At 58.9% G+C, this 113,240-nt stretch carries 111 protein-coding genes, 3 tRNA genes and 1 riboswitch (2 of these 115 only partly in view); of the genes, 68 read left to right on the top strand and 46 right to left on the bottom strand.

The features are described from left to right. Together lysA and EV561_RS12300 are read left to right on the top strand one after the other, a co-directional pair. On the top strand, positions 1 to 650 hold the 3' portion of the coding sequence (gene lysA / locus EV561_RS12295; protein WP_132521785.1) for a diaminopimelate decarboxylase. Its footprint begins 619 nt before the window's first position; 650 of the gene's 1,269 nt are visible here — the last part of the coding sequence; the start codon falls outside the window, past its left edge; it ends in the stop codon at positions 648 to 650. Positions 651 to 910: 260 nt separating this feature from the next. Further along, positions 911 to 3,667, top strand: a complete 2,757-nt coding sequence (locus tag EV561_RS12300; protein WP_132521787.1) for a TIGR02302 family protein — start codon at positions 911 to 913, stop codon at positions 3,665 to 3,667. Between the two features lie 23 nt (positions 3,668 to 3,690). On the opposite strand, the gene EV561_RS12305 is transcribed toward EV561_RS12300, so the two are convergent. The 3 genes from EV561_RS12305 to EV561_RS12315 all read right to left on the bottom strand — a co-directional run bounded on the left by EV561_RS12305 (position 3,691) and on the right by EV561_RS12315 (position 5,589). Beyond that, the gene (locus tag EV561_RS12305) at positions 3,691 to 4,050 is read right to left on the bottom strand and encodes a response regulator (RefSeq protein ID WP_132521789.1); all 360 of its coding nucleotides are present in this window, start codon (positions 4,048 to 4,050) and stop codon (positions 3,691 to 3,693) included. Positions 4,051 to 4,280: 230 nt separating this feature from the next. Then, positions 4,281 to 4,823, bottom strand: coding sequence for a hypoxanthine phosphoribosyltransferase (gene hpt, locus EV561_RS12310; RefSeq protein WP_132521791.1), 543 nt, complete (start codon positions 4,821 to 4,823; stop codon positions 4,281 to 4,283). Positions 4,824 to 4,905: 82 nt separating this feature from the next. Then, the gene (locus EV561_RS12315) at positions 4,906 to 5,589 is read right to left on the bottom strand and encodes a hypothetical protein (RefSeq protein WP_245512655.1); all 684 of its coding nucleotides are present in this window, start codon (positions 5,587 to 5,589) and stop codon (positions 4,906 to 4,908) included. A 183-nt stretch (positions 5,590 to 5,772) separates the two neighbouring features. Between EV561_RS12315 and ftsE the strand changes: the two genes are divergently transcribed. From ftsE to EV561_RS12335, 4 genes are all read left to right on the top strand, one after another. Next, positions 5,773 to 6,432 carry a cell division ATP-binding protein FtsE gene (ftsE, locus tag EV561_RS12320; RefSeq protein ID WP_132521793.1) on the top strand — a complete coding sequence of 220 codons (660 nt, stop codon included), beginning with the start codon at positions 5,773 to 5,775 and terminating at the stop codon, positions 6,430 to 6,432. Beyond that, on the top strand, positions 6,425 to 7,441 hold the full coding sequence (locus tag EV561_RS12325) for an ABC transporter permease (protein ID WP_207910523.1): 1,017 nt from the start codon (positions 6,425 to 6,427) through the stop codon (positions 7,439 to 7,441). Before ftsE ends, EV561_RS12325 begins: the two co-directional genes overlap by 8 nt. 205 nt (positions 7,442 to 7,646) lie before the next feature. Continuing rightward, on the top strand, positions 7,647 to 8,246 hold the full coding sequence (locus EV561_RS12330; protein WP_245512664.1) for a YdcF family protein: 600 nt from the start codon (positions 7,647 to 7,649) through the stop codon (positions 8,244 to 8,246). Positions 8,247 to 8,346: 100 nt separating this feature from the next. Next, complete coding sequence (locus EV561_RS12335; protein WP_132521795.1) at positions 8,347 to 9,150, top strand: 1-acyl-sn-glycerol-3-phosphate acyltransferase; 804 nt, start codon at positions 8,347 to 8,349, stop codon at positions 9,148 to 9,150. Positions 9,151 to 9,158: 8 nt separating this feature from the next. Here EV561_RS12335 and EV561_RS12340 read toward each other — a convergent pair whose 3' ends face one another. Beyond that, positions 9,159 to 9,692, bottom strand: a complete 534-nt coding sequence (locus EV561_RS12340; protein WP_132521797.1) for a gamma-glutamylcyclotransferase — start codon at positions 9,690 to 9,692, stop codon at positions 9,159 to 9,161. 50 nt (positions 9,693 to 9,742) lie between these two features. On the opposite strand from EV561_RS12340, the gene EV561_RS12345 reads away from it, so the two are divergent. Further along, positions 9,743 to 10,756, top strand: coding sequence for a DUF2125 domain-containing protein (locus tag EV561_RS12345; RefSeq protein ID WP_132521799.1), 1,014 nt, complete (start codon positions 9,743 to 9,745; stop codon positions 10,754 to 10,756). Between the two features lie 80 nt (positions 10,757 to 10,836). Here the strand turns inward: EV561_RS12345 and EV561_RS12350 are convergent, their stop codons facing one another. From EV561_RS12350 to EV561_RS12360, 3 genes are all read right to left on the bottom strand, one after another. Then, positions 10,837 to 11,766 carry a prephenate/arogenate dehydrogenase family protein gene (locus tag EV561_RS12350; protein ID WP_132521801.1) on the bottom strand — a complete coding sequence of 310 codons (930 nt, stop codon included), beginning with the start codon at positions 11,764 to 11,766 and terminating at the stop codon, positions 10,837 to 10,839. Further along, positions 11,763 to 12,872, bottom strand: a complete 1,110-nt coding sequence (gene hisC, locus EV561_RS12355; RefSeq protein WP_132521803.1) for a histidinol-phosphate transaminase — start codon at positions 12,870 to 12,872, stop codon at positions 11,763 to 11,765. Before hisC ends, EV561_RS12350 begins: the two co-directional genes overlap by 4 nt. Positions 12,873 to 13,108: 236 nt before the next feature. Continuing rightward, positions 13,109 to 13,882 carry a class I SAM-dependent methyltransferase gene (locus EV561_RS12360; protein ID WP_132521805.1) on the bottom strand — a complete coding sequence of 258 codons (774 nt, stop codon included), beginning with the start codon at positions 13,880 to 13,882 and terminating at the stop codon, positions 13,109 to 13,111. Positions 13,883 to 13,937: 55 nt separating this feature from the next. Here EV561_RS12360 and gloB point away from each other — a divergent pair, with 55 nt between their 5' ends. After that, positions 13,938 to 14,708, top strand: coding sequence for a hydroxyacylglutathione hydrolase (gene gloB, locus EV561_RS12365; RefSeq protein ID WP_132521807.1), 771 nt, complete (start codon positions 13,938 to 13,940; stop codon positions 14,706 to 14,708). A gap of 69 nt (positions 14,709 to 14,777) precedes the next feature. Further along, positions 14,778 to 15,203, top strand: a complete 426-nt coding sequence (locus tag EV561_RS12370) for a cupin domain-containing protein (RefSeq protein WP_132522605.1) — start codon at positions 14,778 to 14,780, stop codon at positions 15,201 to 15,203. A 4-nt stretch (positions 15,204 to 15,207) separates the two neighbouring features. On the opposite strand, the gene EV561_RS12375 is transcribed toward EV561_RS12370, so the two are convergent. Beyond that, positions 15,208 to 16,104, bottom strand: a complete 897-nt coding sequence (locus EV561_RS12375) for an EamA family transporter (protein ID WP_132521809.1) — start codon at positions 16,102 to 16,104, stop codon at positions 15,208 to 15,210. A gap of 51 nt (positions 16,105 to 16,155) precedes the next feature. After that, complete coding sequence (locus EV561_RS12380; protein WP_132521811.1) at positions 16,156 to 16,929, bottom strand: DUF3108 domain-containing protein; 774 nt, start codon at positions 16,927 to 16,929, stop codon at positions 16,156 to 16,158. Positions 16,930 to 17,176: 247 nt separating this feature from the next. Between EV561_RS12380 and rpmB the strand changes: the two genes are divergently transcribed. Both rpmB and EV561_RS12390 read left to right on the top strand, forming a co-directional pair. Next, on the top strand, positions 17,177 to 17,476 hold the full coding sequence (gene rpmB, locus EV561_RS12385; protein WP_132521813.1) for a 50S ribosomal protein L28: 300 nt from the start codon (positions 17,177 to 17,179) through the stop codon (positions 17,474 to 17,476). Between the two features lie 155 nt (positions 17,477 to 17,631). Next, positions 17,632 to 18,267: a VUT family protein gene (locus tag EV561_RS12390; RefSeq protein ID WP_132521815.1), complete on the top strand. Its 636-nt coding sequence runs from the start codon at positions 17,632 to 17,634 to the stop codon at positions 18,265 to 18,267. Positions 18,268 to 18,391: 124 nt separating this feature from the next. On the opposite strand, the gene EV561_RS12395 is transcribed toward EV561_RS12390, so the two are convergent. The 5 genes from EV561_RS12395 to EV561_RS12415 form a co-directional block, all read right to left on the bottom strand. Then, positions 18,392 to 18,748, bottom strand: coding sequence for a hypothetical protein (locus EV561_RS12395; protein ID WP_132521817.1), 357 nt, complete (start codon positions 18,746 to 18,748; stop codon positions 18,392 to 18,394). 49 nt (positions 18,749 to 18,797) lie between these two features. Next, entirely contained in the window at positions 18,798 to 19,847 is a 1,050-nt protein-coding gene (locus tag EV561_RS12400) for an esterase-like activity of phytase family protein (RefSeq protein ID WP_132521819.1), read from the bottom strand. An 85-nt stretch (positions 19,848 to 19,932) separates the two neighbouring features. Further along, the gene (cobT, locus tag EV561_RS12405) at positions 19,933 to 21,834 is read right to left on the bottom strand and encodes a cobaltochelatase subunit CobT (protein WP_132521821.1); all 1,902 of its coding nucleotides are present in this window, start codon (positions 21,832 to 21,834) and stop codon (positions 19,933 to 19,935) included. Positions 21,835 to 21,849: 15 nt separating this feature from the next. Next, positions 21,850 to 22,842, bottom strand: a complete 993-nt coding sequence (gene cobS, locus EV561_RS12410) for a cobaltochelatase subunit CobS (protein WP_132521823.1) — start codon at positions 22,840 to 22,842, stop codon at positions 21,850 to 21,852. Between the two features lie 316 nt (positions 22,843 to 23,158). Further along, on the bottom strand, positions 23,159 to 23,776 hold the full coding sequence (locus EV561_RS12415) for a J domain-containing protein (RefSeq protein WP_132521825.1): 618 nt from the start codon (positions 23,774 to 23,776) through the stop codon (positions 23,159 to 23,161). A 110-nt stretch (positions 23,777 to 23,886) separates the two neighbouring features. Between EV561_RS12415 and EV561_RS12420 the strand changes: the two genes are divergently transcribed. Further along, on the top strand, positions 23,887 to 24,168 hold the full coding sequence (locus EV561_RS12420) for a BolA family protein (RefSeq protein ID WP_132521827.1): 282 nt from the start codon (positions 23,887 to 23,889) through the stop codon (positions 24,166 to 24,168). 3 nt (positions 24,169 to 24,171) lie between these two features. Here EV561_RS12420 and EV561_RS12425 read toward each other — a convergent pair whose 3' ends face one another. The 3 genes from EV561_RS12425 to EV561_RS12435 are packed head-to-tail and all read right to left on the bottom strand — an operon-like array spanning position 24,172 to position 27,199. Next, a complete protein-coding gene (locus tag EV561_RS12425; protein ID WP_132521829.1) occupies positions 24,172 to 25,482 on the bottom strand; it encodes an HlyC/CorC family transporter in 1,311 nt (436 codons plus the stop codon). Next, complete coding sequence (gene aroB / locus EV561_RS12430) at positions 25,479 to 26,612, bottom strand: 3-dehydroquinate synthase (RefSeq protein WP_132521831.1); 1,134 nt, start codon at positions 26,610 to 26,612, stop codon at positions 25,479 to 25,481. The genes EV561_RS12425 and aroB overlap by 4 nt, the downstream gene beginning before the upstream one ends. Continuing rightward, the gene (locus tag EV561_RS12435; protein WP_132521833.1) at positions 26,609 to 27,199 is read right to left on the bottom strand and encodes a shikimate kinase; all 591 of its coding nucleotides are present in this window, start codon (positions 27,197 to 27,199) and stop codon (positions 26,609 to 26,611) included. Before EV561_RS12435 ends, aroB begins: the two co-directional genes overlap by 4 nt. A gap of 156 nt (positions 27,200 to 27,355) precedes the next feature. Here EV561_RS12435 and EV561_RS37170 point away from each other — a divergent pair, with 156 nt between their 5' ends. From EV561_RS37170 to EV561_RS12455, 5 genes are all read left to right on the top strand, one after another. After that, entirely contained in the window at positions 27,356 to 27,523 is a 168-nt protein-coding gene (locus EV561_RS37170; protein WP_165927797.1) for a hypothetical protein, read from the top strand. A 16-nt stretch (positions 27,524 to 27,539) separates the two neighbouring features. After that, positions 27,540 to 28,496 (top strand): site-specific tyrosine recombinase XerD, encoded by a 957-nt coding sequence (gene xerD, locus EV561_RS12440; protein ID WP_132521835.1) that lies wholly within the window; start codon positions 27,540 to 27,542, stop codon positions 28,494 to 28,496. Positions 28,497 to 28,558: 62 nt separating this feature from the next. Continuing rightward, entirely contained in the window at positions 28,559 to 29,512 is a 954-nt protein-coding gene (locus EV561_RS12445; RefSeq protein ID WP_132521837.1) for an acetyl-CoA carboxylase carboxyltransferase subunit alpha, read from the top strand. Between the two features lie 250 nt (positions 29,513 to 29,762). Further along, a complete protein-coding gene (locus EV561_RS12450; protein WP_132521839.1) occupies positions 29,763 to 31,046 on the top strand; it encodes a murein L,D-transpeptidase family protein in 1,284 nt (427 codons plus the stop codon). Beyond that, complete coding sequence (locus EV561_RS12455; RefSeq protein WP_132521841.1) at positions 31,046 to 31,279, top strand: sulfurtransferase TusA family protein; 234 nt, start codon at positions 31,046 to 31,048, stop codon at positions 31,277 to 31,279. Before EV561_RS12450 ends, EV561_RS12455 begins: the two co-directional genes overlap by 1 nt. A 65-nt stretch (positions 31,280 to 31,344) precedes the next feature. Here EV561_RS12455 and EV561_RS12460 read toward each other — a convergent pair whose 3' ends face one another. Beyond that, positions 31,345 to 32,547: a GTP-binding protein gene (locus tag EV561_RS12460; RefSeq protein ID WP_132521843.1), complete on the bottom strand. Its 1,203-nt coding sequence runs from the start codon at positions 32,545 to 32,547 to the stop codon at positions 31,345 to 31,347. A 13-nt stretch (positions 32,548 to 32,560) separates the two neighbouring features. After that, positions 32,561 to 33,730 carry a D-alanyl-D-alanine carboxypeptidase family protein gene (locus tag EV561_RS12465; RefSeq protein WP_132521845.1) on the bottom strand — a complete coding sequence of 390 codons (1,170 nt, stop codon included), beginning with the start codon at positions 33,728 to 33,730 and terminating at the stop codon, positions 32,561 to 32,563. A 175-nt stretch (positions 33,731 to 33,905) separates the two neighbouring features. Here EV561_RS12465 and EV561_RS12470 point away from each other — a divergent pair, with 175 nt between their 5' ends. From EV561_RS12470 to EV561_RS12500, 7 genes are all read left to right on the top strand, one after another. Then, on the top strand, positions 33,906 to 35,066 hold the full coding sequence (locus EV561_RS12470) for a M20 aminoacylase family protein (RefSeq protein WP_132521847.1): 1,161 nt from the start codon (positions 33,906 to 33,908) through the stop codon (positions 35,064 to 35,066). 83 nt (positions 35,067 to 35,149) lie between these two features. After that, positions 35,150 to 35,226: transfer RNA gene (locus tag EV561_RS12475), tRNA-Arg, on the top strand. Positions 35,227 to 35,525: 299 nt separating this feature from the next. Next, a complete protein-coding gene (locus EV561_RS12480) occupies positions 35,526 to 36,443 on the top strand; it encodes a DUF1003 domain-containing protein (protein WP_132521849.1) in 918 nt (305 codons plus the stop codon). Between the two features lie 333 nt (positions 36,444 to 36,776). Beyond that, complete coding sequence (locus EV561_RS12485; protein WP_132521851.1) at positions 36,777 to 37,562, top strand: class I SAM-dependent methyltransferase; 786 nt, start codon at positions 36,777 to 36,779, stop codon at positions 37,560 to 37,562. 441 nt (positions 37,563 to 38,003) lie between these two features. Beyond that, positions 38,004 to 39,464, top strand: coding sequence for an oligosaccharide flippase family protein (locus tag EV561_RS12490; protein WP_132521853.1), 1,461 nt, complete (start codon positions 38,004 to 38,006; stop codon positions 39,462 to 39,464). A gap of 14 nt (positions 39,465 to 39,478) precedes the next feature. After that, on the top strand, positions 39,479 to 40,432 hold the full coding sequence (locus EV561_RS12495) for a glycosyltransferase family 2 protein (RefSeq protein WP_132521855.1): 954 nt from the start codon (positions 39,479 to 39,481) through the stop codon (positions 40,430 to 40,432). Then, positions 40,405 to 40,974 carry a hypothetical protein gene (locus tag EV561_RS12500; protein ID WP_132521857.1) on the top strand — a complete coding sequence of 190 codons (570 nt, stop codon included), beginning with the start codon at positions 40,405 to 40,407 and terminating at the stop codon, positions 40,972 to 40,974. The genes EV561_RS12495 and EV561_RS12500 overlap by 28 nt, the downstream gene beginning before the upstream one ends. A 256-nt stretch (positions 40,975 to 41,230) precedes the next feature. Here EV561_RS12500 and EV561_RS12510 read toward each other — a convergent pair whose 3' ends face one another. Next, positions 41,231 to 42,307: a DUF4062 domain-containing protein gene (locus tag EV561_RS12510; protein WP_132521861.1), complete on the bottom strand. Its 1,077-nt coding sequence runs from the start codon at positions 42,305 to 42,307 to the stop codon at positions 41,231 to 41,233. Between the two features lie 210 nt (positions 42,308 to 42,517). Continuing rightward, positions 42,518 to 43,390, bottom strand: coding sequence for a hypothetical protein (locus tag EV561_RS12515; RefSeq protein WP_132521863.1), 873 nt, complete (start codon positions 43,388 to 43,390; stop codon positions 42,518 to 42,520). A 60-nt stretch (positions 43,391 to 43,450) separates the two neighbouring features. Here EV561_RS12515 and EV561_RS12520 point away from each other — a divergent pair, with 60 nt between their 5' ends. The 3 genes from EV561_RS12520 to EV561_RS12530 are packed head-to-tail and all read left to right on the top strand — an operon-like array spanning position 43,451 to position 45,871. Beyond that, on the top strand, positions 43,451 to 43,837 hold the full coding sequence (locus EV561_RS12520) for a transposase (RefSeq protein WP_132521865.1): 387 nt from the start codon (positions 43,451 to 43,453) through the stop codon (positions 43,835 to 43,837). Then, positions 43,834 to 44,196, top strand: coding sequence for an IS66 family insertion sequence element accessory protein TnpB (gene tnpB / locus EV561_RS12525; RefSeq protein ID WP_132521867.1), 363 nt, complete (start codon positions 43,834 to 43,836; stop codon positions 44,194 to 44,196). The genes EV561_RS12520 and tnpB overlap by 4 nt, the downstream gene beginning before the upstream one ends. Before the next feature lie 55 nt (positions 44,197 to 44,251). Further along, positions 44,252 to 45,871 carry an IS66 family transposase gene (locus tag EV561_RS12530; protein WP_132521869.1) on the top strand — a complete coding sequence of 540 codons (1,620 nt, stop codon included), beginning with the start codon at positions 44,252 to 44,254 and terminating at the stop codon, positions 45,869 to 45,871. A 148-nt stretch (positions 45,872 to 46,019) separates the two neighbouring features. Here the strand turns inward: EV561_RS12530 and EV561_RS12535 are convergent, their stop codons facing one another. Continuing rightward, positions 46,020 to 46,538: a hypothetical protein gene (locus EV561_RS12535; RefSeq protein ID WP_132521871.1), complete on the bottom strand. Its 519-nt coding sequence runs from the start codon at positions 46,536 to 46,538 to the stop codon at positions 46,020 to 46,022. Between the two features lie 176 nt (positions 46,539 to 46,714). On the opposite strand from EV561_RS12535, the gene EV561_RS12540 reads away from it, so the two are divergent. Continuing rightward, on the top strand, positions 46,715 to 47,326 hold the full coding sequence (locus EV561_RS12540) for a recombinase family protein (RefSeq protein WP_132521873.1): 612 nt from the start codon (positions 46,715 to 46,717) through the stop codon (positions 47,324 to 47,326). Between the two features lie 1,579 nt (positions 47,327 to 48,905). Here the strand turns inward: EV561_RS12540 and EV561_RS12545 are convergent. Then, on the bottom strand, positions 48,906 to 50,231 hold the full coding sequence (locus EV561_RS12545) for a DUF6538 domain-containing protein (protein WP_132521875.1): 1,326 nt from the start codon (positions 50,229 to 50,231) through the stop codon (positions 48,906 to 48,908). 285 nt (positions 50,232 to 50,516) lie between these two features. After that, positions 50,517 to 50,606 (bottom strand) — tRNA-Ser (locus EV561_RS12550). A 305-nt stretch (positions 50,607 to 50,911) separates the two neighbouring features. On the opposite strand from EV561_RS12550, the gene rplU reads away from it, so the two are divergent. The 4 genes from rplU to EV561_RS12570 all read left to right on the top strand — a co-directional run bounded on the left by rplU (position 50,912) and on the right by EV561_RS12570 (position 52,902). After that, complete coding sequence (gene rplU / locus EV561_RS12555) at positions 50,912 to 51,229, top strand: 50S ribosomal protein L21 (protein WP_132521877.1); 318 nt, start codon at positions 50,912 to 50,914, stop codon at positions 51,227 to 51,229. 34 nt (positions 51,230 to 51,263) lie between these two features. Beyond that, complete coding sequence (gene rpmA / locus EV561_RS12560) at positions 51,264 to 51,533, top strand: 50S ribosomal protein L27 (protein ID WP_003543909.1); 270 nt, start codon at positions 51,264 to 51,266, stop codon at positions 51,531 to 51,533. A gap of 125 nt (positions 51,534 to 51,658) precedes the next feature. After that, entirely contained in the window at positions 51,659 to 52,315 is a 657-nt protein-coding gene (locus tag EV561_RS12565) for a GNAT family protein (protein ID WP_132521879.1), read from the top strand. Continuing rightward, positions 52,312 to 52,902, top strand: a complete 591-nt coding sequence (locus tag EV561_RS12570) for a GNAT family N-acetyltransferase (RefSeq protein WP_132521881.1) — start codon at positions 52,312 to 52,314, stop codon at positions 52,900 to 52,902. Before EV561_RS12565 ends, EV561_RS12570 begins: the two co-directional genes overlap by 4 nt. A 75-nt stretch (positions 52,903 to 52,977) precedes the next feature. Here EV561_RS12570 and EV561_RS12575 read toward each other — a convergent pair whose 3' ends face one another. Further along, on the bottom strand, positions 52,978 to 53,838 hold the full coding sequence (locus tag EV561_RS12575; protein WP_132521883.1) for an endonuclease/exonuclease/phosphatase family protein: 861 nt from the start codon (positions 53,836 to 53,838) through the stop codon (positions 52,978 to 52,980). Between the two features lie 81 nt (positions 53,839 to 53,919). Between EV561_RS12575 and obgE the strand changes: the two genes are divergently transcribed. From obgE to modC, 7 genes are all read left to right on the top strand, one after another. Next, entirely contained in the window at positions 53,920 to 55,011 is a 1,092-nt protein-coding gene (gene obgE, locus EV561_RS12580; RefSeq protein ID WP_132521885.1) for a GTPase ObgE, read from the top strand. Then, the gene (gene proB, locus EV561_RS12585; protein WP_132521887.1) at positions 55,008 to 56,159 is read left to right on the top strand and encodes a glutamate 5-kinase; all 1,152 of its coding nucleotides are present in this window, start codon (positions 55,008 to 55,010) and stop codon (positions 56,157 to 56,159) included. The genes obgE and proB overlap by 4 nt, the downstream gene beginning before the upstream one ends. Beyond that, entirely contained in the window at positions 56,152 to 57,435 is a 1,284-nt protein-coding gene (locus tag EV561_RS12590; protein ID WP_132521889.1) for a glutamate-5-semialdehyde dehydrogenase, read from the top strand. Before proB ends, EV561_RS12590 begins: the two co-directional genes overlap by 8 nt. Continuing rightward, positions 57,416 to 58,054, top strand: coding sequence for a nicotinate-nucleotide adenylyltransferase (locus EV561_RS12595; RefSeq protein ID WP_207910526.1), 639 nt, complete (start codon positions 57,416 to 57,418; stop codon positions 58,052 to 58,054). The genes EV561_RS12590 and EV561_RS12595 overlap by 20 nt, the downstream gene beginning before the upstream one ends. A gap of 552 nt (positions 58,055 to 58,606) precedes the next feature. After that, positions 58,607 to 59,401, top strand: coding sequence for a molybdate ABC transporter substrate-binding protein (gene modA / locus EV561_RS12600; RefSeq protein ID WP_132521891.1), 795 nt, complete (start codon positions 58,607 to 58,609; stop codon positions 59,399 to 59,401). Between the two features lie 83 nt (positions 59,402 to 59,484). Then, positions 59,485 to 60,186, top strand: coding sequence for a molybdate ABC transporter permease subunit (gene modB, locus EV561_RS12605; protein ID WP_132521893.1), 702 nt, complete (start codon positions 59,485 to 59,487; stop codon positions 60,184 to 60,186). After that, on the top strand, positions 60,183 to 61,256 hold the full coding sequence (gene modC / locus EV561_RS12610; RefSeq protein WP_132521895.1) for a molybdenum ABC transporter ATP-binding protein: 1,074 nt from the start codon (positions 60,183 to 60,185) through the stop codon (positions 61,254 to 61,256). Before modB ends, modC begins: the two co-directional genes overlap by 4 nt. Positions 61,257 to 61,274: 18 nt before the next feature. Here the strand turns inward: modC and EV561_RS12615 are convergent, their stop codons facing one another. Beyond that, positions 61,275 to 61,652 carry a winged helix-turn-helix domain-containing protein gene (locus EV561_RS12615; protein ID WP_132521897.1) on the bottom strand — a complete coding sequence of 126 codons (378 nt, stop codon included), beginning with the start codon at positions 61,650 to 61,652 and terminating at the stop codon, positions 61,275 to 61,277. Positions 61,653 to 61,892: 240 nt separating this feature from the next. Between EV561_RS12615 and rsfS the strand changes: the two genes are divergently transcribed. The 6 genes from rsfS to EV561_RS12645 all read left to right on the top strand — a co-directional run bounded on the left by rsfS (position 61,893) and on the right by EV561_RS12645 (position 67,663). After that, complete coding sequence (gene rsfS, locus EV561_RS12620; RefSeq protein ID WP_132521899.1) at positions 61,893 to 62,336, top strand: ribosome silencing factor; 444 nt, start codon at positions 61,893 to 61,895, stop codon at positions 62,334 to 62,336. A 112-nt stretch (positions 62,337 to 62,448) separates the two neighbouring features. Then, the gene (rlmH, locus tag EV561_RS12625) at positions 62,449 to 62,931 is read left to right on the top strand and encodes a 23S rRNA (pseudouridine(1915)-N(3))-methyltransferase RlmH (protein WP_132521901.1); all 483 of its coding nucleotides are present in this window, start codon (positions 62,449 to 62,451) and stop codon (positions 62,929 to 62,931) included. Positions 62,932 to 63,110: 179 nt separating this feature from the next. Beyond that, entirely contained in the window at positions 63,111 to 64,511 is a 1,401-nt protein-coding gene (locus EV561_RS12630) for a murein hydrolase activator EnvC (protein WP_207910527.1), read from the top strand. Further along, positions 64,501 to 65,832, top strand: a complete 1,332-nt coding sequence (locus EV561_RS12635) for a S41 family peptidase (RefSeq protein ID WP_132521905.1) — start codon at positions 64,501 to 64,503, stop codon at positions 65,830 to 65,832. Before EV561_RS12630 ends, EV561_RS12635 begins: the two co-directional genes overlap by 11 nt. Before the next feature lie 81 nt (positions 65,833 to 65,913). Next, positions 65,914 to 67,104: a divergent polysaccharide deacetylase family protein gene (locus EV561_RS12640; protein ID WP_132521907.1), complete on the top strand. Its 1,191-nt coding sequence runs from the start codon at positions 65,914 to 65,916 to the stop codon at positions 67,102 to 67,104. A 16-nt stretch (positions 67,105 to 67,120) separates the two neighbouring features. Then, complete coding sequence (locus EV561_RS12645; RefSeq protein WP_132521909.1) at positions 67,121 to 67,663, top strand: RNA pyrophosphohydrolase; 543 nt, start codon at positions 67,121 to 67,123, stop codon at positions 67,661 to 67,663. 100 nt (positions 67,664 to 67,763) lie between these two features. Here the strand turns inward: EV561_RS12645 and bfr are convergent, their stop codons facing one another. The 5 genes from bfr to EV561_RS37850 form a co-directional block, all read right to left on the bottom strand. Next, on the bottom strand, positions 67,764 to 68,249 hold the full coding sequence (bfr, locus tag EV561_RS12650; protein ID WP_132521911.1) for a bacterioferritin: 486 nt from the start codon (positions 68,247 to 68,249) through the stop codon (positions 67,764 to 67,766). Continuing rightward, a complete protein-coding gene (locus EV561_RS12655) occupies positions 68,215 to 68,526 on the bottom strand; it encodes a (2Fe-2S)-binding protein (protein WP_132521913.1) in 312 nt (103 codons plus the stop codon). The genes bfr and EV561_RS12655 overlap by 35 nt, the downstream gene beginning before the upstream one ends. A 138-nt stretch (positions 68,527 to 68,664) precedes the next feature. Next, entirely contained in the window at positions 68,665 to 72,126 is a 3,462-nt protein-coding gene (locus tag EV561_RS12660) for an error-prone DNA polymerase (protein WP_132521915.1), read from the bottom strand. Next, positions 72,123 to 73,664 (bottom strand): DNA polymerase Y family protein, encoded by a 1,542-nt coding sequence (locus EV561_RS12665; RefSeq protein WP_281025460.1) that lies wholly within the window; start codon positions 73,662 to 73,664, stop codon positions 72,123 to 72,125. Before EV561_RS12665 ends, EV561_RS12660 begins: the two co-directional genes overlap by 4 nt. Further along, positions 73,576 to 74,526 (bottom strand): hypothetical protein, encoded by a 951-nt coding sequence (locus EV561_RS37850; RefSeq protein WP_245512656.1) that lies wholly within the window; start codon positions 74,524 to 74,526, stop codon positions 73,576 to 73,578. Before EV561_RS37850 ends, EV561_RS12665 begins: the two co-directional genes overlap by 89 nt. A 162-nt stretch (positions 74,527 to 74,688) precedes the next feature. On the opposite strand from EV561_RS37850, the gene EV561_RS12670 reads away from it, so the two are divergent. Next, the gene (locus tag EV561_RS12670) at positions 74,689 to 75,126 is read left to right on the top strand and encodes a metallopeptidase family protein (protein WP_132521919.1); all 438 of its coding nucleotides are present in this window, start codon (positions 74,689 to 74,691) and stop codon (positions 75,124 to 75,126) included. A 48-nt stretch (positions 75,127 to 75,174) separates the two neighbouring features. On the opposite strand, the gene EV561_RS12675 is transcribed toward EV561_RS12670, so the two are convergent. After that, positions 75,175 to 75,381 (bottom strand): DUF1737 domain-containing protein, encoded by a 207-nt coding sequence (locus EV561_RS12675; RefSeq protein ID WP_132521921.1) that lies wholly within the window; start codon positions 75,379 to 75,381, stop codon positions 75,175 to 75,177. A 15-nt stretch (positions 75,382 to 75,396) separates the two neighbouring features. Further along, a complete protein-coding gene (locus tag EV561_RS12680; protein WP_132521923.1) occupies positions 75,397 to 76,299 on the bottom strand; it encodes a CoA ester lyase in 903 nt (300 codons plus the stop codon). Positions 76,300 to 76,410: 111 nt separating this feature from the next. On the opposite strand from EV561_RS12680, the gene EV561_RS12685 reads away from it, so the two are divergent. From EV561_RS12685 to EV561_RS12705, 5 genes are all read left to right on the top strand, one after another. Then, positions 76,411 to 76,641 carry a hypothetical protein gene (locus tag EV561_RS12685; protein WP_132521925.1) on the top strand — a complete coding sequence of 77 codons (231 nt, stop codon included), beginning with the start codon at positions 76,411 to 76,413 and terminating at the stop codon, positions 76,639 to 76,641. Positions 76,642 to 76,758: 117 nt separating this feature from the next. Further along, positions 76,759 to 77,187 carry a VOC family protein gene (locus EV561_RS12690; protein WP_132521927.1) on the top strand — a complete coding sequence of 143 codons (429 nt, stop codon included), beginning with the start codon at positions 76,759 to 76,761 and terminating at the stop codon, positions 77,185 to 77,187. Positions 77,188 to 77,314: 127 nt separating this feature from the next. Continuing rightward, complete coding sequence (leuD, locus tag EV561_RS12695; RefSeq protein ID WP_132521929.1) at positions 77,315 to 77,923, top strand: 3-isopropylmalate dehydratase small subunit; 609 nt, start codon at positions 77,315 to 77,317, stop codon at positions 77,921 to 77,923. A gap of 150 nt (positions 77,924 to 78,073) precedes the next feature. Continuing rightward, positions 78,074 to 78,649, top strand: coding sequence for a cytochrome b (locus EV561_RS12700; RefSeq protein WP_132521931.1), 576 nt, complete (start codon positions 78,074 to 78,076; stop codon positions 78,647 to 78,649). Positions 78,650 to 79,368: 719 nt separating this feature from the next. Continuing rightward, positions 79,369 to 79,445, top strand: a tRNA-Thr gene (locus EV561_RS12705). Between the two features lie 32 nt (positions 79,446 to 79,477). Here EV561_RS12705 and EV561_RS12710 read toward each other — a convergent pair. Then, a complete protein-coding gene (locus EV561_RS12710; protein WP_132521933.1) occupies positions 79,478 to 79,759 on the bottom strand; it encodes a BON domain-containing protein in 282 nt (93 codons plus the stop codon). 80 nt (positions 79,760 to 79,839) lie between these two features. Further along, positions 79,840 to 80,499, bottom strand: coding sequence for a hypothetical protein (locus EV561_RS12715; RefSeq protein ID WP_132521935.1), 660 nt, complete (start codon positions 80,497 to 80,499; stop codon positions 79,840 to 79,842). Here EV561_RS12715 and EV561_RS12720 point away from each other — a divergent pair. Both EV561_RS12720 and dxr read left to right on the top strand, forming a co-directional pair. After that, on the top strand, positions 80,498 to 80,749 hold the full coding sequence (locus EV561_RS12720; protein ID WP_132521937.1) for a hypothetical protein: 252 nt from the start codon (positions 80,498 to 80,500) through the stop codon (positions 80,747 to 80,749). The two genes, EV561_RS12715 and EV561_RS12720, sit on opposite strands and share 2 nt — an antisense overlap. An 83-nt stretch (positions 80,750 to 80,832) precedes the next feature. Further along, a complete protein-coding gene (dxr, locus tag EV561_RS12725) occupies positions 80,833 to 82,026 on the top strand; it encodes a 1-deoxy-D-xylulose-5-phosphate reductoisomerase (RefSeq protein WP_132521939.1) in 1,194 nt (397 codons plus the stop codon). Positions 82,027 to 82,062: 36 nt separating this feature from the next. On the opposite strand, the gene hemA is transcribed toward dxr, so the two are convergent. Beyond that, a complete protein-coding gene (gene hemA / locus EV561_RS12730) occupies positions 82,063 to 83,277 on the bottom strand; it encodes a 5-aminolevulinate synthase (protein ID WP_132521941.1) in 1,215 nt (404 codons plus the stop codon). 396 nt (positions 83,278 to 83,673) lie between these two features. On the opposite strand from hemA, the gene EV561_RS12735 reads away from it, so the two are divergent. The 3 genes from EV561_RS12735 (at position 83,674) to EV561_RS12745 (ending at position 90,316) form a co-directional block, all read left to right on the top strand. Then, on the top strand, positions 83,674 to 83,955 hold the full coding sequence (locus EV561_RS12735) for a YMGG-like glycine zipper-containing protein (RefSeq protein ID WP_132521943.1): 282 nt from the start codon (positions 83,674 to 83,676) through the stop codon (positions 83,953 to 83,955). A 187-nt stretch (positions 83,956 to 84,142) separates the two neighbouring features. Continuing rightward, on the top strand, positions 84,143 to 86,071 hold the full coding sequence (locus tag EV561_RS12740) for an autotransporter assembly complex family protein (RefSeq protein WP_132521945.1): 1,929 nt from the start codon (positions 84,143 to 84,145) through the stop codon (positions 86,069 to 86,071). A 57-nt stretch (positions 86,072 to 86,128) separates the two neighbouring features. Further along, positions 86,129 to 90,316, top strand: a complete 4,188-nt coding sequence (locus tag EV561_RS12745; protein WP_132521947.1) for a translocation/assembly module TamB domain-containing protein — start codon at positions 86,129 to 86,131, stop codon at positions 90,314 to 90,316. On the opposite strand, the gene EV561_RS12750 is transcribed toward EV561_RS12745, so the two are convergent. Further along, a complete protein-coding gene (locus tag EV561_RS12750; RefSeq protein WP_132521949.1) occupies positions 90,317 to 90,745 on the bottom strand; it encodes an Lrp/AsnC family transcriptional regulator in 429 nt (142 codons plus the stop codon). Between the two features lie 134 nt (positions 90,746 to 90,879). Between EV561_RS12750 and rocF the strand changes: the two genes are divergently transcribed. Next, positions 90,880 to 91,815, top strand: coding sequence for an arginase (gene rocF / locus EV561_RS12755; RefSeq protein WP_132521951.1), 936 nt, complete (start codon positions 90,880 to 90,882; stop codon positions 91,813 to 91,815). Between the two features lie 27 nt (positions 91,816 to 91,842). After that, positions 91,843 to 93,042: an ornithine--oxo-acid transaminase gene (rocD, locus tag EV561_RS12760; protein WP_132521953.1), complete on the top strand. Its 1,200-nt coding sequence runs from the start codon at positions 91,843 to 91,845 to the stop codon at positions 93,040 to 93,042. 163 nt (positions 93,043 to 93,205) lie between these two features. On the opposite strand, the gene EV561_RS12765 is transcribed toward rocD, so the two are convergent. Further along, positions 93,206 to 93,394, bottom strand: a complete 189-nt coding sequence (locus EV561_RS12765) for a hypothetical protein (protein WP_132521955.1) — start codon at positions 93,392 to 93,394, stop codon at positions 93,206 to 93,208. Between EV561_RS12765 and EV561_RS12770 the strand changes: the two genes are divergently transcribed. The 3 genes from EV561_RS12770 to EV561_RS12780 all read left to right on the top strand — a co-directional run bounded on the left by EV561_RS12770 (position 93,393) and on the right by EV561_RS12780 (position 97,819). Further along, complete coding sequence (locus EV561_RS12770; protein ID WP_132521957.1) at positions 93,393 to 95,183, top strand: PAS domain-containing methyl-accepting chemotaxis protein; 1,791 nt, start codon at positions 93,393 to 93,395, stop codon at positions 95,181 to 95,183. The two genes, EV561_RS12765 and EV561_RS12770, sit on opposite strands and share 2 nt — an antisense overlap. Beyond that, positions 95,183 to 95,659 carry a chemotaxis protein CheW gene (locus EV561_RS12775; protein WP_132521959.1) on the top strand — a complete coding sequence of 159 codons (477 nt, stop codon included), beginning with the start codon at positions 95,183 to 95,185 and terminating at the stop codon, positions 95,657 to 95,659. Before EV561_RS12770 ends, EV561_RS12775 begins: the two co-directional genes overlap by 1 nt. A gap of 393 nt (positions 95,660 to 96,052) precedes the next feature. Then, positions 96,053 to 97,819, top strand: a complete 1,767-nt coding sequence (locus EV561_RS12780; protein ID WP_132521961.1) for a methyl-accepting chemotaxis protein — start codon at positions 96,053 to 96,055, stop codon at positions 97,817 to 97,819. A gap of 83 nt (positions 97,820 to 97,902) precedes the next feature. Here the strand turns inward: EV561_RS12780 and EV561_RS12785 are convergent, their stop codons facing one another. From EV561_RS12785 to EV561_RS12820, 7 genes are all read right to left on the bottom strand, one after another. Continuing rightward, a complete protein-coding gene (locus tag EV561_RS12785) occupies positions 97,903 to 98,148 on the bottom strand; it encodes a formate dehydrogenase subunit delta (protein WP_132521963.1) in 246 nt (81 codons plus the stop codon). Further along, positions 98,138 to 98,965, bottom strand: a complete 828-nt coding sequence (gene fdhD / locus EV561_RS12790) for a formate dehydrogenase accessory sulfurtransferase FdhD (RefSeq protein ID WP_132521965.1) — start codon at positions 98,963 to 98,965, stop codon at positions 98,138 to 98,140. The genes EV561_RS12785 and fdhD overlap by 11 nt, the downstream gene beginning before the upstream one ends. Before the next feature lie 202 nt (positions 98,966 to 99,167). Continuing rightward, positions 99,168 to 102,047, bottom strand: coding sequence for a formate dehydrogenase subunit alpha (gene fdhF, locus EV561_RS12800; RefSeq protein WP_132521967.1), 2,880 nt, complete (start codon positions 102,045 to 102,047; stop codon positions 99,168 to 99,170). 4 nt (positions 102,048 to 102,051) lie between these two features. Beyond that, positions 102,052 to 103,608 (bottom strand): NADH-quinone oxidoreductase subunit NuoF, encoded by a 1,557-nt coding sequence (locus EV561_RS12805; RefSeq protein WP_132521969.1) that lies wholly within the window; start codon positions 103,606 to 103,608, stop codon positions 102,052 to 102,054. Further along, a complete protein-coding gene (locus EV561_RS12810) occupies positions 103,605 to 104,084 on the bottom strand; it encodes a formate dehydrogenase subunit gamma (protein WP_132521971.1) in 480 nt (159 codons plus the stop codon). Before EV561_RS12810 ends, EV561_RS12805 begins: the two co-directional genes overlap by 4 nt. 154 nt (positions 104,085 to 104,238) lie before the next feature. Further along, positions 104,239 to 105,135, bottom strand: a complete 897-nt coding sequence (locus EV561_RS12815; protein WP_132521973.1) for a LysR family transcriptional regulator — start codon at positions 105,133 to 105,135, stop codon at positions 104,239 to 104,241. 28 nt (positions 105,136 to 105,163) lie between these two features. Beyond that, positions 105,164 to 105,934 carry an SDR family oxidoreductase gene (locus EV561_RS12820; protein ID WP_132521975.1) on the bottom strand — a complete coding sequence of 257 codons (771 nt, stop codon included), beginning with the start codon at positions 105,932 to 105,934 and terminating at the stop codon, positions 105,164 to 105,166. Between the two features lie 91 nt (positions 105,935 to 106,025). On the opposite strand from EV561_RS12820, the gene EV561_RS12825 reads away from it, so the two are divergent. Together EV561_RS12825 and glpD are read left to right on the top strand one after the other, a co-directional pair. Further along, complete coding sequence (locus EV561_RS12825) at positions 106,026 to 106,802, top strand: DeoR/GlpR family DNA-binding transcription regulator (RefSeq protein WP_132521977.1); 777 nt, start codon at positions 106,026 to 106,028, stop codon at positions 106,800 to 106,802. A gap of 105 nt (positions 106,803 to 106,907) precedes the next feature. Continuing rightward, positions 106,908 to 108,428: a glycerol-3-phosphate dehydrogenase gene (gene glpD, locus EV561_RS12830; protein WP_132521979.1), complete on the top strand. Its 1,521-nt coding sequence runs from the start codon at positions 106,908 to 106,910 to the stop codon at positions 108,426 to 108,428. Positions 108,429 to 108,433: 5 nt separating this feature from the next. Here glpD and soxR read toward each other — a convergent pair whose 3' ends face one another. Further along, the gene (gene soxR / locus EV561_RS12835; RefSeq protein ID WP_132521981.1) at positions 108,434 to 108,898 is read right to left on the bottom strand and encodes a redox-sensitive transcriptional activator SoxR; all 465 of its coding nucleotides are present in this window, start codon (positions 108,896 to 108,898) and stop codon (positions 108,434 to 108,436) included. A 264-nt stretch (positions 108,899 to 109,162) separates the two neighbouring features. After that, positions 109,163 to 109,277: riboswitch (TPP riboswitch) on the top strand. Here soxR and EV561_RS12840 point away from each other — a divergent pair. The 5 genes from EV561_RS12840 to EV561_RS12860 all read left to right on the top strand — a co-directional run. Next, the gene (locus EV561_RS12840) at positions 109,268 to 109,879 is read left to right on the top strand and encodes a YkoF family thiamine/hydroxymethylpyrimidine-binding protein (RefSeq protein ID WP_132521983.1); all 612 of its coding nucleotides are present in this window, start codon (positions 109,268 to 109,270) and stop codon (positions 109,877 to 109,879) included. Its footprint overlaps the riboswitch before it by 10 nt. Positions 109,880 to 109,896: 17 nt before the next feature. Next, entirely contained in the window at positions 109,897 to 110,703 is an 807-nt protein-coding gene (locus EV561_RS12845; protein WP_132521985.1) for an ABC transporter permease, read from the top strand. Further along, complete coding sequence (locus EV561_RS12850; RefSeq protein ID WP_132521987.1) at positions 110,700 to 111,458, top strand: ABC transporter ATP-binding protein; 759 nt, start codon at positions 110,700 to 110,702, stop codon at positions 111,456 to 111,458. Before EV561_RS12845 ends, EV561_RS12850 begins: the two co-directional genes overlap by 4 nt. A 12-nt stretch (positions 111,459 to 111,470) precedes the next feature. Continuing rightward, positions 111,471 to 112,484: an ABC transporter substrate-binding protein gene (locus EV561_RS12855; protein WP_132521989.1), complete on the top strand. Its 1,014-nt coding sequence runs from the start codon at positions 111,471 to 111,473 to the stop codon at positions 112,482 to 112,484. An 87-nt stretch (positions 112,485 to 112,571) separates the two neighbouring features. After that, positions 112,572 to 113,240: the 5' portion of an acyltransferase gene (locus tag EV561_RS12860; RefSeq protein WP_132521991.1), read on the top strand. It continues 549 nt past the right edge of the window; the window shows 669 of its 1,218 coding nt (coding positions 1-669); it begins with the start codon at positions 112,572 to 112,574; its stop codon lies off the right edge, out of view.

A 113,240-nucleotide genomic window follows, 5' to 3' on the forward strand; every position in this document is an offset into this window, starting at 1 on the left:
TTCAGCCCTTCGAGGATGCCTTCAAGCTTTTGCGCGATCTCGTCGACACGCTGCGCGGCGAAGGCCATGACATTCACCACGTGGATGTCGGCGGCGGCCTCGGCATACCCTATCGCGACGATAACAATCCGCCGCCGTCACCGGAAGCCTATGCCCAAGTCGTCACGAACCAGCTTCGTGGCCTGAATTGCAAGATCGTCACCGAGCCTGGCCGGCTGCTTGTCGGCAATGCCGGCATCCTGGTGACCGAGGTTGTCTATGTGAAGGATGGGGGCGCCAAGAGCTTCGTCGTCGTCGATGCGGCCATGAACGACCTCATCCGTCCGACGCTCTATGAGGCCCATCACGAAATCCGCCCCGTCACGGTCACGGCCGCCAGCGCGCCGCGCATCAAGGCCGATGTCGTCGGCCCGGTCTGCGAGACCGGCGACTACATGGCTCTCGATCGCGAAATGGCGATGCCGAAGGCTGGCGATCTCCTGGCGATCAGCTCCGGCGGTGCTTATGGCGCCGTTCAGGCCGGCACCTATAATACCCGTCTTCTGGTGCCCGAGGTGCTGGTCAAGGGCGCAGAATTCCATGTGATCCGGCCTCGCGGCACCTATGAGCAGCTCATCGGCCTCGATTCCATACCGGCCTGGCTCGACTGAGAGCCAGGTTCACATTTTAGCGAATTATCCCGAAAAAACGCCTGCAACGGGTGCTTGCCCTCGCCTTCGCCACAAAGAATGTTATCCTTTGAGATAGCGGGCGCCGTGCCGGGCGCCCGGCGATAGCGCCATGACTCTATTCTGATCCAGGTTGGACAGGATGAAATTGAGGACTGAATGGCGCATCATTCCCGCTTGGCCGAAGACGGTTCAGGGGATGTGTGCCCGTCAGCAACGAGAGAACGGAGAGAGCCTGATCGATGACTAGCTCCAGCAACGGAAGAAAGGGCGCCTTTGCGGATCGCCCAGCGCTTGCGCGGTTGGTGGCGATCAAGCGTATGCTGGCCCGGCTGGTGCTTTTCTGCGAGCAGTTGCTTCCTATGCTGCTGGCCCCGCTTTCGGTCATCGCTTTTTATCTTTCCGTCTCCTGGTTCGGGCTTTTCCGCATCGCCTCCGATCCCGTGCGATGGGCTTTTCTGGCTGTTTTTGCCCTGGCTCTCGCCGCGTCGCTCATTCCCTTCCGCCGCCTTCGCTGGCCGGCAACATCGGAGGCCGATCGGTTTCTGGAAGAGCGCAACGGCCTTGCGCACCAGCCCGTCACCGTTCAGGAAGACGAGCCCGCCTTCGATACGCCTTTTGCCCGTGCCCTATGGCGTGAGCATCAGGCGCGCATGGCGGCAAAAATCGCCGCTCTCGATGCAGGATTGCCGCGCCCTGATATCGCCCGCTACGACCGTTTTGCGCTCCGCGCCATTCCCGCCCTTCTGCTTGTGACGGCCTTCAGCTTCTCGGCATCGAACAGCGGCGGGTCGATTACCGATGCGTTCAACAGTTCGAGCCGAGGCGCCCAGAACCCCGACCTGCGCATCGACGCCTGGGTCACCCCTCCCTATTATACCGGCCAGGCGCCTACCTATCTGACCGGCAACAGCGCGCTTGCGCAAAACGCAATCAGCATTCCGCAATTCTCCGATTTGACCGTCCGAGTGACCGGCGGCCAGGGCGATGAGAAGGTAACCTTCCAGGCAACGGGCAGCGACCAGCCGACCGATATTGCAGCACAAACGCCGGAACAGGCGCAGGCTGCAGCCGCGCAGGGCAACAGCCCTAAGCCTCCGGCGCCGGCAGCACCCCAGCCACAGCCACCCGCTCCGAACGGCGCTGCCACTGCCGACGCAAGCCCCCCGGCAGCACGCACGCATCTGCTGAAGTTGGAAAAAGGCGGCGTCCTTTCCGTCGCCGGACAACAGTGGTCCTTCAAGGTACTCGCCGACAAGGCGCCTGAAATCGCCTTCGACGGCCTGCCCCGCAGCAGCGTCAATGGCGCCCTCGAAATCAATTTCAAGGCGAAGGACGATTACGGCATCGAGGAGGCCCATGCCGAGATCGTGCCTGTCGACCGCGATCCTCAGGCCACCCCGCTTTATGCGCTTCCGGAATACAAGCTCGATATCCCCGGCCGCAACCGCCGGGATGTCAAAGGTCTGGCGAGCCACGACCTGACGAAGGATCCGCTCGCCGGCAAGCGCGTCCGTGTGACGCTTGTCGCGAAGGATGGCGCCGGCCAGACGGGCCGTAGCCCGCCTTACGAGATGACGCTGCCCGCCCGCAACTTCACCGAACCGCTGGCCGGAGCCGTTGCCGAAGAGCGGCAGATCTTTACGCTCGACACCCGCAAGATGCCTGAGGCAATCGCCTTCAACGAAGCGCTGACCCTTCGCGCCGACGAAACCATTCCGAGCCTGACCAACTATCTGCTGCTGCAGTCGGCGCGCTCGCGCATGAAGCTTGTGCGTGGCGACGATGCGTTGAAGGACACCGCCGATTACCTTTGGCAGATTGCGACAGGAATGGAGGACGGCCAGCTTTCCGACGCGCAGAAAAAGCTGCGGGACGCCCAGCAGAAACTATCCGATGCGCTTCAGCGCAACGCGCCCGACGCCGAGATCAAGAAGCTCATGGACGAGCTTCGCAAGGCGATGAACGACTATATGAAGGAGCTCGCCGAGCGCATGCAGAATGCGCCGATGCAGCCCAACCAGCGGTCCGCGAATGTCCTGCGGCAGCAGGACCTCCAGCGCCTGATGGATCAGATCGAGAACCTCGCTCGCTCGGGCAATCGCGACGCGGCCCAGCAGATGCTGTCCGAACTGCAGCGCATGATGAACAACCTGCAGGCCGGTCGACCGCAGCCCGGTCAGCAGCAGGGGCAGCAAAATAGCGAAGCGCAGCAGCAGATGGACAAGCTCGGCCAGATCCTGCGCGACCAGCAGAAGCTGATGGAGGAGACCTTCAAGCTCGACCAGGCGATGAAGGACCGCATGCAGCGCGGCGACCCCAACGAGGACGGCGACGATCCCTTCAGCCAGCCCATGCCCGGCCAGAACGGCCAGCAGCAACAACAGGGCCAGCAGCAACAGCAGCAAGGCCAACAGGGGCAACAAGGACAGCAGGGCCAACAGGGGCAGCAGGGACAATCGCCGACCGACAACATGACGGCCGATCAGCTGCGCGAAGCCCTGAAGCAATTGCGCCAGAGGCAGGAGGAGCTTGGCAAGCAACTCGGCGAGCTGCAAAAGGGCCTCGGCAAGCTCGGCGTCAAGCCCGGTCCCGGTTTCGGTCAGGCCCAGCGCGAGATGGAAGGTGCTGCCGGCCAATTGGGCCAGGGTCACGGCGAACCGGCGCTGCAGGGCCAGGGCCGCGCACTGGAAGCCTTGCGCCAGGGCGCACGCGACATGATGAGCCAGATGATGCAGGCAATGCAGCAGAACGGACAGGCAGGCGGCCGCAATCAGCAGGGCCAGTTCGGCCAGGGCAACCAGAACGGTCGCGACCCCCTTGGACGGATGCGCGAGACAAACGACGGGCCGCTAAGCGACGACGGACCGAAAATTCCCGACGAGATCGATGTGCAGCGGGCTCGCGAAATCCTCGACGCCATTCGCCAGCGACTGGGCAACAATCCGACCCAGGAGGAAGAGCGGCGCTATCTCGAACGCCTGCTCGATATTCAGTAGAAGCAATCTGATAGCGGAAGCGATCAAGCCGCCAGCGCGCGGGCGACCGCCTTGCGGATGTCAGGCAGCGCAAAGGGTTTGGAGACGACATCGACGATCTTTTCCATGAGGTCGTCGGCGCGTTCGCGTTGTTCGGCATAGCCGGTCATCAAGAGGATTTTCATGTCAGGCCAGCCAGAGGCTGCCTGATGCGCCAGTTCTATGCCGTCCATGACGGGCATGCGGATATCCGACAGCAACAGGTCGAAACCGCCGAGCTTCAGCTTTTCCAGGCCTTCGGCGCCGTCGGCGGCTTCTTCGGTCTCATGTCCATCTAGACGCAGAGCGCGAGCAACGAAGCTTCTCAAGGAATCTTCGTCTTCCGTAATCAGGATTTTGGCCATTTTCATCGCTCCGTCGGTCCGTCATGTCCTGAAGCGAAATCACCAGACTTTCCTTTGCGATCGGTAAACGGCGCGAAGGAACCCGGCCAATGGTTAACAAGCCGTCTGCATATCCGGAGGGTCTGAAGCAATTCCAGCAAAAGTGTACAGCGGTTTTGCGTTCGGAATTGCAGAAAATCAAATAGTTAGGCGTTCTCGCGATTCGAAGAAAAGCGGAAGCGCTCTAACGATCAGACATCGCCGGTGACGACGCCGACGAAGGGCAGTTCCCGGAAGGCATAGGCGACATCCATCCCGTAGCCGACGACGAAATAGTCCGGGCACTCGAAACCGACATAATCGGCCTCCAGCTCTTCCTTCCGCTTCACCTTCTTGTCGAGCAGAACGGCAAGCGTGACGTTGCGTGCGCCGCGCTCATAGAGCAGTTCCTTGGCGAAGCGCAAAGTGCGGCCGGACTCCAGAATATCGTCGATCAGAAGGACATCGCGATCCTTCACGTCGCTGTCGATGTCCTTGACGATACGCACGCCCTGCGACGTCGTCCCGGTGCCATAGCTCGACAGCGTGATGAATTCGACTTCCGGTGCAAGGCCGGTGTCGTGCAGGGCGCGCAGAAGATCGGCAGCAAAAATGAACGAACCCTTGAGGATCGCGATGACCAGCAGGTCTTTTGTGGGACCGCTGGAAATCTCCTTCGCCATAGACAGATTGCGCTCGGCGATCTGCTCGGCGGTGAAAAGCGGCTCGATGATCTTTCCGCGAACGACTGGCATTAAGGGCATGCTCCATAGGCTGTGCGACGGACATCCGCCGATTAAGCCCCGCTCGTTAGCACAAACGAGCGCCCGAAGCACCCTAAGGCATGAAGGAAAGCCGTGCTTCCGGCATTTTTCCGCCGGGATATTGCAGTCGCGCCATGAATCCGCGGCTCTCTCCGGCCTTGATCCGGTCAACCGGCGGCGCAACGACGATCGTCGAGAGGATTCTGTCATCGACCACAAGATCAGCCCGCACCGGCTTCAGGGAAACCGCAGATTCGCCCTGATTTTCGATGATACCGTTCAGAACGAGAATGCGCATGCCGTTGGCATCGCGCGGCGTGAGCGTGACATGGCTGAACTGCAAGGGATCGGAAATCGCGGCCTGGTTGGTCGAAAGGCCGGAGAACCCGCCCGAAAGGCCAAAGACCAGAACGAACATTGCGACCACGAGAACGGCGAAAACCCGACCGGACGCGCGCTGCAGCCATTGCTCGGCAATACGCAGATAGACCGCAAGTGCCGTAATCGCCGGAGAAAACGCGGAAGGCTTGGAAACGACATGGGAATGGTTGGCTTTGAAATTCTTCGCCGAGAAGGCCGATCCGCGAACGGGCAGCACGGTCACGAATTCCGCGTCCGTGATGTCAGGCTTTCGGTCGAAAAAGCCATGCGATCTTTGACCTGTTATCCGCTCGGGCGGAAGAAGATCATAGACCAATCCCGTCTGCTGCTGGCGATAGCGGAATGCACCCATGACGACGTCCTCTTCGGTGTCCACATGGTTTCACGCCCCGACGAAATCTGGGCATTGAAACGAATCCGTCCCAGAAGTAAATTTTAATGGTTAATGCTTCGCAAAGACCGCCGTAAACCGGACGTCCTTTCGGCAAAATTTACCGACTGTTAACGGACTTGGTTAACAAGTCGGCTTATCGAGAACGCGCACAGACTGGACGGCCCGTTGATCCATTTCGAAAATGTCGGTTTGCGCTACGGCATGGGCCCGGAAATCCTCCGGGACCTGACCTTCGACATTCCGAAGAAATCCTTCCAGTTCCTGACCGGCCCCTCGGGCGCTGGCAAGACGACGTTGCTGCGCCTGCTTTTCATGTCATTGCAGCCGACGCGCGGGCTCATTCGCATGTTCGGCCGCGACATCGCCTCGATCCCGCGCAACGAGCTGCCTCTGCTCCGCCGCCGTGTCGGCATCGTCTTTCAGGATTTCCGCCTTCTCGAACATCTGACGACCTATGAGAATGTCGCCCTCCCGCTGCGCGTCCGGGGCAAGGAGGAAAGCTCCTATCGCACTGACGTGCTGGAACTCCTGAAATGGGTCGGCCTCGGCGAGCGCATCAACGTCCTGCCGCCGGTGCTGTCGGGCGGCGAGAAGCAGAGGGCGGCGATTGCCCGCGCACTCATCGACCGGCCGGAGATTCTGCTCGCCGATGAACCGACGGGGAATGTCGACCCTCCAATGGCCCGCCGGCTGCTCAATCTTTTTCTTGAGCTGAACCGCCTGGGCACCGCAGTCGTCATCGCCACCCACGATCTGACCCTGATGGATCAGGTCGAGGCGAGGCGCATGATTTTGTCAGGGGGGCATCTGGATATCTATGACTGATCCGGCCCCGGCAAGAAGCGGACGACCCGCAGGTGGCGCCCCCGAAAAGAAGCGGCCGGAAATGCGCGTGCGCCCGACGGCCCCCATCGTTCCGCCCTCCAACATCCAGGGCAATGCGCTGATGGTGGTGATCGCCATCATGGCGTTTCTCGCCTGCCTGACGCTCGGCGCCGTCAGCATGGTGCGCTCGACGGCGGCAAGCTGGGAAAGCCAGATTTCCCGCGAGATCACCATCCAGATCAAGCCCGACGACAATCTCGACATGGAGAAGGCCCTGACCCAGGCGCGCGACATCGCGCTCGGCTTCGTCGGCACCAAGACCGGCCAGATCGTCGACGAGGCGGCGACGGCACGTCTGCTCGAACCGTGGCTCGGGGCGGGTCTGGACCTGAAGGAACTGCCGGTGCCGCGCCTCGTCATCATCACCATCGACGAGACCCACCCGCCGGATTTCGAGGCGATGCGCGCACTGCTCAAGGATTCCATTCCGCAGGCATCGCTGGACGACCATCGCACCTGGGTCGATCGCCTGGTTTCCATGGCGCATACGACGGTTATGATCGGCACGGGCGTCCTTCTCCTCGTCTTCACGGCGATGGTTCTGACGGTGGTCTTCGCCACCCGCGGTACGCTGTCAGGCAATCGCCATATCGTCGAGGTCTTGCATTTCGTCGGCGCTGAAAGCTCTTTCGTCGCCACGGAATTCCAGAAGCATTTCCTGAAGATCAGCCTCAAGGGATCAGCCGTGGGATCGGCGCTTGCCGCCCTGTTCTTCGCCGCCGCCGGCATCATCCAGAGCCATACTATCGCCACGCCGCAAACCGACCAGGCGACCGCCCTGTTCGGCACCTTTTCGGTAGGCGCGCTCGGCTATGTCGGCATCTTCGTGACGATGATCGTCATCGCGCTTTTGACGACGGTCACGGCGCGGTTTACTGTCATGCGAACCATTTACGAGATCGACCTGATAAGGTCTGATCCAGCAAGAACCGACAGTGTCCCGAACTGACGGTCTTACCCATGGCGTTTTGCCATCAAACAGCCTGTTCCTTGCCGCAATCTGCGGCTACTGATGATTCATGACCATGGGCCAGATGACGCATAATACTTCTCTGCCGCCGACATTGCGGGAGCAATCCCAAAATGGCGGCTCGCCGCGTCGCAGCCTCTTCCGTAGAATTCTTCGCTGGGGCGGCTTTGCCTCCATCCTCCTCATGGCCATACTCTTCGGCGGATTCCTGCATTTTGCCGACTCGATCACCACGCTGAAACCGCCACTCTATCCCAAGGCGGATGCGATCGTGGTCCTGACCGGCGGCTACCAGCGTATCGACCAGGCGGTGGAACTGCTGCGCCAGGGGGCCGGCAACCGGCTGCTGATATCAGGCGTCCATCCGACCACGACCCGCACGCAGATCCGCAGGCTGACACAGAGCCCCGCCAATCTCTTCTCGTGCTGCGTCGATATCGGCTACGATGCCCTGGACACGATCGGCAATGCCCGCGAGGCAGTGCGCTGGATCCACAGCAATGGCTATAAGCACGTGCTTGTCGTCACCAACAACTATCATATGCCCCGCAGCATTGCCGAGCTGAAGTACGTCGATCCCGCCACCGATTTCATTCCCTATCCCGTCGTCAATTCCGACCTCAAGACGAAGGCATGGTTCACTGACCCGAATGCGTTGCGGACCATCCTCTCCGAATATGCGAAGGTGCTGCTCGCCGGGGCCAGAAACCTGACGGGCTTTGGGCGTCCTGTCGGCCTGCGATCGGAGGAGCCGGACGAGGCAACGGGCAAGAGCCACATCTGACTTTCATGCCCTTCCGGCACGCGTCCGCTTTTTATTGACACGGATTTCGTGTAGGCACTCGGTGAAGCGCCCGGGCGTTCGGCGCGCCAGGGAAGCTTCCATGAATACCGTGCGTTCGATCCTGTTCAATACCGCCTTCTACGCCAATCTGATCATTCGCATGATCGTGCTTTCCCCGATCTATTTCTTCATGCCGCGAAAAGCCGCCTACGCTATCCCGAAAGCATGGGCGGCATCCAGCGTCTGGTTGATGAAGGTCATCGTCGGCACGACCTTCGAGATCGAGGGACTGGAGAACCTTCCCAAGGGCAGCTACATCTTCGCCCCGAAGCATCAGTCCTTCTGGGACACCTTTGCGCTCCTGCCCTACCTTGACGATCCCGCCTATATCCTCAAGCGCGAGCTGATGTGGATCCCGCTTTTCGGCTGGTATGCCAAGAAACAGCGGATGATCCCGGTCGACCGCGGCGCCCGCGGCAAGGTGATGGTGGAGGTGATGAAACGCACCCAGGAGGAGCTCAAAAACGGCCGACAGCTCATCATCTATCCGGAGGGCACCCGCCGGCCGCCGGGCGCCGAGCCGATTTATAAATATGGCATCGCCCGTATGTACCGCGATCTGAATATCCCGGTCGTGCCTGTCGCCATGCATCCCGGCCTCTTCTGGCCGCGCCGTACGTTTCAGCGCTATCCCGGCCATCTCAAGGTGCGTATCCTGCCGCCGCTCCAGCCGGGCATGGATCCCGACACTTTCTTTGCAAAGCTGATCGAGGAAACCGAGAAGGCAAGCGACGAGCTTCTCGTCGAAACCATCGCCAACAATCCGAAACTCCCCGTGCCGCCGACGGCAACGAAGCGCCTGGCCGAACTCGATGCTCAGAAAATCGCTGCCAAGGCGGTATAGGCTCCGGACTACGAGGCTTCGCGTATCCGCACGATTTCGTCGCTCACATCTTCGAGCCATTGGTCGCGGATGCCCATCTGCCGCAAATGCTCCAGCGTATTGAAAACATATGCGTCGTTCGGGCCTGATTGCCCCTTGGCGAAATTGACGATGCGCGCGGCATCGACGGCACCGAGCGCGCCAGCATATTGCCGGTGGCTCCGGTCGACGACATAGGCGACGGCTGTCACGCGCCGCCCACCGGTCAGGCGGATCGGCAGCATGCGCTCAAGATAGACCTTGGTGACAAGTTCGCGCTCGCGCAGGTAGTCCAGCACCTCGGCCTTGCTTTTCGGCGCCACGTGGAAGGCCATGCCCCGGCAGGAACCGCCACGATCGAGGCCGAGCACGAGACCGGGGCTCGCCTCCGTGCCGCGATGTACCCAGGAGTGGACACAGAGGGCGCGGCGATATCCGAAAATCAGGGCCTCGGATTTTTCCACAAAGTCAAATCCCGGATTCCACATCAGTGATCCGTAGCCAAACACCCAAAATTCGTCCATATCCAAAGCCAAATCAAAAGAAATCTACCGACTCACCATTGGAGAACATCATGGCAGCGTCAAGCCAGACCGGCACATCCAGCACGGGCAAAAGGATGTGGCTGTTCGGGATCGCGCTGATCGTGATCATCGCGGCTCTCTATACCGGCGGCTGGTACTATGCGGCAGCCGCGCTGAAGACCAATGTGATGCGCGCGCTCGGAGACAAGAACGCGGCCGGCATTACCGGGCAATGCAGCGACCTTTCCCTGCAAGGCTTTCCCTTCCGTATCGGCCTCTCCTGCTCCAAGGTGGATATCGACGACCATGTGAACGGCGTGTCGGGCTCCTTCGATGACCTCAACGCATCGGCACATGTCTACGCACCGGGCAACATCAGCTGGAATCTGAATTCGCCCGCCGAAATCCGCACCGCACAGGGCCTGAGCGTGTCGGCCGAGTGGAAGGATCTGCAGTCCACCCTCATCACCAAGGGCAACGGCATCGAGGAAGGCCGGACCGTGATAGAAGGCCTGAAGGCCGGTATCGCTTCATCCTTCACCGGCCAGAACTTCGATGTGTCAGCCGATCACACCGAAATTCATGTCCGCCAGAACGGCCCCAATCTCGAGGCAACGGTCGGCGTCGAAAAATCCAACACCGTCATCAAGGATTTTCCGCAGCCCCTGCCGACGCTGTCAGCCAGCGCCGACATTACGCTCGCGGACAAGGCCGGTCTTCTCGACGGCAGCGACAAGGGCGGCCTGCTGGGCGCATCGGGCACTCTGCATCGCGTCGTTGCCGATATCGGCGATGGCCGCGTCATGACACTGTCCGGCCCGTTCTCGATCGACGACCAGGGGCTGGTCTCCGGCCAGTTCAAGCTGGAGATCGAACAGATCGGCCCCTGGCGCGACAGCCTCAAGCAAACCATCCCCGCCGCCAAGCACATCATCGATTCAGCATCGAAGATCCTCAAGGCACTCGCAGCCGGCGGCGACAAGGTCTCCGTCGACCTGACTGCCGATCATGGCAACGTCTTCTTGAGCGGCTTCATTCCGCTCGGGCAGATCCCGCCGATTTGAGGTACGGATCGGTTAGTAAACCTGACCGTTATACCGCCCCCTCATTCGCCTACCGCCGAACCTAGTGGCGGCTTGGAATCCTACTTCTTCTCCAGCCCGTGCGGACGACCAAAGTCCGGAGCGTCCACGTCCTGACCGGCCTGCACGATCGAGCGGCGGATGGCGCGGGTTCGGGTGAAGAGGTCGAAGATCTTGTCGCCCTCGCCCCAGCGGATCGCCCGCTGCAGATAGGCGAGGTCTTCGGAGAAGCGCGCCAGCATTTCCAGGATGGCATCGCGATTGTGCAGGCAGACGTCGCGCCACATGGTCGGGTCGGAAGCGGCCAGACGCGTGAAGTCGCGGAAACCGGAGGCGGAATATTTGATGACTTCCGATTCCGTCACCGTTTCCAGATCGTCGGCCGTACCGACGATATTATAGGCAATGAGGTGCGGCAGATGCGAGACGATCGCCAGCACCTTGTCATGGTGCTCCGCATCCATTTCATCGACCTTGGACCCGAGCGTTTCCCAGAAACGGCGAAGTTTCCTAAGCGCATCCTCGTTAGTGCCGGGAAGGGGCGTGAAGATGCACCAGCGGCCCTCGAAGAGGCCGGGAAAACCGGCATCCGGTCCCGATTTTTCAGTGCCCGCCAGCGGATGGCCGGGAATGAAATTGACGTTGTCAGGCATATGCGGCTGCATCTGCGCAATGACCGACGCCTTGGTGGACCCGACATCGGTAACAATAGCGCCCGGCTTCAGGCTGCCAGCGATCTCCTTCGCCACGGCTTCAGACGCGCCCACGGGCACGCAGACGATGACCAGATCGGCATCCCTGACAGCGTCGGCGGCAGATGCCAAATAGCGATCGCCGAGCCGCAGTTCCTCGGCTCGCTTGAGTGCCGCGGCGCCATGGTCGGCGACGACGATTTCTCTGGTCAGGCTAAGCCTTCGCAGATCATGCGCAATCGAGGAGCCGATCAGTCCGATGCCGATCAGGCAGATGCGGTCGAACTGGATGTCGCTCATGCCGTCCGTCCCATAAATTCGCCGAGCGTTTCGATGAGGCCGCGATTGGCCTCTTCCGTGCCGATGCTCATCCGCAATGCGTTCGGGAAACCGTAGCCCCGCACCGCGCGCACGATATAACCGCGGCTCGTCAGGAAATCGTCGGCCTCAGGCGCCCGCTTGCCGTCGGCATCGGGGAAATGGACGAGGACGAAATTCGCGACCGACGGCGTCACCTTGAGCCCGATCGCTTCAAGCGCGCTCGTCACCTTGTCGATCCAGAGAAGATTGTAGGTTACCGCCGTCTCGGTGAAAGCCTGATCGCGCATGGCGGCAGCACCGGCGGCAATCGCCATGGCATTCATGTTGAACGGAGCGCGTACGCGGTTGAGCGCATCGATGATCTCCGCCGGCGCGAACATCCATCCGATACGCAAGGCCGCAAGGCCATAGATCTTCGAGAAGGTACGGGTCATGACGACATTGACATTCGAGGACACCAATTCGATACCCGCCTCATAGTCGTTCCGGCGCACATATTCCGCATAGGCTGCGTCGAGCACCAGGATGACGTTCTTGGGCAAGCTTGCCTGGAGGCGGCGAATTTCGCTCACCGGAACATAGGTGCCAGTCGGATTGCCCGGATTGGCAATGAAGACCATCTTGGTCTTCTTGGTAACGGCGGCAAGGATCGCATCGACATCGACAGTGCAATCCTTCTCCTTGACGGTTACGGGCGTCGCGCCGGCACCCATGGCCTGGATCTTGTAGATGGCAAAGCCGTGTTCGGTGACGATGGCTTCGTCACCGGTTCCCAGATAGACGTGGCACAAGAGGGCGAGCAGTTCGTCCGAGCCGTTGCCGCACATGATATTGGCTGGGTTGAGACCGTGCACGTCGGCGATCGCCTGCCGCAATTCCTTCGCCTGTCCGTCCGGATAGCGCTCCAGATGATCGGCCGCTGCGCGCGCCGCCGCGATGGCCTTCGGGCTGGCGCCGAGCGGCGTTTCGTTGGAGGACAGCTTGAACACCCTAGCGACGCCCGGCGCATGCTCCTTGCCCGGCACATAGGCGGCGATATCGAGAATGCCGGAACGCGGAACAGGCTTGGTCATGTCAGTGCTCATGGGATCGACCTTGGGATGAAATAGTTCTGTCGCAATAGCGGTGAAGCGCGCTTTTGTCGAGGGTTTGCGGGTTTGGCCGGAGGTAATTGCATATACAAAAGACCCCTTCTGGCCTGCCGGCCATCTCCCGGCAAAGAGGGAGAAGGTTCGCGGCACGGCCTCGGCTCTATCAAAGCCTCGGCAGCGCGGCCGACAAACCCCTACCCCTTTGTGGGGAGGGGTTGGGGAGGGGTCTTTCACAACCGCGTCGTCGGCACGCCACGCGGCGCAAGAACCGGAACGAAGACGCGTCGGGATGCGCGCACCGCGACCGGCAGTCCCTGATAAAGCCGTTTCTGTGCCTCGACGACAATAACACCTGAAAAGGCTGGCCACAGCGTGCGCCCTACCCGCTCGAATGCGCGCCGGAGGCTCAGCACGGCGCGCAGCTTGGACGGCGGGAAGAACAGCGCTTCAGCTGTCGCGCCGGGGGTAAAATTGGTCTCGCGCAGCAAATGCGTCAGCTGGCCGCGCGAATAGGGTCGGCCGGAGCCGAAAGGCGTGTGCTCCATCCGTGCCCAGACGCCGCGGCGGTTCGGCACCACGATGACAAGGCGTCCACCAGGCGCCAGCACCCGCCACAACTCCTTCAGCGTCTCGCGCGGGCTTTCGGCGAATTCCAGCGAGTGAACCATCAGCACGCGATCGATCGAGGAATCAGGCAGCGGCAGTTCCTCGTCGAAGATCAGTGCCGTCGAAGACGCTGACCCCATCGGCCAGTTCACCGCCCCCTGCCCCGCCGGCATGAAGGCGAAGGTGCGCTCGGTATCAACGCGAAAGCGGTCGAGATAGGGAACGGAATAGCCAAGGCCCACCAATCGCTCTTCCGGAAGCCGGGCCCAGATCGATGAAAGAGCCATGACGATAGAGTGCTCGGCCAAGCGACCGAGCTCGGAATGGTAGAACTGGCGGAGATCGACGATATCGGCGTGCATTGCGGTAAATGTTATCAGCAGGCAGTTGGACTTCAAGGCCGAAGCCTCTACATTTGCCCGAAGCGACTAGGGATATGGGATGATTTCAGTCATGAAACCTTTGGAAATAGAAGTTTTTATCTGCCGCTCCGATAATTACGGCGTACTGGTGCACGATCCGGAAACGAGCCTCACCGCCTGCATTGACGCACCGGAGGCAGCGCCCATCCTCGCGGCGGCGACGCGCCGGGGCTGGGACATCACGCATATCCTGACGACCCATCATCACACCGATCATGTCGAAGGCAATCTGGCATTGAAGGAACAGTTCGGCTGCGTGATCATCGGCCCGGTCAACGAAGCCGTAGCGATCCCCGGCCTCGATCGTGCGGTTGGCGACGGCGACAGTTTTGAATTCGGCGGCCACACGGTCAATGTCATCGAAACGCCCGGCCATACTGCCGGCCATGTCTGCTACCATTTCGAAGACGACAAGCTGCTGTTTTCCGCCGATACGCTCTTTGCGCTGGGTTGCGGCCGGCTCTTCGAACGTCCGGCCACGGACATGTGGCATTCGCTGCAGAAGCTGGCAGTCCTCCCGGATGAAACCGCCATCTATTTCGGCCACGAATATACGCTTTCCAACGCCCGTTTCGCCGTCACCATCGATCCGGACAACGAGCGCCTGAAATCGCGCGCCGCCGATATCGAGGCACTGAGGGCGGAAGGAAAATTCACCATTCCGACGACGCTTGCGCTTGAAAAGGAAACCAACCCCTTCCTGCGCGCCGCCGATCCCTCGATCCGTCGCAACCTGCTGATGGAAAGCCGCAGCAACGAGGAAGTCTTTGCCGAGATCCGCAAGCGCAAGGACAATTTCTAAGCGCAAAGCCTCGATCGCAGGAAGCGGGACCGGAAAGACACCCAGGAAGACACAATGCCTCAACCTGATCTGACGCCTGATGATATCATCCAGGCCCTCGCAATGCAGCCGCATCCCGAGGGCGGATGGTATGTCGAGACTTTCCGGGACGAGAATGGCGGCGACCGCGGCCATTCGACCGCGATCTACTACATGCTTCAGAAGGGCGAGCGGTCGCATTGGCACCGCGTCCGCGATGCGGCCGAGGCCTGGCACTATTATGCGGGCGCCCCCCTGGCGCTCCATCGTTCCGCAGACGGGCAAACCAGCGACACGATCGTGCTCGGAACGAACCTGTTGAACGGCGAGAGACCACAGGCGATTGTCCCGGCCGACTGGTGGCAATCGGCGGAAACGCTCGGCGATTTCACGCTTGTCGGCTGCACCGTATCGCCCGGCTTCCAGTTCTCGAGCTTCGAAATGGCCGCGCCCGACTGGAAGCCTGTAGCCGACTAAATAGTCACTCCGCTACGGCAGCGGCCTCTTCGGCCGGCGAGCGGCGAAGGATCATGCGATGCGCGGCAAGGACCGCCCCGCCGGTCACCAGCAGGCAGGCGATCGCGATCCCCCAGCTCGACTCGGCAAAGCCGAACAGCATCAGGATCATCGTCGACAGAAGCGGGGCGGCATAGCTCGCAGCACCCAATATCTGGATGTCTCCGTTCTTGACGCCGTAGTCCCAGGCATAGAATGCGGCACCGACCGGAAACAGGCCGAGGCCGGCGATGGCGATCCACTGGAACGGCGTTTCCGGCCAGATCGTCGCCTCGAGCCCGACATGGCAGGCAAGCGAAAGAACAGATGTCGCGAGACAGAAACCGGTAACGACATCGGTCGAGACGGCATCGAAGCGCCGGGTGAGCAGGGAATAGCCCGACCACGTGAAAGCACAGAGCAAGGCCGCTCCGTAGCCGAGCCCATAGGCGCCCTCGAAATGAAAGCCGTTGCGACCGACGATAAGAACCGTGCCGGCAAGACCCAAGACCGCCCCGGCCACGTGATACCAGCGCAGCCGCTCGCCGGGCAGAAGTGCCGAACCGACGACGATCAGCAGCGGCCAGAGATAGGCGATGAGCCCGGCTTCGACCGCCGGCGCATTTCTGAGCGCCGTGAAATAGAGGAAATGATAGCCGAAAAGACCGAGAATGCCTGATATCCAGACCTTGACGGGCTGCCGCAGAAGCTTCAGCCGTTCAGGTTTCAGCGCGAGCACAAGGATGCCCGGCAGGCTGCCGATCGCAAAGCAGATCGCAGAAAGCTGAAACGGCTGGATTCTCCCGGAGGCCGCGGTAAAGAGCGCCAGGAACGACCACATGAGAATGGCGGAAAATCCGATCAACGTCGCACGAAGATTCATGCTGTTCCTGCCCTCAGGCCGGAAACGGAATGACCAAGGAGACTTTCAGCCTCAGTCGTTGCCATATTTCACGGCGGTTATCGTCACCGTTCCATACTTCGTGGGGACACGGACATAAACCGGAGCGTAGACATTCATGGCTTCCGCCTTGGCAAACCAGATCTCCATGCCTTCGCTCTTGCTCAGATACTGGAAATCGTCGCGGCTCTGCTTGTAGCCCGATCTCGGCGTGAAATGCACGCCGCAGGAAACGGTTATGCCGCTGAAACCATCCGTCGAGAAGGGATGCGATCCCTTGGGAAACAGCTTCAGATCCATTCGTGTCTCGCCGTCATAGATCGGAAGATTTTGCGAGCAGATATTGGTTCCCACGGGAAAAATCAGCCCGGAGATCGGATCGAGGACGGACCGCAGGTCCCCTTCCGTGATCGGTATCCAGTTCTTCGGCCGTTTTGGTTCGGGCGTCGTGGTGGTCGAGGTCACGTTGCCGTCCTGGTAGACGACGTCATAGGTATGCTGCTTGCGGCCGCTCTTGTAGTAGAGCGTGTAGTGCGCGGCCTGCAGTCTCTGCGGCCCGACGGTGCCGGAGACATCGGCCTTCGCCTCGATGGTCGTGACGAGATCGGCAAGACCGGCGGAATCGATGTCGCCACGGATGGTGAAATGCTTGTCCTTCACCTCGGTGCGGAAATCTGCCCTCGCGATCGGAAATCCGGCGAGCGCCACACGATACCGCGTCTCATGATGCAAATCCTCCGCATGGCCAAGGGTCGGCCCGAAGGTTGCCAGAGCGGAAATCAGAATCCATTTTCGATAACGAGACATGGGCGAGCCTTTATGAGGTGGCAGCCATCATATATAGGGGCTTTATACGCTTGCTGCGAGAAGCAGGAAACACAAGCTTTTTGACGGAATTGCGGGAAAGTCCAAGGTTTGGCCAAGGTTTGGCTTGACGTGGGCGGCTCCTCTGACTATAGAACCGCAACTTTCCAATCATGGCCTGTTGGATTGCAAACCGGGTGTTGCCCGGAACGGCATCCAGTGGCTTAGAAAAACGAACATAGGTGTACCCATGTCCCGCATGTGCGAATTGACCGGCAAGGCCGTCCTGGTGGGCAATAATGTCAGCCACGCCAACAACAAGACCAAGCGTCGGTTCCTCCCGAACCTCTGCCAGGTCACGCTGATTTCTGACGTTCTCGGCCAGCGTTATCGTCTGCGCGTTTCCGCGCACGCCCTGCGCTCCGTCGAGCACCGCGGTGGCCTCGATGCTTTCCTGATCAAGGCAAGCGAAAACGAGCTGTCCATGCGCGCTCGCCTGCTGCGTCGCCAGATCGTCAAGAAGTCGGCTGAAGCTGCTGTCGCTGCCTAAGCGACTGCATTTCATCGTCTGAGGCTTCGAAGGCTTGCACGGATGATATCCGGACAAGCCTTTTGCTTTGCCTGAATTTCGCCGCGCGCCGACCCCTTCGATTGCTCGAAGGCGGCGCGTTCCGTCCAACTGGTGGCATAACCCAGGATAAAAAAATGCTGACCCTACGCCATACCCTTATCTACGTTTTCCTGATGACGGTCGTCGTCGTCGCCTCGAATTTCCTGGTCCAGTTTCCGCTGGATATCACGATATCGGGCGTCAACCTCTCCGACCTCTTGACCTGGGGCGCCTTCTCTTATCCGGTCGCCTTCCTCGTTACCGATCTCACCAATCGCCAGTTCGGTCCCAAGGCTGCCCGCAAGGTGGTTTTCTGCGGTTTCGTCGTCGGCGTCGGCCTCTCCTTCGTGACATCTGACCCGCGTATCGCGATTGCTTCAGGCTCGGCCTATCTTGCCGGCCAGCTGCTCGACATCTCGCTGTTCAACCGCCTGCGCCGTCAGGCCTGGTGGCACGCACCGCTCGTCGGCTCGCTGGTCGGCACGGCGCTGGACACTGTCATGTTCTTCTCCTTCGCCTTCGCACCCTTCTTCGTCTTCTTCGGCCCGAACGTCCCCTTCGCGCTGGAACAGGCGCCACTCCTCGGCATGTTCTCGACGGAAGCTCCGCGCTGGATCTCCTGGGCGCTCGGCGACTTCGCCGTCAAGACGATCGTCGGCTTCGTCATGCTGATCCCCTACGGCGCGCTGATGAACCGGCTCAAGCCGATGCAGGCTGTTCCGGCTGCCTGATCGAGCCAAGGGCCGCCAGCGCTCTGCTGCGGCCAGCTTGGCTCAGCTGCACAACGTCGCCCTGCGTCTCTCTTACGGCAAGTCTCTGTTCGCCATGGTTGACGCAGTAAAAGAGCGTTTGAAGTTATGATCCCGGATACTCTCCGGGGATCGGAGGCCCGCCCCACGGCCCGATATCATATCCAGTTTCTATCACCTTGAGCATGCGCTCGACGGCTTCTTCAAGCCCATATTGCAGAGACTGATATTGCTCGATGTGTCCGTATTTGACCCAAAGAGATAAATTAAAGCCGTGCCCGTACTGGTTATAATAGATGACGGTCGAGCCGATGATGGCCACGACCCAACATTTCCCATAGCCCCGCAATTGCCATTCCTCGGGGAGACGCTTCATCGTCTCCCAAAGAAAGCGCTGTTTGAAAGACATGCGTGACCAGCCGTTGTTGATCTCGTCCCATATCTTTTCTTCCGGAAATGACACGTAGCTCTCTGACTTTGCGGGCACGTTGCCCGTATATTGCCAACATAATCTAATGTTGAACGCTGAGGCTCGCGGTCGTCGCGGGCTTGGCTGCCGGCGATCCATCCCGCAGCCGGAATTCCAGCATCAGATTGCGTTGCAGGATCGAGTGGTTGTCGTCCGACACCATGATGAGATGAATGGTGCCGTCGTCTGCGCGGAAAGCGTCCAGCCCCTCCAGATTGTCGATCTGGTCGCTCCCATCGGCCTCGAAGATGATCTTTCCATCCACCAGCGCGCCCGGCTTGATATCGCCGCCGGCGATGCGGAGGATGCGCACGCCGATACCGTGGGCGAGATCGAAGCGACGCTCGAGCAGCAATAGATCGCCGTCAGGCAGGAACACGCCGTCGCTGACGTCGAAATCGTCGTAGTGCCGCACGGCAAATCGTCCTGCCTGCGGCCCGTCCAGAATCGCAGCAAGCATGTTGCCATCCTTGTCCAGGCTCCGTTCCGTGACGATGACAGCGGATCCGGCGAGCGGGCTGGACGGCGGAGCGACCATGACCGCCTCGAGGCTCTGATTGCCGCGAAGCTGATTTTTCGGAATCCAAATCGGCAATGTCTTGGTCGGCGGTGAGGTTTCGAAACCCGGGTCGGGATAGACGTCGACGCGGTGGTACTCTTCGAAGCTGACAAGCACGGTATGATCGCGCAGTGCCACGCCTTCGGCGTCCATGGCACCCTTGCCCTCATGGGTCTGGCCAAAGCGATCCTGCATCGGCGTGATGGCGGCATCGGAAATCCCGGCCAGCTTGCCATCCGCATCGCGCTCGATCGCCCCGGTCAGCCAATGTCCGGTATCCAGCACGGAAATGAAATGGCGCTGGTCCGGCCTGAAGCGGATCGCCGAGACGGCACCGTAAAGCGGGTTGCTCGAACTGAGCGACAGCCCGCCCAGAAATTCCAGCGAACCGAAGATCGTCTGGTCGGACCCGACGCGAAACTTCGAGATGACAGTCCCATGGATTGGAGCAGGGCCACCCGCCGGCCCCGTTGTCGCCGATACACAGCCGGCGAGCAGGACGAACAGCATGGTCACGCGGCAAAGACGCTTCATGGGAGGCCCTGCATCCAGTTGAACGGCATGTCGTCGGGATCGGGCATCGGCCGGGCGGCCGATGCGAAGAAATACGGTAGAGGCGTCAGCCTGCGCGACGCATGCGGCCGGCGCGAGGCAGGCTCGACTGGTCCTCGAAGAGCGAGGCCAACTGCTCGGTCATGGCGCCTGCCAGCTCATCGGCATCGACGATCGTCACGGCGCGGCGATAATAGCGCGTCACGTCATGGCCGATACCGATCGCCAGCAGTTCCACCGGAGAGCGCGTCTCGATCTGCTCGATGACGGCGCGCAGGTGCCGCTCGAGATAGTTGCCCGGATTGACCGACAGCGTCGAATCGTCGACCGGCGCACCATCCGAAATCATCATCAGGATGCGGCGCTGTTCGCGGCGGGCGAGCAGGCGGTTATGCGCCCAGATCAGCGCCTCGCCGTCGATATTTTCCTTGAGCAGGCCTTCGCGCATCATCAGGCCCAGATTGGTGCGCGAACGCCGCCACGGCTGGTCGGCCGACTTGTAGATGATGTGGCGCAGGTCGTTGAGACGGCCCGGCGTCTGCGGCTTGCCGCCGGAGAGCCATTTCTCGCGCGCCTGACCGCCCTTCCAGGCCTTGGTCGTAAATCCGAGGATCTCGACCTTGACACCGCAACGCTCGAGCGTACGGGCCAGAATATCGGCGCAGGTGGCGGCGACCGTGATCGGCCGGCCGCGCATCGAGCCTGAATTGTCGATCAGCAGCGTCACGACCGTATCGCGGAACTGCGTATCGCGCTCCATCTTGAAGGAAAGCGCCTGCATCGGGTCGATGATGATGCGCTGGAGGCGCGCCGGATCGAGATAGCCCTCTTCCAGGTCGAAATCCCAGGAGCGGTTCTGCTGCGCCATCAGGCGGCGCTGCAGGCGGTTGGCAAGACGCCCAACCGCACCCTGCAGATGCGCCAGCTGCTTGTCGAGGAAGGCGCGCAGGCGCTCCAGCTCGGCGGCGTCGCACAGCTCCTGTGCCGTGATCGTCTCGTCGAATTCCTCGGTGTAGACGTGATAATCGACCTTTTCGTTGAAATCGGAGAAAGGCGTGTTCGGACGGCGGGTCTCGCCAGGCGTCTCGGAATCGTCCTCGCCCTCGTCCTGCATATCGTCGTCGGAGATCTCGGCGCCGTCCTGCTCGCCGTCTTCCATCTGCTCTTCCGACTGCTCGCTATCTTCGGCAGGAGCGGCATCATCGCCGGCATCTTCCTCGACGTCTTCCTGGTCCTGTTCCTCGCCGCGCGGCTGATCCTCGTCGGTCGAGGTCTCTTCCTCGTTCTCGTCGAGATCGTCGTCACCGTAGTCCTCCGCCATTTCCATGGCGGACAGCATGTTGCGGATGACCTTGGCAAAGCTCTGCTGATCGTTGATGGCGCCGGTCAGATTGTCGAGCTGGCTTCCTGCCTTGTCCTCGATAAACGACCGCCAGAGGTCGAGCACCTTGCCGGCACTTGCCGGCGGCTTCTGGCCGGTCAGCTTCTCGCGCACGATCATGGCCATGGCTTCACCGATCGGCGCATCTTCCTGCCGTTCGATGCCGGAGAAATTCGCCTTGGAATATTTCTCCGAATTCATCTCCGCGAGATTGGATGCCATGCCGCTCATGCGCAGCGCGCCGATCGATTCCACCCGCGCCTGCTCGACGGCGTCGAAGATGACTCGGGCGTCCGTACCCTGGGGTGCCATGGTTGCGTGGACGCGATCGTCGTGGCAGGCGAGCCTGAGCGCCATGGAATCGCCGAGACCGCGCGTAACCGCAAGCTCGTGCGCCGTTGGCCGCTTGGAGAGCTCGGGCAGGCGAATGCGCTCGCCCGTCATGCCGGGGCGTTCGTTGGCGAACGCCACCTCCACTTCGGAATCACCGGCAATGGAACGCACGCAGCCGGTAATCGCCCGGCGCAATGGCTCCATGTCCACCGGTGCGCCCGGCTTTGCTTTCGAGTTGTCTCCGCGACCTGCCATCTGCTTTCAGCCTTCTCAGGCTTCCAGAACGATATTGGCGGCGCTTTCCTTCAGCTCCACGCCGAAGGCGCGCTGGTAGTGCTCGGCGACCAGGGGACGCTCCAGCTCATCGCACTTGTTGAGGAAGGTGACGCGGAAGGCAAATGCAATATCGCCGAAGATTTCGGCATTCTCGGCCCAGGTGATGACGGTACGCGGGCTCATGACGGTCGACAGATCGCCGTTCATGAAGGCAGCGCGCGTCAGATCGGCGACACGGACCATCTTGGAGACGGTGTCGCGGCCGTTCTTGTCCTTGCCGAAGCTCTTCACCTTGGAGGCGACGATGTTCACTTCGTGATCATGCGGCAAATAGTTCAGCGTGGTCACGATCGACCAGCGGTCCATCTGCGCCTGGTTGATCTGCTGCGTGCCATGATAGAGGCCGGTCGTGTCGCCGAGGCCGATCGTGTTGGCCGTCGCAAACAGGCGGAAGGCTGGGTGAGGACGGATGACGCGGCTCTGGTCGAGCAGCGTCAGGCGGCCCGAGGATTCCAGCACGCGCTGGATGACGAACATCACGTCCGGGCGGCCGGCATCGTATTCGTCGAAGACGAGCGCGACATTGTGCTGGTAGGCCCAGGGCAGGATGCCGTCCTTGAATTCGGTGACCTGCAGACCGTCCTTGACGACGATCGCATCCTTGCCGACGAGGTCGATACGGCTGACATGGCTGTCGAGGTTGATACGCACGCAGGGCCAGTTGAGGCGGGCTGCGACCTGCTCGATATGCGAAGACTTGCCCGTGCCGTGGTAGCCGGAGATCATGACGCGGCGGTTATGGGCAAAACCGGCCAGGATGGCGAGCGTCGTCTCGCGGTCGAAAAGGTAATCCGGATCGAAATCCGGGACATAGGCATCGCCCTTGCTGTAGGCCGGAACGCGAATATCGGAATCGATCCCGAAGACTTCCCGTACCGAAACGGTGGTGTCGGGCAATTCGGAAATATCAAGGTCAATCTTGCTCATCATGTCTCCAAGGCGGATGATCGCCACCCGGCCGTATTGTCATATCCAGTTTCGCAACCGTATCCCGCAGGCGGTCGTCCGCCCGACCGGATACGTCGGGACGTTGGCGATTCTTCTCCGGGACTGAAGCGAAACCTCGATGCGGCCAAAAGCCGGACTGCCGAGCATTCTAAACAGTGTCCCGGACAAGAAACGCCACGTCCGGAAGGTCGGCTCGGGATCGAAAAGGCAAACGCACAAGGTTACCCCTCGGTTGCCTCGCAATCCTGACCGATCTGGACCATACCTCATCTAACCGGTAGAGCAAGGACGCCGTTCAGCAAAATCCGTTCTGCTTCAACAATTGGTATGCCTGGATGACCTCACGGAAGCGATCTTCCGAACCGCGGTCGCCGCCATTGGCGTCAGGATGATGCTTCTTCACCAGCTCTTTATAGCGTGTTTTAATGTCCTTGGCGGTTGCATTGGCGCCAAGGCCCATCGTGTCGAAGGCTTTCGCCTCGAGTGTCTTCAATTTGCGCGCCTGCGGCTCGAAGCGCGGCCCATTGCCACGCCCCTCGGCGACAAAGCCGAACGGATCGCGAATACGGGAATGCGAACCCGACCGGATGTCTGACTGCAGCGGGCTGTTGCGGGCAGCCTTGTTGACGCCAACGGTCCAGGTCGGCCGGTGACCGGTAATCGCTTCCTTCTGGTAACGGGCGATCTCGCCGTCCGAAAGGCCGGAAAAATAATTGTAGCCCTTGTTATATTCCTTCACGTGCTCGAAGCAGAAAAGGAAGAACTGGCCTTCCGCATTCCGTCCCACGGGCGCACGATGCACCCCTGGCTTGTCGCAGCCATCCCACTGACACGTCGGCGCGGCCTGCTCGGCTTCCGGCGCCCGCTTCCGGCGAGTGCGGAGGCGGTCGAAATATTTTGAATCAAGTCCCATGCCGCTAATTATGGGGCCGCGAGCGCTTCACAACAAGAATTGACAAATGGGAATGTTGCTGGCTTTGTGCCCGGTTTTCGCCAATGACAAAAACAACGAGAGTGCCGCCGATGACACTTCAATCCCGCATTGAGGAAAAACTCCGCAACGCCTTCGCGCCTGAACGCCTGGCCGTCATCAATGAAAGCCACATGCATGCCGGGCATCAGCCTGACATAACGGGCGAAGGCGAAACCCACATGCGGGTCAGGATCGTTTCGGCGAAATTCACCGGCATGCCAAGACTCGCACGCCATCGCGCGATCACCGAGCTTCTGAAGCCGGAACTCGACGCGGGGCTGCACGCGCTTGCGGTCGAACCGGCCGCACCGGGCGAGCAGACGCGCTGGTAGGCGCTACGTCGCCTTCGTCTCTTCCATATCGGCGGGACGAATGCGCAGCTTGGTGATTCGGTTCTTTTCCCGCTTCATGACGATGAAGCGCTTCCCATAGAAGGTGAAGGCCTGCCGTTCCTCGGGAATGGTCATGGATTCGTGAATGACGAGGCCGGCAATGGTGGTCGCCTCCTCATCCGGCAAATCCCAGTCGAGCGCGCGGTTGAGGTCGCGGATCGGTACCGTGCCGTCGACCACGATCGAGCCGTCCGCTTCCTGGCGCACACCCTGGATATCGAGATCGTGCTCGTCGGAAATATCGCCGACGATTTCCTCGAGGATATCCTCCAGCGTCACGATGCCCTGCACTTCGCCATATTCGTCGACCACGACGGCGAAATGCTGCTTGCGGCGCAGGAAGGCGTTGAGCTGGTCCTCGAGATTGGTGCTGTCAGGCACGAACCAGGGCTTCTGCGCGATCTTGACGATGTCGAGGTTTTCCGGCTCGACATTCGGCTCGGCCAACGCGCGCAACAGGTCCTTGGCATGTATCACGCCGATGATGTTGTCGATCGTGCCCCGCCAGAGCGGCATGCGCGTATAGGGGCTTTCGAGGATATTGCGCACCACCGCTTCAGGCGAATCGTCGGCATTGATGGCGCGCATGGCGGTGCGGTGGACCATGATGTCCGAGAGCTCAAGCTCGCCGAGATCGAGAACGCCGCCGAGCCGGTCGCGGTCGGCCTTGACGACAGATCCCTCGCGATGAAGCAGGTCGACGGCGCCGCGCAGCTCCTCGTGCGCGGAAAGCATCGACACTTCCTTGGAAAGGTTGATGCCGAAGAGACCGAGGATCCATCGCACGATGGCATTGACGAAGCTCGATATCGGCCCGACGACGGCAACGAAGAGATTGACCGTGCCTGCAACATTGAGGGCAAAGCGATCGGGCGTCGAGATCGCCCAGCTCTTCGGCAGCACTTCCGCAAATATGACGAGGATAACCGTCATCGCAAGGGTGGCGAGCGCCACGCCCGAATTGCCGAAGAGCCCGAGGAACAGGCTGGTCGCGATCGAAGACGACAGGATGTTGGCGAGGTTGTTGCCGATCAAGAGCGCGCCGATCAGCCGGTCGCGACGCTCGATCAATTTCCGGACAATGCTGGCCCGCTCGTCACCATTGGCTTCCAGCGTGTAGATGCGGCTCCGGGACGCGGCGGTCAACGCCGTCTCCGAACCTGAGAAAAAGGCAGACAGCAGCACCAGGATGACGATCGAAATGATCTCCGGCCAATATTCGATCAAAGCCGCAATTGTGCCTTCGAGCGTCATTTCGGATGTTTTTCCCTGAGAAAGCTGAGGACTTCGGAAGCAGGCACGCCATCGGCGACGAAGGACTGGCCGATGCCACGCGTCAGGATGAAGGTGAGCTTGCCGCTCTTGACCTTCTTGTCCTGCGCGATCGCGTCCATCAGCACTTCGGCGGGCGGCAGCGCGCCCGGTATCTGATCCATACGCGTCGGAAGACCGACCGCCTTCAGATGCGCCTCGACGCGACCGGCATCGTCCGGGCTCGCAAGATTAAGCCGGGCCGAGAATTGATGCGCCAGCACCATGCCGATCGAAACGCCTTCGCCATGCACCAGCCGGCTGCTGTCATAGGCGGTAGCGGCTTCCAGCGCGTGGCCGAACGTATGGCCGAGATTGAGTAGCGCCCGCGGCCCGGTCTCGCGCTCATCGGCAACGACCACATCCGCCTTTGCCTGGCAGCTTGCAGCAATCGCCTCGATGCGAGCGGCACCGCCGGCGAAAACCTGCTGCCAGTTCGCCTCCAGCCAGGCAAAGAACTCCGGCTTGTCGATCAAACCGTATTTGGCGACCTCGGCATATCCGGCACGGAATTCGCGCTCGCTCAATGTGTTCAGCACGTCGGTGTCGGCAAGCACCAGATCCGGCTGGTGGAATACACCGACAAGATTCTTGCCGTGACGCGTATTGATCCCGGTCTTGCCGCCGACGGAAGAGTCGACCTGTGAGAGCAACGATGTCGGGACCTGCACGAAACGGACGCCGCGTCGAACGATGCCGGCGGCAAAGCCGGCGAGATCGCCGATCACGCCGCCGCCGAGCGCGATGACGGCATCGTTGCGTTCGACGCGGGCTTCCAGAACCGCATCGCAGACCGTCATCAGGTGTTCGAAGCTCTTGGTCTTCTCGCCGGCCGGCAGAACAAGGCTCGACGCGGCAATCCCTGCTGCTTCTAGGCTCGCAACCAGTGCATCGAGATAAAGCGGCGCGACATTCTCGTCGGTCACGATTGCAGCCTTGCGCCCCTTCAGCCGTGCGGCGATTTCCCTACCTGCGCCTGCGATGAGGCCGGGGCCGATCAGGATATCGTAGGCCCGTTCGCCGAGCGGCACGTGAACGAGGCGCTCGGCAGAAGTGGAGGTGATCGCATTCATGGAACTAAGCTTTCCTGTTTCCCGGCGACGATGGCGGCAAGAACCTCCTTCGCCATCGCGTCCTTGTTCACGTCGCGCGACAGGACCGTGAGGTCGGCTTCCGCATAGATCGGATAGCGCGCGTTCATTAGATTTTCGAGGGTCTGTTTCGGGTTCTCGGTTTTCAGCAGCGGCCTTGTATCGCGCTTGTTGACCCGTTCCCAGAGAACATCGAGATCGGCCTTCAGCCAGATCGACAGGCCGCCGCGCTTGATGTGCCGGCGGGTTTGATCGTTGATGAAGGCACCGCCACCCGTCGACACCACGCGCGGGCCGCCTTTCAGCAACCGCTTCATGACCCGCGCCTCAAGGGCCCGGAATTCATCCTCCCCATAGGAGGCGAAAAGCTCGGAAATCGTCATCCGCGATACGCGCTCGATCTCGGCATCAGTATCGACGAAGGGGATGTTCAACTGGCCCGCGACAATCTTGCCGATCGAGGATTTGCCGGCGCCCATGAGGCCGACCAAAACGAGGTTGCGCTGGCCCAACGCACTCCGCGCCCTGTCTCTAAGGCTTTCGGCAAGGATCAGAACTGGTTCAGTCATAGGCCCATTCACAATTTGTTTGTAAACGGTATCGTCAAATGCACCGGTAGCGTCAAGTCGCCGCGGCATAAACTCGTCCGCAATATCCTTCGGATAAAGGTTGTTCGTAACTTATATTGTAATGTCCGAGCAACGACGAACCGAGGAGACTGCTGAATGCCCACCCTTTTCCGCTTCCTTATCATCTGCGCGGTAATCGCCGGATCGATCTATGGAGCGATGTGGGCGCTGGTTCTGCTGGTCGAGCCGCAACCGCGCGACGTGACCATTCGTATTCCTCCGGAACGTGTCAATCCTCCGCCAACCGGCGCGGTCAAGCCATGACGCGGGAAAGGACGCCATGAAAAATCTCGGGCGCGCCCATGTCGAAGCCTTTCTGGAGATGATGAGCGCCGAACGGGGTGCTGCGGTCAACACGCTGCAATCCTATGAACGCGACCTCGACGACCTCCACGGTTTTCTGGCGGAGCGCAGCGTCAGCATCACGGATGCCGGTTCGAGCGATCTCGGCGCCTATCTTTCCGGTCTGTCGAAACAGGGTTTCAAGCCCTCCTCGCAGGCAAGGCGGCTTTCCGCCATGCGGCAATTCTACAAGTTTCTCTACGCCGAAGGCCTGCGCACCGACGACCCCACCGGCATCATCGACGCGCCGAAGAAGGGTCGCGCCCTGCCGAAGACGATGGGTGTCGACGAGGTGACCCGCCTGCTGTCCCAGGCAGAGAAGGAAGCGGCCGAACCGGGAGCTCATCAGATGCAGCGGATGCGCATGCTGGCCCTGCTGGAGCTTCTCTATGCGACGGGCATGCGTGTCAGCGAGCTGGTTTGCCTGCCCGCCAAGGTGCTGGCGCAGGAAGGTCGCTTCCTCATGATCCGCGGCAAGGGCAACAAGGAGCGCCTCGTCCCCCTGTCCCAATCGGCAATTGCCGCACTCAAGGCCTATGGCCGGGCGAAGGAGGCCGAAAACGCCGCAGCCAAGGAACCGGTGCCCGACAGCCCCTGGCTTTTCCCGGCCGCATCAAAGGAAGGCCATCTGCCGAGGCAGGTCTTTGCCCGCGATCTTAAGGATCTTGCCATCCGTGCCGGCCTGACGCCCTCGATGATCTCTCCGCATGTTATGCGCCACGCCTTTGCCAGCCATCTTCTCGCAAATGGCGCCGACCTGCGCGTCGTGCAGGAACTGCTCGGCCATTCGGACATTTCGACAACACAAATCTACACGCATGTGTTGGAAGAACGCCTTCACCAACTTGTGCAATCGCATCACCCTCTTGCCAAACTGACCAAAAAACAGGATTAGGACCGGCAACAAAGGCGAAAGCGCAGATTTTCGCCGGCGCAAAAGGATCGGAAACGCACCTCATGCACAATTATCTCGATTTCGAAAAACCCATCTCGGATCTCGAGGGCAAGATTCACGAGTTGAAGAAGCTCGCCAGCGAAGACGAGAGCATCGACACGTCGGATGAAATTGGCAGGCTCGAAGTCCGTGTCCACGAAGCCATGGCCGATATCTATTCCAAGCTCAATGCCTGGCAGAAGACGCAGGTCGCGCGCCATCCGCAGCGACCGCATTTCATCGACTATTCGCAAGCCCTGTTCGAAGAATTCACGCCGCTGGCCGGCGACCGCAAGTTTTCCGAGGATGCTGCGATCCAGGCTGGCCTCGGCCGCTTTCGTGGCCAGCCCGTCGCCATCATCGGCCAGGAAAAGGGCAGCGACACCAAGACGCGCCTGAAGCACAATTTCGGCAGCGCCCGCCCCGAAGGCTATCGCAAGGCGATCCGAGTGCTTGAAATGGCCGATCGCTTCGGCCTGCCCGTCATCACGCTGGTGGACACGGCAGGCGCCTATCCCGGCGTCGGCGCCGAGGAACGCGGCCAGGCGGAAGCCATCGCCCGCTCGACGGAAATGTGCCTGAACGCCAAGGTTCCGATCATTTCCGTCGTCGTCGGCGAAGGCGGCTCCGGCGGCGCGATCGCGATTGCAACAGGCAACCGCGTCTATATGCTCGAACATTCGATCTACAGCGTCATCTCGCCGGAAGGCGCTGCCTCCATCCTGTGGCGCGATTCCACCCGCGCCCGCGAGGCTGCGACCAACATGAAGATCACGGCTGAAGACCTGAAATCGCTCGGCGTCATCGACGGTATCATTCCCGAACCGCTCGGCGGCGCGCATCGCGATCCCGCAACCGTCATCGCCGCAACCGGCGACGTGATCGCAACGGCACTCGGCGAACTGTCGGGCCGCACCGGCGAGCAGCTTCGCAACGATCGGCGCCAGAAATTCCTGAACATGGGCCGCAATCTCTAAGGGCTGCCGACGCCGACTGGCCCCCAGATATCTGGGCAAACTCGACGCTGAGCGACATTGAGGCCAAATCTTGGCCACATTAATGTTATCCATGGGCATTTCATCAAGAAATGCTTTTCAGTCCTGTTGCGTCGGCGGCAAAGGCTGATAAGGAATCGTAAAGTATAAACGGTCTATGATTCCGCTTTGCATGCAGTTGGGATCCAGAGCGGATCGAGCGACCGATCTTGTGTCTATGGGCTAATTCATAATGCGCATCCGTTACTTTGCCTACGTTTCGCTGATGGCGCTGGCTCTGGCTGGCTGCAACGATACGCTGGATTCAGCGAGCTACACGGACCTGTCCACGGTCAAGAACAAGGTCGAGCAGCCGCTTCCGGACCATATCGTCGCCGATATGGCCAAGAAGGGCATGGACCGTAATTCGCCGATCATGATCCGGATCTTCAAGGAAGAAGGTCTGATGGAGATCTGGAAGGCGAAGGCTGACAACCGCTTCGACAAGATTTCCGAATACCATATCTGCGCATGGTCGGGTCGCCTTGGCCCCAAGGTCAAGGAAGGCGACCGGCAGGCGCCGGAAGGCTTCTACAATCTGACGCCCGCCAACCTGAACCCGAACTCCAAATACTATCTCGCCATCAACACCGGCTTCCCGAACAAATACGATGCTGCGAACGGCCGGACGGGCGCGAACCTGATGATCCACGGCGCCTGCTCGTCCTCTGGCTGCTATTCCATGACCGACCAGGAAGTGCTGGAGATCTATGCTTTCGCCCGCGACGCCTTCAAGGGTGGCGAAAAGACGGTGCAGCTGCAGGCATTCCCCTTCCGCATGACGGCGGAAAACATGGTCCGCCATCGCCTCAGCCCGAACTATGATTTCTGGAAGATGCTGAAGGTCGGTTACGACAATTTCGAGGTGACCAAGCGTCCGCCCGAAGTCGACGTCTGCGAGAAGAAATATGTCTTCAACCAGCAGTCCGCGAATGGCGGCGGCTTCAACGCCAGCGGCAAGTGCCCCGCCGATATGTCGACGCCTCCGGCCCTTCAGGTCGCGCTTGCAAACTACGACAAGACCTACCAGGCCGACTACGACAAGTTCATCAAGAAATATGACGATACGGCCTGGTACGATCCGACCGAAGCCGAACGTAAGGCGGTCGTCGCCAAGCAACGCGCCGGCCATGATATCGCCTATGCCCCGACGGGTACCGCACTTGCCGCAGGCAAGATGATGAAGGTTGCCGATCTGGAAGACCTGATGGCCAAGCAGTCCGGCCAACTGGTTGCGAGCGGCGCGACTGTCGGAAGCTCGACCAACCCGAACATCAAGACCGGCCGCGTTGGCGCCCCGGCGTCGAACGCTCCGGCACAGGCTGGAGCCCCCATTGCGGTGGCTTCGACGACGCTGCCGACCGACGTGCCGATCCCGATGGAAAATCCGCTGGCCTATGCGGCAACGGCACCTGTTGAGACCGCACAGGCTCAGCCCTCGTCCAAGCCACCCTTCTGGAAATTCTGGGCACGCTGATGCCCGGCCTCGACTCCGAGGTCTATGATCTACGCGGGCTGAAATGCCCGCTGCCGGTGCTGAAGACACGAAAGCGCATGAAATCCATGCAGAGCGGCGCTGTGCTGGCGATCGAGACCAGCGATCCTCTTGCCGTCATCGACATCCCGCATTTCTGCAACGAGGACGGCCACTCGCTTCTCGAAAGCGAGAAGACGGAAAGCGGCCATCGCTTCCTGATCCGTAAGGGCTGAAGCAATTCCGGCAAAAGCCCGCAGCGGTTTTGCGTCCGGAATTGCGGCAAGATTCTAAATTTTTATCAGAATTTCATGCCGGGAACGGCGAGGGGATTGTCTTCCAATGCGGCCCTGTCAGGCATGTCGACGCGCGGCTTGCTGAGGAAAGCGTCGAACAGACCCTTCACGAAATTCTCCGGCAGGTCCTTGGTGATCAGGACCATGCGCGTGCGCCGATCCTCGGGGTTCGGCCATGCCGGCAGCCGCACGGGCGGATGAAAGATGTTCTGGACGCCATGCAGCACGACAGGCTTTTCCGGCCGGTCAGAAACGGCGACAATCGCTTTCATCCGCAGAAGTTTTTCGCCATGGGCCGATCGCAGAAGGTCGATGAACATCTCCAGCGCGACGGGGTTGATCGGCTGCTCCTCGATGATGGAGAAGGAACGGATCGAAGCGTCGTGGCGGTTGACGTCGTGATGGTGTTGGTGCCGGTGACCATGGTGATGATGATGCCGATGGCCGTGTGCGTGGTGGTCATGCGCGTGATGGTCATGGCCGCTGTGATCGTGCCCGTCATGACTGTGATGATGATCGTGATCATCATCCGCCATTTCGTCGTGCAGCCAGCGCCCGACATCGGCAATCTTGGTGCCGGGATCATAGAGCCCGTTGACCATGACCGCGGCCGTCCCGGCTTCCGGACTGTCGGCATCCATGATGTCGGCCCGAGGGTTCAGGGCACGCAGCCGAGCAACCAGCTGATCGGAGGGGGCGGCGCCAGCAAGCGTCGCCTTGGAAACGATGAGGCGATCGGCCACAGCCACCTGCTTGCGCGCCTCCTCGTGATTATCCAGCGTCTGCAGGCCGTTGACCGCATCGACGACAGTCACGATCCCGTCGAGATCGAAATTATTGGCAATGACGGGATTGCCCATGATCGCCTGCATGACCGGCGCCGGGTCGGCAAGACCCGTGGTTTCGATGACGATGCGCTTGATCGGCCGCAACCGGCCGGTCTGAATGCCGTCGATCAGCGTTGCCAGCGTATCCACCAGCTCGCCGCGCACCGTGCAGCACAGGCATCCGTCGGACAGCTCGATGATGGAATCGCCCGAGCTTTCGACCAGCAGGTGGTCGATGCCGACATCGCCGAACTCGTTGATGATCACGGCCGCTTCGTTCATGGCCGGATCCTTGAGTATCCGGTTCAGCAACGTCGATTTTCCCGCCCCCAGAAATCCGGTCAGGATGGCGACGGGGATCCTTTCCTGCAAACCGCTCATATCTCAGATCCGATCAGCGCGAGGGACGTGGCAGCGGAATGGGTACATCGGCCGTATCGCCAGACGCTGCGGTCGTATCGCCGGCGCTGCTGATCAGCACCCTGTGATCACCGGGCTTGTCGTCGCTCTGGGTCGCCACCGCCGTGTTGGCCGTCTGGCCGATCAGCCCGGCATAGACGAAATTCGGCTCATGCGTCATCTCGTGAATGTAGGGCGACTGAACCTTCATGCGCCCGGTCGGATCGCGCGTTTCGCTGCGTGCCTGGGCGCCCTTGGCGCTGCAGATATCGGCAGTGACATCGGCAACCTGATCCTGTCCCGGGCCATAAGGCTTCAGCGTCTGTAGCGTGTCGTTGCCGGAAAATGGCGTGGTGAAGCCCTTCTCAAGCAGGTTTGCGGCATCGTCTGCGCGCTCCGCAAGGCTGTTTGCGCCGAGGACGACGGCAACCAGCGTATGGCCGTTGCGCGTCGCCGAACCGATCTGGTTGAAGCCCGAGGCGCAGATGAAGCCGGTCTTCATGCCATCAGCCCCATCGAAACGGCCGATGAGGAGATTGATGTTCGGAACCTGCTTCACACCGTTGGTAAAGCCTTCAAGCGAGAAATAGCCGGCATATTGCGGAAAATCGCGGCGCAGAGCGACGCTGATGATCGCAAGGTCGCGCGCGGTCGAATACTGCCCCTTCTTCGGCAGGCCGTTCGGATTGACGAAATGCGACGTATTCATGCCAAGACGTGCGGCTTCGGCATTCATGCGCACGACGAAGGCATCTTCAGAGCCGCCAACCGTTTCGGCGATCGCCATGGCGAGATCGTTCGCCGATTTGACGAGCATCATCTTCAGCGCGTTGTCGAGGGTCATCTTGTCCCCCGGCTTCAGATACATCTTGGCCGGCGGCTGCGAGGCCGAATGCTTAGTCATGACGACGGGCGTATCGAGCGTGATCTGGCCGGCCTGGATGGCCCGGAACGTCGTATAGACCGTCATCAACTTGGTCAGCGAGGCGGGATACCATTTCCGAAAGGCTTCCTGATGCTCCAGCACGCGGCCGGTGGTCGCATCGACGAGCATATAGGGATTTGCAGCAGCATTCGACGCGGCCGACAGCAGGGCCGCGGAAAAACCGACGGCAAATGGGATAGCCCGCAGGGCGGCATAGATGCGATTCTGCTTCGTCGGCACGGTCTTTCCTTTGAGATGTCCGGAATGGTCTCGAAAGCTGCGCTTATTTAACCTATATGGCTATGCGATGGCAAAGGTGATTAATTAGTTTATTTCGACTGCCTCACAGCCTTGTGATAAGCCCACGAAGCCGACCATGTTAACCCGACGATATTATTGAGCAGGAAAGTTCAGCATGCCGATTTTGAACAGAGCCGCGGAACTCCAGGACGAAGTCACCGAATGGCGCCGCTTTATCCACTCACGGCCGGAGTTGCTGTTCGCAGTGGAAAACACCGCCGCCTTCGTGGCTGAGAAGCTGAAGGAGTTCGGTGTCGACGAAATCGTGACGGGCATTGGCCGCACCGGCGTCGTAGGCCTGATCCGCGGCAAGGGCGACGGACGCACCATCGGCCTGCGCGCCGATATGGACGCGCTGCCCATAACGGAAATATCCGGCAAGCCCTGGGCTTCCACGACGCCTGGCAAGATGCATGCCTGCGGCCACGACGGCCACACCGCCATGCTTCTGGGCGCTGCCAAATACCTGGCCGAGACGCGCAACTTCAACGGCAATATCGCAGTCATCTTCCAGCCTGCCGAAGAAGGCGGCGGCGGCGGCAACCTCATGGTCAAGGATGGCATGATGGAGCGCTTCCGCATCGAGGAAGTCTACGGCATGCACAATCTGCCGGGCCTGCCGGTCGGCCAGTTCGCGATCCGAAAAGGCGCGATCATGGCAGCAACCGATGAATTCACCATCACCATCAAGGGCCGCGGCGGCCATGCGGCAATGCCTCACATGGCGATCGACCCGATCGCCATCGGCGCGCAGGTCGTTGCCAACCTGCAGCTTATTGCATCGCGTACCGTCGATCCGCTTCGGTCGGTGGTCGTATCGGTTACCAAGTTCAATGCCGGCTTTGCCCACAACGTCATCCCGAACGAGGCGAGCCTCGCCGGCACCGTGCGCACGCTCGATGACGAAGTCCGCAACGTGGCCGAGCACCGCCTGCGCCAGATCGTGACCAGCCTTGCATCCGCTCACGGCGCTGAGGCGGAAATCCACTTTCACCGCAACTACCCTGTCACGTTCAACCACGCCGCCGAGACGGAGCACGCGGCAGCCGCAGCCCGCGTCATCGCCGGCGACCAGAACGTCAATGCCGAGGTCGATCCCCTGATGGGCGGCGAGGATTTCTCCTACATGCTGAACGCCCGCCCCGGCGCCTTCATCTTCATCGGCAACGGCGACAGCGCAAACCTGCACAACGCCGCCTACGACTTCAACGACGACGTCATTGCCCACGGCATCTCCTACTGGGTACGCCTCGCCGAGCAGCGCCTGGATTCCTGAAGCTTCCGGGCTCAGACATATTGTCATCGCAACGCAAAAGGGCTTGGCTTTAAGCCCTTGCTTTTGTATGGATGCGTCTGAGTGGTCCCGTAGCTCAGCAGGATAGAGCACCAGATTCCTAATCTGGGGGTCACGCGTTCGAATCGCGTCGGGATCACCATTTTATTTCGCGACATGCATATATCTTGGAGCGCCTCGCTAGATCGGCCGCGCGCGCCCGGCGGAGGCTCGCCGGAGTAATGCGCATGCAGTCATCTGCATGCTCCGCCAATCATCGCTATTTTACCGTTTTTCAAGATCACATCTGCGATAACCGACGGATCGGAGCAGTCTTGCTGTCTAAAGCGAAGCGAAGGAAGGACCTTTGCATCGAACTCGATCGCGGCCGCCAATCTGCAGTCATAATCCTGTTCCGAACATTGACTAGACGAAACGCCCAATCGCGTAGGAGGAGCTTGCATGACCGGAACTGGTGATTTGGATTCGACCGGCGAAATAGTCGACTTCGACGCGGGCGAAGGCGAAGCCGCCACCGTCGAGATGGGCGACTACACCAAAAGCCTGGCACAGGCCAAGGCGAAGTCGGTCAAGCTGATCGATGCGATCACCGGGGCGACGCTCAAGAAAAAGGACGCCATCCATTTCGACGACCTGCGCCCGTCCCTTGCGGAATTCGTGCGCCAGAAGCACCCCGGCATTCGCTCCGACGATTATCTGAGCCGCAAGGCAGTCGACGAATATCGCGGCCAGTACATCGCCGATTTGCTGAAGGATGAACGCGGCGAGCTTTCCAATCTCGAGGACGAGGTTGTCGAGAGCCTGAAGACGCATGACACGCTCGCCGAGAACATCGAAGAAGACTACGAGGATCACCGCTCGATCGGCGACCGCATGGCCGACATCGTCGCGAGCTTCGGCGGCAGCTGGACATTCATAATCTCGTTCTGCGTCTTCCTGACGGTGTGGATGAGCATCAACCTTGTCATGGGCGCGACAAGCGCCTTCGACGCCTATCCCTTTATCCTGCTGAACCTCATCCTTTCGACTATCGCCGCACTGCAGGCGCCGATCATCATGATGAGCCAGCGGCGCCAGGAAGCCAAGGATCGGCTGCGTGCGCTCAACGACTACAAGGTCAACCTGAAAGCGGAACTCGAAATCCGCCACCTTCATGAAAAGGTCGATCACCTTCTCAATCGCCAATGGGAACGGTTGACCGAAATCCAGCAGATTCAGATCGAAATGATGCTGGAACAGGCCAAGGCCGCCAACCGCGCCCTCAAGGTCAGCAGGGCCACCAAGGCAAAGACCAACTTGCTGAAGCGCCTGTCCGGGAGCAAGCCCAAGCCCACGGAGCCGGAAGGCTCGACTGAGTAGGGTTCTAGAATCAGCTATAGATTCGCGCCAAAACTGAAAGGAAGCCATGTCTTACGCGGGTCGTCCGATCGTTAGTCGTCCCCGACGCAACATCAGGTTCGTGATTGATCGCAAGCGACCGAACGTATTGAACAATACGGCTGAAAAGATAGTGACGACCGAAAAGATATTGGCGGCTTGAAACTGATTTCAACGCCAATGTTATTATCATAACAGAGCGTTTCATTCAAAATGAGACATAGTCTGATTTAAGCTGAATTACCCCGCCCATTAAATGACAATTTTCGAACATTATTATTGTCCGAAACATTGGAAAATTGGGGGCATACCTGTATGAACTCATCGCTTCGAAAGTTTGTTTTTCATGATCTGCAGACGATCGAAGGATATATTGATCCACCCGACGCGCTAGTCTTTCTGTCCCTTCTTCAGACGCAGAAGCAGGCCGGCCTGGAAGGGCCTATCGCCGAGATCGGCGTCTTCTATGGCCGTTCCTATTTCCTCTTCAAAAGGATCGGCGGTGATGCCGAAAAGATCGTTGCGATCGATCTCTTCGATATCGGCCAGACGGCCGACGGGATCTCTCCGCAATACGGCCGCTTTCTGGAAAACGGCCGCCGGCTGGGCATTCCCATTGAAGAAGACCTCATCATCAGGGGCGACAGCACCCGCCTTGCTGCGGCAGATATCACTGAAAAAGCCGGAAAGGTCCGCTTCTTCAGCATCGATGGCGGCCACGCTCTCTCGGACGTCGTCTCCGACAGCCGGCTTGCCATGCACAGCCTGGCCGACCACGGCATCATTGCCTTCGACGACACCTTCAATCCCGCCTGGCCGGAGGTAACCGTCGGCGTCGCCGACTTCCTGCGCGAACACGCAGATACATTTGCGGCTTTCTGCATGACGAAATACAAGACCTATGTCTGCCGCCGCGACTTTCACGACCTCTATTACAATGCGATTGCCGACGCCTCGGACCTGAACGCCTTCGAACAGACGGAAACGACCTTCCTGGACTCCAGGGTCATCCGTCTCCACAATCCGATCGGCCGCCGCATGCTCTACGAGCTGATGATCAGGACTGGAATGGGCGCCTATTCGGAGCGGGTTTATCGGTGACTGCGAGGACGACCCCTCGAATATTCATTTTCACGACTATTTGATAGAGGCTCCCAGAGCGTTCCCCCGCGACCTGGACTCCTTGTGAGATGGCACCCTTTCTGAGCTCGGCGATCCTTCGCAGGCGCGAAATGCCCTGCGGCTCCCTGTATTGGCGAAGTGAAGCCAGATCCCCGGCCGGCCAATTCACCTTCATGTAACTCCGGCCCATTAATGATACCGGAACTGTCCGAAATGGATACTCGATATCGGTTATCCGAGAGGGTATGCATGACGTTGAAATATCTTATGGCGCGAGAAGAGCAAATGATCTCGCATGCAACTTGCAGCTCTTCAAATTATGGATATGCAGAAAGAATAATTGCAGAGCGAAATATTTGTATCTTCCGGACGCTCTGCTATGAACACTACATTTTGCGGGCACATGGGTGAAAAACAGTAATGAATGAGATTTCAAATTTTCGTCAGCACGCAGTGAGAGCTTTATTCTGGTCTTTCTTTCAAAATTGGGGTGGTCGCGCCCTGGGAATGATTGTATTCGTCCTGCTGGCTCGCCTGGTTTCCCCGGCTGAATTCGGTATCGCTTCCTCTGCGTTCCTGCTGTTGAATTTGCTGATGCTGGTTTCAGAATTTGGCTTTGGTGACGCGCTCAATCAGCGCCCCGGCCTGGAAGCCGCAGACGTCAATGTCCCGTTCTTTCTGTCGATGGGAATGTCGATTGCCTTTGCATGCGTCGTCGCGTTGACCTCTCATGAAATCGCGCGGCAAATGGGTGTTGATGGCCTGGCGCCCTATCTCGTCGCAACCGCAGCCATTTGCCCGTTCCTGACATTGGCGAATTTTCAAGATGCGATGTATCGCAGGGCGATGATGTTTCGCCCGCTGGCGATGCGCACATTGGCAGGAATCGTGGCAGGGGGTGTCGTCGGCATCGTCATGGCGCTGCTCAACTTCGGCACCTGGGCGCTCATTGGACAATATGCAGCACAGGTATTGCTGAACGTTGCCTGGCTATGGTCGCGGCCTGTATGGCTTCCCAGCTTTACGCTACGCCGGCAATCGGGCCGACAACTATCAATTTTCGGCCTCAATATTGTCATTCAGCGACTGATTGATTTTGTAACGCTGCGAAGCGTGGATTTTATTATTCTTCTTGTGTATGGGCCGGCCTCGCTTGCATTGTTCACAGTCTCCTCACGTCTGAACCTGACTTTGCTGCAGCTGCTGCAGTCTGGTATTTCAGGCGTCGGGACGACGATGCTCTCAAAAATTGCTGACGACATTCCTCGGCTGCAACGGCTTTACGTACGAACCACGTCTATCTGTGCGCTATTTGGAACCCCCATATTCGTCGGACTTGCGGCGACCGCTCCAGAGGTCAATCGCATAATGTTTGGCGAACGCTGGGCTGGGGCCGAGCAAGTTATGTTGCCCATCCTTCTTGTTGGGGGTGTGTATTGTATCCTGTTCATCAATGGGTCTTATCTTGTTGCACTTGGAAAGCCGCAAACATTGCTGTGGACTATGGTATTGAAGGCAGCGTGCGTTCTTCCGCCGCTTTATTTCATTAGGATGAACAGCGTATCATCTACCGCAATTCTTTATTGCGTTACCCTGATCCTGGAAACTCCGTTTGTCTTCCATCTGACCCTAAGGGCGCTGTCGCTAAAATGGTCGTCACTGGCGCGTCCCGTGGGGCTTCCGTTACTTGCGTGTTTTTCCGCTTTTATACTTGTGTATTGGCTGCGTGAGTCTCAGGCGTTTCATTTTCAGAACGTATTCCTGAGCGGCATCGCCTATGGGGCCATCTATGCAGCGATATATTTGGGAGGCATTGCGCTTCTCGCATTCGACCTGGGCCGCACGAACATTTATTTCATTCGTAATGCGATCAAGAGATAAGGCTGAGAGAACATATGTCCTCCATCAACAAAGCCAAAATTGATGTCCTGATCCCGGCGTACAACGCTGAAACGACGATAGAATCCGCTTTGGCATCGATCCAGACACAAACGATCCAAGACATTCGCATCATTGTCGTAAACGATGGATCGACCGATCGCACCGGCGAAATCCTTGAGAAATTGAAATCGAAGGATTCGCGCATCGAAGTCATTACGACCGTCAACGGCGGTATCGTCGATGCTCTGAATCATGGGCTTCAGGCTTGCAGCGCGGACTACATAGCGCGTCACGACGCGGACGACATTGCATTCCCAAATCGCTTGGAGGTCCAGCTTCGATATCTGGAGGCCAATCCCGACTGTATAGCAGTCGGGTCAAACGTATCGCACATCGATGAGAATGGGAGACGCCTGGGTACTCGTTCGCTTCTCGGAGGAGATGTGAAGCCCGACGCAGATTGGGTGCCTTCCAGAGAACCATACCTGATCCATCCGTTCCTGATGGTCCGAACAGCGGCAGTTCAGCAGGTGGGCGGGTATCGCTACGTTTTTCATTCCGAAGATACCGACCTATACTGGCGCCTCCTCTCGCTAGGCAGACTACACAATCTTGAGAAGATACTTGGGGAATACCGGATACATAGCGGCAGCATTTCAAGCGCTTCGGCTCTCAATGGACGCATTGCTGCAGTGAGCGCGCAGTTGGCCGCCTTGTCGTTTCGACGACGCCGAAGCGGTCAGCCAGACATAACTTTTTCTAAAGATGCGCTCGCCATGTACAAGAATAAGGAGACGTTTCGCGAAATTTGCGACGCGGCCTCGACCCAGCTTGCTTTGTTCGCGGGCGATGTTTGCACCTATTTCCGGGGCTCAGCTTCCCCGGCAAACGCAACCCAAACACTCTTAACTCTTTGCTCCCTATCTCTACGGATTGACCAATGGAATTTCGCCACGCTAAGCGTTTGATATCATCCGAAACCAAGAAACGTGCATTGACCGGCCAGTACTCCGATACACTGTCGGAGAAGTACTTCGGGTTTGTTCGATTTTTCTTACTGAGTATCTTTACCGGTTTTGTTGGTGGCATCCTCGTCCTTATCTTCAAGAAGAGAAGATACCATCCATATGTTTTTTCGAAGGGCTCCACGCAGCCGATTGATGCCGACAAAATCTCTTTCTTATCGAAACGCACGAACTACGAGCTAGCTTCGGATGAAGTCCCGGAAATCCTCGTAAAGCCGAACAGCAGCAACTTTATCTTATTCACGAACCGCTGCATCTTTTACGAGTTGAATGTCACTGCAAAGGTTTTGGGCGCGGAAACCACCATTGGGCGGCTACCAATTTCCCATGCGAGTGAAATTTTGACGAAAAAGCATCTCACGTCCATTGAAGTGATGATGCAAAAGGAACTACTCGGCACCCTCTTCGACGGGGAGTCTCCAAGAATTATTCGATTGCTTCAGGAAATTTCGAAAGACGTTCGGGAATTTGGCTATGCTACCTAATGTAGGGGTAGTAATCGTGATCGGGACAGCGGCTTATTTCTTACCGCTCGCCATTGCATTTTATCGCGGGCTCTCGAACAAGCTTGGGATATTTTTTCTCAACCTCATATTCGGCTTCACCGTCATCGGCTGGGCAGTATTGCTCTCTTATTGCGTGCTGACCAGAGTCCGTAAGATGGATGGATTCTCATGACTCAATGAGGGGACGCTCACCACCCGTTTCGACGATCAACAGCAGAGTCGACTCCTTTTGCATTTAGAAAGGAAGATCTTCGTCGGAACTCATTTTTTTGACGAACCGAAGCTCAATAGCGCCTGAATCGATCGCGAACACCTTTGAAGGAGCACCATTGATACTATGCCGTCTTGCGACCTTGGCGGCAAATTCGGTGAAGGGCACTTCGGAGCCAACTGGGTTCATCAATCCGGTCTCGATATAGTAGTTCATCAACCGATTGAGAGTTTCCTTATTGATTTTGAATCGCTCGGTGGCATCGATCGATCCGAGAGCACCAGCAATTGCCGAACCAATGGCGACACACGATCGATCTATATCGACGTAAAAGCCGTCGTAGCCGCCACCATCAAAAGAGAGATTAGATTGGAATAAGGGAAATACGTCGATCCACGCAGCGCTGATCTTTGCTGCGCTGCCGGATACGCTGCTTCCACGACTTTGATTTGGCAGCAACTGAATGATAATTGGTTCAGCCGGTGCCGGAATAGGCGGGAGGTCGAGTTCAATTTCCAAGACTCCCATTGCTTTACGAAGCTCGGCATTTTCCTTCCGAAGCGTATTTAATTCCTCTAGAGCCTCTAATGAGGCAATAGCATCACCCCGTACCCAGCCAATCCTCGGCTTTGTCGCTTTGGCATTATCGAGAGCTTCACGAACCGCAAGCTTAAGGCCGTCAAGCGTTGTCCATGATTTACGCAGGCGGCCCTTTTGAGCCTCATCTATGAAAGCTTCAAGTTTCGCTCTCCCTTCCTCGCTCGCTTCCGACCGGCCGACTTCGATTTTTTTCAGATCGCCATGGAGCATTACCAGTACAGGAACACCCTTTGAAACCGCATAACGAAATTCCTTATGCGTATAGCTTAGTCCATCGGAACCGGGTGACCCATAACGCCCCGCAATGATCAAAATATAATAGTCGCATTGGTCGATTAGACTCTTAATGAAATCAAATTGATTCTCATCTGCAGCGGGGAATGACTCCATCTGGACTGGAAAGTCCCGCGCACTAATAACTACATCCTGCACCGCTCGTCGCTCTTCCTTAAGATCTTCGAAAGTTGAGCTGATGAAAACCTGATATCGTTTCTCGTCCACTTCTTTTCTCCGAAATGCGAGCATGTATGCTAATCTTAGTAAGAGAAAGAAATTCGGCTGAGTTGTAAATAGTTGCGGTACAATTTAGGCAGTTGTATCACGACATTCGCCCAGGTCCGAACTGGTGATTTGGGAGCGTCATTCGCAATTTATGCAATTTGCGAAAGGAGGGCGACCAAGCCCTTTTTGGCGGAGGCCGATAGTCACATCTCAATCCAAAGACCGCTTGTTAAAGGGGCTTTGAAAAGTTTCATGCATTCGATCTAAAGCGATTTTGTTTACACGCACCTTTGTGACCAAGTTAGGTGGATCGCAAATAGGCCAGATGCGTCGAGGAAGATATTGCTCTGCCACACCAGCGTATTGAATTAGTTGTAAAGTGCTGTCTCCAATCGTACTGGTTGCATGAAAGGCGACGTTTTCGACGCAGAAGTATGTTATTTGGGCCTGCAGAAAGTCCTCACCGATACCTATCGGCAGTTTGATGGTGCTGTGGCGACTATCTCCGCCATAGTGCGATGTATCGAGTCTTGCAGCAGAAATCCGCCACCCCGGAGGCATCTTTCCGGCCATCATCTCAGACCGATGAGACTGTGTTGATGTCTGTATCCTAGCTTTGCTCTCAAGGTTTATAGCGACCATGGCCACCCATCTCGAAAGAGCAAGTATTTCGTCCTCGGATAACTTTGGCCAGAAGCCGTCCGCCAAACGGGATACGACGGGCGCAGCCAGTTTATGGACTTCGCTCATCCAATTGTTGTTGCATTCTTCACATACATTAAAAACTACATCGGCGTATGGCTGCGCTCTTTTGTTGTGTTCAACATTCTGGACTAACTTAACATCTTCGAAAAATCGCGGCTTCTCAGGCCGTGACAGCATATGCGTTCGATTACCTGCCGGCCGATCAAAACGTCGGCGTAACCAGTCGCCAAATACATGTTCGCCACTCAGTTTCCCTCTGTAACCGCAATAGATGCACGTCCCGGACTTCTGTAATTTCACCGCTCCATGACGGAGATCAAAGCCGCAAGTGCAAAACGGAGCGTCGCTTGCGATATCCTTCGTAAGCGCGTAGGCCATCCCACGTATCTTTCGGACTGCTGATCGGCGATTTTCTGCATGAGTCATGCGGAGAGTCCTATGAGTGATAGTGTGAATCAGCCTCGAACCTTTGAGATTTTGACCGCGGAGCCCGTGCGAAGACGACGCAAGCCGCGGGACTGGTCGGATGACGAAAAGGCGCGGATCGTCGCCGCGACGCTGCAGCCTGGGGCCAATGTCTCGGCGGTTGCCCGGTCTGAAGGCTTGGATCCCTCGCAGCTTTATGGGTGGCGTCGCAAGGCACTGGCATCGGGCGTTGTTGCACCCCTGACAGAGGGAACGGGCAATCAGATCAAGTTCGCGCGCGTTGAAACGGTAAGCAACGGCTCGGTCGATATTGTCATTGCGGATATGGTCGTGCGCGTCGGCGGCGATTTTGACGCCGATCACCTGGTGAGGGTTCTACGGGCGGTTCGCAAGGCATGATCGCTTCGGGTGTGGTGGTCTATGTGTCGTGCCAGCCGGTCGACTTCCGCAAGGGGGCCGCCTCGTTGATGGCGCTGGTGCGGGATGGCGGTCTCGATCCCTTCAATGGCGCGCTTTACGTCTTCCGCTCGAAACGGGCCGATCGTATTCGCATTGTCTGGTGGGATGGCAGCGGGGTCTGCCTCTATTCGAAAACCCTGGAATCAGGGCTTCTGCTGGCCGGGCATATCGGCGGCACGGATCCGGCTGGACCATTCTCAGCTGATGGCGTTGCTGGCCGGAATGGATTGGAAAAAGATCCGCCCGGCCAAGGTCAGGCGACCCTTGTTGACGGGCTGACAGCGCCTGCGGCAAGATGAATCATGCCGCTGTAATGGTTGGGAAAACGGCTGTTTTTGTGCTCTACTCATTGCCATGGATTTGCCCCCTCACGACCTGCCGGACGACGTTGACGCGCTGAAAGCGATGGTCCTCGCGATGGCGCGCGAGCAGGCTGCGAAAGAAGCCCGACTGAAGGCCGCTGAAGCTGAGATCGCCCGGTTGGAGGCGGTGGAGAAGAGCGCCAACGAGCGGATTGCCAACCTCACATCGATCCTGAAGGTTCTGCAGCGTACCCAACATGGCACCCGTTCCGAGCGACTGCGCCGTGGTGTCAATGACGAGCAGGTGTCCTTTGCCTTCGAGGAAGTCGAGACCGGCCTTTCGGCAATCCAGAGCGAGCTTGATCACGCGGCCAAGGACAAGCCGAAACGGGCAGCACGTCCGCGCAAGGGTTTTGCCGCTCATCTCGAACGCATCGAGGAAGTGATCGAGCCGGAGATCCCTGCTGAATACGTGGGCTTGGAAAAGGTCCTGATCGGTGAGGACCGCTCCGAACGGCTGGATGTCGTGCCGCCGAAGTTCCGGGTCATCGTGACGCGCCGCCCCAAATACACCTTCCGCGGCCACGATGGCGTGCTCCAGGCTTTGGCACCGGCGCACATCATCGAAAGCGGCCTGCCGACGGAGCGGCTGCTCGCCTATATCGCCGTCTCCAAATACGCCGACGGCCTTCCGCTTTACCGGCAGGAGGCAATCTATCTACGCGACGGGGTCGAGATCAGCCGATCGTTGATGGCCCAGTGGATGGGGCATCTGGGCTTCGAACTTCAGATTTGCGCCGATTACATCCTTGAGCGCGTCAAGGAGGGTGAAAGGATCTTCGCCGACGAAACGACCTTACCCACTCTTGCGCCCGGTTCGGGGAAAGCGACGAAGGCCTGGCTTTGGGCTTATGCTCGCGATGATAGACCCTATGGCGGAACCAGCCCGCCGATGGTGGCCTATCGGTTTGAGGACAGTAGGGGCGCTGACTGCGTGGTGCGTCATCTCGCCGGATTCAGCGGCATCCTGCAAGTTGACGGCTACTCGGCTTATACCAGTCTCGCCAAGACGCGTGCCAAAGACGGCAGCAATGAAACGATCCGGCTCGCAGGATGCTGGGCGCATCTTCGCCGCAAGTTTTACGACCTTCACATCAGTGGTGTCTCAAAGGCTGCAACGGACACGATCATCGCGATGACCGAGCTGTGGCGCATCGAGGATGATGTCCGCGGTCGGGATGCCGACAGCCGTTCCATGCTGCGTCAGGAAAAATCTGCAACAATCGTCTCCGAACTCTTTGATCTTTGGGAGAAGGAGCTGGGCAAGGTCTCTGGCAAGTCCAAGACCGCCGAAGCAATCCGTTACGCGCTCACCCGGCGCGAAGCACTGGAGCGTTTCCTGACGGACGGCCGGATCGAAATTGACTCCAATATCGTCGAGCGCGCGATCAGGCCCCAAACAATTACGAGAAAGAACAGTCTATTCGCCGGCAGCGAGGGCGGTGGACGGACTTGGGCGACGCTGGCCACGCTTCTCCAGACGGCCAAAATGAACAAAGTCGATCCGCTCGACTGGCTTTCCCAGACCTTGACCCGCATCGCGAAAGGCTGGCCAGTATCCGAGCTCGAGGCACTTATGCCATGGAACTTCAAGCCTGACGCCATCGGCTAACCGCTTACTATCCTTCTTACAACGCGGGCAATAGGCCGGTAAGGGCGGCATCCTAAGTTCGAAGTCGTCGGGAGGCTGGCTCAAGTGTTTTCCTAGCGTGGTGACTAAAGAGCTTGCTCCTGCATCCACCGTCGATGCAGCGGGACAGTTAGATCGCTTCCGACAAGTCAACGACTACGATCTCGTAGCCACTTTTCGCGACTTTAGTTCGAGCCCGTTTAGCCATCGACGGCGAGACCACAAAATAAAATCTATCACCGCTCATAATCGATAGCTTGGCAAGCGTCTTCGCCATTCTATTGTCAATCACCCCCTTCGGGTTCCCCGATGTTGTGACCTCTGCCGCGATGCGAACCTCATCGCCAAAAATGCCCTGTAAGTCGGGCTCGTTCATTGTCCCAGTGGATCTCGGATTCCAGTGCCAGTTAAAGGTTTGGACGGCTGGCCGATAGACTATAAGCCATTCCAACGCTTTGATAAGGGCATGCTCATGTTGGATTTGGTTAAGGTCTTCATAGATCTTTTTGCGGAGTGAAAAGAGAACGGACATTGCGTCATCAACCGACGAGAGGGATTCCAGGGAGATTGCCCTTATAGCCGCCAGCAATTGATTCAGATCGCTCCAAAGTTTCTCCCGACATTGTTCTATGGTGCCCATAACCTTCATCAGTTTTCGTCCTCCGTTCACTCTCTCGGCATTGAGCGCTTTTCGCAATCTAAGCGGAAGTCTCTTTTGCGTATAGCTTAACCGAACCGGATTATGTCTGGTTCGATAAATCGTATTTGACATTTAAAACGAACCGATTATTGTGAAACCACTCAAATCGAACCAATGGTTTCTTTATGTCATTTGTCCGCGCATATCTCAGGGCCTCCACTACCGACCAAGATGCAAATCGCGCCAGAGAAGAGTTGGTGAAATTTGCTTCTGAGCGAAACGTCAAAATCGCATCATTTTATGCAGAGAACGAAACCGGAGCGTCGTTGAAGCGCCCTGAGTTGTTTAGGCTTCTTAGCGATTGCGGAGCGGGTGATGTGTTGTTGGTCGAGCAGATCGACCGGCTAAGCCGCCTCAATTCGGACGACTGGAACTGCCTGAAGCAGCAAATCCAATCAAAGCGAGTGAAGGTGGTGTCAATGGACCTGCCAACTTCGTGGATGATGGCTAAGACCGATACCGACGAAATCCAAGATCGAATACTGGAAGCGGTCAATTCGATGATGATGGATTTACTCGCGACCTTTGCACGCAAAGACTATGAAGATCGGAGAAGGCGGCAATCGCAAGGAATTGCGAAAGCCAAAAGTGAGGGAAAATATCGGGGGCGTCCTGAAGACAAGATCCGGAATGCTGCAATTCGAAAGATGCTGGCCATTGGTCAAAGTTGGAGTTCAATTGTTGCAGCTACCGGATGTTCCAGATCCACACTAGCAAGACTGTCAAAGTTGCCGTAATCAGAGCTGCTTATTTGCGAACTTTCTGAATTGTTCTGAGTAGAAAAGCTTCGGTTCATTATACAGATCGGCATCTGACACCACCGGGAAATTAAAATAGTCCTCAGCGAAGAGATATAGCCACCAAGAAATGCTCTTTCGAATATGAGGATTGTTCACGGTGATGTCGATGCACTCGCATATGACTGAATCCTCCCCCGCAGCGAATACCGCTATTCCAATGTGGCCCTTTCCGAAGTGACTCTTGATCGTAAGCCAGATCGATCCGTTTGTTTTGGGAACCTCAATTGATCGGTCATCGTAAACGCGGCGAGCCGGATGATTCAGAGGGAGATTTGATGGCACGGTCACTATATCAACATAGTATCCAGGCACAATTCTACGAATGTTTGTATATGTTTCAAATTCAAAAATTTTATTAGGCTTCATAAATTGATATTTCTATTATTTGAGCGATGAAATTACTTGCGCATTTTTATTGAATTATAATATTGGTTGAAATCTTACAGGTTGGTGATTTGTAAAACGGATACTTCTTTGATGAAGTACGTGGGTAAACTCTCAGAAGCTCGATACCCCCATCATTACCATTTATGAAACGCTGATTTCGCGCAAACTTTGTTGTGTAAGAAATCAAGTTTCTGAGCGATCCTATTTCAGGATCGAACTTCGAAAATGTTACCGTCTCAATTGGATAAAGGTCTAGGTTCCTCATGGTTACTTCCGTTGAGGTTCCGAAGAGACCGTTGCTCTGATAGAATTTATCAAACTGATCGGCTGTCTTTGGATGGATCAACAGCAAGCCATGAAAATGCGGCTTTGAGATCGGGCGCATGAAAGCGTTGTATCGGGAATTCTCATCATCCAAATATAGCTGGAGTAGCGGTTGATATTTCGAATTATTATCGACCGATCGAGAGATAAACATTGACGAAAGGCGATAATAAAATTTATCAAGGGATTCATTTGTAATATTCTGACGCTTTATAGAATAAAAATCGTCAGTGAAGTTTGTATATAACTGTATTGTTACAAAATATAAGGTTTTTTGTAGGTATTTGTTTAAATTGAAGTTATTTGACTTCATATCATGCCCTAAATCAAATTCAATTTTATTGATTATGTTTTCATAGGCATTATTGCATTCAAATACGTGATTTATATTATTTAAGTCCATAATAATTTATCCATTATGTATTTCATTTTATATAGTTTATGAGATTTATTTTAGGTAATAATATTCTATAGCTTTGGCTTCAACCAAAGACATCAAGAAATATATTATTCGGGCTTTATAGCGGCAGCGTCCAAGCAGTATTCTGACAATAGACGCAGAGCCGAAAAGATGATCCAAATTATGTTGTGGTATTTATCAGAGATGTAAAATTCTAAGTTATGATAATATTTAAAATTTAATTATGTAAAAGCCATATCATCGGTAAATTTTCTTATTTTGTTTGAGATGTATGTGATTTTTACATAGGACTCATAATCCCCGTTCTCAGCATATGTTGACTGCAATTCTTTTACATCTTGAAAAAATTTAGAGCGAAAACTTGGGTCTGCAATCAACCGCATCTTATAGTTTATCAATATTCTGGTCCTTTTCTAAATCTGCGCGTCCTTTCTCGTGAGCTTGAGCGAGAGCGTTATATTTCGACTTAAGCGTATAGCCGTTGCCATAGTGGTTCCCGATCACGCCTTGCTTGTGCCCCAAAATTGCATTTGCGAGACGGTCTTCGCATCCACTGTTTCTGAGAAGATCGGCAAGCCGATGCCTAAAGCAGTAAAAGGTCTTGCCGGTATATTGCTTTAGAAATTTTCGTGCAGTCGCACTGACAGTTTCCCCGCCATTGTCACGGCGATATCTCGCAAACCCATTTGGAAAGCGTTTCATCCAAGCCAGGGCTTCACCATAGAGCGGAATCTCCCTATGGCGATCCCCTCCGCTCTTTACCTTCACCCGAAACTCATTCGCATCAATTTTGATGTATGGAATCTCGGCATCCAGAACGATGTCGCTGGAGGTGAGCAAAGCCAACTCTTTGCAGCCAGCACCAGTATACATCGCGACGAAAATGATTGCCTTCAGCTCATCATTCATAGTGCTGCTTTTCAGTCTTAGAGTGATTTCCTCAATTTCCGACTCCGAGAACGCTTTTCGATGGCCTCTTACAGAATCCTCAATCCCTTTGATCTGGAAGGGATTCGGAAGCTCGGGATAGTCAACTTCAAAAACAGCGCTCACAATTTTTCGAAGATGCATAATCTTTTTGTTTGCCGTGGAGGCCGTAATTTTCTTGATCGAGACATCCGAAATAAGCTTGTCCCGAAACCGATATGCATCCCTTTTTGTGAGCTTTCGAACGTCCAAATCCCCAATTGTCTCGACAAGTTCTGTCATCGCGAGCTCAATTGGCTTGTGTGCTTTCTGAAATTCCCGAGGCGTTCGCTTCAAATCCTTGTCTCGCGTGATCTCCTTATATCTAGTGTAGATCTCCTCTATCTTGAGCTTGGAGTTCAGTGCGGATGCTAGAGCTCCAGCCCTAACTTTCGGGTCGCTGGGCAGAGATTGAATGGCATCAAGGTTTGCCCCTACTACCTCGATAAGGTCCGAGACTGGCACGGCTTCGACATCGTCAGGAAACGCACTAATTCCGACATCGGCTGCCAACCTTTTAAATTCAGTAGCGCCGACAAAATCCGGATCTTGAGCCGCCAACTTAAGTATAGAATCGTATTTCTTATCCATCTTATGATAAGAAGCAGTTGCTAACTCAGGATTTTTTGTTCCGAGAGAATATACAAACTCACATTTATTTCCAAATTTATGCCTAAGGTGAGCAGGTATCGCTCTTCTAAAGTAATATACCTCATCGCGTTTATGTAAGTAATTTAATTTCAAATGCTTTCCTTCCAAAGAGATTGAGCCAATGGAGGAGTTTGTACATCAGAATGCCGACGAAGTCAAAATATATTTTCAAATCCGAAAAATCTATACTTTAAATTATCAAACAATGAAAATGTTAAATTACAGCTTTACTTCGATAATAAAAGAAGCGCGAAAGACTAAATAGGCTAAACAGAATAATATGCGCCAGTCGCAAGGGGATTTTGTAGCAGAATTTGTAGCATCGCCGCATCTGCGGCGAGCTAAGCAATTGAATTTAAAGTGAAAACTGCAATAAAATGGCGGAGAGGGTGGGATTTGAACCCACGATACCCTTGCAGGTATGCCGCATTTCGAGTGCGGTGCATTCGACCACTCTGCCACCTCTCCGCATATTTGGTCGGCGCATATGTGTTGCGCGGGGCGGTACATAGCCATAGTCGCGGACGATGGCAAGCGCGAATATTGAAGTCTGTCATGCTTTTGTCTTGACAGTTTTGCCGGCCTCGCGTATCCCGCCTGCGCAGTTGGTGTGGTGTATTCCGTGCCTTGCCGCCTTGCCATAGTGCAGGGTTTCACCGGCAGACAGAATTCTGGGCCTTGGCCTTCGAAATCCCTGCTAAACCTCGACTGAGAAAAAGACGGCCGCTTGCTCTATTGCGGGCAGAGCCGGAACGAACATGAAAGGATATAATATGTTCGCAGTCATCAAGACCGGCGGTAAACAGTACCGTGTGGCAGCAAACGACGTGCTGACCATCGAGAAGCTGGAAGTTACCGCTGGCGAAACCGTAGAATTCACCGAAGTCCTCGTAGTCGGCGAAGGCGCCGATGCTGCGATTGGCGCGCCCTTCGTCAAGGGTGCCTCCGTCAAGGCCGAAGTGGTGGAGCATAACCGCGGCCCGAAGGTCATCTCCTTCAAGAAGCGCCGTCGTCAGAACTCCAAGCGCTCGCGCGGCCATCGCCAGCATCACACGGTTGTCCGTATCACGGACATCGTGGCTGCCCAGTAATCGAACACGAGACAAGGTTTAAAGGAGAACTCCAATGGCACACAAAAAAGCTGGCGGTTCGTCGCGCAACGGTCGTGACTCGCAGTCCAAGCGCCTTGGCGTGAAGAAGTTCGGCGGCGAAGCCGTCATCGCAGGCAACATTATCGTGCGTCAGCGCGGTACCGAATGGCATCCGGGTTCCAACGTCGGCCTCGGCAAGGATCATACGATTTTTGCGCTTACCGCCGGCAATGTGAACTACCGAACGAAGGCCAATGGTCGCGTCTACGTATCTGTAATGCCGAAAGCGGAAGCAGCGGAATAAGCCGGTAGCGCTCTAAAACAGCCGGCGTCTCATCGACCCGGCTGACCGCACTAGGTTCAGTCCAGAAAACAGGGGAGATGGGGCGCCATCTCCCCTTTTTCTTTGTCCAAACAGGAGGACTGAACATGCAAGGCGAATTGTTGAGGGAAGGCCAATCGCGGTCTCCCCGGGAAGACCAAAGGTCTTCCATGGAAAGGCTGAGGCCTGACAGGTCAAGGACCGATTGCCCCGTCTTGTTGTCGGAAAGGCTCGTTTTGCGCGCGCCGCACGAAGACGACATTGACGCCCTTGCCCATCTCGCCAACAACGCCAACGTCGCCACTATGGTATCGCGTATGCCGCACCCTTACACGGTCAATGATGCAGCCGATTTCGTGCGACGCACGAAGGCGGGCGCGATTGGCAAGTGCGTCTATGCGATCACCAAAGCCGACAACGGCGCCTTTCTCGGGTGCTGCGGCATAGAGCCGACCGAAGATCCGGCAACTGTCGAGATCGGTTACTGGCTGGGCGAACCCTATTGGAACAAGGGTTATACGACGGAAGCCGCCCATGCCCTGATCGACATGGTCTTCCGCACGCGCCCTGACGTCGAGCAGATCGACGCCCGCTGCAGGGTGACGAACGTCGCCTCCAGGCGGGTGATCCACAAGTGCGGCTTCCAGTTCCAGGGTTCCGGCCTCGCCGCCTCCCTGGCGCTCGGCAGCAATGTGCCGGTGGAATGGTTCCGGCTCGACCGCAAGACCTGGATCTCGCTGCGAAGCTGGGGGGTTCTGAGATGAACGCCGCAACTTTGCATCGCCGCCAGGATCGTGTCCTGCCGCAGGCAGGCCCGACGCCGGTCATCCGGACGGCTCGGCTGACATTGCGCCCGCATCGTTTGAGTGATGCGGACGCAATCGCCCAGTCGTTGTCGGATTTCGCCGTCACGCGCATGATGGCTCGCGTGCCGACACCCTATGACCGGCAAGATGCGCTGGACTGGCTCGTCCCCCGCGCATCCGGCGTCACCAGCGACTGGGCGCTGGCCATAACCGAACGCGACGATGTCCATATCGGCGTCGTGTCGCTCGAACTCAGGCACGGCCGCTGGCATCTCGCCTACTGGCTGAACCGCTACTACTGGCAGCGGGGCATCATGGGCGAGGCGGTTGCCGCAACGCTTGAGCGTTTCGGCCGCCGCATGCCCGATACCGCCGTCCACTCCGGCGTCTTTGCCGATAACCCGGCCTCGCTGAAGCTGCAGTCGAGGCTCGGCTTCGGCATCACCGGTTGCACGGAGATCTACAGCTTCGCGCGCAGCACCATGGTCCCTCATATCGAGACCGTGCTGATGCCGGGAATGCTGCAGGGACCGCAAGCTGCCTGAGTAAGGGCCGCCTGATTGAAGGCTGCCTGATCAACAAACCATCGCCGGACGCTTTCGTTCGGCGATGGTCGCAATTCACTCGATCTCGATCCAGACAGGAAAGTGATCGGACCCCTCCGCCCCGACATCGACATGGGCGGATTTTAGCCGGCTAACAAAGCCGGCATTGATGAAGCAGTAATCGAGATGCATGCGCCTCTGAGGATTTCCGGATTCGACCCAGCTGTAGCGATCGCCTGCATGCCAGCCGACGGCATCGAGCGCGTCGATCGGCGTGTCGAAGCGCGCCGTCCGGCCGTAGAATCCGTCCTTGTGGCCGACGCAGGCGATATATTCCGGCGATTCCGGCACCATGTTGAAATCGCCCATCATCACGTAATCCTCCGGCAACGGCGGATCGACGAGATTGATTTCGGCGCCGCCGGTCAGGGTGCCGCCCTCGGCGACGAAGCCGTGAACGCGATCCCTGATATAAGAAATCTGCGCGATGCGCTCGTCTGGAGAGACGTGATCGAGATGGACGGAATAGACGCGCAACGCGCCGGCGGGCGTCTCAATGACGGCCTCGGTCGCGCCACGCTGCAGATTGAGTTTCCCGACCGTTCGGGTGCGCGGCAGAAGCAGCGTGCGGGTCGACAGAACAGGCCAGCGCGACAGGACCATGTTGCCGAACTGATGCCGGCGGGAAATCGCCCGGCCGTTTTCTATGACAGTCTCGGCGTGAAGATCGAAGGCCGGGCCATAGGCGGAGAAATAGTCCGGCAGCAGATCTTCGATGGCGGCAACCATATCGACGCCGCCATTGGCGGGCGAGCCGCGGGTTACTTCCTGCAGGGCGATGATATCGGCGCCGGTGAGGTTCCCGACGATCCGCTCGAGATCGTATCGGCCGTCGAGACCGAACCCGTACTGTATGTTATAGCTTACGAGCTTCACGATAATCTTTGACCTCCGGCTGAACCGCCTATATCGAAGGCGGCATGACGGGACAACTGGACACCGAGTGGCAGAAGTAAAATGAAATTTCTCGACGAAGCAAAGGTCTATATTCGGTCTGGTGATGGTGGCGCAGGCAGCGTCTCCTTCCGCCGCGAGAAGTTCATCGAATTCGGCGGACCGGACGGTGGTGACGGCGGCCGCGGCGGCGATGTCTGGGCGGAGGCCGTCAACGGCCTGAATACGCTCATCGATTTTCGCTTCCAGCAGCATTTCAAGGCCCAGATCGGCACGCACGGCATGGGCAGGAACCGCACCGGCGCCAATGGCGGCGACGTGACGCTCAAGGTTCCCGTCGGCACCCAGATCTTCGAGGAAGACCAGGAAACGCTGATCTGCGACCTGACGGAGGAAGGCCAGCGGTTCCGCATCGCGACCGGCGGCAATGGCGGCTTCGGCAACGCGCATTTCAAGACCTCGACCAACCAGGCACCCGATTGGGCCAATCCGGGTCTACCGGGCGAAGAAAAGACCATCTGGCTGCGGCTGAAGCTGATTGCCGATGCCGGGCTCGTCGGATTGCCCAATGCCGGCAAGTCGACCTTCCTCGCAGCGGTCACCCGCGCGCGACCGAAGATCGCCAATTATCCCTTCACGACACTGCACCCGAACCTCGGTGTCGCAACCGTCGACGGCAACGAATTCATTCTTGCAGACATCCCCGGCCTGATCGAGGGCGCCCATGAAGGCGTCGGCATCGGCGACCGTTTCCTCGGCCATGTCGAGCGCACGCGCGTTTTGCTGCATCTCGTGTCCGCCCAGGAGGAAAAGGTCGGCAAGGCCTATAAGACGGTCAAGCACGAGCTTGAGGCCTATGGCAACGATCTTATCGAAAAGCCGGAGATCGTCGCCCTGTCGCAGATCGACGTGCTGGACGAAGAGACGCTGAAGAAGAAGACGCGGGAACTGGCGCGCGCCTGCGGCAGCAAGCCGTTCCTAATTTCGGCGATAACCGGCCGCGGCATGACGGAAGTGCTGCGCGCGCTGCGCGAAATCATCGCCGAGACCAAGAGCGAGATCGACAAGCCCGCCAAGGCTGTAAAAACGCGCCATCGCGACATGATCCTGTCAGACGAGGACGACGACGCGGCAGATGAGGACGAGCAGGCATGACAAGCCGCAAACCGCTCGACCGCTACCGCCGCATCGTCATCAAGATCGGCTCGGCCCTTCTTGTCGATCGCAAGACAGGGCTGAAAAAGAGCTGGTTGGACGGCATTTGCGCCGACATTGCCGGCCTCAAGGCCAAGGGTGTCGATGTGCTCGTGGTTTCATCCGGCGCCATCGCGCTCGGCCGTTCGGTGCTCGACCTGCCCTCCGGCGCGTTGAAACTGGAAGAAAGCCAGGCGGCGGCGGCGGTCGGCCAGATTGCCCTTGCCCGCGCCTGGTCGGAAAGCCTGTCGCATGACGGCATCGTTGCCGGCCAGATCCTGCTGACACTTGGAGATACGGAAGAGCGTCGCCGCTATCTCAATGCCCGCGCCACCATCAACCAGCTTCTGAAGATCGGCGCCGTGCCGATCATCAACGAGAACGACACCGTCGCGACCAGCGAAATCCGCTATGGCGACAATGATCGCCTCGCCGCTCGCGTCGCGACAATGACCGGCGCCGACCTGCTGATCCTGCTCTCGGATATTGACGGGCTTTACACAGCGCCTCCGCATCTCGATCCTGATGCCCGGTTCTTGGAAACGATCGCCGAGATCACGCCCGAGATCGAGGCGATGGCCGGCGGGGCGGCATCGGAGCTGTCGCGCGGCGGCATGCGCACCAAGATCGATGCCGGCAAGATCGCGACCGGGGCCGGCTGCGCGATGATCATTGCCTCCGGCAAGACCGACAATCCGCTGAGCTCGATCGAAAACGGCGCGCGCTCCTCGTGGTTTGCCCCTTCGGGCACGCCGGTGACCGCCCGCAAGACCTGGATTGCCGGGCAATTGCAGCCCGCCGGCGCGTTGCATGTCGACGAAGGCGCGGTGACAGCACTCGGGTCAGGCAAGAGCCTGCTTCCGGCAGGCGTGCGCAGCATTTCCGGCCAGTTCGGCAGAGGCGACACCGTCGCCGTCATCGGTCCCGGCGGACGGGAGATCGCCCGCGGTCTGGCCGGCTACGATGCGGACGAGGCGCGCCAGATCACCGGTCGCAAATCATCGGAGATCGAGGCCATCCTCGGCTATCCCGGCCGCGCCGCAATGGTCCATCGTGATGATCTGGTCATGACAGCATATGTGAAGACGAAGGACGAAGCCCATGCTTGATAAGGTCGCAGCAGCCGCAGAGATCGACGCTCTCATGAACGAGATCGGCCGTAAGGCACGGGCTGCATCGCGACCATTGGGCTTTGCTTCGACAAAGGACAAGGACAAGGCGCTCAACGCCATGGCGGATGCCATCCTGGCGAACAGGGATCACATCCTTTCGGAAAATGCCAAGGACCTTGAGGATGTTAAGGGCACGGATATGCTCGCCTCCTTCGTCGATCGTCTGACGCTCAATGAGAAGCGCGTCGACGAAATGGCCGAAGGCATTCGCGCCATCGCCGCGCTGAAGGATCCGGTCGGCGAAGTCATTGCCGCCTGGGACCGCCCGAACGGCCTGAAGATCGAACGCACCCGCACGCCGCTCGGCGTCATCGGCGTGATCTTCGAGAGCCGCCCCAATGTAACGGCCGATGCAGGTGCACTGTGCCTCAAGGCCGGCAACGCCGTCATCCTCCGCTGCGGCACGGATTCCCGGCGCTCGTCGCAGGCGATCCATGCCTGCCTCGTCCAAGGCTTGAAGGCTGCCGGGCTTCCGGAACATGCCATTCAGCTCGTGCCTGTCAGCGACCGCGCTGCCGTCGGCGCCATGCTTCGCGGCCTTCAAGGGACGATCGACGTCATCGTTCCGCGCGGCGGCAAGAGCCTCGTTGCCCGCGTCCAGAACGAAGCACGCGTGCCGGTTTTCGCTCATCTCGAAGGTCTCTGCCACATCTATGTCGACAAATCCGCCGACCTCGACATGGCAAGGACGATCATCGTCAACGCCAAGATGCGCCGCACCGGCGTCTGCGGCTCGGCCGAGACTTTGCTGGTCGACAAGGCCGTCGCCTCGACCCATCTGAAGCCGCTGCTCGATGCACTGGCCGCCGCCGGATGCGAAATCCGGGCATCGGCCGACGTTCTCAGCCTCGTGCCCGGGCTCAAGCCTGCCACGGAAGAAGACTGGTCGACCGAATATCTCGACGCGATCATATCTGTCGCGCTCGTCGACGGCATTTCCGGCGCCATTGGCCATATCAATACCTATTCCTCGAACCACACGGAAGCCGTGCTTGCCGAGGACCCCGAAGTGGTCGAGCGTTTCTTCACGGAAATCGACTCGGCCATTCTGCTGCACAATGCGTCTACGCAGTTCGCCGATGGCGGCGAATTCGGCATGGGGGCGGAGATCGGCATTGCGACCGGCAAGATGCATGCGCGCGGCCCCGTCGGGGTGGAGCAGCTGACGTCCTTCAAATATCGCGTACGGGGCAATGGACAGATTCGGCCCTGAAGTGCACGTCGACGAGGTTGATCGCCGTTATCTGCGCATGCCGCATACGGAGCGCGGGATGGTGGTCGGTCTTTTTGGTGGATCGTTCAATCCACCCCATCTCGGCCACGCCCTTGTCGCCGAGATCGCCATCCGCCGCCTGAATCTTGATCAGCTCTGGTGGATGGTTACGCCAGGCAATCCGCTGAAGAGCCGCAACCATCTGGCGCCGCTTGCCGAACGTATCGCGCTCAGCGAAGCGATCGCGCCCGGTCCGCGCGTCAAGGTCACCGCCTTCGAGCAGGCATTGGGTGTGAGCTACACGGCCAATACGCTCGCCCGCGTCAAGGCCCGCAATCCCCATGTCCATTTCATATGGATCATGGGTGCCGACAGCCTGAACACCTTCCACCACTGGCAGAAATGGCAGCAGATCGCCCGGACCTTTCCGATCGCCGTCATCGATCGTCCCGGCTCGACGCTCTCCTATCTCTCGGCCAAGATGGCAAAGACGTTCCACTATGCGCGGATCGACGAGGATGATGCCGGTGTTTTGTGGAAGAAGCGCGCTCCGGCCTGGACCTTCATTCACGGTCGCCGCTCGGCATTGAGCTCGACGGCTCTGCGCGCTGCCCAGTAAAGGCCGGCCGGCTTATTTCTTTTGCGGAAATTCCAAAAATGAAGAGGCCCGACGAGGGAGGAGATTCGTCGGGCCTTCAAACCTGATCGGCAACTGGGAGGAGGAGTGTTGCCGATCCAACGAAACGGCTATGGGAGGAGGAGATCGCCGTTTCGATGTTTAAGTTTTACCATAAGCGATGAGAAATAAAACATACGATAGCGCATTGCAGCAATGCATACACGTCATGCCTCGCCTAATTCCATGCCCAAAAAATGCTTCTTTCGTATCAGTTTCGCCTAAAGATTATCCTCCATGGTAAGTATATGCCGCCAGATTCGCTCAAAACCCACGAATCGTAACGTTGCGCATCATAGCGTGAACGAATCCGCTCCGAATCACCTGTCAAAGCTATGCAACTGGCGAATGCTTCAGAGGCGAGCTGATCCATCCGGATGCAAAACCCCATCAATTTCGTAGACTTAGGCCGCTGTATTTTTTGAAATACATCCCTAGTCAAAGCTCGGGGGCCGTTATATTCCTCGAAATATGTCGATCTCAGGAGAGAAACAAATGGCCTTCCGCCGCCGCCAATGGATCAAGCTTGCAAGTGCCGCCCTTTCTGCCGCATGGCTGGGAATTGCTGCCGTTCCGGCACCCGCCCATGCTGCTGACAAAATTGTTGTCTTTGCAGCCGCCAGCATGAAGAACGCACTCGACAACATGGATGCCGCCTTCACCAAGGAGACCGGCAAGGAAGTAACCGTTTCCTATGCCGCAAGTGGCGCGTTGGCAAAGCAGCTTGAAAATGGCGCCCCCGCCGATGTCTTCATCTCGGCCGATACCGACTGGATGGATTACGTCACCAAGAAAAAGCTGATCAAGGACGGCACCCAGGTTAACCTTCTCGGCAACCAGATCGTCTTGGTCGCCGCCAAGGACAAGGCAAAGCCTGTCGAGATCAAGCAGGGCATGGACCTCGCCGGTCTGCTCGGCGACGGACGCCTTGCCATGGGCGAGCCCAAGTCGGTGCCTGCGGGCAAGTATGGCCAGGCCGCACTGGAAAAGCTCGGCCTCTGGTCCTCCGTCGAAAAGAAGGTCGCCGGCGCAGAAAGCGTACGCGCTGCGCTTGCGCTCGTTTCGCGCGGCGAAGCGCCTTACGGCATAGTCTATCAGACGGACGTCTCTTCCGATCCGGGCGTCGCCATCGCCGGTACATTCCCGGAAGACAGCCATCCGCCGATCATCTACCCGGTCGCCATCACTGCCGACAGCAAGAACCCGGATACGCAGGCCTATTTCGATTACATGAAATCGGCTAAGGCTGCTCCGTTCTTCGAGCATGAAGGCTTCACGATACTGAAGTGAGCATTTCGCTTACTTGATATCGGTCGGATTTGCGCAGGCTCGCTTCACATGGCGGGCCTGAATTGTTTTGGCGAGGCTATATCTTGGACGCATTGGGCCTGAGCAGCGACGAATGGACGGCGATTTTCCTCAGCCTGCGCGTCTCTACAGTCGCGATGCTGGCGAGCTTGCCCTTCGGGATTGCCGCGGCGCTGTTGCTGGCGCGCGGCAAATTCTGGGGCAAATCGATCTTCAATGGCGTCGTCCATCTCCCCTTGATCCTGCCGCCCGTCGTCACCGGTTTCCTTCTTCTCATCCTCTTTGGCCGTAAAGGGCCGATCGGCGCCCTTCTCGACCAGTATTTCGGGATCGTCTTTTCTTTCCGCTGGACTGGAGCCGCACTCGCCTGTGCTGTCATGGGCTTCCCGCTGATGGTCAGAAGCATCCGGTTGTCGATCGAAGCGGTCGATCGCAAGCTGGAGGAGGCAGCCGGAACATTGGGCGCGAGCCCCGCCTGGACCTTCGCGACGATCACCCTGCCCTTGATCCTGCCTGGCATCATCGCCGGCATGATCCTTTCCTTTGCCAAGGCCATGGGTGAATTCGGCGCGACCATCACCTTCGTCTCCAACATTCCCGGCGAAACCCAGACCCTGTCGGCGGCGATCTATACCTTCACCCAAGTACCGGGCGGCGATGCCGGGGCCCTGCGATTGACCCTGATCTCGGTGGTCATCTCCATGGCGGCTCTCCTTGCCTCCGAATTCCTTGCTTATCTCATCGGCCGCCGGGTGGATTTCGAATGACATTGACCGTCGATATCGGCCATCGGCTGGGCACCTTCTCGCTCGACGCAGCTTTTACTTCGGAGAGCGGCGTCACCGCCCTCTTCGGTCGCTCCGGCTCCGGCAAGACATCGATGGTCCGCATCATCGCCGGGCTGATGCGGCCGGATCGCGGCAGCGTCGTCTTCGACGGCAGGGTGCTTGCAGATGCCGAAAAGCGCATCTTCGTGCCGCGCCACCGCCGGCACTTCGGCTATGTCTTTCAGGAGGCCCGGCTCTTCCCGCATCTGACCGTCCGGCAGAACCTCAGCTACGGCCGCTGGTTTGCGCCAAAGGCCGAGCGAAGCGAAAATCTCGATCAGGTCGTCGACCTGCTCGGCATCGAGGCCCTGTTGGATCGCCGACCCGGCAAGCTTTCCGGCGGCGAGAAGCAGCGCGTCGCAATCGGTCGCGCCCTCCTCTCCTCGCCAAGGCTGCTTTTGATGGATGAGCCGCTTGCAGCGCTCGACGACGCCCGCAAGGCAGAAATCCTGCCCTATCTCGAGCGATTGCGCGACGAAACCAAGATCCCGATCGTCTATGTTAGCCACTCCATCGCCGAGGTCGCGCGGCTTGCCAGCCATGTGGTCGTCATGCGTGACGGCAGGGTAGAGACAACAGGATCGCCGGTGGACGTCTTCAGCCAACCCGCGGCATCGCAGGTCTCAGACCGCCGCGAAGCCGGCGCCTTGATAGAGGGCCGCGTCGAGGATGTGTTGGGGGATCATGGACTGACGGTCGTCGCGTTGAAGGCCGGCCATCTCTTTGTTCCCGGCCGATCACCCGCGGTCGGCAAGACCGTCCGCGTGCATATTCCGGCCCGCGACGTCATGCTGGCGACAAGTCGCCCCGAGGGTCTCAGCGCCCTTAATATACTGGAAGGCAGGATCGACTTCATCGGAGGGGTCGTCGATGGAATGCTTGAAGTGCGGATCGACTGCGCCGGTGATTCCATTCTCGTTCGCCTGACGCGACTTTCCCTCGAGCGGCTTAATCTGAGCGTCGGCAAATCCGTATTCGCGATCATAAAGACGGTGGCGCTCGAAGCCTGAAACATAGGGGCCTGAAATCTACGAACCTGCCGGCGGCTCCTTGCTTCGGTTCGCCTCCAGCCAATCGAGTTCTCCGGCAAGCGCCTGCTCCAGGACGGCTTCCATATGTCGGAAGCGCTGCAGCAGCTCCTCGCCGAACGCGGTCAACGCAGCCCCTCCGCCTTTCTGGCCGCCACGCTGTGATTCGACCACGGGTTCACGGAACATCCGGTTGAGGTCGCTGATCAACAGCCATGCGCGGCGATAGGACATGTCCATCGCGCGGCCGGCGGCCGAGATCGAGCCGGTTTCTCTTATATGTTCAAGGAGTTCCATCTTGCCGCGACCGAGCCGATCCGCGGGCGGAAAGTCGATCCGCAGGACAAGCCGGAGAGAATGTTGCAAGGCGTCGCTCATCTATGTGTTTTCACCACTTCCTGTCGATTTTTACCTCTGCTCCTGGCCGCCCTGCATTGTCAAATCATGGCCTTTGCAGATTAGCTGGGCAACTGCTCGCAATTTCGCTAAAGAAGCGGCGAAATGTGAACAGAAACGCAGTTCAGGGCGTAAAGTGACCATGGTTGCGTCTTGAAACGTTAACGGATTGATGCCTATCTTTATACATGATTTGGGCAGCCGCCCGGATCAACGAAGCGCATGTTCTGTTATTTCAGGAAAGGAAAAGCACTGACAACAGTACACGCCAAGGGAAGGACGCAAGTCATTGTCCCGAAGAGCCCGGAACGTGGCGCCGATGCCGCTGCCCGCGCCCTGCAAGCCGTCCTCGTCAGCCTCGAGGATTCCAAAGCTGAAGATATCGTCACCATCAACATCGCTGGAAAGTCCGCGCTCGGAGACTACATGGTAGTCGTATCCGGACGCTCGAACAGGCATGTCCTGGCGATCACCGATCACCTCATCACCGACCTTAAGGACGACGGATACGGCAACGCCCGTGTCGAAGGTGCGGAAGCAGGCGATTGGGTGCTGATTGACACCGGTGACATCATTGTCCATGTGTTCCGCCCTGAAATCCGCGAGTTCTACAACATCGAGAAGATGTGGGCCGCGCCGGATATCGACGAGAGCAAGCTGCACTGACAGGTTCCTGAGTTTTCCGGGACCCGGCACGCGAAGCTGAACGGCCGGTCGACATCTTCCGGCAGATGGCGATGTTGCGCTGCTTTGAACGCAGCGCAAGTTGGGAGCGGGAATGCGCATTGGGCTTTTTGCTGTGGGACGGTTGAAAACCGGCCCTGAAAAGGATCTTGCGGCCCGTTATTTCGATCGGTTTGCCAAGGCCGGCCCGGCGATCGGCCTCGAACTTGCGCGCATGACCGAAGTCACCGAAAGCCGTGCATCGAGCAGCGACACGCGCAAACGCGAGGAAGCAGCCCAGCTGCAAAAGGCGCTCCCCGAAGGCGGCATCCTTGTTCTGCTCGACGAGCGCGGCAAGGCTTTCGACAGTGAATCCTTTGCAGAATTTCTGGGAAATTATCGCGATCAGGGCAAGCGCGATCTGACGATCGCGATCGGCGGTGCCGATGGGCTCGACCCCTCTCTTTACGACAAGGCGGACGCCACAATCTGCCTCGGCAAAATGACCTGGCCGCACCAACTCGTGCGCATCCTGATTGCCGAGCAACTCTATCGCGCCGTCACTATTTTGTCCGGCCACCCCTATCATCGGGCATAATATTAAACAATCGCTCACACAGGATTGTTTTGATTCAGTCTGCGGAATTGGCCATGCTTCTTGGCTAATCGCAGCAAATCAGCTTAGTTTCCGCGCGATTGAAAATTGGCCCGTATTGGATGACGCCTGCCCCGAAGACGCTTTTCCGCCTGTTGCCGCCTTTTGCGGCGTGCCTTGGCATGGGCATCCTTATGATATCGGCGGTCAATTCCGGCAGCATTGCCATTGCGCAGGATTCCGACGTTGCGGCTGATCAAAACCAGCCAGGATCGCCCGACGATCGCGAAGCGGCCGCGCCACCGGCAAGCGGACAGCCGGCAGATCCGGCCGCTGAACTGACCGAGAAGCGCAACCAGACGCGCGCCGAGCTGGACGCCCTGTCGAAGACCATCACGCTGTCGGCCGACAAGACCAAGGAGCTGCAGGACAGCATTGCCGCGCTCGACAAGAGCAGCGCCAGCCTGCGCCAGGCACTGATCGATTCCGCCACCCGCCGCAAGGAGATGGATGGCAAGATCCAGCAGAGCGAGAAAACCCTCACCGACCTGAAGGTGAAGGAGGACGCCATCCGCCAGTCGCTGCACGAACGGCGCGGTCTACTTGCGGAAGTCCTGGCGGCGCTGGAGCGCATGGGCCGCAATCCGCCGCCGGCCCTGCTGGTGACGCCCGACGATGCGCTCGCTTCCGTTCGCAGCGCCATCCTTCTCGGCGCCGTGGTACCGGGCATGCGCAAGGCGACCGACAAGCTCGTGGCCGACCTTACCGATCTCTCCAAGCTTCAGGCCGCCGCCGCCGCCGAGAAATCGGATCTCACAGCGACGATGACCAACAGCCTGGAAGAGGAGCGCCGAATGGACCTCCTCATCGCTGAAAACGACAAGCACAGCAAGGAAAACAGCGCCCAGTTGGATGCGGAGCGCAAGCGCTCCGAGGAGCTGGCAAGCCAGGCAACCAGTCTAGAGGGCCTCGTAGCCTCGCTGGAAAGCCAGATCGGCTCGGTTCGAGACGCCGCCGCAGCCGCCCGGCAGGAACAGGCGCGCCGGGAGCAACTCACCGATGAGCAGCGCGAGCAGGCCAAGGCGCTTGCCGAAAGCGGTGTGCCCGATAAAAACCGCATTGCGCCCGCATATCCCTTCTCCGACCTTAAAGGGAAGCTGGAGCTGCCTGTGGCAGGCGATATTCTCCGTCAATTCGGTGACGATGACGGAACGGAACATGCGGCCGCGGGCGTGACGATCGCGACTGGCCCCGAAGCGCTGGTGACGGCGCCGGCAGACGGAACGGTGGTATTCGCCGGTGCCTTCCGCAGCTACGGCCAGATGGTAATCCTCGATACTGGTGACGGCTATCACATGGTGCTTTCGGGCATGGATGCGATCAAGACGCGTCAGGGCAAGTTTGTCTTCGCTGGCGAACCGCTTGCTGTCATGGGCGAAAAAAGAGTCGCGAGCGCGACCGCATTGGCGCTGGAAACAGATCGGCCAACGCTTTACATTGAATTTCGAAAAGATGGAAAACCGGTCGATTCCCGACCTTGGTGGACCACCAAAGATACTGGAAAGGCACGCAATGATACGTAGGGCTTCACTTGTTCTCGCCGGTGCATTGATGGGTGCGACCGCGATGGGCGTCATCTATTCTGCAGTGCTGCCGGCTGAAGCGGCCGGCGCATCCACCTACAAGGAATTGTCGATCTTCGGCGATGTCTTTGAACGTGTCCGCGCGCAATACGTGACCCCGCCTCAGGAAGACAAGCTTATCGAAGCCGCCATCAACGGCATGCTTGCCTCGCTCGACCCACATTCGAGCTATATGAACGCCAAGGATGCCGAAGACATGCGCACCCAGACCAAGGGTGAGTTCGGCGGTCTCGGCATCGAAGTCACCATGGACAATGATCTGGTCAAGGTCATCACCCCGATCGACGACACTCCTGCCGCCAAGGCTGGCGTTCTTGCCGGAGACTATATCACGGCCATCGACGGCCAGTCCGTTCGCGGCCTGAAGCTCGAAGACGCCGTTGAAAAGATGCGCGGCGAAGTCAAGACTCCGATCAAGCTGACACTGATGCGCAAGGGCGTCGACAAGCCGATCGACATCACTGTCATCCGCGACGTCATCGCCGTTGCTGCCGTCAAGTCGCGCGTCGAGGGCGATGTCGGCTATCTCCGCATCATATCCTTCACCGAAAAGACGACGCCAGATCTCGAAGCAGCGATCGCCAAGATCAAGCAGCAGGTTCCGGCCGACAAGCTCAAGGGCTATGTGCTCGACCTTCGCCTCAACCCGGGCGGCCTGCTCGACCAGGCGATCAACGTTGCCGATGACGTTCTCGAGCGCGGCGAAGTGGTTTCCACCCGCGGCCGCAACCCGGATGAAACCCGCCGCTTCAACGCCGGCCCGGGCGACCTGACGGACGGCAAGCCGATCATCGTTCTGATCAACGGAGGCTCGGCCTCCGCTTCGGAAATCGTCGCCGGCGCTCTCCAGGATCTGCGTCGCGCGACCGTTCTCGGCACGCAATCCTTCGGCAAGGGCTCGGTCCAGACGATCATCCCGCTCGGCGCAAGCGGCGAGAATGGCGCGCTGCGTCTGACGACGGCGCTCTATTACACGCCATCGGGCCGCTCGATCCAGGGTACCGGCATCACGCCTGACATCAAGGTTGACGAGCCGCTGCCGGACGATCTGAAGGGCAAGCTGGTGACCGAAGGCGAATCCAGCCTGCGCGGCCACATCAAGGGCCAGAACGAGACCGACACCGGTTCCGGCTCTGCCGCCTATGTCCCGCCGGATCCGAAGGACGACGTCCAGCTCAATTATGCGCTCGACCTTCTGCGTGGCGCCAAGACCGATCCGGCCTTCCCGCCGAACCCGGAAAAGGCCGTATCCTCTAAGTAATCTCAAGGGCGCCGGGCCGGAAACAGCCCGGCGCTTCACACTATCGACTGGACGGTTTCCCGATCGGGGCGGGCACGGAAATTGGGAACGGATTTGCATGCACCCCTGGGCCAGAATCGCCCCCCTGGCCGCAAGCGACGGCCTTGGCCTTTCGGCCGCATTCTCGCCGGCCTGTGCCTCATGGCGGTCGCCGGATTCTCGCTTTATTCATCCCTGACAAAAGACCCATTGCAGAAGACTGAGCCGGTCGAGACGGCGCAGAAGGCGGCACCGCAGCCGGACGCCGACAAATCGAACCCAAATGCGGATGCCGGCAAAGCCACGATGAAACAGGCCGACCCGCAATCCGGCGCCAATGTTCAGCGAACGCTGACCGGCGACGGCTCTGTCGTAACCACCTTCAGCCCGCGACCGCGCGACGGCTCCGGCCCTGTCATCATCGACGCCAATCAGGTGGGCCAGGATCCGCGCATGGCGGGGATGCCCAACGATGCTCTGCTGGAGGATTCGCCCTACGGCAAGCTGCCGATCGTCGGCCCGAATGGTCTAAGGCCCATGGAGCAATATGCGCGGCCATGGTCCGGCGCCCGTGGGACGCGCATTGCGATTGTCGTGAGCGGCCTTGGCCTTAGCCAGACCGGCACGCAGCGGGCGATCGAGAAACTGCCGGAGGAAGTGACCCTTGCCTTTGCCGCAAGCGGCAACAGCCTGCAGCGCTGGATGCAGGAGGGACGCCGCAACGGCCACGAAATCCTGATGCAAGTGCCCTTCGAACCCTTCGACTATCCCGGCAACAATCCCGGTCCCGACACGCTGCTCACATCGCAACCGGTAGCGAAGAATATCGAAGAGCTGCACAAGGCCATGGGCGAAATCACCAATTACACAGGCATCATGAACTATCTCGGCGGCCGCTTCCTGTCGAATTCTGATGCGCTTGAGCCAGTCATGCGCGACATCGGCAAACGCGGCTTGCTCTTCCTCGACGACGGCTCCTCGGCGCAATCGAAATCCGGCACGATCGCCAAGGCTCTCTCCGTTCCCCACGGCTTTGCCGATGTGCAATTGGACGGCGAACTGCAGACCGATGCCATCATGAAGAAGCTGGATGAGCTGGAGCGGATTGCCCGCCGCAACGGCTCGGCGATCGGTGTCGCCTCCGCCTTCGACGAAAGCATCGATGCCATCAGCAAATGGAGCGAGGGCGCGGCCATGCGCGGCATCGAGATCGTTGGTGTCTCCGCCCTTGTCGACGATCCCGAACACCCCTGATCCGCAGGAGAAACCGATGAGCAAGACCCCAGAACCCATCAAGGCAGAGGATCTGCCCTACCGGCCATGCGTCGGCGTGATGATCTTGAACAGCCAGGGCCTCGTCTGGGCCGGACGGCGCATACCCGACGGCAATTCCGAATATGATGGCTCGCCGCAGCTCTGGCAGATGCCGCAGGGCGGCATCGACGACTGCGAAGACCCGCTAGAGGCCGCCTATCGCGAACTCTACGAGGAAACCGGCATGAAGACGGTGAGCCTGCTTGCGGAGGCAAAAGACTGGATCAACTACGACCTGCCGCCGCAACTGATCGGCATCGGCCTGAAGGGCAAGTTTCGCGGCCAGACGCAGCGCTGGTTCGCCTTCCGCTTCGAAGGTGATGATAGCGAGATCGCCATCAATCCGCCGCCGGGCGGTCACGAGGCCGAATTTGACGCCTGGGAATGGAAACCGATGACCGATCTGCCGGGACTGATCGTTCCCTTCAAGCGCGCCGTCTATGATCAGGTCGTTGCCGAATTCCAGCATCTGGCAGGCCTGCCCGCCGTTGACGACTGAAGCTGCAGAGCGCCGTCAAAAAGAAACGCCACGCTTGAGAGAGCGTGGCGTTTCTTTTCAGGATGGAACAGGCCTGGTCAAAACCCTGGCCGAAAGGCGCTTACTCAGCCTCGTCCGCCGAATCGGCGTTCAACTGGCCGTATTTCGTTTCGCCGATCTTGTTGAGCAGATCGATCTGGGTCTCGAGGAAATCGATGTGACCTTCCTCATCGGAAAGAAGTTCCTCGAACAGCTTCATGGAGACGAAGTCCCCGAGATCGTGACAGATTTCGCGTGATTTCTTGTAGGCCGTCCGAGCGTCGTATTCGCCGGCAAGGTCAGCTTCCAGCACTTCCTTGACATTCTGGCCGATCCGCAACGGCGCCAGCGTCTGGAGGTTCGGATGGCCTTCCAGGAAGATGATGCGGGCAACAAGGCGGTCGGCGTGGTGCATCTCTTCGATGGACTCGGCACGCTCTTTCTTGGCGAGCTTCGTATATCCCCAGTCTTCGAGAAGGCGATAATGGACCCAATATTGGTTGACTGCACCGAGTTCGAGAAACAGCGCCTCGTTAAGCCGCTCGATGACTTTTTTGTCGCCTTTCAATGTCCGCTCTCCTGTTCTCTTCATGGAATTGTCTCAGGCGGGACATGAAATCAAATATTTCCGCTTCCGTCGAGTGGCGACGGGCGTGATATTCCTCGGTCGTCTTGATGATCAGATCGACGACACCAGGGAAGCAGCCGCAGCAGCGGCCGCGCTTTTCCATGGCATGATATACTTTTGCAGGAACGATGAGCTGCCAACAATCTTCATCAAGGAAGGCGTTGATGACGTCTTTGATTTCCTTGTCGGTAATGTAATTGCAACTGCAGACCAGCATTCTCGTTCAGTCCGTCAAACATGACATTGTCTATCCTCTTTAATTGCTAAAGAAGAGGTCCGCTGTCAAGAAAGATTCATGATTTTTCCGCAGCGACCCTGTTGCGCATTGTCACATCGGCGTGACGCGGGCCGGGAATCAATGGAAATTGCGGCCCTTCGGCATGACCTCGGCAGTCTCGCCAGCATCGCTGCTGCCATCTGTCGCCGCCGGGGGAAGCAATGGGAGGGCTCTATTTGCATTCCGCGAAAATTTCCGCTCCCGTTGATCCATTCCCGGATACACCACTTCATCCGAGCGAGGATTGATGCCGAAGCGTCTGGCCTCGCGCTGCAGGATGCCAAGGGCCGAGGTCATGTCCTCGATATGGTCGACAACGACATGGATGACACCACTCTGGCTCTGCAGGCGACCCCGGATCTTGACCAGACGCGCGCCCATAACGACGGGACGGTACTTTTCGAAGGCTTTTGGCCAGACAATGGCATTCGAGACGCCCGTTTCATCTTCAAGTGTCATGAAGATCACTCCCTTTGCCGATCCCGGCCGCTGACGCACAAGGACAAGCCCGGCAATCGTCACCATCCTGCCATTCGCAACAGTGAGGAGATCGACACTGCGCGTAATGCCCATCTGCACAAACCGCTCACGCAGGAAGGAAACCGGATGGGCCTTCAGGGAGAGTGACAGGTAGCGGTAATCCTCGATCACCTGCTCGCCCTGCAGCATGGCGGGGAGAGAAACGGCAGGCTCGATCTGCAGATCCGTAGACCCCGCGACGTCGAATAGCGGCAGCTTTTCCGCAGCACTCTTCACATCCAGCGCGCGCACCTCCCATAGGGCCTGCCGCCGTCCAAGGCCGAGAGAGCCGAAGGCATCCGCATCCGCCAACCGCTCGATATCGGCCTTATCAAGGCCCGATCGCAGCCAGAGATCACGGACGGAGACATAGCCGGCTCCCCTATTCTTGAAAAAGTCGTCCAGCGCTTTTTCCGACAATCCCTTGATTTGCCGTAAACCAAGACGCACCGCATGCCGCGTCTTGATGACCTCCCGCATATCGGCATGCCTGAAATCGACCCTCGCTTGATCGAACTCGGCTTCTTCCAGAAGGCAATCCCAGTCCGAAAAATTGATATCGACCGGCCGGATCTCGACCCCGTGCTCGCGCGCATCGCGAACGAGTTGGGCAGGTGCATAAAAGCCCATGGGCTGCGAATTCAGCATCGCCGCACAGAAGACATCGGGGTAATACGCCTTCATCCAGGACGAGGCATAGACGAGGAGCGCAAAGGAGGCCGCATGGCTTTCGGGAAAGCCGTACTCGCCGAAGCCCTTGATCTGGTTGAAACATTGCTGCACGAATTCGAGCGGATAGTTATTCGAAAGCATGCCGTTGATGAATCTTCTTTCAAAATTATTGATCGTCCCCGTTCTCTTGAAGGTGGCCATCGCCCGTCGCAGACGATCGGCTTCCGCCGGCGTAAAACCGGCTCCGTCTATCGCGATCTGCATTGCCTGTTCCTGGAACAGCGGAACACCAAGCGTCCGCTCCAGAACCGCCTTTAGTTTGGCGCTCGGATATTCGATCGGAATGCCCTGTGCTTTCTGATCCCGCCGCTTCAGATAGGGATGCACCATATTGCCCTGGATCGGCCCAGGCCGGACGATCGCCACCTCAATGACGAGATCATAAAATGCTTTTGGCTTCAGCCGCGGCAGCATGCTCATCTGCGCCCGGCTTTCGATCTGGAAGACCCCGAGCGTGTCTGCCCGGCCCATCATCGCATAGACCGGCTTCCCTTCGTCGCCATGTTCCCGATTGCCAAGTTCCGCGAGCTCTTTCCTCACGCCGTAATGTGATTCAAGCAGTGAAAAAGCCCTCCGCAGGCAGGTCAGCATGCCGAGCGCCAGAACATCCACCTTCAGGAGGCCGACATTGTCGAGATCGTCCTTGTCCCATTCGATCATGTAGCGAGCAGGCATCGCCGTCTTCATGATCGGCACGATCTCGTCGAGCCTGTCCCGCGTAATGACGAAGCCACCGACATGTTGTGTCAGGTGCCGGGGGAAGGAAAGGAGCTCGGAAGCATATTTGAGGACGTGCAGAGTTACGGGGTCCTCCATGTCGAGCCCGGCCGCCTTCGCGTCACGTTCCGACAGATTGTCCTCAGACCAGCCCCAGACGAGGCTGCTGATCGCCGACTGCACGTCCTCCGACAGGCCGAAGGCCTTGGAAACCTCGCGACCGGCCGAACGCGTGCGATAGCTCGTCACCCCCGCCGTCAGCCCGGCATGCTCCTTGCCATACCGCTTGTAGATAAACTGGATAACTTCCTCGCGCCGGCTGTGTTCGAAGTCGACGTCGATATCCGGCGGCTCGTCGCGGTCCATGGAAAGGAAGCGATCGAAGAGCAGCGTGCTCTTTTGCGGATCGACCTCGGTGATCTCCAGGCAATAGCAGATGACAGAATTTGCAGCCGACCCCCGGCCCTGGCAGAGAATTTTAAGCTCATACCGGGCATGCTGGACAATCCGATGGACGGTCAGAAAATAGGAAGCGTAATTCTTCTCGCGAACGAGCTTCAATTCGTAATGGATCTGTTCGGCGACTTTTTCCGGAATCTTTTTGGGAGCGTAGCGTTTTGCCGCTCCGGACCAGGTCAGCCGCTCCAACGTCTCGAACGGCGTTTCCCCCGGCTCGTTTTCCGGCGGATAGTTGTGCATCAGTTCCTTGATCGAGAACTGAAGCGCGCCGAAGAAGCGCTTCGCATTGTCGATCGCATCGGGATATTCCCTGAAAAGCCGGGTCATCTCCCGATCGGCCTTGATATGGCGCTCGGCATTCGGCGCCAGCAGGAAACCCGCCTCTGAAATCAGCACATGCTCGCGGATCGCAGTGACCACATCGGATAGCGGCCGGCGTTCGGCGTGATGGTAGAGCGGCTGGTTCGTGGCGACGAGGGGAACCAGGGTGCGACCGGCAAGCAGCGCGAAAGTGGCAAAGCTCTGCCGGTCCCGGCCGTCATAGGCCGGCGAAAGGACCAGGTGGAAAGCCTCGCGGAACCTCGCGCGAAAGCGTATTAGACAGTCTTCCAGACGTCGGTAACTATCCGCATCACCGATAGCAGCACGATCAGGGACAAGGGCGAGCATCATCTCGTCGCCCCACTCGAGGAAGTCGTCCGCGTTCAGAAGGCAGGAGCCCTTTTGCGCCTCGTCCTTCAGGTTTCCCGCGCTCAGCAACCGGCAAAGATTGGCCCAGCCCTGACGATTGCAAGGATAGGCAAGGATGTCAGGCGTTCCATCGCAAAAAACCAGACGCGCACCCGGCTGGATCCGGATCGGCTCGATGACCGGATCATCCTTCTCCTTTTCGTCGAGCTCGCCACGCTGCCAGCGCTCATATTTGGCGGCGATATGCAGGGCCTGCATATGCGCCCGCACGACGCCGGCGACGGAGTTTCTGTCGGCTATGCCGAGACCGCCGAGCTTCATGACGGCGGCCTGCACGACCATTTCTTCGGGCTTGGACGCACCTTCAAGAAAGGAAAAATTCGTCCTTGCGCCGATCTCACAAAATGCGGTGGGGATGGTCATGCGAAAAGCCCGTGCATGAACCATTTGGGAGGATTTTCGCCGCCGTAAAGACCTTGGCGATAGATCCAGAAGCGATGGCCTGCCCCATCCTCGATGCGGAAATAATCCCGGCTTTCGGCGTTATCGATCCACCATTCCATGGCAAGCCGTTCCGGCCCTTCACTTCTTGCCACCTGATGCCGCAGGCGCCGCCATTGGAAAATCTGCGGCGGTCCGTCGGGCACCTCGGCAAGCACGGCTTCGACCGGCTCCGGCTTGGCCAGAAGCCGCAAGGGCCGCTCACTTCTGAAAGGAACAAACGGCTCTCCTTTGGCTTGCCGATGATGCTTCTCCGCTTCGATCGCCGGTATCGAGATTGCCGCACGCTCCGGCACATGGCTTTCGCACAGGGCAAAACGCTGCAGGCAATCTTCGCCGAGACGGGCCGAGACCCGATCGACAAAGGCGGACAACGATATCTCGTCCTGCCGATCACTATCGAAATCGGCCTGCCTAGCATCCAGGATGTCATGATGCAGCACGTTCAGCCGCAGAATTTCGAAGCCATAGCCAGCGTCGAGATCGTCATAGATTGCCTGCAGCCGTTCGGCAAACAAAGCAGCGATGGCCTTCGCCTCCCGGAGCGGCCGCGAAGCACCAACGGCGATGCGAAAGACCCTGCCGTCCACGCGAAAAAGAACCAACTCGAACCGCCTGCCGCCGATCCCTCGCGCCTCCAGCGACAGCTTGAGGGAAAGAGCAACCTGAACGGCAATTGCAAGAATCTGGTCTTCCGTTCCGACAGGTTCAGCCAGCTGGCGTTCCGCCGACAGGCTGGCTACAGGCCGGCGCGGCGAGATCGGTTCTTCCTGCTGCCCCAGAGCCTGATCGAGACGCAGAAGCAGCTCCGCACCGAAGCGACGGGCAAGCGGCGCCCGCGGCGCTCTCATGACGTCGCCCACATATTTGAGCCCGACCTTCCTCAACGCATCGATCATCTCCCGCTCCACCCTAAGAGCAGCAACCGGCAAGGAGGCCAGCACATCGAGAGCCCTCTCGTCGTCGATCAACCCGCCACTGCCAAAACGCGTTGCCGCCCAGGAGAGCCCTGGCGACGACGAAATGGCACCGCGCGCATCGATCCCCATCTGAAAGAGCCGAGAGAGAATATCCTTGAGAATGGCCGCCTCACCACCGAAGAGATGCGCACAGCCGGTAATATCGAGAAACAGCCCATCCTTTCCGTCAAGGGCAACAAGCGGAGTATAGCGATCGCACCAGTCGGCAATGCCTTCGAGAAAACGCCGATCAGCTGCAGTATCCTCATCAATCACGTCGAGCCTGGGATGGATAGCGCGCGCCTCGGCAACACCCTGTCCTTTTCGAAGGCCGATCTTCTCTGCCACTTCGTCCAGCGCCGTCAGCCGCATGGCGTTGTTCTGCCGCCCGGAACAGACGATCGGCGGCGCCTCAGGACGCCCGGTCGAACGCCAGGAGAGCCCCCATCGCTTTCTGGCGATCCGGTCCGTTGGAAGATGCGGGAAGTGGATCGCGAGAATGCGCTGTGCGTTCGCCTGGAAGGCGAGTGTCGACTGGCTGGTAGACAGGAAGAAACCGGCGGTCATGGGGATTCCACTCCAAAAGAAGGGAGATGGGAGCCGGGTTGCGGCTCTTCTCCAGGGTGAGACGAAAGACCGGATTGCCGATGCTGCCGCCTAGCATCGAACCATCCGGCAGAAGCCGCGCCTGAGCCGGCGCGGGGTCGACAAGAAAGCGGAAGAAAGCGCTACTGGCTTCTTCCTCGCCGGCTTGCCGCAAAAGAAAAAGAGGACGCTCCGACGCCTTTGCCCTGAGATTCAATCGCCGGCTTTCGGTCAGGCCGAAAGGCTTCGGATTGCCGCGCACCTCAAGAATGGTCGCAGGAAAGACACCGCTTTCAACAGCCGCTTCCGCAAGCCAAAGCGCGTCTTCGAGCTTGCGGGGACTTGCATGGAGGAAAAGCTCCGGCCGCAATCCGAAATCCTTCAAGCCGACGGCATAGGGAACACCGGCCTCCATCGAAGACACCCTGTCGGCGATCCATAAAACCGGCAGGCAGGTGCGGTTCTCCTCCTCATCCTGCCGCTGCACGAGTGCCGCAAGCGCCAGCGCAAAGCCGCTGCTCGAGCTGCCATCGCGCAGCATATGCGTGCGGATTTCCGTCAGGCCGTCGAGCGGCAACCCTCCCTCCAGGGCCTCGTCCAGATCGGATATGCCGAAGCTCAGACGGCGCGCATTCTCCCGCTTCTGCGCCTCAATACCGCCATTTGCCAAGTCCTGCATGTCAGCTGCAGCCAAAGCCGGCACCGGCTTGCCTTCGAGCTTCGCAATGGTTTCACGCAGGGCAAAAAGCTTTTCCCGCGCCACGGCAGCCTTAGCCATGGACGTTGCTCCAGATAATTTCGTTCCTGTTATGTTCCTATAGATTCCAGAGCGCTAAATAAGAGTCAATAACCAATTTATGTGAATTTATTCCTCTGCGAGAATCCGCTCTCGAAAAACTCAGCCAAAGGTTCTATATGGGCGAAAAGAAAGGACATCATCATGGCCCGCATTGACCAGAGCGAGGATTGGCGGGACCGTCACGCGCCGACGATAAGTGCATTCGAATCGCTGACCATGGAGGCCTACAGCCACCTGCCGGAGGAATTCCGGGCGCTGACCGGCAATCTGACCATCGAGATCGAAGACTTTCCGGACGACGAGGTTTTCGAGGACATGGCGCTCGAGACGCCATTCGACCTGCTCGGCCTCTTCGAGGGCCGCGGAGTCAGCGAGCGCTTCACCGTCGAGAACGGCGAAATGCCGAACCGCATCCGGCTCTATCGCCGGCCGATCATCGATTATTGGGCGGAAAACGACGAAACGCTGGGCGATATCATCACCCATGTGCTGATCCACGAGATCGGCCACCATTTCGGCCTCAGCGACGACGATATGGAGCGCATCGAGGCCAGCGCCGAGGAAGCGACAGACCGCTGATGCGGTCGGTCCATTTGTTTTAATGCAATTCCTGGAATTGCTTTCAGATCATTGCTCGGAAAGCTTCATCTCGGGATCGTAATCCTTGCCTTCGACATCCTTGACCACGGCCTGGCCGCATTGCATCAGGCCTGTTGCCGCGTTGAAGGCATAGGTCGGAGAGCCCGAGAGGGACCAGCCCTTGTTGAGGGCGGCACTCACCTTGTGGCAGAAGGAGGAATCGTCGGGGCCGCTCAGAAAACGGTAGAGTTTCATCTGCTGTCTTTCATGCTAAATCTGTCGTTCTGCAATCAGGCGAGCTTTATGGACCAGTCCCTCCGCCTGGACAAGATGCAGGCGCTCGACCATGCGGCCGTCCATGTTCACGACATTGAGATTGGCGGCCGCGGGATCCGCAAAGGCGGCAATGATTGCCTGCGCCTCCGCAAGCGCTTGCTCGTCAGGGCCGAAATGCCGGTTGGCAGCCTCGATCTGGCCGGGATGGATGAGCATCTTCCCGTCGAACCCCATGGCGCGACCCTGCCCGCATTCCGCATCCAGGCCTGCCATATCCCTAAAATCATTATAGACGCTGTCGATCGCATCGAGCCCATAGGCGCGCACCGCCAGAACCACCTGCATCAGCCAGGGCACGAGATAGGTCCGCCCCGGCTCAGGCAAGACGCCGGTATCCTTGCGCAGATCGTTGAGCCCGACGACGAAGCAATCGAGCCGGCTTCCCGGCGTGCGTCCCGCCTCAGCTATCGCAGCGGCGTTCAGGATACCCCGCGGCGTCTCGATCATCGCCCAGATGCGCAAGGTTTCCGCAGCATCGGCATCGCTCAGCCGATCCATGACATCGGTGACGTCCTGCGGCTCGCCGACTTTGGGCAGAAGCACGGCATCCGGCTCCAATGCCAGGACAAGATCCAGATCGGCATTGCCGAATTCGGAAGACGGCGCATTGATGCGAATGATCCGCTCCCTGCCCTCAAGCGGCGGACCGGACCAGAAGGCCTTCAGGTTTTCCCGTGCTTCCGCTTTTTTCTCCGGCGCAACGGAATCCTCAAGGTCGAAAATCACCGCATCGCAATCGAGTGCATGGGTCTTTTCGAGCGCCCGGCGATTGATCGCGGGAACGCTGAGCACCGAACGGCGCAGACGGATGGAGCGAGGAGGTGCGAAACGGCTCATCACCGATTTGTGCCAAGCTTTCCGCCGTCAGGCAAGACAACAAAAAGCCACGCTTCTCTTGCAGAGCAATAATCGAAGGACCACATGGATTGCAGAGAAAGGTCTCAAATCATGCAGAATGTCCGCACCATGTTCATCGCTCTTGCCGCCGTTACAGTCTTCACGGCGGTGGCGCTCCTTACGTTTTCGCTGACGCTTGCCGTCGGCGGCATCCTTACCGTCCTCATGGCGGCTCGTGCGATTTCGCTGCGCCTGAAGCCGGCCCCGGTGCGTGCCAAGACGAACGGTCAGCGCGAAATGCGCATCTGGAACGACGGGCGCGGCACCATCATCGATCTCTGATCGAAACAGCCAATCTGTCTCAAAAATTTTACTTGGCCCTGTCGGCCTTATCCGTTTTCCTGCGTCCTTGAGGAGGCTGGGCTTAGGCCCGTCCTGAAAATCACCAAACGGAGGATGATGAAGGTGACTGCGGAAAACGATCATCACAAGATGCCGCCCGTCAAGAACGGGCTCCTGCCTTATCTTACGGTGGATGGTGCGGTGAAGGCCGCGGAGTTCTATAAGCGCGCATTCGGGGCCGAGCAGGCCTTCATGGTTCCCCCCGATGAGAAGGGACGGACCATGCATGTCCATCTCTATATCAATGGCAGCTCGCTGATGATGAGCGACGCCTATCCGGAACACGGACATCTCCTGGTAAAGCCGCAGAGTTTCGCCCTGCAGCTCATCGTCGACGACATCGATTCCTGGTGGAATCGGGCCGTCGCCGCAGGCGCCGAAGTCGTCATGCCGGTCGAGCTCATGTTCTGGGGCGACCGCTACGGCCAGCTTCGTGATCCCTTCGGTGTCCTTTGGGCGATGAGCGCACCGGGAAAGACCAATTGAACCAGGGCTAGGCCGCGTCGAATCCGCACGCAGCCACGCTCCTAATGCAGATTTTCCTTCATTTCGATGGAAAACTGGACTAAACGCTGATCAACCAAACTAGATCTGCTGAAATTGGAGCCAGGCCATGGACAAATTCGTAAAGCTGACGGGCGTTGCTGCCCCTCTGCCGGTCGTCAATGTCGATACCGACATGATCATCCCGAAGGATTATCTGAAGACGATCAAGCGCACCGGTCTTGGCAAGGGTCTTTTCGCGGAAGCCCGCTACAATGAAGACGGCTCGCTGAACGAAGATTTCGTCCTCAACAAGCCGGCCTATCAGAACGCCAAGATCCTCGTCGCCGGCGACAATTTCGGCTGCGGCTCCTCGCGCGAACATGCGCCTTGGGCTCTCCTGGACTTTGGCATCCGCTGCGTCATCTCCACGAGCTTCGCCGATATCTTCTACAACAACTGCTTCAAGAACGGCATCCTGCCGATCAAGGTCAGCCATGAAGACCTCGAAAAGCTGATGGACGATGCATCGCGCGGCTCCAACGCCATCCTGACCGTCGATCTCGAAAACATGGAAATCACCGGCCCGGACGGCGGTTCGCTGAAGTTCGACCTCGACGAATTCAAGCGTCATTGCCTGCTGAACGGCCTCGACGACATCGGCCTGACGATGGAAAAGTCCAAGGCGATCGACAGCTTCGAGAAGTCGAACGCTGCTTCCCGTCCCTGGGCGGCCTGATCGGCCTCTTTCCATCCAATTGATTTTGAAGCCGGGCCTTGCGCCCGGCTTTTTCATTTCAGTCGAATTCATCGCGCATCGAGTTCTGTCTCTTTGAATAAAATCTCTTCCGAGGTGTTTGCATTGCAGCATTTCAAGGAGATCATCGACATGACTGCTGTACGCGAACGAACCTACCAGGCATCGCCCTCTCATCACGATAGTGTGACCATCGCCCTTCACTGGGCCACGGCGATCCTAGTGCTTGAGCAATTCGGCAGCGCCCATATCTGGGAACTGCTGCAAAAGGGAACTCCCTGGCGGAGCGGATTGATATCCACCCATGCCGCCCTAGGCATCATACTTGCGGCCGTCATCATTGCGCGCATCTGTTGGCGGCTTCTCAATCAGAGGAAGCTGCCGCCTGCTGTTTCAGGACTTCAGCATGTGGTCGCAAGCGCGGTCCATGGCCTGCTCTACCTTCTGCTGGCCCTCCAAATAACCTTTGGTTTCCTCCTGGGATGGTCCGCTGGCAACGCATTGAGATTTTTCAATCTTTTCTCGATCCCACCCCTCTTCGTCGTCGGACCGGACTTTCGGCATTTAATCGGCCCCCTGCACAATTATACCGCCTGGGCGATTATCGGCTTTGTCTTCATCCATGCAGCCGCTGCCCTGATGCACCATTACGTGCTTCGCGACCGTGTACTGCACCGGATGGTCCCGGGACTTTCCTCCCGATCGTAACCAGCGCCTGTTTGAAGATGCCGCAAATATCGAAGACGGCATTTGCTCGCTTTGTGCATAAAAAAACCCTCCCTGTTTCCGGGGAGGGTATAAGAGAAACTCCAGTTACCGGCCGCGGGCACGGCCAGTAATTACATTAGGTCATAATAATTTAGCGTCGTCAAATTTTTCCGTGCATTTTGGGGGGTATTTGAAACTGCGTCGAGCACCGTTGCTTTTTCGCCGCAGATAGTACCAATTTTAGCCCGCTTGGATGAATTGACGTAACGTAAGCTTCGGATACGCTGTCCTTGCGTAAGGGGATTACGCGAAACGAGGCTGCCGGCTCGAATTTTCCCAAGCGTAGCGAGCCCGGCAGCCTAAATTTCCTTATTTAGCGAAACCTTTTGTGGATTAATCTTTCCAGCGCTGGCTGAGAATCACTATTTCCGCGATCCTCTACAGGCTGCGCTTGGGCAGTCGAGGGGCTCGCTTGCATCCCCCAGCTCGAAAGAGCATGGCGAGCCCCGAGCGATCGGGAAGGCTAATCCCAAAGAATGATGCGTGATTTTGGCTGGCCTTGCGATCAATTGCGGGCGACTGCGAACGGATCAGACTGTAGCAGTCCGAATTCCCCACTCCATGCTGCAGCGAGTATGGGGCGCATCGATCGCCGATATTAACCAAGTATTTACCATTTACTTGCCAACGCCGGTAATATTAGCCACATCTAAGCCCATGTCCTCGTAGCTCAAATGGTAGAGCACCTGAGTTGTATTCAGGAAGACCTAGGTTCAATTCCTCAGCGAGGGCTCCATTTACATCAGCCTGTGCAACAACGGTTGACGCTCATCCGCGTCCACCTTCGCTCAGCAAAATCCTGTTTCGCACGGCATGTACGCCTTCGACGGATCGGGCAACGATCGTGGCGCGCTCGATCTGTTCGACGGTACCGACGCTGCCGTCGAGAAAAATATCAGCATCCGTCGCAGTGACCGTCACGTCAGACGCATCTATGCCACCGGCCACGCCAAGCGCATTGCTGACGGCCGCCTCAAGCGATGCTCGCGTGGAGTGATCGGTCTCCACCTGCGGCTCGATACCGCGAAATGTCGCTGCCTTGAAAACCATGATTCCATCTCCTCCAAAGCTCTATTCAGGCAAAAACGCGCAAGGCGCAGGGATGGTTCAACGGAATATGAAAAGTGCGCCTACCATTTCACCTGATAATTCAGACGAAAATCACTCGATTTCGACGATGACATGGGATCGGTGAGCGAGGCATTGAAACTGAGATTGGGCGCAATGGATTGATCGAAGGCGAGCGAGCTCGTGAACGCGCCTCTGACATCGGTAAACGTGCCGCTGGCAGACACGACCGTTCCCGTCCAGGGAGACGTCATCGTCAGAGCCTGCGAAGCGTTCAGGGAGGCGGCTTCGTTTCCGTTTGCTGCATAGTTGATGTTCAAGGAATGCGACATTCCGAGATCGATATCCTCAGAATAGATCCAATTGCGCGAACGGCTGAGCACAAGCGTGCTGTCACTGCGCAGCGGATCGACGCGCAACGCGACCTGCCGGCTCACCGATCCGTCGAACGTGTTTCGATCATCGGCGAGTTTTCCCCAAAGCGTCGCAAGCTGAGATCCGTTTTCGATCTTGCCGCCAGGAAGACCGCCGAGCCCAAGGTCGGCGCCGGCGCTTGCCTCCCACTCCATGGGGACCCGAAAGCCGACCGTGGCTTGATAGGCGCGCGGCGCCGTCTTGACAGGAGACCAGATCAACAGATCGCCGGCCTGCACATGGCCGCAGGTCAAAATAGTCGTGGCAAGCAAAGTCATGGTCGTGCGGAAATAGATGGATCTCGTCATGAAACATCCGGGATTTGTGTCAACACCATTGGGCATAAGCCCGACCGAGGACAGCAAGACGCGATGGCAAAAACCGCATCTCGACCTCAAGATTGATTGTTGGGCATCAGCCCTGGCGATGAACCGCCTGTTGCGCTGGGCGCGCTCCGGTATTTCCCAAGCAGCCTGGGTGGCTACAACTCCGCCGGAGAATCTCTTTTATGCAGAAATAATTTCATCGCTGGCCGGCCTTGTAAACCCTTTCACTTAAATTTCATGCTGCGCTGCACACTTGCCGTGCCAGACAAACCCCTGTAGAGCCGTGGGCGACGTGGGAAATATGCGGATATCCTGATGACCACCGGCAACCAGAAGCCGCGCCGACTGACGATTTTCGGCTCGACAGGCTCGATCGGCCAAAACACCCTTGATGTTGTTAATCAGCTTGGCGGACGCGAAGCCTTCGAGGTTGTCGCCCTCACCGGTAACAGCAATATCGGACTTCTGGCCGAGCAGGCAAAGGCCTGCGGGGCGAAGCTCGCGGTTGCCGCTGACGACAGCCAATATGCAACATTGAAGGAAGCGCTCGCCGGAACGGGCATCGAAGCCGGCGCCGGACGTGAGGCACTGATCGAGGCCGGAGCGCGCGAGTCCGATTGGGTCATGGCGGCGATCGTCGGCACCGCCGGGCTCGAGCCGACGCTTGCTGCGGCGAAACGCGGCGCCGATATTGCGCTCGCCAACAAGGAATGTCTGGTCTCCGCCGGCGAGCTCTTCGTCAAGGCGGTGGCAAGGGGCGGCGGACGGCTCATTCCCGTGGATAGCGAGCACAGCGCGATCTTCCAGTCGCTGGAGGATGACCAGCACCACGCCGTGGAACGCATCGTGCTGACTGCATCCGGAGGCCCTTTCCGTACATGGACCCGCGACCAGATGGCCGGCGTCACGGCGGAAATCGCCCGCGCTCATCCGAATTGGTCGATGGGCCTGAAGATCTCCATCGGCAGCGCCTCGATGTTCAACAAGGCGCTGGAGATGATCGAGGCGAAACACCTCTTTGATCTTCGCCCGGATCAGATCGAGGTGATCATCCATCCGCAGTCGGTCATCCATTCGATGGTCGGCTACACCGACGGCTCGGTGCTCGCCCAGCTCGGCTCCCCGGATATGCGAACCGCGATCAGCTACGCGCTGACCTATCCCGACCGTGCCCCCCTCAATGTCGAGCGACTGGATTTTGCAAAGCTCGCCAGGCTCGATTTCGAGGCGCCGGACGAAGTCCGCTTCCCGGCCCTGCGCCTGGCGCGGACGGCACTGGAGCGCGGTGGCGTCCAGGGCGCGGTGATGAACGCAGCCGAAGAGATTGCATTCCATGCCTTCTGCGCCGGGCGCATAGGCTTTCTCGACATGGCCGATGTCGCCGAACGGGTCATGGAGGACATGACGCAATTTGCGCCGGCAAACAGCATGGACGAGGTCTTCGCAGCCGACACCGAGGCGCGCCATCGCGCCGGCCGGATCATCGCGCATAAAGAAATGGCCGCATAAGCGGCCATTCACTTCAATATATCCGTAAAGGACCGATCAGGCGACAGCCCTGGCAAGCGCACAGCGCGCCCAGAGCGAATGCACGGCCTCGACCAGATGCTCTAGATCGGCATCGCTGTGAAGCGGCGTCGGCGTGATGCGCAGGCGCTCGGTCCTCTTCGGCACGGTCGGATAGTTGATCGGCTGGACGTAGACACCGAAATTGTCGAGCAGGATATCCGAAATCCATTTGCACTTCGCCGCATCGCCGACCATGACCGGCACGATATGGCTCGGGTTCGGCATGTGCGGAATACCGTTGGCATCAAGCAGGGCGCGCAGCTTGCGTACGCGATCCTGATGACGGGCACGCTCGAAGCTGCTGACCTTCAGGTGCCGGATCGAGGCAACGGCGCCAGCGGCGAGTGCCGGCGGCAGCGACGTCGTGAAGATGAAGCCGGACGCAAACGAGCGGATGAAATCGCAAAGCGCCTCTGACGCCGCGATATAGCCGCCCATTACGCCGAACGCCTTGCCAAGCGTGCCTTCGATGATGGTGATGCGATCCATCAGGCCTTCGCGCTCGGCAATGCCGCCACCGCGCGGACCGTACATGCCGACGGCATGCACTTCGTCGAGATAGGTCATGGCGCCGTATTTGTCGGCCAGATCGCAGATTTCCTTGATCGGGGCGATATCGCCATCCATGGAATAGACGGATTCGAAAGCGATCAGCTTCGGCGCCTTGGGATCGGCGGCAGCAAGCCTGGCTTCGAGGTCGCGAATGTCGTTATGCTTCCAGATGACCTTGTCGCACTTGGCGTAGCGAATGCCCTCGATCATCGAGGCATGGTTCAGGGCGTCGGAGAAAATGATGAGGCCGGGAATCTTGGCGCCGAGCGTGCCGAGCGTCGCCCAGTTCGAGACATAGCCCGAGGTAAAGATCAGCGCCGATTCCTTGCCATGAAGATCGGCAAGCTCGCGCTCCAGCAGAACGTGGTAGTGGGTGGTGCCAGAAATATTCCGGGTGCCTCCCGCACCCGCGCCACAGTGATCGATCGCTTCCTTCATCGCCTCGATCACCTTCGGATGCTGGCCCATGCCGAGATAGTCATTCGAGCACCAGACCGTCACTTCCTTCGGGCCTTCAGGCGTGTGGCGGGTCGCTCGCGGGAAGTTGCCGCGATGGCGCTCCAGGTCGGCAAATACGCGGTAGCGACCTTCCTGGTGCAGGCTTTCCAACTCGCCCTTAAAATATGCTTCGAAATCCATCACATTCTCCAGAACCGTGCGACCGTTTTCGTGATTGCCGGATCGCACGTCAACCCCCGCTTAATCTATTCGCATCTGCTGCGGCAAATGGCCCATATTTTTGAACAATTCCAGACAAGAATAGCCGATCACCTCAAATTGACAATCGATTGCGTCCCACGCTTTGCCCGGAAACGGTCCTCCTGCCCCTCGCCGGCGAATTCGCGTTCCTCTCCCCCCGTGCTTGAGAGGACAGCCGGAAGCAGAAGAAAAACGCTAACCCTCCAGTGGACAACCATATTTTGCACGATATCTTTCCGTATCGGCAACGCTGCAATGACAGCCCATGCTGGTGGAGCTGAAGATTGGGGACGGCCTGTGCCGGAGGTTACCGGCGAGCTACTTTGGAGAGAGTTAATGAAGAAAGCCCTCGCGTTCGTATTGATCGGCCTGTCGATCGCAAGCTGCACCCCGACGGAACAGGGCGCCGGCATCGGCGCAGCCTCAGGCGCGCTCATCGGCGGCGCTGTTACCGGCAATGTCCGCGGCGCAGCTGTCGGCGGCGCAATTGGCGGCCTGACCGGCGCTGTCATCGGCAGCGTCGCCGAGCAGCCGGGACAATGCTATTACCGCGACCGCTACGGTCGCCGCTACATCGACGATTGCCCGCGCGGCGGTTATAGCAACGGTGGCTACTAAGAATTAGCCTCAAAACACCATCAAGTCCCGGGCCAAAATCCGGGACTTTTTGTTTGCCTGAACGGGTTTTTCAGCCTTTTCAGTTTAAAATGGTACACTTGGAGGAAGTTTGCCTCTATGGTAGCGCCGCGTTAACCCGTGAGAAACGCAAGGACGAGATAATTCTAATGTAACTCAAAAGCGGCGTATGCGTATTAGACGAACCGGCCCGAAGATTGGTATTGCGTATCGACGAGCAGGCACCGTTGTCGCGGTCGCGGCGACAGTTGCGCTCGGTCCGCAGTTTGCCGGCCACGCTCTCGCATTCAAGCTTTTCGGTATAAACTTCTTCGGCAAGGATGAAACGACCGATCAGGTCATCGATCCCGTTCACTATACGATCGACCTGAAAACCGGCAATGCCGACAAGGATCTGGCCGACGCATTGACCAAGGGTTCGATGCTTGTGGCAGACAAGGACAAGCCCGTTTCCGGCGATCTCGGCGTCGTCATCAAGGCAAGGGACGATCGCGACAGGCTGATCGCCACGCTCTATGAAAAAGCACGTTACGGCGGCGTCGTCACGGTGACCATCAACGGCACCAACATAGACGACCTGCCGCCGAACCCGACCTTTCCCCGGACCAAGCCCGTCCCCGTGACCGTTACGATCGACCCCGGTCCTCTCTTCGTGCTGGGCAAGATCAAGTTCCTCGGCAGCGCGTCCACGCTTGATCCCGCGGCGTATGGATTGACGCCAGGTGGCGACGCAAGCTCGCTGAACATTCTGAAAGCCGGCGACAAGATCGTCAGCGACTTCAAGAACCAGGGTCGGCCGCTTGCCAAGGTCATCAAGCGCGACGTCATCGCCGACCATGATAAAAATACCGTCGACGTGACGCTTCAGGTCGATAGCGGTCCCATTGCGCCAATCGGCAATGTCGGAGTGACCGGCCAGAAAAGCGTCGATCCGGATTTCATCCGCCGTTACTCCCGTATCAACGAAGGCAAGCCCTATTCCCCGGATGAACTCAAGAAAGCCTCCGACCGCCTGCGCAAGCTCGGTGTTTTTTCAAGTGTAACGATCCGCGAGGCCGACAAGCTTGCGCCAAACGGCACTATACCGATGACGATCGAGGTGTCTGAAGGCAAGCAACGCTATTTCGGCGTCGGCGCGCAATATTCGACCATCGACGGCTTCGGCCTGCAGGGATACTGGGGGCATCGCAATCTCTTCGGGCAAGCGGAATCGCTTCGCATCGAAGGATCGGTTTCGCGGCTTGGCGAAACGACCGATGTCGGCAATCTCGATTATGCCGCCGGTATCATCTATTCCAAGCCGGGCGCCTTCTACCCCTCGGCAACCTTCAATGCCAGCCTGAAGGCAAAGAGCGAGCATCCCGATACCTACGATGCTGATACGATAACCGCCGACGCCGGGCTCTCGCACGAGCTGAACGACTACGACACCTTCTCCTGGGGCGGCCGCATCTCTTATGAAAACAGCAGCACGGATGCCTTCGGCGACCAGCAATATCTGACCTTCTCTATCCCGCTGGAATTCGTCCGCGACACGCGTGACAACAAGCTCGATCCAACGACGGGCTATCGGGCCACCGTCGATGCCCAGCCCAGCTATGAAGCGCTCGGCGGTGCAATCTTCACGTCGCTGGAAGGATCGATTTCTGGCTACCAGGGTGTCGGCCCCAACGATAACGTCATCTTCGCCGGCAAGCTCGCCGCCGGCTCCCTGGTCGGCGGAAATGGCCTGGAAAGCATCCCCACCACCCGGCGTTTCTTTGCGGGCGGCGGCGGATCGGTGCGCGGCTATGGCTATCAGGAAATCACGCCCTATAATTCCCACGGAGACGCGACAGGCGGACGATCCTACGTAACGGCATCCGTCGAAGCGCGCATCAAGATTACAGATTCGATCGGCTTCGTGCCTTTCGTGGATGCCGGGAGCGTGACCGATAGCGCCTTTCCAGATGCTTCCGACCTGCGCATAGGCGCCGGTGCGGGAATACGATATGCAACGCCGTTCGGCCCGATCAGGCTCGACTTCGCAGTGCCGCTCAAGAAATATGACAACGGCACGTCCTATGGCATCTATGCCGGCATAGGCCAATCTTTCTGAGCGTTTTTCGGAGACCGGTCTACAAGCAGTCGTGAAGGTGAGGATAGTATCGCTCTCATGAGCATCTTGATTCGAATCCTGGAGGGGCTGATCCGTCTGATCGTCTACGTGGCGCTGGCGGCCGTGGCGCTTGCGATCGCGCTCGTTCTCGTCGTCGGCTTTGCACCTTTCGCGACGCGCTTTGCAGTGGACGAAGTTACAAGGCTTGCATCGACACCCGACCGGATCATCACCGTCAGCGAACCCTCGGGATTGTTGACTGGCAAATTGCGCGCCGCCGCCATTACCGTATCGGACAGCAAGGGTGTCGTGGCCGAAGTCCACAATCTCGCCGTCGATTGGTCGCCCTTGGCCCTGTTGACCGGAACCTTCCACGCCGACCGCGTCGCTGCCGATTCCGTTCTGGTCCAGAGAGCACCTGTCGCGACCGCGCAACCCAGCCCGCCTCAACCGCCGGAGACAGAAAGCTCAGGCTTTTCTTTGCCTATTGCCATCGATATCGGCAAGGTTGATCTTCCTGATCTCCGCCTTGGTCACGATATCGTCGGGCAGGATTTCACGCTCGCCTCGAGCGGTAGTGTGCGCGCCTACAAGGCCAGCATCGACCTCATTCTCAATGTCTCCCGCCTGGACGCACCCGAAGCCAAGCTTTCCGCCGACATCGCCTTTGCTCCCGCGGAAAATCGGCTCAATCTGAAGGCACAGCTTGCCGAACCCAAGGGCGGCATGCTCGCCGGCATGTTGCGCCTGCCTGGCAATCCGGCAATGAACATCGATGTCAGCGGCGAAGGCCCGCTCTCCGACTGGAAAGGCAAACTGCAAGCCGCCTTGGACGGCCAGCCGACCGTGGCAATCGACGGCCACCACGCGCTTACTGACGATGGTCTGCACCATATCGAGGTCAAGGGCGGCGGCAATGTCGATTCGCTGCTGCCTCCCAACTTCCGGCCGCTCTTTGCCGGCAAGACGACCATCGATGTTGCCGCAACCTTCAACGACAAGGGCAAGATCGACATACAGACGGGGAATATGGCGACCGGCGCCGTGGTTCTGGCTGCGTCAGGCACGCTCGACCCCGCCGGCAACAACAGCCTCAACGCCAATCTTATCGGCACATCCGGTCCGGTCGACTTCCGCTGGCCTCTCGAGGACGGGCAGGTTCGCGCCCTGATCACGCGGGTGGATGTGGCGATGACGGGTGCTGCTCAGGCCGTCAAGATCGATGCCAGAGCCCAGGTCGACAGCGCCGACACACCACAAGGCCAGATTGGCAAAATCGATCTGACCGCCAAGAGCGATGCCTTCAATCTTGCCACCGCATCAGGGCCGCTGCAGGTTCGCCTCGCAGTCGGACAGGCGGCATTCCTCGATCCCGACCTCAACCGCATGATCCGTGCGCCGCTGAACCTGACGGCGCCGCTTCAGTTGTCTCCAAACAATATCGGCTTCAACGGCACCACGCTTGAAAGCGCCAGCATCGGCGGCACGGTGAACGGCCGCTATACGCTGACCTCCAAATCGCTGAACGGCAATTTCAAGATCTTTGTGCTTCCCGCCGTTCTGCCGGATGCGGTTGCCGGGAAATTCGATACTACGATCTCGCTCGAAGGCCAGGTCGCGGGAACGATCCCATCGAAATTCAATCTCTCGAATCTCAGCCTGAAATCTGGCACGGCCGAAGTCAGCGGCAATGCGACGCTGGACGACCAGACGCTGACCGCCGACCTGTCCGGCAAGCTGCTCAAGCTTTCCAAGCTGCTCGACAATGCCGATGGCGAGGCTGATTTCACTGCCAAGGCCAAGGGGCCGCTGACAGCGCTCGGCATCGATGCGACGCTAAAGGCGATCAACGTCAAGCTGGCCGGTCGGCTCCTCGACACGCTTGATGTCGCTTTGACCGGCACCGCCGATCCCAAAGCACCCCAGGCGTCAGTCAAGGCGACCGGCTCGATCGACAACAAGCCGATCAGCATTTCCGCCAACGCGATCTCAAAGGATGGACGCACCAGCGTCCCGGCGCTTTCGGCCGAGGTCGGCGCCAACAAGCTGCAGGGGAAACTGGACCTCTCGCTCGCTTTCGAGCCGAACGGCAGCTTCACCTTCGACTTTCCCGATCTCGGCTTGCTCGCGGCGCTCGCCGGTCAGACTGCTGCCGGCGACCTCAAGGGCTCGGTCGATCTTTCCAGCGCCAACGGCAAGATGGGCGTAAAGGTCAACGCAGCAGGCGCCAGCATCAAGCGCGATACGCTGTCGATTACCAAGCCGAATATCGCACTGACCATCGACGATCTGAAGGCTTTCTCCGCCAATGGCACCGTCCGGGCCGATGAGATCGCGTCCGGCACCAACCGCGTTTCCGGACTGGGCCTGACTTTCACCCAGCAGGGCAACCGCACCGATTTCAACCTGAAGGCCAGCTACGACAATGCTCCGGTGACGGCAGCCGGCAATGTCCAGACCGGCGGCGGCCAGACGGTCGTCAGCCTCGACAACTTTGCTGCCGCTCCGCGCAGCATTCCGGTCAGGCTCGCCTCCCCGACAAAGATCACCATCAAGGATGGCGTGACGACGCTCGCCGGCCTGACCATCCAGACGGGAAGCGGCTCCGTCACCGTCGACGGCACTGCGGCCGACGTGCTGAAGATCAACGCCAAGGTCGCCAATCTCCCTGCGAGCCTCGCCAACACCTTCGTCCCGACGCTGGATGCCGCAGGGACCATATCGGGGACGATCACGGTGACGGGCAAGCCGGCATCGCCTGTAATCGGCTTCCAGACGGACTGGAGCGGCGCCGTAACGAGCCAGACGAAGCAGGCAGGCCTTGCTCCGCTCGGCATCAAGGCGAACGGCCAGTTTGCCGACAATAAGGTGACGATCACCATCAATCTCACCGGCCAGGACGGATTGGCCCTGAATGGCGGCGGCAGTGTCGCAGTGGCGGGCAACAAGGCGCTTGCGATGAAGTTCGACGGCAGCGTGCCGTTCAGCGCCCTCTCCGGCCAGCTCGGCGCCCAGGGTTTCGATATGAGTGGTGCTGCCCGGATCAGCCTGCAGATCGGCGGCACGACCGATACTCCCGCGATAACAGGCACGGTTACGACGGATGGCGCAAGGCTGGTCGACGTTCGCCGCAACCTTGCCCTTAACGGTCTTGCCGTCACGGTCAGCCTCGACGGCAGGCAGGCGACGATCTCACGCTTCAGCGGCACGCTCGCAAGCGGCGGCAGCATATCGGTAAGCGGCACCATCGGCATTGCGGCCCAGAGCGGATTTCCTGCCGACATCACCGTCAGACTCAATAACGCCACCTATGTCGACGGTACCCTGGTCAATGCCAGCGTCGATGGCACGTTGGGGCTCAAGGGACCGATCCTGACGGCGCCGGTACTGAGCGGTTCGCTGAAACTGAACAAGGCCTCGATCATCGTCCCGGAAAAACTGCCGGCATCGTTGTCCGAAATCAATATTCAGCACCGGAATGCCCCCGCCGCCGTCCGCGCCCAATTCAAGGACGAGAGGCCGCAGGGGCCGAGCGACAAGTCGACCACGCTTGGTCTTGATCTGAAACTGGATGCGCCCTCGCAGATTTTCGTGCGCGGCCGCGGCATAGATGCCGAGCTTGGCGGCAGCATCGTCATCAAGGGGACTGCCGCAGCGCCTGTCGTATCCGGCGGCTTCACGATGCGCCGCGGCAGGCTCACCATTCTCAGCCGCCGGCTGGATTTCGCCAATACCAGCAAGATCAGCTTCGCCGGCGATCTGACGCCAACGCTGGACATGACGGCGACATCGGCCGCCGGCTCGACGACCGTCACCATCAGCGTCGCAGGCGTTGCAACCGATCCGTCGATCACCTTCTCTTCCTCGCCGGCGCTTCCGCAGGACGAGGTTCTGGCGCAGCTGATCTTCGGTCAGTCCATGTCCAAGCTCTCGGCCCTGCAGATCGCCCAGCTCGCCGATGCCGCAAGCCAGCTTGCCGGCGGACGTTCGACCTCGCTCTTCGAAGGGCTGCGCAGCCATCTCGGCGTCGACGACCTGGACATCACGACCGATGCGAAGGGCCAGGCGCAGGTCAGCGCCGGCAAGTATCTCAACAAGCGCACCTATATCGAGCTGCAGCAAGGCGCATCAAACTCCAGCAAGGCGATCATCAACCTTGATGTCGGCCGCGGAGTGAAGTTGCGCGGTGCCGCCGGCTCGAACGGCGCCGGCGAAGCCGGCATCGTCTACGAGCACGAGTACTGATCAGAAGCCAGTCTTGCTCGTCTTCAGCAGGATATTGGTTTCCGTCGTGTTGATGCCGTCGATCAAACGGATGCGACGCAACGTTTCGTCAAAGGCGGCAAGATCGCGGTCCTCGAGTTCGGCGATGAAATCCCATCTGCCATTGGTGCTGTGCAGCGCCCGGACCTGCGGCAGGCCGCGAAGCTGATCGGCAACCCGATCCGCCATCCTGCCGAGCACTTCGATCATCACGATGGCCCGCACGCCCGCCGCGCGTCCTTCATGCCCGGTGCGGATCGTGAAGCCGGTAATGGTGCCGCTTTCCACCAGCCGTTCGATGCGCGCCGAAATGGTGGCACGCGAGGCACCGGTCATCGCGGCGAGCGAGGAGACTGAGGTGCGCGCATTGTGCCGCAACGCGCTGAGGAGATCGCGATCCAGATCGTCCATGGACTTCTCATTTTGACAAAAAGCATATTACAATATGTCAGCTTCTACTCGATTTTCGGCATTTTTCCATCTTTTTGCTGTCACGCGCGTGACAGATAATGCGTCGACGCATCGCAATCAGGGGACCGCAATCGATGAATACACAACCAACTTCAGTCACTCTCATCGGCGTTCCCCTCGAGGAGGGTTCCGGTCAGCGCGGCGCCGCAATGGGACCCACCGCGCTCCGGATCGCAGGCATCGAAACGACACTGACGGAGCTCGGCCATCGGGTCGTCGACAGCGGCGATCTTCACCCGGAGCCGGCCGCAGACCTGCCGGACCATCCGCGAGCCCACAATCTGAAGATTGTCGGCGCTTTCACACGCGCCCTGGAAGCAAAGGTCCACGATGTCGCCACAGCCGGCGACTTTCCGCTGATCCTCGGAGGCGATCATGCGCTTTCTATGGGCAGCGTTTCCGGCATGGCGCGCTATGCCGCAAGCATCGGCCGCCCGCTCTTCGTGCTGTGGCTCGACGCCCATGCCGATTTCAATTCGCCCGAGACGACGCCATCGGGCAATATTCACGGCATGCCGGTTGCCTTCTTCTGCGGAGAGTCGGAGATCGCCGATATCCTGCCGAGAGATCGCCCGCTGGTCGATCCGCGCAACGTCTACCAGGTCGGCATTCGCTCCGTCGATCCGCATGAGCGCGTGGAAATCCGCGAACACGGCGTCAATGTCTTCGACATGCGCTCGATCGACGAACAAGGCGTTGCCGCCATCATGCGCAATATCCTGACGACCATCACCAATGCCGATGGCCTGCTGCATGTCAGCCTCGACGTCGATTTCCTCGACCCTGACGTCGCGCCCGGCGTCGGCACCACGGTTCCCGGCGGCGCGACCTTCCGTGAGGCGCATCTCGTCATGGAGATGCTGTCGGACAGCGGTCTCGTATCCTCGCTTGATGTCGTCGAGCTCAATCCCTTCCTCGATGATCGCGGCAAGAGCGCGCGTGTGCTCGTCGAACTGACCGCCAGCCTCTTTGGCCGGCGCATCTTCGACAGGCCGACCCGCGCCGCTTGACCGCTTGAATTCTGGGAGGAAAACAAAATGAACGCATTAACCGATCTGATCGCCACCGAACAGCGCCTCGGCGCGCACAACTACAAGCCGCTCGACGTCGTCCTGACCCGAGGCGAAGGCGTCTATGTCTGGGATACCGATGGCAAGCGCTATCTCGATTGCCTCTCGGCCTATTCCGCGGTCAACCAGGGCCATTGCCATCCGAAGATCCTGGCGGCCATGGTCGAGCAGGCCGGTCGGCTGACGCTGACCTCCCGCGCTTTCCGTAATGACCAGCTGGCCCATCTCTACGAGGAACTGGCGGCGCTCACGGGCTCCCACAAGATCCTGCCGATGAATTCAGGCGCCGAAGCAGTCGAGACTGCCATCAAGGCCGTCCGCAAATGGGGTTACGAGGTCAAGGGTGTCCCCGAGAACCAGGCGGAAATCATCGTCTGCTCCGATAATTTCCATGGCCGAACGCTCAGCATCATCAGCTTCTCGACCGATCCCGATGCACGCACGGGCTTCGGCCCCTACACGCCGGGCTTCAAGACCGTGCCCTTTGGCGATTCCGATGCCCTTGCGGCAGCGATCAACGCCAACACGGTTGCGGTGCTGATCGAGCCGATCCAGGGCGAAGCCGGCGTCATCATCCCGCCGCCAGGCTATTTCACCCGCGTTCGCGAGCTCTGCACTGTCAACAACGTGACGCTGATCCTCGACGAGATCCAGACCGGCCTTGGCCGCACGGGCAAGCTGCTCGCCGAAGAGCATGAGGGGATAGAGGCCGATGTGACGCTGATCGGCAAGGCGCTCTCGGGCGGCTTCTATCCGGTCTCGGCGGTCCTTTCCAATTCGGAAGTCCTGGGCGTTCTGAAGCCAGGCCAGCATGGATCGACCTTCGGCGGCAATCCGCTCGCCTGCGCCGTCGCGCGTGCAGCACTCAAGGTCTTGACCGAGGAAGGCATGATCGAGAATGCAGCCGAGATGGGCGACTACTTTCTCGAGGGCCTTCGCTCGATCCGCTCCAACATCGCCAAGGATGTGCGCGGCCGCGGGTTGATGATGGCGGTGGAGCTCGAGCCGGAAGCCGGCGGTGCGCGGCAATATTGCTATGCGCTGAAGGATCTCGGCCTTCTCGCGAAGGATACCCACGACCACACGATTCGGCTCGCGCCTCCGCTCGTCATAACCCGCGATCAGGTTGACTGGGCGGTCGGGCAGATGGAAAAAGTTCTCGCTTGACGCGACGCAGGCCACCGACCGCAATTTTTGCGGAAGGTTCTCATGCATATTAGCAAAAATTACTTCTAAAAAAGTCATACCATTCAATGAAATGGTATGACTTTTTAATATCTTCGACAATAAATTAGAAGCTTGAAGCATAGTAGATGTATATCGCTGTGCTTCAGCTTCCCGTCGCATGACGCGGCATTGCTAATAAATTATCAACCGCCGCCCCAGACTTGCGATTCTGATTGTCATCCAGCCGTCGGAAGAGATCGGTTGGAATACTCTCTTCTGCGATACTCCGTTGCAGGAAGAGTTCGTCCGCACAATGGATCATCAGGCTGCCGCGGAAATTGAGGATCGGCATGTCCATTATCTCATTGGGTCTAATGTCTGACGCAAAGGCGATCAGCGCCGCATTGATGAAGTCGCAGGCTATGATCGAGTTCGATCTGAACGGCATTGTGCTCCATGCGAATGAGAATTTCTGCAACGCGCTTGGCTACTCGCTCACCGAAATAGTCGGCAAGCATCATCGCATGTTTTGCGAACCCGAATATGCCGCCTCCCCTGAATACCGCCAATTCTGGGCCGATCTCGGCAAGGGAAAATTTGCGTCCGGCGAGTTCAAGCGCATCGCCAAGGGCGGTCGCGATACCTGGATCCAGGCAACCTACAATCCGCTCTTTTCCGGCGGAAAGCCCTATAAGGTCGTCAAGTTCGCCAGCGTTATCACCGACGCCAAGCTTCGCGCCGCCGATGCGGAAGGCAAGATCCACGCTCTTTCGAGAGCGCAGGCCGTCATCGAATTCACCCCGGCCGGCGAAATTCTCACCGCCAACAAAAACTTCCTGACCGTTTTGGGCTATGAACTCGGCGAGATCGTCGGGCGCCATCACTCGCTGTTTTGCGAAGCAGACTATGCCCGCTCGGAAGAATACAAGGCGTTCTGGCGCAAGCTCGCCGCCGGCGAGTTCGTCGCACAGGAATTCAAGCGGATCGGCAAGGGTGGCAGGATCGTCTGGATTCAGGCGTCCTACAATCCGATCTTCGATATGAACGGTCGCGTCTTCAAGGTCGTGAAATTCGCAACCGACATTACCGAGCGCGTCAACGCTGTCGATAGCCTCGCGGCGGGTCTCACCGCCCTTGCGCAAGGCGACCTCGTCTCGCGGATCGAGAAGCCCTTCACGCAAGCGCTCGAGAAGGTTCGTGTCGACTTCAACAACTCGATCGAGAAGCTCGAGATGGCGATGCGTGTCGTCGCGCAGAACGCAGCGGCCATCGCTTCCAGCTCCAGCGAAGTCCGCTCAGCCTCGGACGATCTGGCAAGACGCACCGAACAGCAGGCGGCCGCCGTCGAGGAAACCGCAGCGGCACTCGAACAGATCACGCAAACCGTTGCCGATAGCGCGCGGCGGGCCGAAGAAGCGGCTTCGCTCGTCACGGCGACCAGACGCGGCGCCGAACATTCCGGCAATGTGGTCAAGAATGCGGTTGGCGCTATGGGAGAGATCGACAAGTCGTCGAGCGAGATCAGCAATATCATCAGCGTCATCGACGATATCGCCTTTCAGACGAACCTTCTTGCACTGAACGCAGGCGTCGAGGCGGCCCGCGCGGGTGAGGCCGGCAAGGGTTTTGCCGTCGTGGCGCAGGAAGTCCGGGAACTGGCGCAGCGTTCCGCCAAGGCGGCAAGGGAAATCAAGACCCTCATCAATGCTTCCTCGGAACAGGTCAGGCAGGGTGTCTCGCTGGTCGGCGAAACCGGTCGTGCGCTTGAGGAGATCGTAAAGCAGGTTGGCGAGATCGATACCAATGTCTCCGCCATCGTCATCGCTGCCCGCGAACAGGCAACAGGGCTCAAGGAAATCAACAATGCCGTCAACGCGATGGACCAGGGCACGCAGCAGAATGCGGCCATGGTCCAGCAGACGACAACTGCAAGCCACAGTCTCGCGCAGGAAGCGGAGAACCTGCGAAATCTGCTGTCGCAATTTAGATTTGGGCAACACTCTTCGGCTACAGTTGAAATGAGGCGGCCAGATGCTCGTATTTCGGCATCGTCGGCACCTCGCCCGAGGGTCAAGGCCGTCCGCGCCAATGGTGGCGCCGCAGCTGTCGCCCAGGCTCCGGATAGTTGGGAAGAATTTTAATGGCGACGATCAATTCCACAAGCTTCAGCGGCGACACACTCGAGATCATTGCCTTCCGGCTGCATGATCAGGAATTCTGTGTGAAGACGACGACCATCCGCGAAATCCGCGGCTGGGCTCCGTCCACGCCGATCCCGCACGCTCCGACCGATGTCATCGGCGTTATGAACCTGCGCGGCTCGGTCATTCCGATCATCGACCTCGCCTACAAGCTCGGCATGAAGAGCACGCTCGCCAACGAGCGCAGCGCCATCGTCGTCGCCGAAGTGCACAATATGGTCATCGGCATGCTGGTCGATCGCGTGTCCGACATTCTCACCATTTCGTCGAGCCAGGTTCAGCCGGTTCCGGAAGTCACCGCTTCCTTCGACCGCGCCTATTGCGAAGGCATCATCGCAACTGAAAACGGCATGATTTGCTTCCTGAACCTTGCAAAGATGTTCAAGGAAAGCGAAGCCGAAGAACTGGCTGCCTGATCGTAAGATCGAAATTATCTGCGGATGGATTTGAAACGCTCCAGTAATTCGGGGCGTTTTATTTTATCGCCGTATAGGAATTTGTCATGCGACGCATGAGTTCATTTCGTAATCTACCTGCAACTTTTTATTTCATTAGTTATTTATAATAAACCAATAATTAACGATGTCGTCTCAATGTGGTCGTGCAGCGACAACCCTACACGAGAAAAGATCTGCACTTGGTATCGAAGGAAACCAGCGGACCGGTCAGGAAAACGGTCGATACGGATTCCGCGATATCCAGGGCCGATCACCCAGGGAAATGAATTCTCTTCGCTTCGCGTAGCAGTCCCGATGATGTGGGCCACCTGATCTTCTGCAACGTCTTTGGTCGAGCATTGGAGGGGAATCATGCTTGCCTTCGGAAGAACATCGAACGCGAAATACATTCTGGATGCCATATCGAAATCCCAGGCGATCATCGAATTCGACCTGAAGGGCAATATCCTCACGGCAAACGAAAACTTCTGCAACGCCATGGGATATCAGTTGGGCGAAATCGTCGGCAAGCATCACAGCATGTTCTGCGATCCCGCATATACGGCAAGTCAGGAGTACCGGGACTTCTGGGCAAGGCTCGGACGTGGCGAATACGAAGCCACCAACTATAAGCGCCTTGCGAAAGGTGGCCGGGAGATCTGGATCCAGGCGTCCTACAATCCGGTCTGTCGTGGCGGCAGGCCGTTCAAGGTCGTAAAATTTGCGTCCGACATTACCGCCGTAAAGACAAAGGCGATCGAGGATTCCGGCAAGCTGGACGCCCTGTCCCGCTCGCAGGCCGTCATCGAATTCAAGCCGAACGGCGAAATCCTGACCTCCAACGAGAATTTCTGCAAGGCTATGGGCTATAGCCTCGCCGAGATCGTCGGTAAGCACCACAGTATCTTCTGCGACCAGGCCTACACACGTACCGATGACTACGCGAATTTCTGGCGGCGTCTTGTTGCCGGGGAGTTTATCGCCAATGAATTCGTCCGATACGGCAAGGGCGGTCGCGAAATCTGGATCCAGGCCGCCTATAATCCCATCGTCGATGCCAACGGCAAGGTCTTCAAGGTCGTCAAATTTGCGACCGACGTGACCGAGCGCATGAGCGCTATCGCCTTGCTCGGGACCAGTATGAAGGCGCTGGCCGACGGCGACCTGACGCAATCGCTCGACAGGCCCTTCGTCCCCTCCATGGAGCAGCTGCGGCATGACTTCAACGGAGCCATCGAGAGGCTGTCCTCCGCCATGCGCACCATTGCCGGCAATTCAAACGCGATTGCAGCCGGCGCGAAGGAAGTCGGCGCAGCGGCCGACGCCTTCTCCAAGCGCACCGAACAGCAGGCTGCATCGGTCGAGGAAACCGCTGCAGCGCTCGAGGAGATAACGACGACCGTCAACGATTCCAGCCTGCGCGCCGACGAGGCCGGACGGCTGGTCGCCAAAACCAAGCAGGGCGCCGAACAATCGGGCAGCGTCGTGCGCAATGCCGTCGCCGCCATGGATCAGATCGAGCAATCTTCCCGGGAGATCAGCAGCATCATCGGCGTCATCGATGATATCGCCTTCCAGACGAACCTCTTGGCGCTGAATGCCGGCGTCGAGGCCGCTCGTGCCGGCGAAGCGGGCAAGGGCTTTGCGGTCGTCGCCCAGGAGGTTCGCGAATTGGCGCAGCGCTCTGCAAGCGCCGCCAAGGAGATCAAGGCGCTGATCACAACCTCAAGCCAATTGGTCAAGAACGGCGTGGATCTGGTCGGGCAGACCGGCAAGGCGCTGGAAGAAATCGTCGTTCAAGTCGGCGATATCAATTTGAATGTCTCAGCGATCGTCGATGCTTCGAAGGAGCAGGCGACCGGGCTCAAGGAGATCAACCACGCCGTCAATTCGATGGATCAGGCGACGCAGCAAAACGCCGCCATGGTCGAGGAAAGCACCGCTGCAAGCCATAAGCTGACGGCAGAGGCCGAGGAGCTGCGCGCCCTGCTATCCCAGTTCCACGTCGGCGGCCAGACCATGGTCTCCCGCCCCACGCCGGTCAGCGCGCACCAAAGGCCCGCCAGCTCCCCTGCCCTGCACCTGATATCCCGCGTCACCAAGGCGCATGGCTCCGCAGCCCCGGCGGGCGATAGTTGAGAAGAATTCTGAAGAGGTTGAAGGGATCGAAAGTCCTGCGTTATCCCTAAACGACAAAGCGGCCCTTGCGGCCGCTTTGTTTTTCAGGCTGACTTCGCCGCCTCCGCAGGGCGATGAATGAGCGGTGCGGCCTCCAGGACCAGCGGGCTCAATCCTTCGCCTCCCTGATCGATGATCTCGAACAACTGGCGCCGCATCCGCGGCTCCCAGAATTTGTTGATATGCGTGGCGACACCAGGCGCGGCCTCCTCTGCCGGCTGGGACTTGAAGAAGGTCGCAATCTGGTTGGCCATGTAGAGGAGCTTGGCCTGAATCTTATCATGCGACATCGGCAATGCTTCCAGGAACGATGCGGTGGGGATGGGTGAAAATCTCGAAATCCTCGCCGCGCACCAGCGCGACAAGCGTCATGCCGGCATCCTCGGCCGTGCGGATGGCAAGCGCCGTCGGCGCTGAAATGGCAATCAGGGTGGAGCTTCCGAGAATGGCCGCCTTCTGCACCATCTCAACCGACAGACGGCTGGTGACGGCAACCGCCCCTTCGCTTCCCTTCGTGCCAGAGCGGATGACGGCGCCGCAAAGCTTGTCCAGCGCATTGTGCCGGCCGACATCCTCGCGCACCGCGATCAATCCCTTAGCCGGCACATAAAACCCGGCGCCGTGCACCGCCCGCGTCTCGCGATGCAGCGGTTGCGCGTCATTGAGCAGCTTGATGGCGCGGACAATGTCGTCATGCGAGAATTTCAGCGCAGCGGCAGAAACGTCGGGCACCTGGCGCACCGCCTGTTCGATCGACTCGATCCCGCAGAGCCCGCAACCGACAGGCCCGGCCATGCTGCGGCGGCGCTTGCGCAACGCATCCTCGACATCTTCTACGAGCGTCACCTGAACGTCGATGCCCTTCTCGTCTTCGACGATCTCTATTCCCGCAATCTGCGCCCGATTGCTAATAATCCCTTCGGTCAGGCTGAAACCGACGGCAAAGTCCTCAAGATCATCCGGCGTTGCCATCATAACCGCATGGGAGGAACCGCCATAGGAAAAAGCGATCGGCACCTCTTCCGGCACGATGCGTGAGCCGGTCTGCACGACACCATTGCGGCGGACTATTTCGGGGGCGGAGTTGGTGGTTTTGTAGGTGCTCATGCGGGGATACCCCCCTCTGCCCTGCCGGGCATCTCCCCCACAAGGAGGGAGATCGGCTGGAAGCGACGGCTTCCCCAAACAATAGACTTTCCAAATTGCCGCGACATCAACGAGGCGGGAAGCCAAAGCAACTTGTAATCTCCCCCCGTGTGGGGGAGATGCCCGGCAGGGCAGAGGGGGGTGTAACCTGCACTCGGCACAATTATTCAGCTGCCTCCAGCTTGCCCGCAATCCGGCGCGACTGCCGCGCCTGTTCGTCATATTCGAGCTGCCATTCAGACGGCCCGTTCGACGGCGAGATCTGCACTGCCGTCACCTTATATTCCGGGCAATTCGTCGCCCAGTCGGAAAAGTCAGTGGTGATGACATTAGCCTGCGTATTGGGATGATGGAAGGTGGTGTAGACGACACCGGGCGCGACGCGATCGGTGATCAGGGCCCTCAGCGTCGTATCGCCGGAGCGGCTGGCAAGCCTGACCCAGTCGCCGTCGCGGATGCCGCGCTGTTCGGCATCGTGCGGATGGATTTCTAGCCGATCTTCCGCGTGCCAGACGACATTTTCCGTGCGCCTCGTCTGCGCGCCGACATTGTACTGGCTGAGAATGCGGCCGGTGGTCAGAAGCAGCGGGAAGCGCGGGCCGGTCCGTTCGTCTGTCGGCACATATTCGGTGCGGATGAACTTGCCCTTGCCGCGCACGAAACCGTCGGTGTGCATGATCGGCGAGCCCAGCGGATGGGCCTCGTTGCAGGGCCACTGAACCGAGCCAATCTTATCCAGATAGTCGTAGGAGACCATGGCGAAACTCGGCGTCGTTGCGGCAATCTCGTCCATGATTTCGGACGGATGCTGGTAGTTCCAGCCAAGGCCCATGGCCTTCGCCATATTCTGCGTGACTTCCCAGTCGGCATAGCCGTTGCGCGGCGTCATCACCTTCCGCACCCGGTTGATGCGCCGCTCGGCATTGGTGAAGGTCCCGTCTTTTTCGAGGAAGGTAGAGCCAGGCAGGAAGACATGCGCATAGTTGGCCGTCTCGTTCAGGAAGAGGTCGTGGACGACGACGCATTCCATCGCGGCAAGACCGGCTGCAACGTGCTTGGTATCAGGATCGGACTGGAGAATGTCCTCGCCCTGGATATAGAGCGCCTTGAAAGTGCCCTCGACGGCCGCATCCAGCATGTTCGGGATGCGCAGACCCGGCTCGTTATTAAGCTTGACGCCCCAGAGCTTCTCGAAGATGTCGCGTGTCGCATCGTCCGAGATGTGACGATAACCGGGCAGTTCGTGCGGGAAAGAGCCCATGTCGCAGGAGCCCTGCACATTGTTCTGGCCACGCAGCGGGTTCACGCCGACGCCAGGACGGCCGATATTGCCGGTCACCATGGCAAGGTTGGCAATCGCCATGACCGTCGTCGAACCCTGGCTGTGTTCGGTCACGCCGAGGCCGTAATAGATCGCGCCATTGCCGCCCTTGGCATAGAGCCGTGCAGCCCCGCGCACGAGTTCGGGCGAGACGCCTGTATATTGCTCGACCGCCTCCGGGCTGTGCTGAGGCTCGGCGACGAAGGCCGCCCAATCCTCGAATTCCGACCAGTCGCAACGCTCGCGAATGAACTTTTCGTCGAAGAGGCCTTCGGTGACGATGACATGAGCCAGCGCCGTCATCATGGCGACGTTGGTGCCAGGCTTCAGCGGCAGATGATACGCTGCCTCCACATGCGGCGTCTTGACGAGATCGATGCGGCGCGGATCGATAACGATCAGCTTGGCGCCCTGGCGCAGCCGCTTCTTCAGCCGCGAGCCGAAGACCGGATGCCCATCGGTCGGGTTCGCGCCGATGACGATAACGACATCGGACTGCTCGACACTGTCGAAATTCTGTGTGCCGGCCGAGGTTCCGAATGTCTGGCCAAGACCGTAGCCGGTTGGCGAATGGCAGACGCGGGCGCAGGTATCGACGTTGTTGTTGCCGAAACCGGCGCGCACCAGCTTCTGCACGAGGTAAGTCTCTTCATTCGTGCAGCGCGACGATGTAATGCCGCCGACGGATTCGCGGCCATACTGATACTGGATGCGACGGAACTCGTTTGCCACATGCGCATAGGCCTCTTCCCAGGTCACTTCGCGCCAGGGATCGGTGATCTTCTCGCGGATCATCGGATTGAGGATGCGGTCCTTATGCGTCGAATAGCCATAGGCGAAGCGGCCCTTGACGCAGGAATGCCCGCGGTTCGCTTGTCCATCTTTCCAGGGCACCATGCGCACCAGTTCCTCGCCGCGCATCTCCGCCTTGAAGGAACAGCCGACGCCGCAATAGGCGCAGGTGGTGACGACGGAATGTTCGGGCTGGCCGATCTCGATCACAGATTTTTCCGTCAGCGTCGCGGTCGGGCAGGCCTGTACGCAGGCGCCACAGGAGACGCATTCGGAATCGATGAAATGCTCGTGCATGCCGGGCGAGACGCGCGAACCGAAGCCACGCCCCTCGATCGTCAGCGCAAACGTGCCCTGCACTTCCTCGCAAGCACGGACGCAGCGCGAACAGACGATGCACTTTGACGGATCATAAGTGAAGTACGGGTTCGACTCGTCCTTCGGCATCCATTTCAGATTAATGTCGCCGCTGTTGCGCGCCTTGACATGGTTGTCGCCCTCATAACCGTAGCGCACGTTACGCAGACCGACGGCACCCGCCATGTCCTGAAGCTCGCAATCGCCGTTGGCGGCACAGGTCAGGCAGTCGAGCGGATGGTCGGAGATGTAAAGCTCCATCACGCCGCGGCGGATATCCTTCAGCCGGCCGGTCTGGGTGTGTACGACGAGGCCGGGAGCAACCGGTGTGGTGCAGGACGCAGGCGTACCATTCCGGCCTTCGATCTCGACGAGACAGAGCCGGCAGGAGCCGAAGGCATCCACCATATCGGTCGCGCAGAGTTTCGGCACCTGGATACCGGCTTCCATCGACGCGCGCATGATCGAGGTGCCTTCCGGCACGGTGATCTGACGACCGTCGATGGTGAGCGTCACCATGGCCTCGGATGTCGAGGCCGGCGTTCCGTAGTCGATTTCAGGGACGAGAGACATGGTCTTATTCCGCCGCTTCAATGAGAGGTGCCGGAGAGAAATCCTCCGGAAAATGCGTCATGGCGCTCACCACGGGATAGGGAGTGAAACCGCCAAGCGCGCAAAGGGAACCGAATTTCATCGTGTTGCATAGATCGGCGAGCAACGCCCGGTTCTTCTCCGGTTCGATGCCTTGAGCAATCTTGTCCGCCGTCTCGACGCCGCGCGTCGAGCCGATGCGGCAGGGCGTGCACTTGCCGCAGCTTTCGATGGCGCAGAATTCCATCGCAAAACGCGCCTGCTTCAGCATGTCGGCGGTATCGTCGAAGACGACGAGACCAGCATGGCCGATCAGGCCATCCTTGGCCGCAAAGGCTTCATAATCAAAGGGCGTGTCGAACAGCGCCCGCGGGAAATAGGCACCCAGGGGCCCGCCGACCTGCACAGCCTTGACCGGGCGGCCGGTCGCCGTTCCGCCGCCGATCGTATCGACGATCTCGCCCAGCGAAAGACCGAACGCCGTCTCGAAAAGACCGCCATATCTCACATTGCCGGCAATCTGCAGCGGAATGGTGCCGCGCGAACGGCCCATGCCGAAATCGCGATAGAAGGCGGCCCCCTTCTCCATGATCACGGGCACGGAGGCGAGCGAAATGACGTTGTTGATGACGGTCGGACAGCCGAACAAGCCTTTGTGTGCCGGTAGCGGCGGCTTGGCTCGCACGATGCCGCGCTTGCCCTCAAGGCTGTTGAGCAGTGCGGTTTCCTCGCCACAGACATAGGCGCCGGCGCCGGTGCGAATCTCCATGTCGAAGGCACGGCCGGAGCCGAGGACCGAGCTGCCCAGAACACCGGCCTTGCGCGCGATCTCGACTGCCGCGGTCATGGCAGCAATCGCATGCGGATATTCCGAGCGCGTATAGATGAAGCCCTTGGTGGCCCCGGTTGCGAGCCCGGCAATCGCCATTCCTTCGATCAACACGAAGGGATCGCCCTCCATGATCATCCGGTCGGCAAAGGTGCCGCTATCGCCCTCGTCGGCATTGCAGACGATATATTTGCGATCACCAGCGGCATCCGCGACGGTCTTCCATTTGATGCCGGTCGGGAAGCCCGCGCCACCGCGACCGCGAAGCCCTGAATCAGTGACTTCCTTAACGACCTCGGCAGGCGCCATCGAGATCGCCCGCTTGAGCCCGGCAAGACCGCCATGCGCCTCATAATCCCCAAGCGAAAGCGGATCGGTGATGCCGCAGCGGGCAAAGGTCAGGCGGGTCTGGCTTTTCAGGAACGGGAGGTCCTCGACCTCCCCGAGACAGAGCGGATGCGAAGCGCCTTCGGCAAGGCCGGCATCGAAAAGGGAGGCGATATCCCGTGCCTTGACCGGCCCGTAGCCGATGCGCTTTCCATCCACGTCGACCTCGACCAGAGGCTCCAGCCAGAACATGCCGCGCGAGCCATTGCGCACGATCTTTGCATCCACGCCGCGGGTTGCAATTTCCTTGGCAATCGCATCCGCCACCTTCTCGGCGCCGAGCGCCAGGGCGGCCGCATCACGCGGGACGTAAATCCGGACGGTCATCGGCGCGCCTCCGCAACCATTTCGTCAACGGTCTCATCGTCGACGCGGCCATAAACCTCGCCATCCAGCATCGCTGCCGGCGCGCAGGCGCAGAGCCCGAGGCAATAGACAGGCTCCAAGGTCACACCGCCATCAAGCGTCGTCTGATGAAAATCGATGCCAAGGAGCTTCTTTACGCGTTCCGCAAGTGCATCCCCACCCATCGACTGACAGGCCTCTGCACGACAGAGCTTCAGCACATGCCGGCCCGCAGGACGGTCGCGATAGTCATGATAGAAGGTCATGACGCCATGGACTTCGGCGCGGGAAAGGTTCAGCCCGCTGGCAATCAGCGGCAGGACGTCCTGCGGCACATAACCGAACTCTTCCTGTATGCCGTGGAGAATGGGCAAAAGAGGACCCTCCATCGACTTCATGCTGTCGATGATGGCGCTGGCGCGCGCGGCGACATCGCCCGCGGCAGTATGCAAATTCATGAGCAGCCCTCCCAACGGCATGCTTCGCAAGGAGATATCGTTGGACGATCAGGTGCTAAAACAGCCGGAGTCATTATCTCTCGCTTACATCCTAAAGATCGCAAGGAAGGCAGTTTTGATCAATAAGCCAGTCTCGTTGAACGATAGGAATTTCCTATCGTTCAATATCAGCTTCTGCGAGAAGTCTTGCCTCATGCAACAAGGCCGATACGAGTGGCGTAAAAGGCTCACGATGTGTCGCAACCAGCCCAACGAGATGGTGCGCTGCCGGCTCCGTGATCGGAATAACCTGAATATCGGCGCGAAAACCGAAGGATTCCGCGACATTTTTCGGCATGATGCTCGCCCAGCGGCCGGTCAGCACATGCGAAAACAACAGAATCATCGAATTCGATTCGAGCGTCGGATTGGCCGCCGATCCGGCATCGGCCAGATGACGATTGATGATCCGGCGGTTTTGCATGTCCGCGGTCAATAGACAAAGCCGAAGACTGCCGACCTCTTTCCAGGTCACGCTTTTTCGCTCCGAAAGCGGGCTGCCTGAGGCGGTGACGAGGTGATAGCGCTCCTCGTAAAGCGGCACGCTGGTAACCCGGCCGAGCGGTTCGTCTTCGAGATAGGTGATGCCGGCATCGATCTCCAGATTCTCGAGCATGCTTAGAACCTGCAGCGAGTTTCGCGACATGATCGAAAAGGTAACGTCGGGATGCCGTTCCTGGAAGGGCGTCGTGAGCCTCTGCAGCATGGCAAGCGCCGTCGGGATGGCCGCGATTCGGATATGGCCCGCAAGCCCCTTGCGCGCCGCCCGCATCTCCTCGCGCATCGTGCGGGCATCGCCGACGATGCGCCGCGCCCACTCCAGGACACGCTGACCTTCCGGCGTCAGCCCCTGGAAGCGCGATCCGCGGCTGACCAGCATCACTCCGAGCTGCTCCTCGAGCTGCCGAATGGCCGCCGACAAGGTCGGCTGTGTAACGCCGCACTCTTCGGCGGCACGGCCGAAGTGCTTTTCATTAGCAAGTGCGATGAAGAATTCAAGCTTGTCGATCATTCCGGCCTCCGGCGGAGCTAATCGGCTTCTAGCAGATCAGCTGGCCACCATTCACCTCGATCACCTGCCCGGTGATATAGCCCGACAGGGTCGGCGCCGCCAGGAACAGATAGGTAGGCGCACAATCCTCCGCGGTTCCGAGACGCTGCAGCGGAATGGTGCGACGCGTCTGTTCGAGCTTTTCCTTCGAGGAATAGCGCTCGTGGAAGTCGGTGGTGATGGTTCCCGGAGAAACGCAATTCACCCTTATGCCGTCAGGGGCCAATTCGCGGGCAAGGGCCTTGGAATAGGTGGCAACGAAGGCCTTCGATGCCGAATAGATCGCCGAACCCGGGCTGCCGCCGGTCAGCGCCGAGATCGAAACAGTGTTGATGATCGCCGCCTGGCCTGACGCTCGAAGCAAGGGAAGCAAGGCTCGCGTCACCTCGACGACTGACGTCTGGTTGAGTCGCACGACATGTCCATACTGCTCGTCGGTCAGTTCGCCGGCGGGAAAGCGTCCGACCATGGTCCCGGCATTGTTGACGAGAACATCGACCCGATCGAAGACCTTTGCGGCAGCGGCTGCAAAATCCCTCGTGCCGTTCTCCCGCATGAAATCTGCCGGCACCAGGAAGGCGCGGCGCTCGCTTTCCGCGTCCAACAGAAATTCCGGCAGGTCCCGATCGCGATCTCGACCGGTGTGAACCAGCACGCGCGCATTGCAGTCCAGGAACTGGCGCGCGACTTCCAGCCCGATCCCGCGCCCGGCGCCTGTGACGACGACACTGCGATTCTCAAACAGCTTCGGATGAAACACGACAACCTCCCGCCGCACAAACCGGACAGCGGCAATTGCGGAATTTTCGCTTTACCATATGATCGGCGAAAACGAAAGGAAGGCAACGTCCATGTTTCTGTCCGGACGACAGGCCGAGATTCTTGAAATCGCCAAAGCCGAAGGCAGGGTTCTTGTCGAGGATCTCGCGCAGCGCTTCTCGGTCACCCCGCAAACCATCCGCAAGGATCTGAACGATCTCTGCGACGGCCATGTCCTCTCGCGGATCCATGGCGGCGCGATCTTTCCCGGCGGCACCGAAAACGTCAAATACGAGGCGCGCCGCTCGATTGCTGCGGTCGAAAAGCAGGCGATCGGGCGCGCAGCAGCCGGTATCATTCCCAACAACGCCTCTCTCTTCATCAATATCGGGACGACGACCGAAGCCGTTGGCGAAGCACTTCTGGATCATCACGAGCTGATGGTCATCACCAACAATATCAACGTTGCCAATAAGTTGCGCCTCTTCCCATCGATCGAGGTGGTCATTGCCGGCGGCGTGGTGCGCGGTTCGGACGGCGGCATCGTCGGCGAAGCGGCGGTCGATTTTATCCGGCAGTTCAAAGTCGACTACGCCGTGATCGGCGTTTCCGCCATCGATGAAGATGGCGCGTTGTTGGATTTCGACCTGCGCGAAGTCAAGGTCGCACAGGCGATCATCGCCAATGCGCGACATGTCATCCTGGTCGCTGACTCCACCAAGTTCGAACGCGCCGCCCCTGTGCGCATCGGCCACCTGTCGCAGATCCACACATTCATAACGGACCAATGTCCGCTGCCCTCCCTCAGAACCATTGCGGAAGAGAACGATGTCCGCCTGATCGAAACCTCGTTGCTGGCTAATGGCTGACAACATCGGCCCACTTCACAAAACATTCGTTTGACATTCGTATTACTTTCGTTTTAGCTGGATTTATTTTCAAATCCTCTTATCTAAGCCATGCCGGAGAAAGCAATGAGCGGCCAAGCCTATGACCTCTTCGTGATCGGAGGCGGCATCAACGGCTGCGGCATCGCGCGCGATGCGATCGGTCGCGGTTACTCCGTGGCTCTGGCGGAAATGAACGATTTTGCCTCAGGCACGTCATCAGGCGCCACCAAGCTGATCCATGGCGGCCTGCGCTATCTCGAACATTACGAATTCCGTCTCGTGCGCGAATCCTTGATGGAACGCGAGGTGCTGTGGGCGATGGCGCCGCACATCATCTGGCCGATGCGCTTTGTTCTGCCCTATCACAAGGGCGGCATTCGTCCGGCTTGGCTGATCCGCCTGGGCTTGTTCCTTTACGACCACCTCGGTGGCCGCAAGCTGCTGCCGCCGACGGCAGTGCTGGACATGCGCCGCGATCCGGCCGGAAAGCCCCTGAAGGCGCTGTTCACCAAGGCTTTCGAATATTCCGACGGGTGGGTGGATGACGCCCGCATGGTCGTCCTCAACGCCCGCGATGCGGCCGATCGCGGCGCAACCATCATGCCGCGCACCAAGGTCGTCTCCGCCCGCCGGGAAGGCACTCTCTGGGCCATCGAGACGGAAAATACGGAGACGGGCGAGCGGAATTCGTTCCGGGCGCGCATGCTAGTCAACGCCGCCGGTCCCTGGGTGGATCATGTCATCAGGGGCGCGATCGGCCGCAACGAGGCGCGCCATGTTCGCCTCGTCCAGGGCAGCCATATCATCGTGAGGAAGAAGTTCGACGATCCACGCGCCTATTTCTTCCAGAACCCTGACAACCGCATCATCTTCGCCATTCCCTACGAGCAGGATTTCACGCTCATCGGCACGACCGATCGCGACTATGACGGCGACCCCAAGGATGTGAAGATCTCTGAGGAGGAGACTACTTATCTTTGCAATGCCGCGAGCGAATATTTCAAGGAACCGGTAAGGCCGCAGGATATCGTCTGGACCTATTCGGCCATGCGCCCGCTCTATGATGACGGCGCATCCAAGGCTCAGGAAGCTACCCGCGACTACGTGCTGAAGATCGAAGGCAATGCGGGGGAAGCGCCGCTTCTCAACGTCTTCGGCGGCAAGCTGACCACCTATCGCCGCCTCGGTGAGCATGCGCTCGAAAAGATCGGCGAGGCGATCGGCACCAAGGGGCCGCCCTGGACTGCCAAAAGCCACCTTCCCGGCGGCGACTTCCCGGCCCAGGGCTACGAGACCGAGGTCGGCAAGCTCAAGTCCCGCTACGCCTTCCTCGCCGACGCCCATGCCCGCCGGCTGGTGCGGCGTTATGGGACGCGGGCAGCGATGATATTGGGCGATGCGCGCGCAACCGAGGATCTTGGAAGAAACTTCGGCAGCGATCTCTACGAGGCAGAAGTGCGCTATCTCATTGCGCAGGAATGGGCACGGACATCAGCCGACATTCTCTGGCGCCGGTCGAAGAAAGGCCTATATCTCTCAAAGGACGAGGCAAGCGCGCTGGAAGATTATGTGAAACAGGCAACCGCGCAGACCATGAACGCTTAACACTTTCATGGGTCGAGCAAACGCGGGCCGGGTCCCTGTTTCGACAGCATGTCCCAGGGATTGCGAAGCGGGCAGGATTCGATCGACAGGCAGCCGCAGCCGATGCAGCCGTCGAGATGGTCGCGCAGATCCTGCAAATGGCGGATTCGGGCGTCCAGATCGTCCTTCCATTTCTCCGACAACGCCTTCCAGTCGGTCGCCGTTGGCGTGCGCCCCTGCGGCAATGTGCTGAGCGCAGCCTGGATTTCGGAAAGCGGAATTCCGACGCGTTGGGCCACCTTGATAATCGCGACCCGACGCAGCACCTCACGCGCATAACGACGCTGATTACCGCTGCTGCGAATGCTCCCGATCAAACCCTTCGTCTCGTAGAAATGCAGCGTCGAAACCGCGACCCCGCTGCGCGTCGCGACCTCGCCGACCGTCAGCAAGCGGCCAAAACGGCCCGGTCCCGCATCATGTGATTCCATCGGAATACGCCTCTTGACCTCAATGTTACTTGAGGTTTTATAACCACCACACCGAACGGCGTAAAGCAGGAACAACTGAAATCGGACCTCCCAATGGGAGGCACCGATACCGGCATTCCGTTTCAGGCAGGTGCGGAAGGCCGGTCGGATGCCCGGATCGCGTCCCCCCGCGACCCGGGCGTCCGCTGGAAAAATCAGATAAAACACGGATGCGACTGGCCGAATTTTCTTATTGCGCCCTCGAAAGGCCGGTGCTAGCTTCCGCGCCATTCACAGGGGAGCTCCGTATTGCCGGGGCTGAGATGTGAGGCGCCATGCCTCTGGACCCTTCAAAGCTGATCTGGGTAATGCCAGCGGAGCGAGGTAAAAATGTATTCCGGCGCACAAGTATCCCTGTATCCCATGTCCGGCGATTTCGCCGCGATCATCCTTGATGCCATTAGGGCACTCGATCCCTATCGAGACCGCCTGCGTATCGAAACCGACGACATCTCGACGCTGATGATCGGCCCGCCGGACGTGCTCTTTTCGGCCATGCGCGACCTCTTCGTCTTTGCCGCCCGATCCGGCGCACATTGTGTCCTGTCGGCCGCCGTCTCGCGCGGCTGCCCGGGAGGGCCGGACAGCGATCCGATCTGCGGCATCGATAAGCGTCTCGGGCAAGACACGCCGCTTGCCGTTCGCATCGACGAGGCGCTTGCCGCCGTAAGCGCAACCGAGGACACAGGCCAACCGGCCGCGGCGCAATTCGCTCTTTATGTCATGGGCTCCGACAATCACATGGACGAGATCGTCGGCTGCATCGACTTCCTGAAACAGTCGGGAACATTCGACCGGGCCAAAAATTTCGTCACCAAACTGCGCGGCGACGCTGGCCCTGTCTTTGCAACGCTGCAGGAAGCGCTCTTTCGCTTCGGGCCGGCAGAAGGCCACGTGACGCTGGATATCACGGTATCGGCAAACAGCCCGACCAAGGCCTGATCTCGGAAAATCCGATCATGAGTTTGCATTCGTCCTCATCGCCCGGCACGGGATTCGCCCGTGCATGCCTCTCCGCGCTGCCCGCCATAACAGCGGCAGCCGCCTTCGTCGTCCTGTGGGAGCTCTATGCCGACCTGTCAGGCATACGCCCCTCAACCCTGCCGGCGCCCTCCCGCGTTCTTGTCCAGGCCTGGATGAACCGCGAAGCGCTTGCCGCCAACACCTGGCCGACGATCGGCGCCACGCTGTCGGGCTTTGCCTGCGCGCTCGCCGTCGCCTTCGTCTTTTCGGTGCTGATGGATTTCGCGCGGCCGATCCGCCGTGCCCTGTTTCCGCTGTTCGTCATCAGCCAGACGCTGCCGCTGGTCGCGATCGCCCCGCTCATCGTCTTATGGTTCGGCTTCGGGCTGCTGCCGAAGATTCTGCTTGTCGCGCTCGTGACCTTCTTCCCGATGCTGGTCGCGCTGCTTCAGGGCTATGAGGCGACGGACAGGGACATCGCCGAACTGCTGGTCTCGATGAAGGCCTCCCGCTGGCGGATTTTCTGCGCAGCGCGCCTGCCATCTGCCCTTCCCTATTTTTTCGCGGGTTTGAGAATATCCGTCACCTATGCCGTCGTCGGCGCGATCTTTGCGGAATATGCTGGCGCCGCCAAAGGGCTAGGCATCTATATTCTCACCGCCAAGAACAATTTCCGCCCGGATCTCGTCCTTGCCGCTGTCCTCGTCAGTGCCGTCCTGACGCTGATCCTCTTTGCCGTCTGCGTGCTTCTCGGCCATCTGGCGATGCCGTGGCGGCGAACGGATGAGGGGTCGTCATCATGAACGAACACCGGCTGGAACTCCGCAATGTCGCGAAAAAATTCGGTCCGCTTGCGGTTCTTGGCGATGTCTCGCTGACAGTCAGCGAAGGCGAATTCGTGACCATTGTCGGCCCCTCGGGCGCCGGCAAATCGACGATCCTGCGGATGCTGACTGGAACCGACAAGCCCGAGTCAGGCGATATCCTGTTCGACGGCCGGCATCTGAAGGAAAGCAGCGCGAGTTTTGCCTTCATGCCCCAGCGCGATGCGCTTATGCCCTGGCGCCGGATCATCGATAACACAACGCTCGGCCTCGAAGTTCAGGGGATGAGCCGCAGCCAGGCGCGCGCCAAGGTCGCTCCGCTGTTCGAGCCCTTCGGTCTAGCAGGCTTCGAACATCATTATCCGGCTCAGCTTTCCGGCGGCATGCGCCAGCGCGCCGCGCTGCTGCGCACCGTGGTTCAGGACAGCGACATGCTGCTGCTGGATGAGCCCTTCGGCGCGTTGGATGCCCTGACCCGCACACAGATGCAGGAATGGCTGCAGACGATGTGGACGGATCATCGCTGGACCGCGCTGCTCATCACCCATGATGTGCGCGAAGCCGTGTTCCTCTCCGACCGCATATATGTCCTCTCCCCGCGCCCCGCGCGGGTATTGCGCGAATTCAAGGTGCCGCTGCCGCGCCCGCGAACGCTCGCCGACCTCGGCTCGTCAGCCGCCCGGCAGATTGAAACCGAAATCCTCGAAAGCCTCCTTCATCACAGCCTGAGCTGAAAAGAGACCACCATGCCGCTTATTACACGCCGCCAAGCCCTCGCATTCACCCTTGCCGCAGCCCTGCCCATCTCCCGTTCCGCGCTGGCCGCATCGGCGCTGACCAAGGTTTCCGTCGCGCTCGACTGGACGCCGAACACCAACCATATCGGCCTCTATATCGCCCAGGCGAAAGGCTTCTACAGCGATGCCGGGCTGGATGTTGCGATCCTGCCTTATACGGACACCGATGCGGGAACACTGGTTGCCAACGGCGTTGCCGATTTCGGCGTTTCCGGCGCGATCGGCCTCTTCACCCAATGTGCTGCCGGCGCCGAGATCAAAGGCGTCTACGCCATTGTCCAGACGGAAACCGGCCGCGTCGTCTTCAACGATGATCGCAAGGATATCCAGCGTCCGAGGGATCTCGACGGGAAGACCTATGGCGGCTTCGGCAGCGCCTGGGAAAGCGCGCTGATCTCGGCCATGATCCGCAACGACGGTGGCAAGGGCGAGGTAAACACCGTGACCCTCGGCACGTCGGCCTATGAAGCGCTCGCCAACGGTTCGGTCGATTTCACGCTCGAAGTCTACACCTGGGAAGGGATCGAGGCACAGCTCGAAAAGAAGGCAGTCCGCCGCTTCCGCTATACCGACTATGGTGTCCCGGACGAGCAGACGACCGCCATTGTCGCCGGCAATGCCTTTCTCGACAGCAATCCCGAGGCCGCCCGCGGCTTCATCCAGGCGACCAAGCGCGGCTATGACTACGCCGTCGATCATGCCGACGAGGCGGCCGACCTGCTGATGTCTACAACCGGTGGAGCGCTCACCAATGCGGATCTCGTCAGGGCGTCGCTCAAAGCGCTGATCGACGGGCACTATCTGAGAACCGCGGACGGCAAAAGCGGCATCTTCGACCCCGCCGAGGCCAGTGCGATCGGCGATTTCCTCTTTACCAACGGCATCCTTCTCGATGCCCAGGGCGCCAAGCTGAAGGACAAGCCGGACGTATCGCGCTACTATACTAACCAGTTCTTCTCCTGATCGGCTGACGTTACGGCCCTCCGCGCGACACACCTTGTCGCGCGGGCTTCCATCCCCTAACCAGAGAGCGGGTGGAGGATCGGCGAAATGTGGACTGAGCGGGAGACGAGGCTGGCGGGTGCGGATTTCATCCGTGCCTTGGCATGCCTACTGGTGCTGGCCCACCACCTCGTCCTTCGGCTGGATGTCAGCAAGGTTGACGGTGCGTTGCGGCCCGCACTAGAGCTGACACGCTTCGGCAACTACGGCGTTGCCCTATTCTTCGTGCTGAGCGGCTTCCTCCTCGCCCGTCCGTTTTGGACCGCGTTGGATCGGGGGACCGAGATACCTTCGCTGAAGGTCTACGCCCTTCGCCGCGCCGCCCGCATCCTGCCCGGCTTTTGGGTCGCGCTCACCGTTGGCTTCGTGCTCGGTTTCACCGTCTACGATTTTCCTCTGGATGGGGAACTCGCCGGACGCTACGTCGCCGGCTTCCTTCTCATGAGCCAGTGGCATTGGCGGACCTTCTTTCCCGTCCAGGGCGACGGACCTCTCTGGTCGATCCCCTTCGAGACGACATGCTACGTGCTGCTGCCGCTCTGCTTTGCCGTTTTGTTTCACAACAGCGCCCGGCTTTCCCGACAGACTTCGCAATGCTTGGCGTGGCTGGGAATTATCGGGCTTGTTCTCCTTTGCCACTGGCTGATCGCCACTTACGCCCCCATAGACGATGTCAGGAGAGGCTGGGATTTCGGCTTCCAGGGCGGCGCCAAGGAA

The organism is Rhizobium sp. BK376, assembly GCF_004341625.1.
Classification (GTDB): Bacteria; Pseudomonadota; Alphaproteobacteria; order Rhizobiales; family Rhizobiaceae; genus Rhizobium.

Bases quoted from the DNA above. Each gene is read 5' to 3' on its own strand.
- EV561_RS12630 (WP_207910527.1), top strand. From the start codon at position 63,111: ATGGGCATCCTTATGATATCGGCGGTCAATTCCGGCAGCATTGCCATT.
- EV561_RS12520 (WP_132521865.1), top strand. From the start codon at position 43,451: ATGAGTGATAGTGTGAATCAGCCTCGAACCTTTGAGATTTTGACCGCG.
- EV561_RS12455 (WP_132521841.1), top strand. From the start codon at position 31,046: ATGCCCGGCCTCGACTCCGAGGTCTATGATCTACGCGGGCTGAAATGC.
- rsfS (WP_132521899.1), top strand. From the start codon at position 61,893: ATGTTCTGTTATTTCAGGAAAGGAAAAGCACTGACAACAGTACACGCC.
- EV561_RS12685 (WP_132521925.1), top strand. From the start codon at position 76,411: ATGCAGAATGTCCGCACCATGTTCATCGCTCTTGCCGCCGTTACAGTC.
- EV561_RS12435 (WP_132521833.1), bottom strand. From the start codon at position 27,199: ATGACTGAACCAGTTCTGATCCTTGCCGAAAGCCTTAGAGACAGGGCG.
- EV561_RS12460 (WP_132521843.1), bottom strand. From the start codon at position 32,547: ATGAGCGGTTTGCAGGAAAGGATCCCCGTCGCCATCCTGACCGGATTT.
- rocF (WP_132521951.1), top strand. From the start codon at position 90,880: ATGAATACACAACCAACTTCAGTCACTCTCATCGGCGTTCCCCTCGAG.
- EV561_RS12805 (WP_132521969.1), bottom strand. From the start codon at position 103,608: ATGACCGTCCGGATTTACGTCCCGCGTGATGCGGCCGCCCTGGCGCTC.
- EV561_RS12495 (WP_132521855.1), top strand. From the start codon at position 39,479: ATGTCCTCCATCAACAAAGCCAAAATTGATGTCCTGATCCCGGCGTAC.
- fdhF (WP_132521967.1), bottom strand. From the start codon at position 102,047: ATGTCTCTCGTCCCTGAAATCGACTACGGAACGCCGGCCTCGACATCC.
- EV561_RS12680 (WP_132521923.1), bottom strand. From the start codon at position 76,299: ATGAGCCGTTTCGCACCTCCTCGCTCCATCCGTCTGCGCCGTTCGGTG.
- EV561_RS12815 (WP_132521973.1), bottom strand. From the start codon at position 105,135: ATGATCGACAAGCTTGAATTCTTCATCGCACTTGCTAATGAAAAGCAC.
- rocD (WP_132521953.1), top strand. From the start codon at position 91,843: ATGAACGCATTAACCGATCTGATCGCCACCGAACAGCGCCTCGGCGCG.
- EV561_RS12400 (WP_132521819.1), bottom strand. From the start codon at position 19,847: ATGAAGCGTCTTTGCCGCGTGACCATGCTGTTCGTCCTGCTCGCCGGC.
- EV561_RS12570 (WP_132521881.1), top strand. From the start codon at position 52,312: ATGAACGCCGCAACTTTGCATCGCCGCCAGGATCGTGTCCTGCCGCAG.
- rplU (WP_132521877.1), top strand. From the start codon at position 50,912: ATGTTCGCAGTCATCAAGACCGGCGGTAAACAGTACCGTGTGGCAGCA.
- EV561_RS12325 (WP_207910523.1), top strand. From the start codon at position 6,425: ATGACTGATCCGGCCCCGGCAAGAAGCGGACGACCCGCAGGTGGCGCC.
- EV561_RS12345 (WP_132521799.1), top strand. From the start codon at position 9,743: ATGGCAGCGTCAAGCCAGACCGGCACATCCAGCACGGGCAAAAGGATG.
- EV561_RS12340 (WP_132521797.1), bottom strand. From the start codon at position 9,692: ATGGACGAATTTTGGGTGTTTGGCTACGGATCACTGATGTGGAATCCG.
- proB (WP_132521887.1), top strand. From the start codon at position 55,008: ATGACAAGCCGCAAACCGCTCGACCGCTACCGCCGCATCGTCATCAAG.
- EV561_RS12470 (WP_132521847.1), top strand. From the start codon at position 33,906: ATGCCGATTTTGAACAGAGCCGCGGAACTCCAGGACGAAGTCACCGAA.
- modA (WP_132521891.1), top strand. From the start codon at position 58,607: ATGGCCTTCCGCCGCCGCCAATGGATCAAGCTTGCAAGTGCCGCCCTT.
- EV561_RS12450 (WP_132521839.1), top strand. From the start codon at position 29,763: ATGCGCATCCGTTACTTTGCCTACGTTTCGCTGATGGCGCTGGCTCTG.
- EV561_RS12535 (WP_132521871.1), bottom strand. From the start codon at position 46,538: ATGAAGGTTATGGGCACCATAGAACAATGTCGGGAGAAACTTTGGAGC.
- EV561_RS12780 (WP_132521961.1), top strand. From the start codon at position 96,053: ATGCTTGCCTTCGGAAGAACATCGAACGCGAAATACATTCTGGATGCC.
- fdhD (WP_132521965.1), bottom strand. From the start codon at position 98,965: ATGAGCACCTACAAAACCACCAACTCCGCCCCCGAAATAGTCCGCCGC.
- EV561_RS12415 (WP_132521825.1), bottom strand. From the start codon at position 23,776: ATGGGACTTGATTCAAAATATTTCGACCGCCTCCGCACTCGCCGGAAG.
- EV561_RS12565 (WP_132521879.1), top strand. From the start codon at position 51,659: ATGCAAGGCGAATTGTTGAGGGAAGGCCAATCGCGGTCTCCCCGGGAA.
- EV561_RS12350 (WP_132521801.1), bottom strand. From the start codon at position 11,766: ATGAGCGACATCCAGTTCGACCGCATCTGCCTGATCGGCATCGGACTG.
- EV561_RS12765 (WP_132521955.1), bottom strand. From the start codon at position 93,394: ATGCCGATCCTCAATTTCCGCGGCAGCCTGATGATCCATTGTGCGGAC.
- EV561_RS12490 (WP_132521853.1), top strand. From the start codon at position 38,004: ATGAATGAGATTTCAAATTTTCGTCAGCACGCAGTGAGAGCTTTATTC.
- cobT (WP_132521821.1), bottom strand. From the start codon at position 21,834: ATGGCAGGTCGCGGAGACAACTCGAAAGCAAAGCCGGGCGCACCGGTG.
- EV561_RS12670 (WP_132521919.1), top strand. From the start codon at position 74,689: ATGGCCCGCATTGACCAGAGCGAGGATTGGCGGGACCGTCACGCGCCG.
- rpmB (WP_132521813.1), top strand. From the start codon at position 17,177: ATGTCCCGCATGTGCGAATTGACCGGCAAGGCCGTCCTGGTGGGCAAT.
- aroB (WP_132521831.1), bottom strand. From the start codon at position 26,612: ATGAATGCGATCACCTCCACTTCTGCCGAGCGCCTCGTTCACGTGCCG.
- EV561_RS12530 (WP_132521869.1), top strand. From the start codon at position 44,252: ATGGATTTGCCCCCTCACGACCTGCCGGACGACGTTGACGCGCTGAAA.
- EV561_RS12655 (WP_132521913.1), bottom strand. From the start codon at position 68,526: ATGCTGGTCTGCAGTTGCAATTACATTACCGACAAGGAAATCAAAGAC.
- hpt (WP_132521791.1), bottom strand. From the start codon at position 4,823: ATGCCAGTCGTTCGCGGAAAGATCATCGAGCCGCTTTTCACCGCCGAG.
- EV561_RS12845 (WP_132521985.1), top strand. From the start codon at position 109,897: ATGAGTTTGCATTCGTCCTCATCGCCCGGCACGGGATTCGCCCGTGCA.
- EV561_RS12540 (WP_132521873.1), top strand. From the start codon at position 46,715: ATGTCATTTGTCCGCGCATATCTCAGGGCCTCCACTACCGACCAAGAT.
- EV561_RS12615 (WP_132521897.1), bottom strand. From the start codon at position 61,652: ATGAGCGACGCCTTGCAACATTCTCTCCGGCTTGTCCTGCGGATCGAC.
- xerD (WP_132521835.1), top strand. From the start codon at position 27,540: ATGAAAAATCTCGGGCGCGCCCATGTCGAAGCCTTTCTGGAGATGATG.
- dxr (WP_132521939.1), top strand. From the start codon at position 80,833: ATGACCACCGGCAACCAGAAGCCGCGCCGACTGACGATTTTCGGCTCG.
- cobS (WP_132521823.1), bottom strand. From the start codon at position 22,842: ATGAGCAAGATTGACCTTGATATTTCCGAATTGCCCGACACCACCGTT.
- EV561_RS12480 (WP_132521849.1), top strand. From the start codon at position 35,526: ATGACCGGAACTGGTGATTTGGATTCGACCGGCGAAATAGTCGACTTC.
- EV561_RS12825 (WP_132521977.1), top strand. From the start codon at position 106,026: ATGTTTCTGTCCGGACGACAGGCCGAGATTCTTGAAATCGCCAAAGCC.
- EV561_RS12380 (WP_132521811.1), bottom strand. From the start codon at position 16,929: ATGTCTCGTTATCGAAAATGGATTCTGATTTCCGCTCTGGCAACCTTC.
- EV561_RS37850 (WP_245512656.1), bottom strand. From the start codon at position 74,526: ATGGCTAAGGCTGCCGTGGCGCGGGAAAAGCTTTTTGCCCTGCGTGAA.
- EV561_RS37170 (WP_165927797.1), top strand. From the start codon at position 27,356: ATGCCCACCCTTTTCCGCTTCCTTATCATCTGCGCGGTAATCGCCGGA.
- EV561_RS12500 (WP_132521857.1), top strand. From the start codon at position 40,405: ATGGAATTTCGCCACGCTAAGCGTTTGATATCATCCGAAACCAAGAAA.
- EV561_RS12745 (WP_132521947.1), top strand. From the start codon at position 86,129: ATGAGCATCTTGATTCGAATCCTGGAGGGGCTGATCCGTCTGATCGTC.
- hemA (WP_132521941.1), bottom strand. From the start codon at position 83,277: ATGGATTTCGAAGCATATTTTAAGGGCGAGTTGGAAAGCCTGCACCAG.
- EV561_RS12785 (WP_132521963.1), bottom strand. From the start codon at position 98,148: ATGTCGCATGATAAGATTCAGGCCAAGCTCCTCTACATGGCCAACCAG.
- leuD (WP_132521929.1), top strand. From the start codon at position 77,315: ATGGACAAATTCGTAAAGCTGACGGGCGTTGCTGCCCCTCTGCCGGTC.
- EV561_RS12515 (WP_132521863.1), bottom strand. From the start codon at position 43,390: ATGGCCTACGCGCTTACGAAGGATATCGCAAGCGACGCTCCGTTTTGC.
- EV561_RS12710 (WP_132521933.1), bottom strand. From the start codon at position 79,759: ATGGTTTTCAAGGCAGCGACATTTCGCGGTATCGAGCCGCAGGTGGAG.
- EV561_RS12700 (WP_132521931.1), top strand. From the start codon at position 78,074: ATGACTGCTGTACGCGAACGAACCTACCAGGCATCGCCCTCTCATCAC.
- hisC (WP_132521803.1), bottom strand. From the start codon at position 12,872: ATGAGCACTGACATGACCAAGCCTGTTCCGCGTTCCGGCATTCTCGAT.
- EV561_RS12715 (WP_132521935.1), bottom strand. From the start codon at position 80,499: ATGACGAGATCCATCTATTTCCGCACGACCATGACTTTGCTTGCCACG.
- EV561_RS12595 (WP_207910526.1), top strand. From the start codon at position 57,416: ATGGACAGATTCGGCCCTGAAGTGCACGTCGACGAGGTTGATCGCCGT.
- EV561_RS12425 (WP_132521829.1), bottom strand. From the start codon at position 25,482: ATGACGCTCGAAGGCACAATTGCGGCTTTGATCGAATATTGGCCGGAG.
- EV561_RS12635 (WP_132521905.1), top strand. From the start codon at position 64,501: ATGATACGTAGGGCTTCACTTGTTCTCGCCGGTGCATTGATGGGTGCG.
- EV561_RS12675 (WP_132521921.1), bottom strand. From the start codon at position 75,381: ATGAAACTCTACCGTTTTCTGAGCGGCCCCGACGATTCCTCCTTCTGC.
- gloB (WP_132521807.1), top strand. From the start codon at position 13,938: ATGAAACCTTTGGAAATAGAAGTTTTTATCTGCCGCTCCGATAATTAC.
- obgE (WP_132521885.1), top strand. From the start codon at position 53,920: ATGAAATTTCTCGACGAAGCAAAGGTCTATATTCGGTCTGGTGATGGT.
- EV561_RS12590 (WP_132521889.1), top strand. From the start codon at position 56,152: ATGCTTGATAAGGTCGCAGCAGCCGCAGAGATCGACGCTCTCATGAAC.
- EV561_RS12445 (WP_132521837.1), top strand. From the start codon at position 28,559: ATGCACAATTATCTCGATTTCGAAAAACCCATCTCGGATCTCGAGGGC.
- EV561_RS12375 (WP_132521809.1), bottom strand. From the start codon at position 16,104: ATGAATCTTCGTGCGACGTTGATCGGATTTTCCGCCATTCTCATGTGG.
- rlmH (WP_132521901.1), top strand. From the start codon at position 62,449: ATGCGCATTGGGCTTTTTGCTGTGGGACGGTTGAAAACCGGCCCTGAA.
- EV561_RS12330 (WP_245512664.1), top strand. From the start codon at position 7,647: ATGGCCATACTCTTCGGCGGATTCCTGCATTTTGCCGACTCGATCACC.
- EV561_RS12420 (WP_132521827.1), top strand. From the start codon at position 23,887: ATGACACTTCAATCCCGCATTGAGGAAAAACTCCGCAACGCCTTCGCG.
- EV561_RS12735 (WP_132521943.1), top strand. From the start codon at position 83,674: ATGAAGAAAGCCCTCGCGTTCGTATTGATCGGCCTGTCGATCGCAAGC.
- modC (WP_132521895.1), top strand. From the start codon at position 60,183: ATGACATTGACCGTCGATATCGGCCATCGGCTGGGCACCTTCTCGCTC.
- EV561_RS12850 (WP_132521987.1), top strand. From the start codon at position 110,700: ATGAACGAACACCGGCTGGAACTCCGCAATGTCGCGAAAAAATTCGGT.
- EV561_RS12840 (WP_132521983.1), top strand. From the start codon at position 109,268: ATGTATTCCGGCGCACAAGTATCCCTGTATCCCATGTCCGGCGATTTC.
- EV561_RS12740 (WP_132521945.1), top strand. From the start codon at position 84,143: ATGCGTATTAGACGAACCGGCCCGAAGATTGGTATTGCGTATCGACGA.
- EV561_RS12305 (WP_132521789.1), bottom strand. From the start codon at position 4,050: ATGGCCAAAATCCTGATTACGGAAGACGAAGATTCCTTGAGAAGCTTC.
- EV561_RS12660 (WP_132521915.1), bottom strand. From the start codon at position 72,126: ATGACCATCCCCACCGCATTTTGTGAGATCGGCGCAAGGACGAATTTT.
- glpD (WP_132521979.1), top strand. From the start codon at position 106,908: ATGAGCGGCCAAGCCTATGACCTCTTCGTGATCGGAGGCGGCATCAAC.
- EV561_RS12485 (WP_132521851.1), top strand. From the start codon at position 36,777: ATGAACTCATCGCTTCGAAAGTTTGTTTTTCATGATCTGCAGACGATC.
- rpmA (WP_003543909.1), top strand. From the start codon at position 51,264: ATGGCACACAAAAAAGCTGGCGGTTCGTCGCGCAACGGTCGTGACTCG.
- soxR (WP_132521981.1), bottom strand. From the start codon at position 108,898: ATGGAATCACATGATGCGGGACCGGGCCGTTTTGGCCGCTTGCTGACG.
- EV561_RS12335 (WP_132521795.1), top strand. From the start codon at position 8,347: ATGAATACCGTGCGTTCGATCCTGTTCAATACCGCCTTCTACGCCAAT.
- tnpB (WP_132521867.1), top strand. From the start codon at position 43,834: ATGATCGCTTCGGGTGTGGTGGTCTATGTGTCGTGCCAGCCGGTCGAC.
- EV561_RS12770 (WP_132521957.1), top strand. From the start codon at position 93,393: ATGTCCATTATCTCATTGGGTCTAATGTCTGACGCAAAGGCGATCAGC.
- EV561_RS12775 (WP_132521959.1), top strand. From the start codon at position 95,183: ATGGCGACGATCAATTCCACAAGCTTCAGCGGCGACACACTCGAGATC.
- EV561_RS12300 (WP_132521787.1), top strand. From the start codon at position 911: ATGACTAGCTCCAGCAACGGAAGAAAGGGCGCCTTTGCGGATCGCCCA.
- EV561_RS12810 (WP_132521971.1), bottom strand. From the start codon at position 104,084: ATGAATTTGCATACTGCCGCGGGCGATGTCGCCGCGCGCGCCAGCGCC.
- EV561_RS12750 (WP_132521949.1), bottom strand. From the start codon at position 90,745: ATGGACGATCTGGATCGCGATCTCCTCAGCGCGTTGCGGCACAATGCG.
- EV561_RS12690 (WP_132521927.1), top strand. From the start codon at position 76,759: ATGAAGGTGACTGCGGAAAACGATCATCACAAGATGCCGCCCGTCAAG.
- EV561_RS12645 (WP_132521909.1), top strand. From the start codon at position 67,121: ATGAGCAAGACCCCAGAACCCATCAAGGCAGAGGATCTGCCCTACCGG.
- EV561_RS12390 (WP_132521815.1), top strand. From the start codon at position 17,632: ATGCTGACCCTACGCCATACCCTTATCTACGTTTTCCTGATGACGGTC.
- EV561_RS12855 (WP_132521989.1), top strand. From the start codon at position 111,471: ATGCCGCTTATTACACGCCGCCAAGCCCTCGCATTCACCCTTGCCGCA.
- EV561_RS12720 (WP_132521937.1), top strand. From the start codon at position 80,498: ATGAAACATCCGGGATTTGTGTCAACACCATTGGGCATAAGCCCGACC.